The organism is Pseudomonas acericola (SeqCode) (genome assembly GCF_053456465.1).
This window is the reverse complement of the sequence record NZ_JBRFJB010000004.1, coordinates 341,846-454,085: the sequence shown is the minus strand read 5'-3', so window position 1 is coordinate 454,085 and position 112,240 is coordinate 341,846. Positions and strand designations below refer to the sequence as shown.

106 protein-coding genes, 1 other RNA gene and 1 pseudogene (2 of these 108 cut by a window edge) are annotated in these 112,240 nt (G+C 61.4%); 40 read left to right on the top strand and 68 right to left on the bottom strand.

The genetic code is table 11. The annotated features are described in order from the left end of the window. On the top strand, window positions 1–341 hold the 3' portion of the coding sequence (locus tag ACU688_RS18345) for a DUF3482 domain-containing protein (RefSeq protein WP_448185851.1). 1,027 nt of this gene lie to the left of the window's left edge; the window shows 341 of its 1,368 coding nt (coding positions 1,028–1,368); its start codon lies beyond the left edge, outside the window; its stop codon occupies window positions 339–341. A 5-nt stretch (window positions 342–346) separates the two neighbouring features. Here the strand turns inward: ACU688_RS18345 and ACU688_RS18340 are convergent, their stop codons facing one another. The 8 genes from ACU688_RS18340 to ACU688_RS18305 form a co-directional block, all read right to left on the bottom strand. Further along, window positions 347–880, bottom strand: a complete 534-nt coding sequence (locus tag ACU688_RS18340; RefSeq protein WP_448185850.1) for a hypothetical protein — start codon at window positions 878–880, stop codon at window positions 347–349. 92 nt (window positions 881–972) lie between these two features. Beyond that, a complete protein-coding gene (locus ACU688_RS18335) occupies window positions 973–1,527 on the bottom strand; it encodes a phosphonate degradation HD-domain oxygenase (protein ID WP_448185849.1) in 555 nt (184 codons plus the stop codon). Then, window positions 1,527–2,660 carry a TIGR03364 family FAD-dependent oxidoreductase gene (locus ACU688_RS18330; protein WP_448185848.1) on the bottom strand — a complete coding sequence of 378 codons (1,134 nt, stop codon included), beginning with the start codon at window positions 2,658–2,660 and terminating at the stop codon, window positions 1,527–1,529. Before ACU688_RS18330 ends, ACU688_RS18335 begins: the two co-directional genes overlap by 1 nt. A gap of 127 nt (window positions 2,661–2,787) precedes the next feature. After that, complete coding sequence (locus tag ACU688_RS18325) at window positions 2,788–3,810, bottom strand: putative 2-aminoethylphosphonate ABC transporter substrate-binding protein (RefSeq protein ID WP_448185847.1); 1,023 nt, start codon at window positions 3,808–3,810, stop codon at window positions 2,788–2,790. A gap of 19 nt (window positions 3,811–3,829) precedes the next feature. Beyond that, window positions 3,830–5,542: a putative 2-aminoethylphosphonate ABC transporter permease subunit gene (locus tag ACU688_RS18320; RefSeq protein ID WP_448185846.1), complete on the bottom strand. Its 1,713-nt coding sequence runs from the start codon at window positions 5,540–5,542 to the stop codon at window positions 3,830–3,832. 1 nt (window position 5,543) lies between these two features. After that, window positions 5,544–6,608 carry a putative 2-aminoethylphosphonate ABC transporter ATP-binding protein gene (locus tag ACU688_RS18315; protein WP_017734749.1) on the bottom strand — a complete coding sequence of 355 codons (1,065 nt, stop codon included), beginning with the start codon at window positions 6,606–6,608 and terminating at the stop codon, window positions 5,544–5,546. 228 nt (window positions 6,609–6,836) lie between these two features. After that, on the bottom strand, window positions 6,837–7,700 hold the full coding sequence (locus ACU688_RS18310) for a LysR family transcriptional regulator (protein ID WP_448185845.1): 864 nt from the start codon (window positions 7,698–7,700) through the stop codon (window positions 6,837–6,839). A gap of 16 nt (window positions 7,701–7,716) precedes the next feature. Further along, window positions 7,717–9,969, bottom strand: a complete 2,253-nt coding sequence (locus tag ACU688_RS18305; RefSeq protein ID WP_448185844.1) for a heavy metal translocating P-type ATPase — start codon at window positions 9,967–9,969, stop codon at window positions 7,717–7,719. 85 nt (window positions 9,970–10,054) lie between these two features. Here ACU688_RS18305 and cadR point away from each other — a divergent pair, with 85 nt between their 5' ends. After that, a complete protein-coding gene (cadR, locus tag ACU688_RS18300; protein ID WP_448185843.1) occupies window positions 10,055–10,495 on the top strand; it encodes a Cd(II)/Pb(II)-responsive transcriptional regulator in 441 nt (146 codons plus the stop codon). A gap of 80 nt (window positions 10,496–10,575) precedes the next feature. Here cadR and ACU688_RS18295 read toward each other — a convergent pair whose 3' ends face one another. From ACU688_RS18295 to ACU688_RS18285, 3 genes are all read right to left on the bottom strand, one after another. Beyond that, window positions 10,576–11,409, bottom strand: coding sequence for a thymidylate synthase (locus ACU688_RS18295; RefSeq protein WP_071485350.1), 834 nt, complete (start codon window positions 11,407–11,409; stop codon window positions 10,576–10,578). 54 nt (window positions 11,410–11,463) lie between these two features. Beyond that, window positions 11,464–12,276: a prolipoprotein diacylglyceryl transferase gene (gene lgt / locus ACU688_RS18290; protein ID WP_124526802.1), complete on the bottom strand. Its 813-nt coding sequence runs from the start codon at window positions 12,274–12,276 to the stop codon at window positions 11,464–11,466. Window positions 12,277–12,340: 64 nt separating this feature from the next. Next, window positions 12,341–13,123 carry a sulfite exporter TauE/SafE family protein gene (locus ACU688_RS18285; RefSeq protein WP_448185842.1) on the bottom strand — a complete coding sequence of 261 codons (783 nt, stop codon included), beginning with the start codon at window positions 13,121–13,123 and terminating at the stop codon, window positions 12,341–12,343. A 120-nt stretch (window positions 13,124–13,243) separates the two neighbouring features. Here ACU688_RS18285 and ACU688_RS18280 point away from each other — a divergent pair, with 120 nt between their 5' ends. Continuing rightward, window positions 13,244–13,990 carry an NRDE family protein gene (locus ACU688_RS18280; protein ID WP_448185841.1) on the top strand — a complete coding sequence of 249 codons (747 nt, stop codon included), beginning with the start codon at window positions 13,244–13,246 and terminating at the stop codon, window positions 13,988–13,990. A 112-nt stretch (window positions 13,991–14,102) separates the two neighbouring features. Here ACU688_RS18280 and ptsP read toward each other — a convergent pair whose 3' ends face one another. Then, window positions 14,103–16,382, bottom strand: coding sequence for a phosphoenolpyruvate--protein phosphotransferase (gene ptsP, locus ACU688_RS18275; RefSeq protein ID WP_017736688.1), 2,280 nt, complete (start codon window positions 16,380–16,382; stop codon window positions 14,103–14,105). 22 nt (window positions 16,383–16,404) lie between these two features. Then, a complete protein-coding gene (locus ACU688_RS18270; RefSeq protein WP_003176750.1) occupies window positions 16,405–16,884 on the bottom strand; it encodes an RNA pyrophosphohydrolase in 480 nt (159 codons plus the stop codon). 143 nt (window positions 16,885–17,027) lie between these two features. Between ACU688_RS18270 and ACU688_RS18265 the strand changes: the two genes are divergently transcribed. Continuing rightward, entirely contained in the window at window positions 17,028–17,684 is a 657-nt protein-coding gene (locus ACU688_RS18265) for a histidinol-phosphatase (protein WP_448185840.1), read from the top strand. 112 nt (window positions 17,685–17,796) lie between these two features. Here the strand turns inward: ACU688_RS18265 and ACU688_RS18260 are convergent, their stop codons facing one another. Continuing rightward, complete coding sequence (locus ACU688_RS18260; protein WP_448185839.1) at window positions 17,797–18,210, bottom strand: DUF2269 family protein; 414 nt, start codon at window positions 18,208–18,210, stop codon at window positions 17,797–17,799. A 41-nt stretch (window positions 18,211–18,251) separates the two neighbouring features. After that, complete coding sequence (gene ilvA / locus ACU688_RS18255; protein WP_124526808.1) at window positions 18,252–19,766, bottom strand: threonine ammonia-lyase, biosynthetic; 1,515 nt, start codon at window positions 19,764–19,766, stop codon at window positions 18,252–18,254. 137 nt (window positions 19,767–19,903) lie between these two features. Between ilvA and rpiA the strand changes: the two genes are divergently transcribed. Continuing rightward, window positions 19,904–20,575, top strand: coding sequence for a ribose-5-phosphate isomerase RpiA (gene rpiA / locus ACU688_RS18250; protein ID WP_017736692.1), 672 nt, complete (start codon window positions 19,904–19,906; stop codon window positions 20,573–20,575). Between the two features lie 381 nt (window positions 20,576–20,956). Continuing rightward, window positions 20,957–22,903 carry an autotransporter domain-containing protein gene (locus tag ACU688_RS18245; RefSeq protein ID WP_448185838.1) on the top strand — a complete coding sequence of 649 codons (1,947 nt, stop codon included), beginning with the start codon at window positions 20,957–20,959 and terminating at the stop codon, window positions 22,901–22,903. Here ACU688_RS18245 and ACU688_RS18240 read toward each other — a convergent pair whose 3' ends face one another. The 4 genes from ACU688_RS18240 to ACU688_RS18225 all read right to left on the bottom strand — a co-directional run bounded on the left by ACU688_RS18240 (window position 22,904) and on the right by ACU688_RS18225 (window position 27,183). Next, entirely contained in the window at window positions 22,904–23,812 is a 909-nt protein-coding gene (locus ACU688_RS18240) for an SdiA-regulated domain-containing protein (RefSeq protein WP_448185837.1), read from the bottom strand. Between the two features lie 118 nt (window positions 23,813–23,930). After that, on the bottom strand, window positions 23,931–24,857 hold the full coding sequence (locus ACU688_RS18235) for an SdiA-regulated domain-containing protein (protein ID WP_448185836.1): 927 nt from the start codon (window positions 24,855–24,857) through the stop codon (window positions 23,931–23,933). Window positions 24,858–25,100: 243 nt separating this feature from the next. Beyond that, on the bottom strand, window positions 25,101–25,766 hold the full coding sequence (locus ACU688_RS18230; RefSeq protein WP_448185835.1) for a fumarylacetoacetate hydrolase family protein: 666 nt from the start codon (window positions 25,764–25,766) through the stop codon (window positions 25,101–25,103). Window positions 25,767–25,788: 22 nt separating this feature from the next. Then, a complete protein-coding gene (locus ACU688_RS18225) occupies window positions 25,789–27,183 on the bottom strand; it encodes an FAD-binding oxidoreductase (protein WP_448185834.1) in 1,395 nt (464 codons plus the stop codon). 205 nt (window positions 27,184–27,388) lie between these two features. Here ACU688_RS18225 and serA point away from each other — a divergent pair, with 205 nt between their 5' ends. After that, the gene (gene serA, locus ACU688_RS18220; RefSeq protein ID WP_017736698.1) at window positions 27,389–28,618 is read left to right on the top strand and encodes a phosphoglycerate dehydrogenase; all 1,230 of its coding nucleotides are present in this window, start codon (window positions 27,389–27,391) and stop codon (window positions 28,616–28,618) included. 64 nt (window positions 28,619–28,682) lie between these two features. Here serA and ACU688_RS18215 read toward each other — a convergent pair whose 3' ends face one another. Further along, window positions 28,683–29,123, bottom strand: a complete 441-nt coding sequence (locus ACU688_RS18215; protein WP_448185833.1) for a DUF4399 domain-containing protein — start codon at window positions 29,121–29,123, stop codon at window positions 28,683–28,685. A 134-nt stretch (window positions 29,124–29,257) separates the two neighbouring features. Here ACU688_RS18215 and ACU688_RS18210 point away from each other — a divergent pair, with 134 nt between their 5' ends. After that, window positions 29,258–29,749, top strand: coding sequence for a transporter substrate-binding domain-containing protein (locus tag ACU688_RS18210; RefSeq protein WP_448185832.1), 492 nt, complete (start codon window positions 29,258–29,260; stop codon window positions 29,747–29,749). A 101-nt stretch (window positions 29,750–29,850) separates the two neighbouring features. Here ACU688_RS18210 and ACU688_RS18205 read toward each other — a convergent pair whose 3' ends face one another. Together ACU688_RS18205 and ACU688_RS18200 are read right to left on the bottom strand one after the other, a co-directional pair. Then, window positions 29,851–30,345, bottom strand: coding sequence for a 2-thiouracil desulfurase family protein (locus ACU688_RS18205; RefSeq protein ID WP_448185831.1), 495 nt, complete (start codon window positions 30,343–30,345; stop codon window positions 29,851–29,853). A 2-nt stretch (window positions 30,346–30,347) separates the two neighbouring features. Next, window positions 30,348–30,980 (bottom strand): 2OG-Fe(II) oxygenase, encoded by a 633-nt coding sequence (locus ACU688_RS18200; RefSeq protein ID WP_448186032.1) that lies wholly within the window; start codon window positions 30,978–30,980, stop codon window positions 30,348–30,350. A gap of 132 nt (window positions 30,981–31,112) precedes the next feature. Between ACU688_RS18200 and ACU688_RS18195 the strand changes: the two genes are divergently transcribed. Further along, window positions 31,113–31,865, top strand: a complete 753-nt coding sequence (locus ACU688_RS18195; RefSeq protein ID WP_448185830.1) for a DUF2059 domain-containing protein — start codon at window positions 31,113–31,115, stop codon at window positions 31,863–31,865. 107 nt (window positions 31,866–31,972) lie between these two features. Here the strand turns inward: ACU688_RS18195 and bipL are convergent, their stop codons facing one another. After that, window positions 31,973–32,896: a phospholipase BipL gene (bipL, locus tag ACU688_RS18190; RefSeq protein WP_448185829.1), complete on the bottom strand. Its 924-nt coding sequence runs from the start codon at window positions 32,894–32,896 to the stop codon at window positions 31,973–31,975. Between the two features lie 98 nt (window positions 32,897–32,994). On the opposite strand from bipL, the gene ACU688_RS18185 reads away from it, so the two are divergent. Both ACU688_RS18185 and ACU688_RS18180 read left to right on the top strand, forming a co-directional pair. Beyond that, a complete protein-coding gene (locus tag ACU688_RS18185; protein WP_448185828.1) occupies window positions 32,995–33,570 on the top strand; it encodes a DUF6436 domain-containing protein in 576 nt (191 codons plus the stop codon). Between the two features lie 30 nt (window positions 33,571–33,600). Then, window positions 33,601–35,955 (top strand): penicillin acylase family protein, encoded by a 2,355-nt coding sequence (locus ACU688_RS18180; protein WP_448185827.1) that lies wholly within the window; start codon window positions 33,601–33,603, stop codon window positions 35,953–35,955. 110 nt (window positions 35,956–36,065) lie between these two features. On the opposite strand, the gene ACU688_RS18175 is transcribed toward ACU688_RS18180, so the two are convergent. Further along, on the bottom strand, window positions 36,066–37,031 hold the full coding sequence (locus tag ACU688_RS18175) for a GlxA family transcriptional regulator (RefSeq protein WP_448185826.1): 966 nt from the start codon (window positions 37,029–37,031) through the stop codon (window positions 36,066–36,068). A 228-nt stretch (window positions 37,032–37,259) separates the two neighbouring features. Between ACU688_RS18175 and ACU688_RS18170 the strand changes: the two genes are divergently transcribed. Next, a complete protein-coding gene (locus ACU688_RS18170) occupies window positions 37,260–37,898 on the top strand; it encodes an HD domain-containing protein (protein ID WP_448185825.1) in 639 nt (212 codons plus the stop codon). Between the two features lie 88 nt (window positions 37,899–37,986). Here the strand turns inward: ACU688_RS18170 and ACU688_RS18165 are convergent, their stop codons facing one another. The 8 genes from ACU688_RS18165 to ACU688_RS18130 all read right to left on the bottom strand — a co-directional run bounded on the left by ACU688_RS18165 (window position 37,987) and on the right by ACU688_RS18130 (window position 47,117). Beyond that, window positions 37,987–38,871 (bottom strand): ABC transporter permease subunit, encoded by an 885-nt coding sequence (locus ACU688_RS18165; protein ID WP_017739035.1) that lies wholly within the window; start codon window positions 38,869–38,871, stop codon window positions 37,987–37,989. After that, window positions 38,868–39,788 (bottom strand): ABC transporter permease subunit, encoded by a 921-nt coding sequence (locus ACU688_RS18160; protein WP_105697207.1) that lies wholly within the window; start codon window positions 39,786–39,788, stop codon window positions 38,868–38,870. The genes ACU688_RS18165 and ACU688_RS18160 overlap by 4 nt, the downstream gene beginning before the upstream one ends. Further along, window positions 39,785–40,927, bottom strand: a complete 1,143-nt coding sequence (locus tag ACU688_RS18155) for an ABC transporter ATP-binding protein (protein WP_057006455.1) — start codon at window positions 40,925–40,927, stop codon at window positions 39,785–39,787. The genes ACU688_RS18160 and ACU688_RS18155 overlap by 4 nt, the downstream gene beginning before the upstream one ends. A 64-nt stretch (window positions 40,928–40,991) precedes the next feature. Continuing rightward, window positions 40,992–42,086: a polyamine ABC transporter substrate-binding protein gene (locus tag ACU688_RS18150; RefSeq protein ID WP_448185824.1), complete on the bottom strand. Its 1,095-nt coding sequence runs from the start codon at window positions 42,084–42,086 to the stop codon at window positions 40,992–40,994. Between the two features lie 152 nt (window positions 42,087–42,238). Further along, window positions 42,239–43,333, bottom strand: a complete 1,095-nt coding sequence (locus ACU688_RS18145) for a polyamine ABC transporter substrate-binding protein (protein ID WP_448186031.1) — start codon at window positions 43,331–43,333, stop codon at window positions 42,239–42,241. Window positions 43,334–43,516: 183 nt separating this feature from the next. Further along, the gene (locus ACU688_RS18140) at window positions 43,517–44,881 is read right to left on the bottom strand and encodes an aspartate aminotransferase family protein (protein WP_448185823.1); all 1,365 of its coding nucleotides are present in this window, start codon (window positions 44,879–44,881) and stop codon (window positions 43,517–43,519) included. 58 nt (window positions 44,882–44,939) lie between these two features. Then, window positions 44,940–46,298, bottom strand: a complete 1,359-nt coding sequence (locus ACU688_RS18135; protein WP_017739040.1) for a glutamine synthetase family protein — start codon at window positions 46,296–46,298, stop codon at window positions 44,940–44,942. Between the two features lie 39 nt (window positions 46,299–46,337). Next, a complete protein-coding gene (locus ACU688_RS18130; RefSeq protein WP_448185822.1) occupies window positions 46,338–47,117 on the bottom strand; it encodes a gamma-glutamyl-gamma-aminobutyrate hydrolase family protein in 780 nt (259 codons plus the stop codon). A 278-nt stretch (window positions 47,118–47,395) separates the two neighbouring features. Between ACU688_RS18130 and ACU688_RS18125 the strand changes: the two genes are divergently transcribed. Together ACU688_RS18125 and ACU688_RS18120 are read left to right on the top strand one after the other, a co-directional pair. Then, the gene (locus ACU688_RS18125; RefSeq protein ID WP_026137087.1) at window positions 47,396–48,772 is read left to right on the top strand and encodes a glutamine synthetase family protein; all 1,377 of its coding nucleotides are present in this window, start codon (window positions 47,396–47,398) and stop codon (window positions 48,770–48,772) included. A gap of 221 nt (window positions 48,773–48,993) precedes the next feature. Beyond that, window positions 48,994–49,623, top strand: a complete 630-nt coding sequence (locus tag ACU688_RS18120; protein ID WP_448185821.1) for a TetR/AcrR family transcriptional regulator — start codon at window positions 48,994–48,996, stop codon at window positions 49,621–49,623. 110 nt (window positions 49,624–49,733) lie between these two features. On the opposite strand, the gene ACU688_RS18115 is transcribed toward ACU688_RS18120, so the two are convergent. The 8 genes from ACU688_RS18115 to ACU688_RS18080 form a co-directional block, all read right to left on the bottom strand. Beyond that, window positions 49,734–49,949, bottom strand: coding sequence for a TOBE domain-containing protein (locus ACU688_RS18115; RefSeq protein ID WP_003213899.1), 216 nt, complete (start codon window positions 49,947–49,949; stop codon window positions 49,734–49,736). Between the two features lie 105 nt (window positions 49,950–50,054). Beyond that, window positions 50,055–50,861: an aliphatic sulfonates ABC transporter ATP-binding protein gene (ssuB, locus tag ACU688_RS18110; protein ID WP_124526827.1), complete on the bottom strand. Its 807-nt coding sequence runs from the start codon at window positions 50,859–50,861 to the stop codon at window positions 50,055–50,057. After that, complete coding sequence (gene ssuC, locus ACU688_RS18105; protein ID WP_017739045.1) at window positions 50,858–51,646, bottom strand: aliphatic sulfonate ABC transporter permease SsuC; 789 nt, start codon at window positions 51,644–51,646, stop codon at window positions 50,858–50,860. The genes ssuB and ssuC overlap by 4 nt, the downstream gene beginning before the upstream one ends. Before the next feature lie 8 nt (window positions 51,647–51,654). Then, complete coding sequence (gene ssuD / locus ACU688_RS18100; protein WP_017739046.1) at window positions 51,655–52,803, bottom strand: FMNH2-dependent alkanesulfonate monooxygenase; 1,149 nt, start codon at window positions 52,801–52,803, stop codon at window positions 51,655–51,657. A 25-nt stretch (window positions 52,804–52,828) separates the two neighbouring features. Further along, window positions 52,829–53,797: a sulfonate ABC transporter substrate-binding protein gene (locus ACU688_RS18095; RefSeq protein WP_124526828.1), complete on the bottom strand. Its 969-nt coding sequence runs from the start codon at window positions 53,795–53,797 to the stop codon at window positions 52,829–52,831. Between the two features lie 95 nt (window positions 53,798–53,892). Further along, complete coding sequence (gene ssuE / locus ACU688_RS18090; protein WP_124526829.1) at window positions 53,893–54,486, bottom strand: NADPH-dependent FMN reductase; 594 nt, start codon at window positions 54,484–54,486, stop codon at window positions 53,893–53,895. Window positions 54,487–54,815: 329 nt separating this feature from the next. Further along, window positions 54,816–55,454 (bottom strand): peroxiredoxin, encoded by a 639-nt coding sequence (locus ACU688_RS18085; protein WP_448185820.1) that lies wholly within the window; start codon window positions 55,452–55,454, stop codon window positions 54,816–54,818. Between the two features lie 277 nt (window positions 55,455–55,731). Then, window positions 55,732–57,066, bottom strand: coding sequence for an OprD family porin (locus ACU688_RS18080; protein WP_448185819.1), 1,335 nt, complete (start codon window positions 57,064–57,066; stop codon window positions 55,732–55,734). Window positions 57,067–57,543: 477 nt separating this feature from the next. Between ACU688_RS18080 and ACU688_RS18075 the strand changes: the two are divergent. Then, window positions 57,544–57,642: pseudogene (locus tag ACU688_RS18075) on the top strand (hypothetical protein); the annotation flags it as partial. Window positions 57,643–57,829: 187 nt separating this feature from the next. Here the strand turns inward: ACU688_RS18075 and argA are convergent. Next, window positions 57,830–59,128, bottom strand: a complete 1,299-nt coding sequence (argA, locus tag ACU688_RS18070) for an amino-acid N-acetyltransferase (RefSeq protein ID WP_026137088.1) — start codon at window positions 59,126–59,128, stop codon at window positions 57,830–57,832. A gap of 136 nt (window positions 59,129–59,264) precedes the next feature. Continuing rightward, complete coding sequence (argE, locus tag ACU688_RS18065) at window positions 59,265–60,413, bottom strand: acetylornithine deacetylase (RefSeq protein WP_448185818.1); 1,149 nt, start codon at window positions 60,411–60,413, stop codon at window positions 59,265–59,267. Window positions 60,414–60,571: 158 nt separating this feature from the next. Here argE and ACU688_RS18060 point away from each other — a divergent pair, with 158 nt between their 5' ends. Then, window positions 60,572–61,939 carry a CYTH domain-containing protein gene (locus tag ACU688_RS18060; protein ID WP_448185817.1) on the top strand — a complete coding sequence of 456 codons (1,368 nt, stop codon included), beginning with the start codon at window positions 60,572–60,574 and terminating at the stop codon, window positions 61,937–61,939. Between the two features lie 116 nt (window positions 61,940–62,055). Here ACU688_RS18060 and ACU688_RS18055 read toward each other — a convergent pair whose 3' ends face one another. Further along, the gene (locus tag ACU688_RS18055; RefSeq protein WP_448185816.1) at window positions 62,056–62,526 is read right to left on the bottom strand and encodes an Lrp/AsnC family transcriptional regulator; all 471 of its coding nucleotides are present in this window, start codon (window positions 62,524–62,526) and stop codon (window positions 62,056–62,058) included. A gap of 127 nt (window positions 62,527–62,653) precedes the next feature. On the opposite strand from ACU688_RS18055, the gene ACU688_RS18050 reads away from it, so the two are divergent. The 6 genes from ACU688_RS18050 to ACU688_RS18025 all read left to right on the top strand — a co-directional run bounded on the left by ACU688_RS18050 (window position 62,654) and on the right by ACU688_RS18025 (window position 67,892). Then, a complete protein-coding gene (locus ACU688_RS18050; protein WP_448185815.1) occupies window positions 62,654–62,992 on the top strand; it encodes an ACT-like domain-containing protein in 339 nt (112 codons plus the stop codon). Between the two features lie 83 nt (window positions 62,993–63,075). Continuing rightward, on the top strand, window positions 63,076–64,755 hold the full coding sequence (locus ACU688_RS18045) for a GspE/PulE family protein (protein ID WP_448185814.1): 1,680 nt from the start codon (window positions 63,076–63,078) through the stop codon (window positions 64,753–64,755). A gap of 66 nt (window positions 64,756–64,821) precedes the next feature. Further along, entirely contained in the window at window positions 64,822–65,742 is a 921-nt protein-coding gene (locus ACU688_RS18040) for an SPFH domain-containing protein (RefSeq protein WP_017739057.1), read from the top strand. A 10-nt stretch (window positions 65,743–65,752) separates the two neighbouring features. After that, window positions 65,753–66,199 (top strand): NfeD family protein, encoded by a 447-nt coding sequence (locus tag ACU688_RS18035; RefSeq protein ID WP_448185813.1) that lies wholly within the window; start codon window positions 65,753–65,755, stop codon window positions 66,197–66,199. Window positions 66,200–66,268: 69 nt separating this feature from the next. Next, a complete protein-coding gene (locus ACU688_RS18030) occupies window positions 66,269–66,583 on the top strand; it encodes a DUF2388 domain-containing protein (protein ID WP_003176799.1) in 315 nt (104 codons plus the stop codon). Between the two features lie 166 nt (window positions 66,584–66,749). Continuing rightward, window positions 66,750–67,892 carry a DegT/DnrJ/EryC1/StrS family aminotransferase gene (locus ACU688_RS18025; RefSeq protein ID WP_448185812.1) on the top strand — a complete coding sequence of 381 codons (1,143 nt, stop codon included), beginning with the start codon at window positions 66,750–66,752 and terminating at the stop codon, window positions 67,890–67,892. A 93-nt stretch (window positions 67,893–67,985) separates the two neighbouring features. Here ACU688_RS18025 and gcvH read toward each other — a convergent pair whose 3' ends face one another. The 9 genes from gcvH to ACU688_RS17980 all read right to left on the bottom strand — a co-directional run bounded on the left by gcvH (window position 67,986) and on the right by ACU688_RS17980 (window position 77,412). Beyond that, a complete protein-coding gene (gene gcvH / locus ACU688_RS18020) occupies window positions 67,986–68,369 on the bottom strand; it encodes a glycine cleavage system protein GcvH (protein WP_448185811.1) in 384 nt (127 codons plus the stop codon). Window positions 68,370–68,422: 53 nt separating this feature from the next. Beyond that, window positions 68,423–69,505 (bottom strand): glycine cleavage system aminomethyltransferase GcvT, encoded by a 1,083-nt coding sequence (gcvT, locus tag ACU688_RS18015; protein WP_448185810.1) that lies wholly within the window; start codon window positions 69,503–69,505, stop codon window positions 68,423–68,425. A 156-nt stretch (window positions 69,506–69,661) separates the two neighbouring features. Beyond that, on the bottom strand, window positions 69,662–71,278 hold the full coding sequence (locus ACU688_RS18010; protein WP_448185809.1) for an ABC transporter permease: 1,617 nt from the start codon (window positions 71,276–71,278) through the stop codon (window positions 69,662–69,664). A 180-nt stretch (window positions 71,279–71,458) separates the two neighbouring features. Then, entirely contained in the window at window positions 71,459–72,463 is a 1,005-nt protein-coding gene (locus ACU688_RS18005; RefSeq protein ID WP_448185808.1) for an extracellular solute-binding protein, read from the bottom strand. Window positions 72,464–72,622: 159 nt separating this feature from the next. Continuing rightward, window positions 72,623–73,840: a 2-octaprenyl-3-methyl-6-methoxy-1,4-benzoquinol hydroxylase gene (locus tag ACU688_RS18000; protein ID WP_448186030.1), complete on the bottom strand. Its 1,218-nt coding sequence runs from the start codon at window positions 73,838–73,840 to the stop codon at window positions 72,623–72,625. A gap of 9 nt (window positions 73,841–73,849) precedes the next feature. Further along, entirely contained in the window at window positions 73,850–74,335 is a 486-nt protein-coding gene (locus ACU688_RS17995; protein ID WP_305431771.1) for a DUF4442 domain-containing protein, read from the bottom strand. Then, the gene (gene ubiH, locus ACU688_RS17990; RefSeq protein WP_124526845.1) at window positions 74,328–75,515 is read right to left on the bottom strand and encodes a 2-octaprenyl-6-methoxyphenyl hydroxylase; all 1,188 of its coding nucleotides are present in this window, start codon (window positions 75,513–75,515) and stop codon (window positions 74,328–74,330) included. Before ubiH ends, ACU688_RS17995 begins: the two co-directional genes overlap by 8 nt. Next, window positions 75,512–76,834: a Xaa-Pro aminopeptidase gene (pepP, locus tag ACU688_RS17985; protein ID WP_448185807.1), complete on the bottom strand. Its 1,323-nt coding sequence runs from the start codon at window positions 76,832–76,834 to the stop codon at window positions 75,512–75,514. Before pepP ends, ubiH begins: the two co-directional genes overlap by 4 nt. Before the next feature lie 20 nt (window positions 76,835–76,854). Continuing rightward, window positions 76,855–77,412: a YecA/YgfB family protein gene (locus tag ACU688_RS17980; protein WP_017739071.1), complete on the bottom strand. Its 558-nt coding sequence runs from the start codon at window positions 77,410–77,412 to the stop codon at window positions 76,855–76,857. Window positions 77,413–77,550: 138 nt separating this feature from the next. Here ACU688_RS17980 and ACU688_RS17975 point away from each other — a divergent pair, with 138 nt between their 5' ends. The 4 genes from ACU688_RS17975 to ACU688_RS17960 all read left to right on the top strand — a co-directional run bounded on the left by ACU688_RS17975 (window position 77,551) and on the right by ACU688_RS17960 (window position 78,955). After that, window positions 77,551–77,760: a TIGR02449 family protein gene (locus ACU688_RS17975; protein WP_003177365.1), complete on the top strand. Its 210-nt coding sequence runs from the start codon at window positions 77,551–77,553 to the stop codon at window positions 77,758–77,760. After that, a complete protein-coding gene (locus tag ACU688_RS17970; protein WP_003176812.1) occupies window positions 77,757–78,074 on the top strand; it encodes a cell division protein ZapA in 318 nt (105 codons plus the stop codon). The genes ACU688_RS17975 and ACU688_RS17970 overlap by 4 nt, the downstream gene beginning before the upstream one ends. Before the next feature lie 30 nt (window positions 78,075–78,104). After that, a non-coding RNA gene (gene ssrS / locus ACU688_RS17965) (6S RNA) lies at window positions 78,105–78,283 on the top strand. A 57-nt stretch (window positions 78,284–78,340) separates the two neighbouring features. Continuing rightward, entirely contained in the window at window positions 78,341–78,955 is a 615-nt protein-coding gene (locus tag ACU688_RS17960; RefSeq protein ID WP_448185806.1) for a 5-formyltetrahydrofolate cyclo-ligase, read from the top strand. Window positions 78,956–78,977: 22 nt separating this feature from the next. On the opposite strand, the gene ACU688_RS17955 is transcribed toward ACU688_RS17960, so the two are convergent. Beyond that, window positions 78,978–79,127: a hypothetical protein gene (locus tag ACU688_RS17955; protein ID WP_085986534.1), complete on the bottom strand. Its 150-nt coding sequence runs from the start codon at window positions 79,125–79,127 to the stop codon at window positions 78,978–78,980. A 194-nt stretch (window positions 79,128–79,321) separates the two neighbouring features. On the opposite strand from ACU688_RS17955, the gene ACU688_RS17950 reads away from it, so the two are divergent. The 4 genes from ACU688_RS17950 to ACU688_RS17935 all read left to right on the top strand — a co-directional run bounded on the left by ACU688_RS17950 (window position 79,322) and on the right by ACU688_RS17935 (window position 84,710). Next, window positions 79,322–79,771, top strand: coding sequence for an EVE domain-containing protein (locus ACU688_RS17950; protein ID WP_124526849.1), 450 nt, complete (start codon window positions 79,322–79,324; stop codon window positions 79,769–79,771). A 141-nt stretch (window positions 79,772–79,912) separates the two neighbouring features. Continuing rightward, the gene (locus ACU688_RS17945) at window positions 79,913–80,878 is read left to right on the top strand and encodes an HlyD family secretion protein (protein WP_017739075.1); all 966 of its coding nucleotides are present in this window, start codon (window positions 79,913–79,915) and stop codon (window positions 80,876–80,878) included. Beyond that, window positions 80,875–83,592, top strand: a complete 2,718-nt coding sequence (rbbA, locus tag ACU688_RS17940; protein WP_448185805.1) for a ribosome-associated ATPase/putative transporter RbbA — start codon at window positions 80,875–80,877, stop codon at window positions 83,590–83,592. Before ACU688_RS17945 ends, rbbA begins: the two co-directional genes overlap by 4 nt. Beyond that, the gene (locus tag ACU688_RS17935) at window positions 83,592–84,710 is read left to right on the top strand and encodes an ABC transporter permease (RefSeq protein ID WP_448185804.1); all 1,119 of its coding nucleotides are present in this window, start codon (window positions 83,592–83,594) and stop codon (window positions 84,708–84,710) included. The genes rbbA and ACU688_RS17935 overlap by 1 nt, the downstream gene beginning before the upstream one ends. A gap of 113 nt (window positions 84,711–84,823) precedes the next feature. On the opposite strand, the gene ACU688_RS17930 is transcribed toward ACU688_RS17935, so the two are convergent. After that, window positions 84,824–85,231, bottom strand: a complete 408-nt coding sequence (locus ACU688_RS17930) for a flagellar basal body-associated protein FliL (RefSeq protein ID WP_099585937.1) — start codon at window positions 85,229–85,231, stop codon at window positions 84,824–84,826. A 150-nt stretch (window positions 85,232–85,381) separates the two neighbouring features. On the opposite strand from ACU688_RS17930, the gene ACU688_RS17925 reads away from it, so the two are divergent. Continuing rightward, entirely contained in the window at window positions 85,382–86,359 is a 978-nt protein-coding gene (locus tag ACU688_RS17925; RefSeq protein WP_207040398.1) for an NADPH:quinone oxidoreductase family protein, read from the top strand. Between the two features lie 231 nt (window positions 86,360–86,590). Further along, entirely contained in the window at window positions 86,591–87,928 is a 1,338-nt protein-coding gene (gene glpT, locus ACU688_RS17920; protein ID WP_005792400.1) for a glycerol-3-phosphate transporter, read from the top strand. Here the strand turns inward: glpT and ACU688_RS17915 are convergent. Both ACU688_RS17915 and ACU688_RS17910 read right to left on the bottom strand, forming a co-directional pair. Next, the gene (locus ACU688_RS17915) at window positions 87,925–88,578 is read right to left on the bottom strand and encodes a gamma-glutamylcyclotransferase (RefSeq protein WP_124526853.1); all 654 of its coding nucleotides are present in this window, start codon (window positions 88,576–88,578) and stop codon (window positions 87,925–87,927) included. The two genes, glpT and ACU688_RS17915, sit on opposite strands and share 4 nt — an antisense overlap. Before the next feature lie 26 nt (window positions 88,579–88,604). Next, window positions 88,605–90,992 (bottom strand): TonB-dependent receptor plug domain-containing protein, encoded by a 2,388-nt coding sequence (locus tag ACU688_RS17910; RefSeq protein ID WP_448185803.1) that lies wholly within the window; start codon window positions 90,990–90,992, stop codon window positions 88,605–88,607. 285 nt (window positions 90,993–91,277) lie between these two features. On the opposite strand from ACU688_RS17910, the gene ACU688_RS17905 reads away from it, so the two are divergent. Beyond that, window positions 91,278–91,754 (top strand): sn-glycerol-3-phosphate transporter, encoded by a 477-nt coding sequence (locus tag ACU688_RS17905; RefSeq protein ID WP_448185802.1) that lies wholly within the window; start codon window positions 91,278–91,280, stop codon window positions 91,752–91,754. A gap of 123 nt (window positions 91,755–91,877) precedes the next feature. Here the strand turns inward: ACU688_RS17905 and ACU688_RS17900 are convergent, their stop codons facing one another. The 5 genes from ACU688_RS17900 to ACU688_RS17880 all read right to left on the bottom strand — a co-directional run bounded on the left by ACU688_RS17900 (window position 91,878) and on the right by ACU688_RS17880 (window position 97,074). Further along, on the bottom strand, window positions 91,878–92,846 hold the full coding sequence (locus ACU688_RS17900; protein ID WP_448185801.1) for a CDP-6-deoxy-delta-3,4-glucoseen reductase: 969 nt from the start codon (window positions 92,844–92,846) through the stop codon (window positions 91,878–91,880). Then, entirely contained in the window at window positions 92,846–94,312 is a 1,467-nt protein-coding gene (gene ubiD, locus ACU688_RS17895; RefSeq protein WP_017736945.1) for a 4-hydroxy-3-polyprenylbenzoate decarboxylase, read from the bottom strand. The genes ACU688_RS17900 and ubiD overlap by 1 nt, the downstream gene beginning before the upstream one ends. Before the next feature lie 134 nt (window positions 94,313–94,446). Then, window positions 94,447–95,706, bottom strand: coding sequence for a transcription termination factor Rho (gene rho / locus ACU688_RS17890; protein ID WP_016973082.1), 1,260 nt, complete (start codon window positions 95,704–95,706; stop codon window positions 94,447–94,449). 234 nt (window positions 95,707–95,940) lie between these two features. Continuing rightward, a complete protein-coding gene (trxA, locus tag ACU688_RS17885; RefSeq protein ID WP_448185800.1) occupies window positions 95,941–96,270 on the bottom strand; it encodes a thioredoxin TrxA in 330 nt (109 codons plus the stop codon). A 108-nt stretch (window positions 96,271–96,378) separates the two neighbouring features. Beyond that, on the bottom strand, window positions 96,379–97,074 hold the full coding sequence (locus ACU688_RS17880; RefSeq protein ID WP_448185799.1) for a FadR/GntR family transcriptional regulator: 696 nt from the start codon (window positions 97,072–97,074) through the stop codon (window positions 96,379–96,381). A gap of 262 nt (window positions 97,075–97,336) precedes the next feature. Here ACU688_RS17880 and ACU688_RS17875 point away from each other — a divergent pair, with 262 nt between their 5' ends. From ACU688_RS17875 to ACU688_RS17860, 4 genes are read left to right on the top strand one after another with little or no spacing between them, the layout of a single operon-like run. Continuing rightward, complete coding sequence (locus ACU688_RS17875; RefSeq protein ID WP_448185798.1) at window positions 97,337–98,122, top strand: transporter substrate-binding domain-containing protein; 786 nt, start codon at window positions 97,337–97,339, stop codon at window positions 98,120–98,122. 15 nt (window positions 98,123–98,137) lie between these two features. Continuing rightward, a complete protein-coding gene (locus ACU688_RS17870) occupies window positions 98,138–98,806 on the top strand; it encodes an amino acid ABC transporter permease (protein ID WP_448185797.1) in 669 nt (222 codons plus the stop codon). After that, on the top strand, window positions 98,803–99,453 hold the full coding sequence (locus tag ACU688_RS17865) for an amino acid ABC transporter permease (RefSeq protein WP_448185796.1): 651 nt from the start codon (window positions 98,803–98,805) through the stop codon (window positions 99,451–99,453). The genes ACU688_RS17870 and ACU688_RS17865 overlap by 4 nt, the downstream gene beginning before the upstream one ends. Then, window positions 99,440–100,177 carry an amino acid ABC transporter ATP-binding protein gene (locus ACU688_RS17860; RefSeq protein WP_124526861.1) on the top strand — a complete coding sequence of 246 codons (738 nt, stop codon included), beginning with the start codon at window positions 99,440–99,442 and terminating at the stop codon, window positions 100,175–100,177. Before ACU688_RS17865 ends, ACU688_RS17860 begins: the two co-directional genes overlap by 14 nt. Here ACU688_RS17860 and ACU688_RS17855 read toward each other — a convergent pair. From ACU688_RS17855 to ACU688_RS17840, 4 genes are all read right to left on the bottom strand, one after another. Further along, on the bottom strand, window positions 100,158–100,688 hold the full coding sequence (locus tag ACU688_RS17855) for a DUF1120 domain-containing protein (RefSeq protein WP_448185795.1): 531 nt from the start codon (window positions 100,686–100,688) through the stop codon (window positions 100,158–100,160). The two genes, ACU688_RS17860 and ACU688_RS17855, sit on opposite strands and share 20 nt — an antisense overlap. Next, complete coding sequence (locus ACU688_RS17850; RefSeq protein ID WP_448186029.1) at window positions 100,678–103,116, bottom strand: fimbria/pilus outer membrane usher protein; 2,439 nt, start codon at window positions 103,114–103,116, stop codon at window positions 100,678–100,680. Before ACU688_RS17850 ends, ACU688_RS17855 begins: the two co-directional genes overlap by 11 nt. A gap of 64 nt (window positions 103,117–103,180) precedes the next feature. Continuing rightward, entirely contained in the window at window positions 103,181–103,870 is a 690-nt protein-coding gene (locus ACU688_RS17845) for a fimbria/pilus chaperone family protein (RefSeq protein WP_448186028.1), read from the bottom strand. Window positions 103,871–104,001: 131 nt separating this feature from the next. Next, a complete protein-coding gene (locus ACU688_RS17840) occupies window positions 104,002–104,658 on the bottom strand; it encodes a DUF1120 domain-containing protein (protein WP_448185794.1) in 657 nt (218 codons plus the stop codon). A 448-nt stretch (window positions 104,659–105,106) separates the two neighbouring features. Between ACU688_RS17840 and ppx the strand changes: the two genes are divergently transcribed. Further along, window positions 105,107–106,609 (top strand): exopolyphosphatase, encoded by a 1,503-nt coding sequence (gene ppx, locus ACU688_RS17835; protein ID WP_177414061.1) that lies wholly within the window; start codon window positions 105,107–105,109, stop codon window positions 106,607–106,609. Window positions 106,610–106,747: 138 nt separating this feature from the next. Here ppx and ppk1 read toward each other — a convergent pair whose 3' ends face one another. Next, a complete protein-coding gene (gene ppk1, locus ACU688_RS17830; protein ID WP_448185793.1) occupies window positions 106,748–108,970 on the bottom strand; it encodes a polyphosphate kinase 1 in 2,223 nt (740 codons plus the stop codon). Between the two features lie 18 nt (window positions 108,971–108,988). Further along, window positions 108,989–110,002 (bottom strand): porphobilinogen synthase, encoded by a 1,014-nt coding sequence (hemB, locus tag ACU688_RS17825; protein WP_017736958.1) that lies wholly within the window; start codon window positions 110,000–110,002, stop codon window positions 108,989–108,991. Window positions 110,003–110,211: 209 nt separating this feature from the next. Here hemB and ACU688_RS17820 point away from each other — a divergent pair, with 209 nt between their 5' ends. After that, a complete protein-coding gene (locus ACU688_RS17820) occupies window positions 110,212–110,847 on the top strand; it encodes a DedA family protein (RefSeq protein ID WP_124526867.1) in 636 nt (211 codons plus the stop codon). On the opposite strand, the gene ACU688_RS17815 is transcribed toward ACU688_RS17820, so the two are convergent. Further along, complete coding sequence (locus tag ACU688_RS17815; protein ID WP_448185792.1) at window positions 110,828–112,063, bottom strand: sterol desaturase family protein; 1,236 nt, start codon at window positions 112,061–112,063, stop codon at window positions 110,828–110,830. The two genes, ACU688_RS17820 and ACU688_RS17815, sit on opposite strands and share 20 nt — an antisense overlap. A gap of 116 nt (window positions 112,064–112,179) precedes the next feature. Here ACU688_RS17815 and elbB point away from each other — a divergent pair, with 116 nt between their 5' ends. After that, window positions 112,180–112,240 carry the beginning of an isoprenoid biosynthesis glyoxalase ElbB gene (gene elbB / locus ACU688_RS17810; protein ID WP_448185791.1) on the top strand. 605 nt of this gene lie beyond the right edge of the window, so the window shows 61 of its 666 coding nt (coding positions 1–61); its start codon is at window positions 112,180–112,182; its stop codon lies off the right edge, out of view.

Here is a 112,240-nt window from a genome sequence, read left to right as displayed (position 1 = left end):
CCGGTGGTGCGCTGCAAACCGCGCGCAGCTACGGCGGCCGCCTGCTCGGCAAGATCAAAGGCCAGCGCGAACTGAGCGTGGACGACAGCGTGCTACGCCTGCTCGCCCTGCGCCAGCGCCAGTTGCTCAAGGCCCTGAACCAGCGCGGGCACGCGGCGATGCACAGCATCAAGGTTGATACGCCCCAGGACAAAAGCTGGCGCGAAGGCAAGTTGCCGGACGCGTTGCACAAAGCCCGCGCCCATCCGCAATGGTCATCCCTCAACCCCCACGCCAAGCTCAGCCAGGCCGAGCGACAGGAACAGGTCGAAGCCTTGGCATCCCGGCTCGACGAGGCGTGAGGTAATCACAGGTCATACCACTTCAAGGCCAGGAAGGCCGTGCATAACGCGCGGATCAACGCTTTATCAGCCTTGTCGGCCACGCCATTGCGGTCCACATCACTGTTGGTAAACGACTCCAGCACCCCGTCGCTGTCACCGTCGTAGGCTGCCGCCTTGTAAACCAACGACGATTCGCGCCCCGTTGCCCCCTGTTCATGAAAGTCCAGCTTGACCGCATTCGGTAGCCCCGTTCGTCCCAGGTGATCGACGTACATGACCAGTGAACGCCCCGAATGGCACGCCGGGTTAAACCAGTTCAACGCGAGGAAGCCATTGGCAAACGCCGCCAGCGTGCGCTTATCCAAGTCCGGCGCATCAGGCTGATGCTCCCCCGCCCACTGCACATCGACCTTGCGATCCGCAGTCATGTCCAGGCTGACAATCTCGTGTATCAATACGTCAGGGCACCCGGCTTGCTGCTGATAGAAGTGCAAAATCACCGTGTCCGGCTGGCCGTTGCCGCTCACGTCCTGGGCGGTAGCTCTCAAGTAGCGCATCAGCGTTGCTCCTTTGATTGAAGAAGCAAGCACCTTAGTGACACCGCAAACAGGGCTCCAGACGGCATGTCTGCGTTTGCCGTAAGGCCAATCTACACAACCAGTAGCCGTGCAGCCTTGGCCTTGAGTACCTTCAGATCCAACACCGGCACGCCCGTTTCCTTGGCCAATTCATCCCAATGACGCAGGCGCAAACTCACCGCGCAAAGTGGGTCTTGCTCGAACGCCAGAGCCTCTTCGGCACTCATCACGCCACCTTGATAAGCCAGGGTGCGGCGGCTGGCTTCACTTAGGCGCGCGTAGTAATCCGGCTGGCTGAACGTCAGGTAACGCTTGGCCTGTACGTGATACTCCACCAGCCTGGCCATGCGTTCGCTGAACCCCGCGCGGCGCAGGTAATCCGCGCCCAGCCGCTCATGGCTGACCACGCCATAACCGCCCATGTTCTCGCCGCCCTGGCCGCAGAGATGGCCGATGTCGTGGAAAAACGCCGCCAGCACCACTTCATCATCGAAGCCTTCGGCCATCGCCCACTGCGCAGCCTGGGACATGTGCTCGATCTGCGAGACCGGCTCGCCGATGTAATCGGCCGTGCCATGGCGTTCGTACAAGCCGAACACTTCGGCAACTGCCTGTTCCGGGCTCATTACGCTGCCCCCCACAACTCGCCGATGTTGCGCTCGGCCAGCGCCGGCCCAACGCTCATGCCCACACCGGTGTGCATCAATGCCGCGCTCACCCCGGATGCCGCCCGCAGGAACGAAAACGGCCCCGGCCCACGTGAACCGTATACGCCCTGCCAGCGCTCGACGACTTGGATCTTGCACCCCAGGGTCTGCTCAGCGAGTTCGATCATCCAGTCATCGACCTGTTCGGCATTGAACGGCGAGGCGTCGCTGCCGTAGTCGTGGGAGTCGCCGATGATCAGTTCGCCATGGGGCGTGGGGCTGATCAGCAAATGGATACCGTGTTCATGCAGGTGCGGCGCTTCACGCAGGATGTGCGCCTGCACGGCGGCGGCCTCGGGCAGGTCGGCAAAGGCGCCGTAATGCACGCAACTCAAGCCGGTGAGCAACGCGTGTTGCAGGTTCAGGTTCAGCGCTGGCCGCGCGCGCAGCATTTGCAGGCGGCAGATACTCGGGTTGAGCGTGGCCAGCGCGTCGGCCAGCAGGGTTTGGTAGTCATGCCCGGAGCAGACGATGATCTGCTCGCCACGAAAGCTGCCCGCCGTGGTGTGGACCAGGCCGGGTTCGACGTCGCGCACCAGGGTGGAAAAGTGGAACTCCACCTTTAGTTCGTTGCGCAGGTAGTGGATCAACGCCGGGATCGCTTCCCGCGAATACAGCTGCTGATCGTCCCGGCCATGCAGCGCGGCGCGGTGATGGCGGAACTGGCCGCCGTACAGGTCATTCAATGCGGCGCCTTGCAGCAGTTCGACGTGGTAGCCGTGCTCCCTGGCGCGACCGGCGCAGAAGGCTTCCAGCAAATGCTCTTCGGCCTCGGTGCGGGCGAACAGGTACGAGCCGTTGCGCTTGAGTTGCAGGCCGGCGACCTGGGCCCAGTGGCCCCAGATCTCGCGGCTGTGCCGGGCCAGGTCGAGCATCGGGCCGGGGGGTTGGCCGGTGACCAGGGCCTGGCCGAAGTTGCGCACCGAGGCGCCCAGTGGTGTGGCGCTGCGTTCGAAGACCTTGACCTTGAGGCCGCGTTTGGCGGCGGCATAGGCGTGGGACAGGCCGAGGATGCCGGCGCCGACAATTAACAGGTCGGTGGGGTGTGTCATGGAGTGCTATTCCTGTACTTGAGACCGCTATCGCAGGCAAGCCAGCTCCCACATTTTGACCGTGTGAACCCGATCCAGTGTGGGAGCTGGCTTGCCTGCGAAGAGGCCAGTAGCCCTAACGAAAACCTTACTGACCGGCAACCTTCTCCGACTTCCCGTCATAGCGCTTGCGCCACTCGGTCAGGATGCTGTCGCGGTTCTTCGACGCCCAGGCAAAGTCGTTCTTGATCAACCGCTGCTCATAGTCCGCTGGCAATTCGGTCTGCGGCTTGGCAATCCCCGGTTGGGCGAGGACGGCGAAGTTGTCCTTGTACAAATCCATGGCAACGGCGCTGGCAGAGAAGTCAGCGAGCTTTTTCGCCGCGTCCGCATGGGCCGTACCCTTCATGATCGCCGTGGCTTCAATGTCCCAACCCAGGCCTTCTTTCGGCAGGATGATGTCCAGCGGCGCACCCTGGCGTTTCAGCTGCACGGCCGGGTATTCAAAGGAAATCCCAATCGGGAATTCACCCGACGCCGCCAGCTTGCACGGCTTGGAGCCGGAGTGAACGTATTGGCCGATGTTCTGGTGCAGGTCATCCATGTACTGCCAGCCTTGCTTCTCGCCGTAGGTCTGCAACCACGCGCTCACGTCCAGGAAGCCGGTGCCGGACGAGGCAGGGTTGGGCATGACGATCTTGCCCTTGTACTCAGGCTTGGTCAGGTCCTGCCAGCTCACCGGTTTGCTCAGGCCCTGCTTCTCGGCTTCGACGGTGTTGAAGCAGATGGTCGCGGCCCAGACGTCCATGCCCACCCAGGCCGGTGGGTTGGCGGGGTCGCGGTAGTTTTTGCCGATCTTGTCCAGGTCCTTGGGTGCGTAGTTGTCCAACATGCCTTGCTGGTCGAGGATCGCCAGGCTGGAGGCGGCCAGGCCCCAGACCGCGTCGGCTTGCGGGCGGTCTTTTTCGGCCAGCAGCTTGGCGGTGATGATGCCGGTGGAGTCACGCACCCACTTGATCTCGATGTCCGGGTTGGCCTTTTCGAACGCTTGCTTGTAGGTCTTCAACTGCTCGGCTTCGAGGGCCGTGTACACGGTGAGGTCGGTCTTGGCGAAGGCATTCAGGCTGAATGCGGACAGTACGGCAGCGACCAGCGCCAGGGGCTTGAACATGGAACACCTCCTATCGGGATTATTGGCCGGGCGCGGTCTGGCGCCAGGCTTGGGAGCGACGCAGTGCGCCACGGGAAGCCCACGCCAGCAGCAGCGAGACGCCGGCCGAGGTGAACAGGATCAGGGTCGACATGGCCGCCGCACCGCCTACGTTGCCGGCGTCGTCCATGTTCAACACGGCGACGGCGGCGAGGATGGTGTCGGGGCTGTAGAGGAAGATCGCGGCGGAGACGGTGGTCATCGCCGACACAAACAGGTAGCGCACGATGTCCAGCAACGCCGGCAGGCAGATCGGCACCGTGACTTTCAGGTAATGGCGATACAACGGTGCCTTAAGGGACAGCGCGGCGGCTTCGAACTCGGCATCCAGTTGGCGCAACGCGGTGGTGGCGGTCATCTGTGCGGTGGTCAGATAGTGCGCAATGGTGCACACCACCAGCAGGGTCATGGTCCCGTAGAACACATGCAGCGGGTTGCCGTTGAGGTTGAAAAAGAACACGTAGCCCAGGCCCAGCACCAACCCCGGCACGGCCATCGGCACAAAGCTGAGCATGCGCAGCGCGAGGTTGAGGCCCTTCTGACCCTTGGTCTTTTCCATCAGGTAGGCGCCGGTGAAGATCAGCACGCTGCCGATCAACGCGGTGCACAAAGCCATGGTCAGGCTGTTGCGGTAGGCCAGCCAACCGCCGCCCGCCGTGTCTTCGAACTGGTAGTGGTTCAGCGACAGCGACAGGTTGTACGGCCAGAATTTCACCAGCGAGGAGTACACCGCCATGCCGAACACCAGCAGCAATATCGCGCAGATCAGCAGGACGATGGCCAGGTAGCAGCCGTCCCTTAAGCGCGATGGCACTGGCTGGAACACTTGGGCGCGGCCGCTCATGGCGTCGCCGTGACGGCGGCGCAGCCACGCATCCACACCAAAGCTGAACAGTGCCGGCAGCAGCAACACCATGCCGATCAACGCGCCGCGACCGAACTGTTGCTGGCCGACCACTGCCTTGTAGGCTTCCAGTGCCAGCACTTGATAATCGCCACCCACCACCACGGGCACGCCGAAGTCGGTGATGGTCAGGGTGAACACCAGGCAGAACGCGGCGAACACGGCCTGGCGCGTGGCCGGCCAGGTGATGCTGCGAAACGCCCGGGCCGGGCTGGCGCCCATGCTGGAAGCGGCGTCGAACAGGCGCGCATCCGCCAGGGACAGCGCCGACAGCAGGATCATCAGGGCGTGTGGGAAGGTGTAGATCACTTCACCGAGAACGATGCCCCAGAAGCCGTAGATATTTTCCGAGAGCAAGCCGCGCAGCATGCCCTGGTTGCCGAACAGATAGACCAGCGCAATCCCCGGCAGCATCGACGGCGCCATCAACGGCAACAGCGACAGACCACGCCAGATTGCCTTGCCGGGAATCAGCGTGCGTTGCAGCGCGTAGGCAAACAGGTAGGCCAACGGTACGACGATGGCCGCGACGCTGAGGGAAACTTTCAGGCTATTGCCGAGCAGCCAGTGGAAGTTGGCGCTGCTGATCAGTTCTTGAGCAGCGACGAGACCGCCGCCCTGCCCGGCTTCGCTGCTGAAACCGCGCCAGAAGATCGCCAGCAACGGCAGCAAGACGGCGACGCCCAGCAAGCACAGCCAAAGCAGTTTGCCGCCGACCACAAACAGGCGGTCGCCGAGTTCGGCACGGGAAGCCTGGCGCGCGGCCGGCAAGGTCATGACAGCGCCCATCTCAGGCAAACACCTGCAAGCTGCGCGGCGGCAAGGCCACCCAGATGTCCTGGGCGCCCAGGCGTGGCATGGCTTCCGGGGCCAGTTCGGCCAGCAGCGCATGGCCCGGCAGTTGCTCCAACTCAAAGCTCATGCGGCAGCGGTTGCCGAGAAACGTGATCTCGCGGACCTTGGCCGGGAACAGGTTTTCTTCATGCACCGGCGGGTTGACGCTGATGGCTTCCGGGCGGCAGAACAGGCGCCCGGATTTGGCCACGCCGGCATCATCGGCCAGGCGCATATTCATCCCGCCGACCTGGGCATGGCTGGCGCTGTTACGGCTGAAAGGCAGCCAATTGCCCTGGCCGACAAACTCCGCCACAAACGGCGTGGCCGGGCGGTCGTAGATTTCCTGGGGCGTGGCGTATTGCTCGACCTTGCCGTTGTTCATCACGGCGATGCGGTCGGCCATCAACATGGCCTCGTCCTGGTTGTGGGTCACCATCAACGTGGTGATGCCCAGGCGCCGTTGCAGTTGGCGCAGCTCGGTGCACAGGTGCTCCCGCACGCGGGCGTCAAGGGCCGACATCGGCTCATCCAGCAGCAACAATGAAGGCGCCGGCGCCAAGGCGCGGGCCAGGGCAACACGCTGTTGCTGGCCGCCGGAGAGTTGACCGGGGTATTTCTTTTCGCTGCCCAGCAGGCCTACCAGTTCCAGCATCTGCCCGACGCGCTGGCGCACTTCGTCGCGGCCACTGCCGGTGAGGCCGTAGCCGATGTTCGCTTCGACGGTGAGGTTGGGGAACAGCGCGTAGGACTGGAACAAGATGCCGTAGTCCCGCGCCTGGGGCGGCAGCAGGGAAACGTCGCGGTTGCCCAGGTAAAGTTCACCGCTGTCCTGGCGCTCCAGGCCGGCGATGCAGCGCAGCAAGGTGGTCTTGCCACAGCCGGACGGGCCCAGCAGGCACACCAGCTCACCGGCGGCGACATCCAGGGACACGTTGTCCAGCGCAGTAAAGGCGCCGAAGCGTTTCTGGACATTGCGCACCTTCATCGGTGCGCCGGGTTGGGTCAGGGCAGTGTTCATGCAAGGCACCTCATCAAACGAATGAGGGTCATGCTAGGAGGGCAATGCGTCGCTGGTGTGGCAGGAAGGCAAAAGGTGGTGATAGTGGTATTGGTGGATTTGGGGATATGGGTTGTCTGGGCGCGCCTCATCGCGGGCAAGCCCGCTCCCACATTTTTGATTTGTGAACGCTTTCAAATGTGGGAGCTGGCTTGCCTGCGATAGCGGCCTGCAGGCCACCCACTCATGTCAGAGCGGCGACATTTCCTGCGCCAACCCCAGAAACGCCGCCGGCAACCGCGCGCCCTTTCTTTCCTTGAGGCAGTACAAATACTCCGGGATCTGCGGCGCATTCTCGATGGTCAGCACGCGCAACTGCGGGTCATGGGGCACTTCCTGGCGCGCAATGATGCTGATGCCTATATTGCGCAACACCGCCTCGCGGATCGACTCGCGGCTGCCGATTTCCAGCAGCGGCCCGTAGCTCACGTTGGCGCCTTGCAACATCTCTTCCGTCAGCCGCCGCGTGGTCGAACCGGCTTCGCGCATCAACAAGGTGTGCCCGGCCAGTGCGCTGAGGGGCACATGGTCGAGCTTGGCCAGGGGATGGTCGCGATGCACTGCCAGCACCAGCGGGTCGGTGCCGAGCACGCGGCGGATCAGGCGTGGGTCTTCGAGCAGTTGCGAGGACGCGGCGACGTCGACACGGTAGTCGTCCAGCGCTTCGAGCACCTGCTGGGAGTTGCCGATTTCCACCGACACTTCCACTTGCGGCAGGCGCTCGCGAAAGGCTTTGACCAAGTCGAGGATGTAGTACGGCGCCGTCGCGGCAATCCGCAAGGCGCCCTGGACCTGGCCGTTGTTACGCAGGAAAAACTCGATGTCCGCTTCCTGCTGCAACAGCGCCTTGACCATCGGCAGCAGCCGCGCGCCTTCGTCACTGACGGTGAGGCGGCGCCCGCCACGGTAGAACAGCTCAACGCCGTACTGGCTTTCCAGGTTGCGGATCTGCGTGGTGACGGTGGGCTGGCTGAGGCCGAGTTTTTTCGCCGCCTGGGTAATGCTGCCCAGTCGCGCGACCATGAAAAACGCCTTTAACTCAGCACTCAGCACACCACCCTCTCATCAATCATTTGCGCAGCAGGCGCAGGCCATTGAACACCACCAGCAGGCTCACGCCCATGTCGGCGAACACCGCCATCCACATGGTGGCCATGCCCAGGAAGGTGACGGCGAGGAAGATCGCCTTGATCACCAGCGCCAAGGCGATGTTCTGCTTGAGGATACTCGACGTTTGCCTGGAGAGCCGAATGAATGCCGGGATCTTGCGCAAATCATCGTCCATCAGCGCCACGTCGGCGGTCTCGATGGCGGTGTCGGTGCCCGCTGCGGCCATGGCAAAACCGATCTCGGCACGGGCCAGGGCCGGGGCGTCGTTGATGCCGTCGCCGACCATGCCGACGCGATGGCCTTGGCCGTAGAGGGCTTCGATGGCTTGCAGTTTATCGGTGGGCAGCAGGTCGCCACGGGCCTGGTCGATGCCGACCTGGGCACCAATCGCCTGGGCCGTGTGGGTGTTATCGCCGGTGAGCATCAGGGTCTTGATACCCAGTTCGTGTAATTGCTGGATGGCTTCGCGGCTGCTGTCCTTGACCGTGTCGGCCACGGCGAACAGCGCCAACGGGCCGGACTTGTCGAGCAACAGCACCACGGACTTGCCTTGTTTTTCCAGGGCGAAGAGTTTCTCTTCCAGCGCCGGCGAGCACAGGCCGAGGTCCTCCACCAGGCGATGGTTGCCCAGGTGGTAGGTTTCGCCGTTGATATCACCGCGCACACCGCGACCGGCCAGGGCCTCAAAGTTATCCACAACGTGGCTCGGCAGGTTTTTATCCACAGCCGCGTTGGCGATGGCCAGGGACACCGGGTGGTCGGAGCGCCCGGCCAAACTGGCGGCCAGGGCTGGCGCGCTGTCTTCGACGTTGGGGAACAACGCCAGGTAATCGGTTTGCACCGGCTTGCCGTGGGTGATGGTGCCGGTCTTGTCGAGGGCCAGGTAGTCGAGCTTGTAACCGCCCTCCAGGTACACGCCGCCCTTGATCAGGATGCCTTTGCGCGCCGCCGCTGCGAGGCCGCTGACGATGGTCACCGGGGTGGAGATCACCAGCGCGCACGGGCAGGCGACCACCAGCAGCACGAGGGCGCGGTAGATCCAGTCGAACCACGCGCCGGCCATGAACAGTGGCGGAATCAGCGCCACACCGAGGGCAAACAGGAACACTGCCGGGGTATAGATCTTCGAAAAACTGTCGACAAAGCGCTGGGTCGGCGCGCGGGCGCCTTGGGCCTGTTCCACGGCGTGGATGATGCGCGCCAGGGTGGAATTGTTGGCCGCTGCGGTGACTTTGTACTCCAGCGAACCCGCCTGGTTGATGGTGCCGGCGAAGACTTTATCGCCCACGGTCTTTTCAATCGGCAGGCTTTCACCGGTGATCGGCGCCTGGTCGATGGTGGACTGGCCAGCGGTGACTTCACCGTCCAGGCCAATGCGCTCGCCGGGCTTTACCCGCACGATGGCGCCAAGTTCAATGCTTTTGACCTCTTGTTCAGCCCACGAACCGTCCGCCTGCTGCACCGTGGCCTGTTCCGGGGTCATCTGCATCAAACCGCTGATGGCGTTGCGCGCACGGTCCAGGGACTTGGCTTCGATCAACTCGGCAACAGTGAACAGGAACATCACCATGGCGGCTTCCGGCCACTGACCAATCAGCACCGCGCCGGTGACGGCGATGCTCATCAGCGCATTGATGTTCAGGTTGAGGTTTTTCAGGGCAATCCAGCCCTTTTTATAGGTGGTGAGACCGCCGCTGAGGATCGACACCAGCGCCACCAGCGCAATCACCCACGTCGGCGCGGCGTTTGTGAAGTGCAGCACTTCGGCACCCAACGCGCCCACGCCGGACAACGCCAGCGGCCACCAGTGTTTCTTCGCCGGCGGCGCGGCAGCCGGGGTACCCTCTTCGATAGGATCGGCCTGCATGCCGATGGCTTTGATCGCGTCGATGATCGGCGCGGTGCTCGGCAGGTCGTGGGTAACGCCAAGGATGCGGTTGATCAGGTTGAATTCCAGCTGCTGCACACCGGCGAGCTTACCCAGTTTGTTCTGGATCAGCGTCTGCTCGGTGGGGCAATCCATGGCTTCGATGCGGAACGTGCTCAGGCGCGAGCCGGCGGTGGGCGCTTCGTTGAGCGTCACCTTGGCCGGGGCCGGGCTGCCGGAACAGCAGGAACCACCGTGGTTATGCACAGGCGTGAGTTTTTTCTCGCCGTGATCGTGATCGTGATCGTGGTCGTGTTTGTGCGGGGTGTGGATGGAATCGCTCATTCTGTCGCGTCCGTAGAGGTGCCTGTTGCCAAGTAAAGACCCTGTAGCCACTATAGGGTCAAGCACCCATTTGGAGATTGCTGCGATGAAGATCGGCGAACTGGCGAAACTGACCGACTGCCCGGTGGAAACCATCCGTTATTACGAGAAGGAAGGCCTGCTGCCGCCTCCGGCACGCACCGACGCCAATTACCGCGTGTACACCCAGGCGCACACCGAGCGGCTGGTCTTTATCCGCAACTGCCGTAGTTTGGACATGACCCTGGAAGAAATCCGCAGCTTGCTGGGGCTGCGCGACAGCCCGCAGGACCAGTGCGAAAGCGTGAATGCGTTGATCGACGAGCATATCCACCATGTGAAAGCGCGGATCGATGGGTTGCTGGCGTTGCAGGAACAGTTGCTGGACTTGCGTCAGCGTTGCGGCGGCGGGGAGCAGTGCGGGATTTTGCAGCGGCTGGAGGTCAGCGGCAGTGTGCAGGCCAGTGAAGCGGAGCCTTCCCATGTGGGCAGAAGCCACGGCCACTAACCTGGGGTGAAAACCTAATCAAACTGTGGGAGCTGGTTTGCCAGCTCCCACAGTTTACGGCTTAGGACCGAGGCAACCTTTTAGATGGCGACGTCAGCCTTGATGCTTGGATCGGCGTCGTAACCCACAATCTCGAAATCTTCGAACTTGTAGTCATAGATCGACGCCGGCTTACGCTTGATCACCAACTCCGGCAGTTTCTTCGGCGTACGCGCCAGCTGGGTTTGGATCTGTTCCATATGGTTGCTGTACGCGTGGGTGTCGCCGGTGGTGACGATGATCTCGTGGGGGATCAGGTCGCACTGCTGGGCCAGCATATGGGTGAGCAGCGCCAGGGCAGCGGTGTTGTACGGCAGGCCGAGGAACACGTCGGAACTGCGGATGTACAACTGCATCGACAGGTGACCGTCATGCACGAAGGCCTGGTACAGCAGATGGCACGGCGGCAGCGCTTGTTTGCCGTTGCGCGCGTTTTCCTGGGGGCTCTTGGTTTCGTCGGGCAGGTACTCGACGTTCCAACCGTGGAACAGGATGCGGCGGCTGTTGGGGTTGGTCTTCAACGTCTCGACCATGTAGTCGATCTGGTTGATCTTGCCGCCGTCCTTGGTGGGCCAGGCGGTCCACTGCTCGCCGTACACCGGGCCGAGGTCACCGTCTTCGGTGGCCCATTCGTCCCAGATCTTCACGCCGTTTTCGTTCAGCCACTTGATGTTGGTGTTGCCGCTCAACATCCAGATCAGTTCGTTGGCGATGCTTTTGAAGTGAAGCTTCTTGGTGGTCAACAGCGGGAAGCCGTCGGCCAAGTTATGCCGATACTGACGGGCGAACACGGCCTTGGTGCCGGTGCCGGTGCGGTCGCCCTTGGTCAGGCCATTGGTCACGACGTCGTTCAGTAGTTCGAGATATTGCTTCATTTGAGTTCCCGTATCGTTGAAGCCGAGGCTGCTCGACAGCATCGGCATTCGAATTTAAAGCGTCGCGTTTTTCAGCGGCTGTGGACGGTTGTATGCCCACCACAGCAGGCCGAGGCCGGCGAGGATCATCGGAATGCTGAGAATCTGCCCCATGGTCACCCAGCCCCACGCCAGGTAACCCAACTGTGCATCCGGCACGCGGACGAATTCGACGATGAAACGGAAGATCCCGTAGAACAACGCGAACATGCCCGACACGGCCATGGTTGGGCGTGGCTTGCGCGAGAAAATGTAGAGGATAAGGAACAGCGCCACACCTTCCAACGCAAACTGATAGAGCTGCGACGGATGGCGCGGCAGTTGCGCCGGGTCGCTGAACGGTGGGAATACCATCGCCCATGGCACGTCGGTCGGCTTGCCCCACAACTCGGCGTTGATGAAGTTACCGATGCGCCCGGCGCCCAGGCCGATCGGCACCAGCGGCGCGACGAAGTCCATCAGTTGGAAGAACGACTTGCCGTTGCGACGGCCGAACCACCAGGCGGCGATCATCACGCCGATAAACCCACCGTGGAACGCCATGCCGCCCTTCCACACTTCGAAGATCAGCGTTGGATTGGCGATGTACGCCGACAGATCGTAGAACAACACATAACCGAGTCGCCCGCCGACGATCACCCCCATCGACAGCCAGAAGACCATGTCGGAGAGTTTCTCCTTGGTCCAGGTCGGGTCGAAACGGTTCAGGCGCCGAGAGGCCAGCAGCCAGGCGCCGCCGATGCCGATCAGGTACATCAACCCGTACCAGTGGATTTTCAGCGGACCGATGGCCAGGGCCACCGGGTCGATCTGCGGGTAAGGCAGCATTGCGACTCCTCGTTAATCATTCGTTATAGCGCCCGGACCATGCCGGGCTGCGATTAAGCCTGCGTTACAGCAAAAAATTCAAACCGACGCAAAACAGCAAAGCGGCGAACAACCGCTTGAGCAAACGCGGCGACAACTTGTGCGCCAGGCGCGCGCCGAAGCGGGCAAACACCATGCTGGTCAGGGCAATGCCCAGCAGCGCCGGCAAATACACGAACCCTAGACTATGAGCGGGCAGCAGCGGGTCATGCCAGCCCAGAATCATGAAACTTAATGCACTTGCCAGGGCGATCGGCAGGCCGCACGCCGATGAAGTGGCCACCGCCTGCTGCATCGGCACGCTGCGCCAGGTCAAAAACGGCACGGTCAGCGAACCGCCGCCAATCCCGAAAATCGCCGAAGCCCAGCCGATCACCGTGCCGGCCAGGGTCAAGCCGACCTTGCCGGGCACCGTGCGGCTGGCCTTGGGCTTGACCTCCAGGGCCAGTTGCAGGGCGATCACCAGGGCAAACACACCGATAACCTTCTGCAAGTGCGGGCCGGAGATCGCCTCGGCGGTCAGCGCGCCGAAACCGGCGCCGATCAGGATGCCCACGGTCATCCACACAAAGATCGGCCAACGCACCGCACCACGCCGGTGGTGCTCACGCACGGCATTGATCGAGGTGAAGATGATGGTCGCCAGGGACGTGCCCACGGCCAGGTGGGTCAGCACCTGCGGGTCGAAGCCCTGCATGGTGAAGCTGAACACCAGCACCGGCACAATGATGATGCCGCCGCCCACGCCAAACAGCCCGGCGAGTACGCCTGCACAGGCGCCCAGCGCCAAATACAGCAAAAATTCCATGGGAGCCCCCCAAACAAGTCCGGCATGTTAACGGATGGAAGGCATGCGACCCAACTGGTGACGATGGAACGCCGCTGCTTGAGTGCGTAGAGTGGCAAAAAACACAAAAGGGATCGCCTGATGTGCCTGATTGTTTTCGCCTGGCGGCCGGGGCATGCCCAGCCGCTGATCGTCGCGGCCAACCGTGATGAGTTCTACGCCCGCCCCAGCTTGCCACTGGCCCAGTGGCCGGATGCGCCCGAGGTCTACGCCGGCCGTGATCAGGAAGCCGGCGGTACCTGGCTGGGGGTGAATGCCGATGCGCGCTTTGCCGCCCTGACCAACATCCGCGACCCGCACCAGCCGCCAGCCCGCAAGTCCCGAGGGGAGTTGGTGGCGCGCTTTCTCAATGGAACTCTGCCGATTGACGACTATTTAGCCGACGTTAACGGCCGTTCGATTGAATATGCCGGGTTTAACCTGTTGGTGGGCACGCGGGATGAGTTGTGGCACTACAACGCCAATCACACCGAGCCGACGCGATTGCAGGCTGGGGTGTATGGATTGTCCAACGCCGGGCTGGATACGCCGTGGCCCAAGCTGCTCAAGGCCAAGGCGGCGTTGAGTGCGCTGCTGGATGACCCACGGCCGGAGGCGTTGCTGGAGATGTTGAGTGACCCGCTGACGGCACCGTTTGCAGACTTGCCGGATACCGGCGTGGGGTTGGCGACGGAGAGTCTGTTATCCAGTGTGTTTATTGCCAGCCCCAGCTATGGGACGCGGGCGAGTACGGCGTTGATTGTGAATGCGGATGGGTCGCGCAGGATGGTGGAGCGTAGTTTTGGGCCGCATGGTGGGCGGCTGGGTGAGGTTGAACTGAGGATTTAGCGGTGTTTGGGCTGGCGCTATCGCAGGCAAGCCAGCTCCCACACTTGAATGGGTTCACAAATCAAAATGTGGGAGCTGGCTTGTCGGGTCGCCGCATCGCTGCGATGGCGGTCTAGAGGGTTTTGGCCGAAGCAGGGTTGATCATCCGCGTCAGCCCCAGGTTCTTCAACGCCAACTGCAACGAGCTGTGGATAACTTGCGGGTTGTCGATGGTCATCAACTCCGCCAACAAATCCTTGGCCATCCCCAGATCCACTTGGCGCAGCATCCACTTCACCTTTGGCAAGTTGGTGGCGTTCATCGACAGGCTGTCAAAGCCCATCGCCATCAACAGCACCGCCGCCGCCGGGTCGCCGGCCATTTCACCGCAGATGCTCACCGGCTTGCCTTCGGCATGGGCGTCGCGCACCACATGTTGCAGCGCTTGCAGCACCGCCGGGTGCAGGTAGTCGTAGAGGTCGGCGACCCGTGGGTTGTTGCGGTCTACGGCCAGCAGGTATTGGGTCAGGTCGTTGGAGCCCACCGACAGGAAGTCCACCTGGCGTGCCAGCTCTTTGGCCTGGTACACCGCCGCGGGGATTTCGATCATCACGCCAATCGGCGGCATCGGTACGTCGGCGCCTTCGTCGCGCACTTCGCCCCAGGCGCGGTGAATGAGGTGCAGCGCCTCTTCCAGCTCATGGGTGCCGGAGATCATCGGCAGCAGGATGCGCAGGTTGTTCAGGCCTTCGCTGGCCTTGAGCATGGCACGGGTTTGTACGAGGAAAATTTCAGGGTGGTCGAGCGTTACGCGGATGCCGCGCCAGCCGAGGAAGGGGTTGTCTTCCTTGATCGGGAAATATGACAGTGACTTGTCGCCGCCGATATCCAGGCTGCGCATGGTCACCGGCAACGGGTGGAAGGCCTGCAATTGCTCGCGATAAATCGCCAGCTGCTCCTTCTCGCTCGGGAAACGCTGGTTGATCATGAACGGCACTTCGGTGCGGTACAGGCCCACCCCTTCGGCGCCACGCTGTTGCGCGCGGGCTACATCGGCCAGCAGGCCGGTGTTGACCAGCAGCGGCACGCGATGGCCGTCGGTGGTCACGCACGGCAGTTCGCGCAATGAATCCAGGCCCAGTGCCAGTTGTTTCTCTTCTTCCACCACTTCGGCGTATTGCTTGCGCAGCACGTCGCTGGGGTTGGTAAAGACTTCGCCGCGATGGCCATCGACGATCATATCGATGCCATCGACCTTGGCGTACGGCAGGTCCACCAGGCCCATCACCGTCGGTATGCCCATGGCCCGGGCCAGGATCGCCACGTGGGAGTTGCCCGAACCCAATACCGAGACCAGGCCCACCAGCTTGCCTTCCGGCACCTCACCGAGCTGGGTGGCCGTGAGTTCTTCACTGACCAGGATGGTGTTGTCGGGGAAGACCATGTTGGTGGTGCGGTCTTCCTGCAAGTAGGCCAACAGGCGGCGACCCAGGTCGCGCACATCCGAGGCGCGCTCGCGCAGGTAGTCGTCGTCCATCATTTCGAAGCGGTTGACGTGATCGGTAACCACTTGGCGCAAGGCGCCCTGGGCCCACTGGCCGGTCTTGATCACGGTCTTGACTTCGTTACCCAGGGACGCGTCGTCGAGCATCATCTGGTACACGTCGAACAGCGCGCGCTCTTCGGGGCGCAGCTGGGTGGCCAGCTTGTTCGACAGGTTGCGCATGTCGGCACGCACGCCTTCGAGGGCGGTCTTGAACAGTTTGATTTCGGCGTCGATGTCTTTGACGGTCTTGTCCGGCACCACATCCAGGTCCGCCGGCGGCAACATGACCACCGCCGTACCGACCGCAGCGCCTGGCGAACCGGGTACGCCGACGAACTTGGCTTCCTGGATGCCCTTGCCCTCGCGCCCCAGGCCACGGATCGAACCGGTGGCCTCGGCGTGGGCGATAACGCCTGCGAGCTGCGCGCTCATGGTTACGAGGAAGGCTTCTTCACCTTCGTCGAACTGGCGGCGTTCTTTCTGCTGGATGACCAACACGCCGACGACGCGGCGGTGGTGAATGATCGGCGCACCGAGGAACGAGGCGTAACGCTCTTCACCGGTTTCGGCAAAGTAGCGGTAACGCGGGTGATCGGCCGCGTTTTCGAGGTTCAGGGGTTCTTCACGCGTCCCCACCAAGCCCACCAGACCTTCATTGGGCGCCATGCTGACCTTGCCGATGGAGCGCTTGTTCAAGCCCTCGGTGGCCATCAGCACAAAACGGTTGGTCTCGGGGTCCAGCAGGTAAACCGAGCAGACCTGGCTGCCCATGGCTTCCTTGACGCGCAACACAATAATCCCCAACGCCGCCTTGAGATCCTTGGCGGAGTTAACTTCCTGGACGATCTTGCGCAGCGTATTGAGCATGGCTCGGGGTCGAACTCCGTCGTCAGTCGCGCGCTAAAAGGCGCGGGGCAAGCTCTTTGAGAGCGCGACGATAAACCTCGCGCTTGAATGTCACCACCTGGCCCAACGGGTACCAATAGCTGACCCAGCGCCAGCCATCGAACTCCGGTTTACCGGTCAAATCCATCCGCACCCGCTGCTCGTTGGAGATCAGGCGCAGGAGAAACCATTTCTGCTTCTGGCCGATACACAGCGGTTGGCTGTGGGTACGCACCAGGCGTTGCGGTAAACGATAACGCAACCAGCCACGGGTACAGGCCAGAATCTGTACATCTTCGCGCTCAAGGCCGACTTCTTCGTTCAACTCACGGTACAAGGCGTCTTCAGGGGTTTCATCGGGGTTGATTCCGCCTTGAGGAAACTGCCAGGCATCTTGGTTGATTCGGCGAGCCCATAGCACCTGTCCGGCATCATTCGTAAGAATAATCCCGACATTAGGACGGAAACCATCGGGGTCGATCACGGCAACAACCTCGCAAACGCATGTCGCCGCATTGTTCCACAAAGGTTGTTGCAGCGGCAACGAGGCTTCTTACCTTATGTGCACTCTTGTGAAAAGACCGTATTCTGGACGCCTTTTTACAGACTTTTCAGCGAGTAACTGCAATGCGCCTGGCTTTATTCGACTTGGACAACACCCTTCTCGGCGGTGACAGCGATCACGCGTGGGGCGATTACCTCTGTGAACGTGGGATTCTCGACCCAATCGCCTACAAGGCCCGCAACGACGAGTTCTACCAGGACTACCTGGCCGGCAAGCTGGACAACGCCGCTTACCTGAACTTCAGCCTGGAAATCCTCGGCCGTACCGACATGGCCCAACTCGACGAATGGCACCGCGATTTCATGCGCGACTGCATCGAACCGCTGATGCTGCCCCGCGCCGTGGAACTGCTGGCCAAGCACCGCGCCGCCGGCGACACGCTGGTGATCATCACCGCCACCAACCGTTTCGTCACCGCGCCGATTGCCGCACGCCTGGGCGTAGAAACCCTGATCGCCACCGAGTGCGAGATGGAAAACGGCCGCTACACCGGGCGCAGCACGGATGTGCCGTGCTTCCGTGAGGGCAAGGTGACGCGTTTGAATCGTTGGTTGGCAGAGACTGGGTTTAGCCTGGAAGACAGCTATTTCTATAGCGATTCGATGAATGACTTGCCGCTGCTGGAGCAGGTGACGCATGCGGTGGCGGTGGATCCGGACCCGAATTTGCGGGCTGAGGCGCAGAAGCGGGGGTGGCCGGTGATTACGCTGCGTAGCTGAAGGCCCCATCGCAGGCAAGCCAGCTCCCACATTTTGACCTCATTCTCCTGTTGGAGCTCGGTCAAGTGTGGGAGCTGGCTTGCCTGCGATGCAGACGACTCGGTCTTGAGCCCTAAACCGGCTTGGCCCCCATCAACCCCGCAATCGCCACAAACCCCACCAGGCTGACCACCGCCAGCACCAGGGTGAAATTAAGGCTACCGCCCTCGCCTTTACGCAGGCGATTAAGCCGCGCCACCAGCCAGAACCACGCCAACGCCGCCACGGTGTAGAGGATGCTGGAACCCAGAATCCACGTCTGCCCCAGCGGCCAGCCAATCAAATGCACCAGCCACCAGCCGGTAAACGGCATGCTGACTACGCAAACCCCCATCAACAACCACACAAACACCCACGGGCGCTGCACGGTGACCGCCGGGCCGGTGCTGCGTTTGCGCCAGGCCAGCAGCGCCAGGCCCAGGCCGCTGAGCAGCAGCAACACCGTCGCCGCGATGTGGATAACTTTCAGGGTGATCAGGGTTTCCATCTCTCGTATTCCTTAAAGGCCGCCCCAATCAGCGTAGTCGCTCAACCGAGGAACAGTTTGTAGGCCGGGTTATCGCTTTCATCCCAGTACGGGTAGCCGATGGCTTCCAGGGCTGCCGGTACCAGGTGACGCTCGTTCGCCGGCACTTGTAGGCCAGCAACCACACGGCCGTCAGCTGCGCCGTGGTTGCGATAGTGGAACATCGAGATGTTCCAGCGCCCGCCTAATTTGTTAAGAAAGTTGAACAAGGCCCCCGGGCGTTCCGGGAATTCGAAGCGAAACACCACTTCATTGCTGACGTGCGCCGCATGGCCACCGACCATATGGCGGATGTGCAACTTGGCCAGCTCGTTTTCGGTCAGGTCCAGCACCGGAAAACCCTGCCCGGTCAGGCTGGCGATGAGTGCGCTGCGTGGGTCGGTGTCGGGATGGGTCTGCACGCCGACAAAGATGTGCGCCTCGCTGCCGGAGTGGAAGCGGTAGTTGAATTCGGTGATCTGGCGCTTGCCCACGGCCTCGCAGAACGCCTTGAAGCTGCCGGGTTTCTCGGGAATGGTCACGGCGATGATCGCTTCGCGACCTTCACCCAGCTCGGCGCGCTCGGCCACATGGCGCAGGCGGTCGAAGTTGACGTTGGCGCCGGAGTCGATGGCCACCAGGGTCTGCCCGGTCACGCCACGGGTTTCCACGTATTTCTTGATGCCCGCCACGCCCAGCGCGCCCGCAGGCTCGGTGATGGAACGGGTGTCGTCGTAGATGTCCTTGATCGCCGCACAGATTTCATCGGTGCTCACGGTGATCACTTCGTCGACATAGTCTTTGCAGATATCAAACGTGTGCTGGCCGATCTGCGCCACCGCCACGCCGTCGGCAAAGATCCCCACCGTTGGCAGCACCACGCGCTCACCCGCGGCCATGGCGGCTTGCAGGCAGTTGGAGTCGTCCGGCTCGACGCCGATGATCTTGATCTCCGGGCGCAGGTATTTCACGTACGCCGCGATCCCGGCGATCAGCCCGCCGCCGCCCACCGGGACAAAAATCGCGTCCAAAGGCCCCGGATGCTGGCGCAGGATTTCCATTGCCACGGTGCCCTGCCCGGCAATGGTGTGCGGATCATCGTAGGGGTGAATGTAGACGTAGCCTTTTTCGTCGACCAGTTTCAGCGAGTAGGCCAGGGCTTCCGGGAAGGAATCACCGTGCAGCACCACTTTGCCGCCACGGGAGCGCACGCCTTCGACCTTGATCTCCGGGGTGGTCTTGGGCATCACGATGGTGGCTTTCACCCCCAGCACCTTGGCCGCCAGGGCCAGGCCCTGGGCATGGTTGCCCGCCGAGGCCGTGACCACGCCACGCGCGCGCTCTTCAGCCGTCAATTGCGTCAGCTTGTTATAGGCGCCGCGAATCTTGAACGAGAATACCGGCTGCAAGTCTTCACGCTTGAGCCAGACCGTATTGCCCAGCCGCTCGGAGAGCTGACGGGCGGTCTGCAAGGGAGTTTCTACGGCAACGTCGTAAACGCGCGAGGTGAGGATCTTTTTGACGTACTGTTCAAGCATCGGCGGGCATCTACTTTCACGGTTTGGCAGGGCCAAGGAGTCTAACCCGGCTTTTGGCCGGGCGACCACACGAATCCCGAGGTTTTGTTGGGTTATACTCGCGCCCCTCTTTACTCCCCGCCCGTTCCGGAGCCCGCATGACCCAGGATCAACTCAAACAGGCAGTGGCCCAGGCCGCCGTCGATTTAATCCTTCCCAAACTCGACGATAAAAGCATCGTCGGTGTCGGCACCGGCTCCACCGCCAACTGCTTCATCGACGCATTGGCCCAGCACAAAGGCGCGTTCGACGGCGCCGTGGCCAGCTCCGAAGCCACCGCCGCACGCCTCAAGGGCCATGGCATTCCGGTGTATGAGCTCAACACCGTGAGCGACCTGGAGTTCTACGTCGACGGCGCCGATGAAAGCGACGCGCACCTGAACCTGATCAAAGGCGGCGGCGCAGCCCTGACCCGCGAGAAGATCGTCGCGGCCGTGGCCAAGACCTTTATCTGCATCGCCGACGCCAGCAAGCTGGTGCCGGTCCTCGGCGCCTTCCCGCTGCCGGTGGAAGTGATCCCGATGGCCCGCAGCCACGTGGCCCGCGAACTGGTGAAACTGGGCGGCGACCCGGTGTACCGCGAAGGCGTGTTGACCGATAACGGCAACATCATCCTCGACGTGTTCAACATGCAGATCACCAACCCGGTGGAGCTGGAAACCCAGATCAATGCCATCGTCGGCGTGGTCACCAACGGTTTGTTCGCTGCGCGTCCGGCTGACGTGTTGCTGCTGGGCACTGCTGAAGGCGTGAAAACCCTCAAGGCCTAAGGCTCACTGCCTCGCTGGGAGTGTGGGAGCTGGCTTGTGTGGGAGCTGGCTTGCCTGCGATGCAAACAACTCGGTGTATCAGTAGAACCGAGGTGATGCTATCGCAGGCAAGCCAGCTCCCACAAAGTCCAGCTCCCACATTTGTTTCCATTGTCCAAAAGCTCTGTGTAACAAAAACGCTACTTTTCGCAGCACCCCTCGCCAAAATCGTGCGCCAAGTCACGACACTCAACACCGCCACTGGTATCAAATCCGTTACAAATTACAGCCAGGCGACTCGCCCGTTTAACAATGCGCCACATCACAATCGCCCAGGGAATGAGGCGCACATTGTGCAAAGGGTCTCGGCTTGAAAATCCCCATCACCTCAAGGAAGACCTTGTGATAAAGCCCCTAGCCCTTGCTATCAGCGCGGCCTGCGCCCTGTTGCCGACCCACCTCCTGGCCTACGACTACGGCGAACACGCCAACACCACCCTGGAAAAACTCATCAACGACTACCCCGGACGTTATCGCGGCACGGCCAACTTCGCCGGGGCCGCCGATTGGATGCAGAGCCAGATGGGCACGGCCTACAGCATCAGTCGCCAAGACTTCACCTGGAACAGCGGCAGTCGCGCTTCGCAAAACGTGGTGGCCTACGCCGCCGGCACCAAACCGCAGTACGTGGTGATTGGCGCACACTTCGACACCTTCTTCGGCCGCCCGACCCTGCAAGGCCTGGACGACAACGGCTCCGGCGCCAGCGTGCTGACGGAAGTGGCGAAGAACCTCGGCGGCCTGCAACTGGAAAACGGGTTGCAGATCGTCGGATTTGGCGCCGAAGAGGAAGGCTTGCGCGGGTCCCGGGCCTTTGTTGCCTCGCTGAGCGCCAGCCAGCGCGCGAACATGCTGGCGATGATCAACCTCGACAGCCTGATCACCGGCGACATGATGTACGCCCATGCTGGCCAGAACAGCACCGCCAACCCGGCCTTGGCGTCGTTGCGTGAGCACACCTTCCAGATCGCCAAGGAATTGAACATTCCGCTGTTCACCAACCCAGGACTGGACCCGCAATACCCTAAAGGCACCGGCTGTTGCAGCGATGGCGAGCCCTTCGAGCCGCTGAACATCCCGATTCTTTATATAGAAGCCACCAACTGGGAACTGGGCGACCTCGACGGCTACACCCAGACCGACAACCCGAAAATCCCCGGTGGCTCGACCTGGCACGACCCCGCCGAAGACAACAAGGCCGTGCTCACCGACGCCTTCGGCCAGGCGCGCATCGACCAGCGCCTGCGCGACTATTCGCGCCTGCTCAGCCGCCTCGTGCTGGAATTGACCAACGCCGACCTGATGGCCTCCACCGCCTCCGGCGGCGCCGTCGCACGCAATATGCAGGACAACCTGCAACGCCAGCACCAGGCCATGGTGCGCCTGCATGACCGGCGCTGGCTGACCTTGCAGTCGGCCAGCCGCGAAGTCGGCAGCTTTGATGGCGAGATCGGCGTGGACGGCGAATACAACCCGGACAGCGGCTTCGACAACGCCCCCAACCCCGAAGCGCGACGCGTGGGGCTGCATGCGCTGGGCGACTATCAACTGACCTCCAGCCTGAACATCGGCGCCAGCCTCAGCTACCTCAACGGCCGCGACAAGCTTGAGCATCGCGGCAAACTCGACAGCGACACCTGGCAAGCGGCGGCCTACGCCCTGCTCAACGATGGCGGCCCGAGCTGGCTGGCCGGCGACCTGAGCATCGGCCACAGCCGCTTCGAGTCCAAGCGCAACCTGCTGATCCAGGCGAATGGCGGGCCGATCCTGCTCAACCAGCAATTGACCGGCAGCACCGACGCCCTGACCCTGGGCGCGCGCGTGCTCGGCGGCTACGACTTTGACTTCGGCGCGATCAAGAGCGGGCCTTTTGCGGGCCTGGACTACAGCCACTCGCGTATCGATAAATTCCGCGAAAAGCAGGACCTGCGCACAGCCCTGACGTACGAGGAACAGTCTTTCGACTCCCTGGAAGCCAGCCTCGGCTGGCGTGTGCGCGGCGCTGTCGCCCTGCCCTACGGCCTGAGCCTGATACCTTACGGCGACATCGCCTGGGTCAAGGAACTGGGCGACGGCCGCCTGGACGACCTGCAACTGACCGCCCGCGCCGACGGCCAGGCGCGCACCGCAAAGCTGGGTTCAGCGGATAAGAGTTTTGGTCGCGCGCAAGTCGGTAGCCAATTGGCGATCACCCCGCAGTTGGGGGTGTTTGCCGAGGTCAACGGCCGCTTGGGCCACAGCGAGGGCAGCCAGACCGGCTACTCGCTGGGGGTGCAATGGATGTTCTGATCAGGGCTTCTTGAACACGTAGAACAGGTTCGGCTCACTGGTCAGGTACAGCGTACCGTCATCGTCCATGGCGATCCCTTCGGCCTGAGGCACGCGTTTTTTCAGGCCATGGCGCCCGTTGAGCAGCGACAAACTGCTCAACGGGCGACCGTCGATATCCAGTTCCAGCACCAGGAACGACTCATCCGACAGCGCCAGCAGATGGCCGCTGCGCTCATCGTATTGCAGGCTCGACAGGTCACGCACAAACAACCCGGCATCACGCTTGGGGTTGTTGACCACGTGCACCGAGTAGGTTTTTGCCGGTTTGAAATGGGGAAACCCGTGGATCTCGTAGATCAGCATCGGGTCGCGCTCCTTGGCCACGAACAGGCGCTTGCCCACCGAGTCGTAGGCCAGGCCTTCAAAGCCCTTGTTGCCGCCCACGTGCAGGCCCAGGGTCATTTGCTCGGCGTCTGCAGCGTCGAGGTACTCCGTGTCGTCGTTCACATGCACCTTTATCAGCCGCTGCTGGCGCTCATCGCTGATCACATAGATGCCTTCGCTGATGAACTCGACCGCCTCGGCATCGCCAAAGCCCACCAGGGCAATGCGCCGCAGGATCTTGCCGTCCAGCGACAGCTCGATCAGCTCGGGGTTTTTATTGGTGACGGTAAACAGGCTTTTGCGCACCGGGTCGAAGGTCAGGGCCGACACGTCGCTGTCGAGGCCTTCGATGACCTGGGCTTCAAGGACTACGCGGTAATCGGCCAGGCCAATGGAGGCCTCGCCGACAGGCTGGCGCCACGCCTGAAGGTTGAACCAGGCGCGTTCGAACAGGCGAAAGTGTTGTGCAACCACCCCGACGCTAATCAGGGCGATCAGCGCAAGCATGAAAAGAATGGGTTTGGGGCGGACAAGTCGGCGCATCGGGCGTGCTCAAAGTCAAAAGTGGCGCATGAATATCACGCCCGTCTGAATTTAAACTTAAACACGCCCCGCTGTCTGGCGAACGCCGTTCTTAGAGAACTATCTGACGTAACCGGTGCTACTTCTGTTTTTCGAAGCGATAAAACAGGTTCGGCTCACTGACCATGTACAAGTTGCCGTCTTCGTCCATGGTCACGCCTTCCGCCCTTGGAATGGTGTCCTTGAGGCCGTTGAAACCGCCCAGCAAGGTCATGAAGCTGACTTGCTCGCCCTTTTCATCCAGTTCCAGCAGCAGATGGGAATCGGCCGACAGCACCAGCAGGTGCCCGGTGCGCGGGTCCACCGCCAGGGCCGACAGGTTGCGCATGTCCAGTTCGGTGCTGGTCAACTTTTGCTTGTCGCCCACCAGGGTCTGGCTGCCGTCGCTTTTCCAGGTGAACAGCGCCGGTGGACGTTCTTCGCCCAGCACGATCTGTTGGTTGCGCTTGTCCCAGGTGACGCCTTCAAAGGCTTTGTTCTGGTTCTTCGACGGGCCCAGGTCATAGCTCGGGAAGCCGGCCTTGTTCAGTTGGGTGGTGCTGGCATCGAGCTTGACGATGGTCAGGCTGTGTTCGCGCTCATCGACCACGGCGATCAGGCCGTTTTCCAGGACGGTCACGCCCTCCGGGTTGCTCCAGCCGTTCAACGGCATTTTGCGCAGCACGTCGCCTTGCAGGCTCAACTCGACCAGAAACGGGTTTTTGCCCATGACGGAAAACAGGGTTTTGCTTTGCGGATTGTAGGAGACGTCCGAAGCCTCATCCTTTTCCATCCCCGGCAACAGCTTGCCATCGATCACCGCGTGATAGTCCGGCAGCCACACACTCTGTTGGCGTTCGGCGGGGGTTTCAAAGCGTTCCAGCACCCACAGCACACCACGATCGTCCCAGTGCATGGCCCAGGCTACGCCGTAGGCAATCACGCCGGCCAATAGCAGCCAGGAATACCAGCGCAGGGCGAAACGCGAACGCGGCTTGGAGGTACTGCTGGGCAGGGTCACGGCCATGGGGCGCTTATTCCGGAAAGTCAGCGTTAGGTGATAGCACAGGATCGGGAAGCCCGCGCGCAAGAGGCTGAGGATTATCCGGATGGGGTGTGAAAAAAATGCAAAGAAAAGGAGATTACAAAGACATGGAGAACTAATGTGGGAGCGGGCTTGCCCGCGATAGCGGTGGATCAGATAACACATCTGTAACTGATAGACCGCCATCGCGGGCAAGCCCGCTCCCACATTTTTAACCGCGTTTCGTCAGCAAACCTGGCTTTCGAAGCGATTCACACCCGACAACTCCAGCACCAGCTCATCGCCCACATTCAACGGGCCCACGCCGGCCGGGGTGCCGGTGAGGATCACGTCGCCCGCTTGCAGCGAGAAGCAGCCGGCCATGTACTGGATCATCGGCACGATCGGGTTGAGCATGATCGCGCTGTTGCCGTCCTGGCGCACTTCGCCGTTGATGGTCAGACGAATGCCGATGTCGGTCACGTCCGGGAAGGTGCTGCCGACCACGAACGGTGCGATCACTGCCGCGCCGTCAAAGGACTTGGCGATTTCCCACGGCAGGCCCTTGGCTTTCAGCTCGGCTTGCTTGTCGCGCAGGGTCAGGTCCAGCGCCGGGGCGAAGCCGGAGATGGCGTCCAGCACTTCTTCACGGCTTGGTTTGGTCGACAACGGCTTGCCGATCAGTACCGCGATTTCCGCTTCGTAATGCACCGAACCGCGTTCGGTAGGGATGGCAAAACCACCTTCCAACGCCACCACGCAACTGCCTGGCTTGATGAACAGCAAAGGCTCGGTAGGCACCGGGTTGTCCAGTTCCTTGGCATGTTCGGCGTAGTTACGCCCGATGCACACCACTTTGCCCACCGGAAAGTGGATGTTGGTGCCGTCGACATACTTGTGCTGGTAGCTCATGGAACGACTCCTTCAGGGGCAATTAAACAGCGAAGATCTTGCCAGGGTTCATGATCCCGTTCGGGTCGAACACGGCTTTGACGGCTTTCATGTACTCGATTTCAACCGGCGAACGGCTGTAGGTCAGGTAATCGCGCTTGGTCATGCCCACGCCGTGTTCGGCGGAGATCGAACCGTTGTACTTCTCGACGGTTTCAAACACCCACTTGTTCACGGTGGCGCACTTGGCGAAGAACTCGTCCTTGCTCAGGGTTTCTGGCTTGAGGATGTTCAGGTGCAGGTTGCCGTCGCCGATGTGGCCGAACCAGACGATTTCGAAGTCCGGGTAGTGTTCGCCGACGATCGCGTCGATTTCCTTCAAGAACGCCGGCACTTTCGACACAGTGACCGAGATATCGTTTTTGTACGGGGTCCAGTGGGAAATGGTCTCGGAGATGTACTCGCGCAGTTTCCACAGGTTGTGCAGTTGGGTTTCGCTCTGGCTCATCACGCCGTCCAGCACCCAGCCCTGCTCCACGCAGTGTTCGAAGGTTTCCAGCGCGTGGTTGGCGACTTCTTCAGTGGTGGCTTCGAATTCCAGCAGGGCGTAGAACGGGCACTCGGTTTCGAACGGCGCCGGCACGTCGCCACGGCCGAGGACTTTGGCCAGGGCCTTGTCGGAGAAGAACTCAAAGGCAGTCAGGTCGAGTTTGTTCTGGAACGCATGCAGCACCGGCATGATCGAGTCGAAGTCGGTTGTGCCGAGGACCATCGCGGTGAGGTTTTTCGGCGCACGGTCCAGGCGCATAGTGGCTTCCACCACAAAACCCAGGGTGCCTTCGGCGCCGATAAACAGCTGGCGCATGTCGTAGCCGGTGGCGTTCTTGATCAGGTCGCGGTTCAGCTCCAGCACGTCGCCCTTGCCGGTGACGACCTTCATGCCGGCCACCCAGTTGCGGGTCATGCCGTAGCGAATCACCTTGATCCCGCCGGCATTGGTGCCGATATTGCCGCCAATCTGGCTGGAACCGGACGACGCGAAGTCCACCGGGTAGTACAGGCCGTTTTCTTCGGCGACGTTCTGCAATTGCTTGGTGACCACGCCCGGCTGGCACACGGCGGTGCGGTCGGTGAGGTTCACGTCGAGGATCTGGTTCATATAGTCGAACGACACGACCACTTCGCCATTAGCGGCCACGGCGGCGGCGGACAGGCCGGTACGGCCACCAGATGGCACCAGTGCCACCTTGTGTTCATTGGCCCAACGCACAATGGCCTGGACCTGCTCGATGGTCTTGGGGAAGACAATGGCGGTCGGCGCGGGTGCGAAGTGCTTGGTCCAATCCTTGCCGTAAGCCTCCAGGGAGTCTGCATCGGTCAGCACTTTGCCAGGCTCAACCAGGGTCTTCAGCTCATCAATCAGGGCAGGATGGGTCATCGACAGAACTCTCGAACAATTCATGGTCATCCTGAGAACGCTTCACGTCGCAGGAATAGGTGTTTAGCGGGGCGCGTATGCTAGCATACCGCCCCCGCAGGACAGAGCCCAAGGGCGTTTCTGCGGTGACGGCTTTCCTGCCGTCCGGGTCAGCTTGTGCTGCTCGATTCCCTGCCATTTTTCTCCGGGATACAGGTTTACGCAGATGAGCAAGACTTCTCTCGATAAGAGCAAGATCAAGTTCCTTCTTCTGGAAGGCGTCCACCCATCGGCTGTCGACGTTCTGAAAGCCGCCGGGTACACCAGCATTGAGTACATCACCAGTTCTCTGCCGGAAGCCCAACTCAAGGAAAAGATCGCCGACGCGCACTTCATCGGCATTCGCTCCCGCACTCAGCTGACCGAAGAAATCTTCGATCACGCCAAGAAACTCGTGGCAGTCGGCTGTTTCTGCATCGGCACCAACCAGGTCGACCTCAACGCAGCGCGCGAGCGCGGCATCGCGGTGTTCAACGCACCGTACTCCAACACCCGTTCCGTTGCGGAGCTGGTGCTGGCCGAGGCGATCCTGCTGTTGCGCGGCATTCCTGAGAAGAACGCTTCCTGCCACCGTGGCGGCTGGATCAAAAGCGCAGCCAACTCCTTCGAAATCCGCGGCAAGAAGCTGGGTATCGTCGGTTACGGTTCGATCGGCACGCAGTTGTCGGTCCTGGCTGAAGGCCTCGGCATGCAGGTGTTCTTCTACGACACCCTGACCAAGCTGCCATTGGGCAACGCCACCCAAGTGGCCAGCCTGACCGAGCTGCTCGGCATGTCCGACATCGTCACCCTGCACGTCCCGGAAACCGCTGAGACCCAGTGGATGATCGGCGAGAAGGAAATCCGCGCCATCAAGAAAGGCGGCATCCTGATCAACGCTGCACGCGGCACCGTGGTCGAGCTGGACGCCCTGGCCGACGCGATCAAGGACAAGCACCTGATCGGCGCGGCAATCGACGTGTTCCCGGTGGAGCCACGCTCCAACGACGACATCTTCGAAAGCCCGCTGCGTGGCCTGGACAACGTGATCCTGACCCCGCACATCGGCGGTTCCACTGCCGAAGCCCAAGCCAACATCGGCCTGGAAGTGTCGGAAAAACTGGTCAAGTACAGCGACAACGGTACCTCGGTATCGTCGGTGAACTTCCCGGAAGTGGCCCTGCCGGCTCACCCTGGCAAGCACCGTCTGCTGCACATCCACCAGAACATCCCTGGCGTGATGATGGAGATCAACAAGGTCTTCGCGGAAAACGGCATCAACATCTCCGGTCAGTTCCTACAGACCAACGAGAAGGTCGGCTACGTGGTCATCGACGTCGACGCCGAGTACTCGGACCTGGCGCAAGAGAAGCTGCAGCACATCAAAGGCACGATTCGTAGCCGCGTGTTGTTCTAAGGTTTCAACCGCACCAACAAAAAGGGAGCCCCTCGGGGCTCCCTTTTTTGCATCTGAACAAATCTTACTTAACGTTAACCGTGATCACTTTCGAGGCTACAGTAGGCTCGAACTGGCGGTGCACGTTATCGCCTGCCACCAGTTGCAGGGTGTGCTTGCCTGGGGTGAGGGTCAGTTCGGTTTCGGTTTGGGCCTTGCCGAAGTGGATCGAGGTGGCATCGGCCGGAATCGGCTCATCGGCCTTGAGCGACTGCACGTCGCGATCTACCAGCAGGTGATGGTGACCCGCGCCATGCACTTGCTTGTCGATGGGCTCCAGGTCCAGACCCTTGACGCCGAATTTGACGGTGAAGGTCTTGTCGACGGTCGCGCCGTCTTTAGGCGAGACGATAAACACTTCGGCACCTGCAGGCGCTGGGGTACGCGGCAGGTCTGCGGCGCTGGCCAACATCGAGGCACCCAGCAGCAGGCTGGCAATCGTTGCACGGGACAAAAGGGCTTTCATTCGCTTCTCCAGTTTTTCGGTGAAATCTGTAGGGTTATGACAACTTCGCGACAAATTGCTGTCCAAGGCACTCAACACCATAGCAAAGCGATGCTGAACGGCGCCTCGCACATAAAAATTCTCTAGGAGTGACCATGCGCTTTTCGCCTGGCCTGTTACTTGTGCTTCCCCTGATGAGCCCCTTGGCTCACGCCGAACTGGTCGATGACGTATTTGACCGTGGCGAACTGCGTATCGCCCTTGAAGCCAACACCCCGCCGTTCAACTTCAAGGAAGGCGACAAACTCACCGGCTTTGAAGTGGAACTGGGTGAGCAACTGGCCAAGGAAATGGACGTACGCCCCTCGTTTATCACCACCGATGACGCCGACTTGCTGCCAGGGGTGGAAACCGGCAAGTACGACGTGGCCATCAACCATATCGCTATGACTGCCCTGTTGCAGGATCGGTTCGATTTCAGTGAGGCGTACAACGAGAAGCCGGCGCTGGCGATCCCATTCCAGAAGGGCAACCCGGCGTTCAAGGCAAGTTTGGACAAGGCGTTGCAGCGGGTGAAGGAGGATGGGCGGTTGAAGGCGTTGGCGCAGAAGTGGCTTGAAGGCGAGCCCGCAACCAAAGCCGAGTGATATTTAAAGGTGGGAGCTGGCTTGCCTGCGATAGCGGTCGGTCAGCACCTGATGTGGGACTGATGCACCGCTATCGCAGGCAAGCCAGCTCCCACATTGAACTACACATTTTCTGAAAGATGGGCCAAGGCCGCTGCCGCCTCGGGCAGTTCCAGTTCACTGAACACTTGCACCCCATGGCGCTTGAGCAACGCCGCCGTCACGCCTTCGCCGCTCACCTTCACGCCAGAGAAGGTGCCATCGTACGTCAGCAAATTCCCACAAGACGGGCTATTCGCCTTGAGCACAGCAATGCGGATGTTATGCCGCTGCACCAACGCCAACGCCTGCCGTGCACCGTCGAGAAAGGCCGCGCTGAAATCCTCGCCCTCGGCCGTCAGTACCTGCGCACGCCCCTCCCACACCTCCACACCCTGCCCGCCTGGGATTTCGGCGGGCGGACGCGGCGTCGGCAAGCCGCCCGACACTTCCGGGCAGATCGCAACCACCCGCCCTTCGGCTTGCCACGCCGCCAATTGATCGAACGGCCCGCTGGCGCCACCGTCGTAGCGCACCTTGTGCCCGAGCAAACAGCGGCTGATCAGTATCTTTTCCATGCTTAAAACGGCTCGTTGCCACGCCGACGGAACCAGCCGGTGAGGGACAGGCGTTCGCGGGTGGCGGGCATGACTTCGTGGGGCACCTCACCGGACAAGAACACCACCAGGCAACCGCCGGCGGGCACCACGTCGTATTCGACGGCGCCCTTGAGGTACATGCGCAACTGGCCGCCATGCTCGGGCAGCCAGGCGTCGTTCAGGTAGATCACCGCCGAGACCATGCGCCGGTCATCGTCGCGAAAACGGTCCAGATGCTTGAGGTAAAACGCCCCCGGCGGGTACATCGCGAAGTGGCTTTCGAAGTCTTCCAGGCCGAGGAACAGGCTGCGGTTCATCGCCAGGCGCAGGCTGTCCATCACGGCCATATAGGTGCCGCAGACGGCCGCGTCGCCTTCTTCCAGCCACTGGATATGGTCACCGCGAATGCCCTCGCGAATCTCCTGGGCTGGCCCGCGTCCTACCGCCGCCGGGGCCAGTTCACCTTCGGCCGCACGTTTACGGCACTCAGCCGCCAGTTCCAGGGTCAGAGCCTGGGGCAGGAAGCCGTCTTGCCGCGACCAGCCCTTTTCGGCGAGGTCGTCGACAATACGTTGCAACAGCGGGTGATCGAAGGGTATTTGCATGGCGCGCATAGTATCCATACGCCTGTGAATCCGACAGAGCCGCCGAGCGTCTGAATACACTTTAGTCAGGTGACCGATAGGACTTCTCGACAAATCCTACGCCCGACACGGACAATAGTGGCCGACTGACAGGAGTCCCTAATGCGTCGTTTGTTTTTATCCTTGCTGATGTTCTGCGTTTTGCCCGTTTGGGCAGACGGCCATGACCAGTTGTACAAGGTCGCCGGCTGGGCCGAACAACGTGCGCATTTCAACGACGCCCTCAGCGCCGCCCAGCAACGCTACCGCAATAGCCTGCCGCCGGCGGTGTACCAGGCGCTGGTGGACAACAGCAATAAACGCTTCGCCGCCCAGGCCATGGACCAGCGTGCCGAAGCGCAATTGCGCAAGAACCTCGCGGACCCGGCGCCGGCCCTGGCCTTTTTCCAATCGCCGCTAGGCCGCAAGATCGTCGCCGCCGAGTTGCTGGCCACGCGCCGCGACCAGCTGGCGAAGAACGCCCAGGGCCTGCCGAAAATAGAAGCCGACGCCACGCGTAGCCTGATCATTGGTCATTTGGCGCAAGCGTTGCCGGCGCGTGAAGCCGGTGCGGAAGTCAGCCTGGCGATTGCCGGCGTGGCGGCCGACAGCCTGAGCCAGATGATTCCCGGCCTGCTCGGCGGTGGTCAGGCGCAAGGCATGTTGAATGGCCAGCGCGAGCGGCTGATGCAGCAGATTGGCAATGACCTGAACAATACGTTGCTGTACGTCTATCGGGATTTGTCCGACCCGGAGCTGGAAGAATTCGCCACGTTTGCGGAGTCGGCGGAGGGGAAGGCGTATTACCAGGCTGCACTGGCGGCGATTCGAGCGGGTTTGGCTGTGGGCCAAAGCACTTCAAGCCTGACACAGTAAAAACCTGTGGGAGCTGGCTTGCCTGCGATAGCGGTGTATCAGTAAACAAATCAGTAACTGATACACCGCTATCGCAGGCAAGCCAGCTCCCACATTTTTTGACCGAGTTACTTCAGGTGGTCGGTGAGGTACTTGAAGTATTCCTCGCGTATCTCCGAAATTTCATTCGCCAAGTGATGCCTGCCCCGCGTCAGCATCAACACTTCAGGCTGATCAAACTTGCCCCGCAGCACCTGCAAGTTGTGCTGCCAGTCCACCGTCATATCTTCCTCTCCTTGCACAATCACCGGCCGCCGTGGGCTGCTTGGTGCGGCTTCGATGCGTTTGATCCAGCGCGCCAAGGCGCCGACCCAGGCGGTGGGCAATTGGCGGGGCTGCAACGGGTCGGCTTCGAGGAACGGCCGGAATGCCGGGTCGTGGGTGTTGTCGCTGAACCGCCGCGCAATGCCTTTGACGAACGGCCGCAGCAGGTAATAGCTGAGTTGCGACCAACCCCACGCCCGTGGCCGTACCAACGGTGAAAGTAGAAACGTCTTGCCCTGGGCCGGGCTATCGACGCCATGGTTGAGCAGATGATCCACCACCACGGCGCCGCCCGTGCTCTGCCCGAACAAGTGCCAGGGTTGCGGCAGTTGCAGGGCGTTCGCCTCGGCAAACAGCGCCTGCACCACCTGTTGGTACACCGCAAAATCGTCGATGCTGGCGCGCGCGCCGCTGGACAGGCCGTGCCCCGGCAGATCGCAGGCGATCACCACAAAGCCCTGGTCCAGCGCCCACTTCACCACATGGCGATACAGCCCCATGTGGTCGTAAAAGCCGTGGTACATGAACATTGTCGCCACCGGCGCAGCCGGCCACCACACTTGCGCAACCACCTGAAACCCCGCCACCTCGAAACGCCCCAGGCGGCTCACGGCCTGATCAAGCCCGTAGAAACGCTGGTAGACCCGCGCCTCGGCGGACAGCGCTTGCGCCGCCATCAGGGGCCGCAAGCTTTCGCGCAGATGATCGGGGTCAAAGGTGACGGGCATAAAGGCTTCCAGACTACGGCGCGGATGAATATCGAGCTGCGATATTCATCTGTCAGGACAAGCATGGCAAGCTACGCGACCTTCGAGGATACATCTGAATGCGACCGCCCTACCGTTCCGCCCTGTTCGCCAGCCTGCTCCTGGTTATCTGCGCCGGCGTGCTGTGGGCGGCGTATGACTGGTTCCAGGGCCGCTACCTGCGCGCCTTCAGTGAACACACGGCGGTGTTTTCCGGTGACCCGCTGAAACTGCCGGCCGACCTCGCCGGCCCCGGCCCGATCCGCCTGGTGCACTTCTGGGACCCGGCCTGCCCGTGCAACGTCGGCAACCAGCAACACCTCGGCGAGTTGATTGAGCACTACGCGCCCCAGGGCGTCGAGTTCTACGCCTTGCAAAAGCCCGGCAGCCACGGCCAACTGCCCGATAACCTGCGCCAGATGAAAATCCTCACTGCCCTGCCCGGCGCCGACCAGGTACCCGCCAGTCCCGCCGTGGGGATCTGGGATCGCACGGGCAAACTCGCGTATTTCGGGCCTTACAGCGAAGGGCTGACGTGCAACGCCAGCAACAGTTTTATCGAGCCGATCCTGCAGGCGCTGGAAGACGGCCGCGAGGTGAATGCCACGCACACCCTGGCGGTGGGCTGCTATTGTTCGTGGCCTAAAGAGCAGTAGTCCGTTACCCATTCTGGCTAAGGAAAGTTCATGAAGCGCGTCTTGCAGGTTCTCGCGGTTCTGCTGGTGTTGGTCGCCGTTGGCGCCGGCGTGTACCTCTACAGCAAGCAACCGACCCGCCAGGGCACGGTGACGCTGGCCAACCTGCAAGGTTCGGTCACGGTGCGGTATGACGACCGTGGCGTGCCGCATATCCGCGCCGAAAACGAGACCGACCTGTACCGCGCCCTGGGCTTTGTGCATGCCCAGGACCGCCTGTTCCAGATGGAGATCATGCGGCGCCTGGCCCGTGGCGAGCTGGCCGAAGTGCTCGGGCCCAAGGTGCTGGAGACCGACAAGCTGTTCCGCAGCCTGCGCATCCGCGACCGCGCCGCCACTTACGTCGCGCAGCTGGACCATGAGTCCGCGCACTGGAAGGCCCTGCAAGCCTATCTGGATGGGATCAACCAATATCAGGACAGCCACGCCAGCCCGGTGGAGTTCGACGTGCTGGGCATCCCCAAGCGGCCGTTTACCGCCGAAGACACCATCAGCGTCGCCGGGTACATGGCCTACAGCTTTGCCGCAGCCTTTCGTACCGAACCCTTGCTGACTTACGTACGCGACCAACTGGGCAGCGACTACCTGAAAGTCTTCGACCTCGACTGGCAACCCAAGGGCGCGCTCAACCTCGCCGCCAGCGATTGGCAGACCCTCGGCGCCCTCGCGTCCCTCAGCGAACAGGCGCTGGCCGACAACGGCCTGCCGCAGTTCGAAGGCAGCAACGCCTGGGCCATCAGCGGCAACCGCACCAAAAGTGGCAAGCCACTGCTGGCGGGCGACCCGCATATCCGTTTCTCGGTGCCGTCGGTGTGGTACGAGGCGCAGCTGTCGGCGCCGGGCTTTGAGTTGTATGGCTATCACAACGCGCTGGTGCCGATGGCGTTCCTGGGGCACAACCTGGACTTCGGCTGGAGCCTGACCATGTTCCAGAACGACGACCTCGACCTGATCGCCGAAAAGGTCAACCCGGACAACCCCAACCAGGTCTGGTATCACGACGCCTGGGTCGACATGACCAGCACCGAGCAGCAGATCAAGGTCAAGGGCCAGGCCCCGGTCAGCCTCACCCTGCGCCAATCGCCCCACGGCCCGATCATCAATGACGTGCTCGGCGAAAACGCCGGCAAGACGCCGATTGCCATGTGGTGGGCATTTCTCGATACGCAGAATCCGATCCTCGAAGGTTTCTATCAGCTCAACCGCGCCGACACCCTGGCCAAGGCCCGCGCGGCGGCGGCCAAGGTTTCGGCGCCGGGTTTGAACATTGTGTGGGCCAACGCCAAGGGTGATATCGGCTGGTGGGCGGCGGCGCAGTTGCCGATCCGGCCGGTCGGGGTCAACGCCGGGTTTATCCTCGACGGCAGCACGGCCCAGGCCGACAAGCTGGGTTTCTACCCGTTCAGTGCCAACCCGCAGGAAGAGAACCCGGCGCGCGGTTATGTGGTGTCGGCGAATGCCCAGCCGGTGTCGCCCACCGGCATGGAGATCCCCGGTTATTACAACCTGGCCGACCGTGGCCAGCAGTTGAACGCGCAGTTGAGCGACAACAGCGTGAAGTGGGATGTAACTAACAGCCAGGCCCTGCAACTGGGCACCACCACGGCCTTCGGCCCACGCCTGCTGGCGCCGCTGTTGCCGGTGCTGCGCGAGGTGGTCAAGGACCCGGCGCAACTGCAGCTGGTTGAACAACTGGCCGCCTGGAAAGGTGATTACCCGCTGGATTCCACCAGTGCCACGCTGTTCAACCAGTTCCTGTTCAACCTCGCCGACGCGGCATTCCACCCCAAGCTCGGCGACGGCATGTTCAAGACCCTGCTCAGCACCCGCGTGATCGACGCCGCGCTGCCGCGCCTGGCGGCAGCGCCGGACTCACCGTGGTGGAACGGCCAACGCGCCGAAACCGTCAAGCGCGCCTGGGACAACAGCCTCGCCCACCTCAAGAGCACCTTTGGCGACGACCCAAACCAGTGGCAATGGGGCAAGGCCCACACCCTGACCCACGGCCATCCATTGGGTATGCAAAAGCCATTGGACCTCGTGTTCAACGTCGGCCCGTTCCCGGCACCGGGCAGCCACGAGGTGCCGAACAACCAATCGGCGAACATCGGCCCGGCGCCATGGCCGGTGACATACGGCCCGTCGACCCGCCGCCTGATCGACTTTGCCGACGTGGCCCACGCCCTGACCATCAACCCGGTGGGGCAAAGCGGCGTGCCGTTTGATCGGCATTATGGGGATCAGGCGGAGACCTATATCGAGGGTGGCTACGAACAGGCGCACTTCACCGATGAAGAAATCACGGCCAATACCCGTGGCACCTTGAAGTTGCTGCCAGCCCGCTAATCATCTGCAAACCCGATCAGTGTGGGAGCTGGCTTGCCTGCGATGGCGGTGTATCTGTCACACCGCTATCGCAGGCAAGCCAGCTCCCACATTTTTGACCGCGTGGAGCTTTAGACCGGTGCGGCAAAATTGAGTCGAAACTGCTGCGGCGTCACCCCAAGCCGGCGGTTGAACACACTGCGCATGTGCTGGGCATCACGAAAGCCGCACTGATAGGCCACGGTCTTGAGCGGTGCGTGGCTGCTTTCGAGCATCACCCGCGCCGCATCCACCCGCGCCCGTTCGACAAATTCCGCCGGGGTGATGCGCGCCTCACGGGCAAACACCCGGGAGAAATTGCGCGCGCTCATATTGGCCGCCTTGGCCAGGTCGGCGATGGTCAGATCTCCGGTCAGGTTCGCCAACACATACAACTGCACCAACGCCACCGCCGAAGTGGTTTCGGCGTGGGGCGTCAGAAAAGGGCTGAACTGCGACTGCCCGCCCGAGCGCTGGGTAAACACCACCAGGCGCTTGGCCGCGCTCAGCGCGACTTCCGGGCCATGGTCCTGGGCCAGCAGATACAGGGACAAATCGATCCCCGCCGTGACCCCCGCCGAGGTGTAGAGGTTGCCGTCCTGTACGTAGAGCCGGTCGGCCTCGACCTGGGCCGTGGGGCACAGGCGCGCCAGGTCGGCGGCATCGTTCCAGTGGGTGGTGACGGTTTTGCCATCCAGCAAGCCGGCGCGGGCGAGCATGAAGGCGCCGTTGCAGATGGAACCGAAGCGCCGGGCCTTTTCGGTGGCACCGCGCAGCCACGCATCGAACGCCGGGCCGAAATCCTCAAAGGGCAACTGCGGGCCACCGGCGACCAGCAGCAGGTCGTAGGCTTGCAAGGCCTCGCTGTAATGCCGGTGGGCCTGCAATGACAGGCCATTGGAGGCGGCCATGTTGCCGTGAGCGAGGCCGATGACTTCCAACTGGTAATGGTCCTGGCTGGGCAGGAAGCGGTTGGCTTCGCAGAACACATCCATGGGCCCGGTGACATCCAGCGACTGGACGCCGGGGAAGATCAGGATGGCGACGGTTTTGTGCATGAGTAAACCTTTGTCTGGGCCCTGTGGGAGCTGGCTTGCCTGCGATGCAGGCACCTCGGTCTGTCAGGTATACCGAGGTGATGCTATCGCAGGCAAGCCAGCTCCCACAGTTGACCGAGTACACCCTTGGCGCGATGTACAACCACATTGGCCGGGATCACGCCCTCGCGGCGATGGTCCCGCCACGGATCCGCGACCAGACTGGAATCCTTCCACAGGAGAACCACCATGACCACCATCGCCGGCATCCAGATCCCCGACAGCGCCCTCGCCAAGGCCACCACCGAATACATCCGCGACGTCGAATCCGACCTGCTCTACCACCACTCCCGCCGGGTATTCCTGTTCGGCGCGTTGAGCGGTGAGCGCAAGCAACTGACCTACAACCCGGAGCTGCTCTACGTGGGCGCGATGTTCCACGACCTCGGCCTGGTGGCCGGGCATCGCAGTGACAACGAGCGTTTTGAAGTGGACGGCGCCAATGCAGCGGCGGCCTTCCTCAAGCCTTATGGCCTGAGCGATGACGATATCGAACAGGTGTGGCTGTCCATCGCCCTGCACACCACGCCGGGCGTGCCGCAACATCTGCGCCCGACCGTGGCCTTGGTCACTGCCGGCGTGGAAATGGACGTGCTGGGCATGGACTACGCGGCCTTTTCCAGCGTGCAGCGCGAAGCGGTGGTGCATGCGCATCCACGGGGTGAAGGGTTCAAGGAATGCATCATCTGCGCGTTTGCCGACGGCTTACGCCATCGCCCGCAGACTACGTTTGGGAATGTGAAGACGGATGTGCTGGTGGATCAGGAGCCGGGGTTCAGGCCGATGAATTTTGTCGAGGTCATCCGCAAATCCCCGTGGGCTGCCTGAAACACACCCTTATCAACACCACAAAACCCCTGTGGGAGCTGGCTTGCCAGCTCCCACATTTTGATCCGGTTTCTTCAGGTAGACCTGATTAGACCGGCGCAGGCGCCCGGCGCTTGTCCGGCTGTTGCCAGCCATCCGCCGCCGCTTCTTCAATCGCTTGCTGGATCGCTTTCTTGCGTTTCTCCTCAGCACGACGGCTGAAGAACCACACCAGGAAGGTCACCAACGACACCGCCAACAGAATCAAGCTGGCCACGGCGTTGATCTCGGGTTTAACCCCCAGGCGCACCGCCGAGAATACTTCCATCGGCAAGGTGGTCGAACCCGGCCCCGACACGAAGCTGGCGAGTACCAGGTCATCGAGGGACAGCGCAAACGACATCATGCCGCCCGCCGCCAGCGACGGCGCGATCATCGGGATGGTGATCAGGAAGAACACCTTCCACGGCCGCGCACCCAGGTCCATTGCCGCTTCTTCAATCGACAGGTCCAGCTCGCGCAAGCGCGCCGACACCACCACCGCCACATACGCCGCGCAGAACGTGGTGTGGGCGATCCAGATGGTGACGATGCCACGCTCTTGCGGCCAACCGATCATCTGCGCCATCGCCACGAACAGCAGCAACAGCGACAGACCGGTGATCACTTCCGGCATCACCAACGGCGCCGTCACCAGGCCGCCAAACAGCGTGCGGCCCTTGAATTGGCTGATACGGGTCAGCACAAACGCCGCCAAGGTACCCAGCGCTACTGCCGCCACCGCCGTGTAGCAGGCGATTTCCAGGGAGCGCATCACCGAGCCCATCAACTGGGTGTTGTCCAGCAGGCCCACGTACCACTTGATCGACCAACCGCCCCACACCGTCACCAGCTTGGATTCGTTGAACGAGTAGATCACCAGGATCAGCATCGGCAGGTAGATGAACAACAACCCCGCCACCAGCATGAAGCTTGAGAAACTGACGCGCTTCATATCTTGCCCTCCATCTCTTTGGCTTGGCTGCGGTTGAACAGGATGATCGGCACGATCAGGATCGCCAGCATCACCACCGCCAGGGCAGAGGCCACCGGCCAGTCACGGTTGTTGAAGAATTCTTGCCACAACACTTTACCGATCATCAGGGTTTCCGGGCCGCCCAGCAGTTCGGGGATCACGAACTCGCCCACCACCGGGATAAACACGAGCATGCAGCCGGCGATGATGCCGTTCTTGGACAGCGGCACGGTGATCTTCCAGAAGCTGTTGAAGGTGCTCGAACCCAGGTCGGAAGCGGCTTCCAGCAGGCTCTGGTCGTGCTTCACCAGGTTGGCGTACAGCGGCAGGATCATGAACGGCAGGTACGAATAGACCACGCCGATATACACCGCGATGTTGGTGTTGAGGATCTGCAGCGGTTCGTTTATCAGCCCCATGGACATCAGGAAACCATTGAGCAGACCGTTGTTGCTGAGGATGCCCATCCACGCATACACGCGGATCAGGATCGCGGTCCAGGTCGGCATCATGATCAGCAGCACCAGCACGGTCTGCATCTCTTTGCGCGCGGTGGCAATGGCGTAGGCCATCGGGTAGCCGATCAGCAGGCACAACAGCGTGCTGAAGAACGCCATTTTCAGCGAGCCCAGGTAGGCCGCGATGTACAGCTCGTCGCCCGCCAACAAGCTGTAGTTGGCCAGGTTCAGCACCACTTGCAGCTTCTGCTCAACGTAGGTGTAGATCTCGGTGTACGGCGGGATCGCTACGTCGGCTTCGGCGAAGCTGATTTTCAGGACGATGAAAAACGGCAAGGCGAAGAACAGGAACAGCCACAGGAACGGAATCCCGATGACCACCTGCTTGCCGCTGGGGACGATGCGCTGCAAGCGCCGCTTGAGTTTTTTTGTGTTCATGAGCGCAGTACCACGCCGCTGTCGTCTTCCCACCACACGTACACCTGGTCACCCCAGGTTGGGCGCTGGCCACGGCGTTCGGCGTTGGCGACAAAGGACTGCACCAGCTTGCCGCTCGGCAGCTCCACGTAGAACACCGAGTGGCCGCCCAGGTAAGCGATGTCGTGCACCTTGCCGCTGGACCAGTTGTGCTCGCAGGTCGGCATCTCGGACGTGACCAGCAGCTTTTCCGGGCGGATGGCGTAGGTCACCGACTTGTCTTCCACCGCCGTGGCGATGCCGTAGCCCACGTAGATGTCGCGGTCCAGGTCCGGGCACTTGAGCACCGCGTGACCTTCGGCGTCGTCCACCACCTGGGTTTCGAAGATGTTGACGTTGCCGATGAACTCGCACACCAGGCGGCTGGTGGGCGTCTCGTAGATGTCGATCGGGCTGCCGATCTGGGCGATCCAGCCCAGGTGCATGATCGCGATGCGCTCGGCCATGGTCATGGCCTCTTCCTGGTCGTGGGTCACCATCACGCAGGTCACGCCGACGCGCTCGATGATTTCCACCAGCTCCAGTTGCATCTGCGAGCGCAGCTTCTTGTCGAGGGCGCCCATCGGCTCATCGAGCAGCAGCAGTTTCGGGCGCTTGGCCAGGGAACGGGCCAGGGCCACACGCTGACGCTGGCCGCCAGACAACTGGTGCGGCTTGCGCTTGGCGTACTGGCTCATCTGTACCAGCTTGAGCATCTCGGCCACACGGGCGTCGACCTCGGCCTTGGGGATCTTGTCCTGTTGCAGGCCGAAGGCGATGTTCTGCGCCACGGTCATGTGCGGGAACAAGGCGTAGGACTGGAACATCATGTTGATCGGCCGCTCGTAGGGCGGCATATCGGTGATGTCCACGCCGTCGAGGTAGATGCGGCCCTCGGTCGGGCGCTCAAAACCTGCGAGCATGCGCAGCAAGGTGGACTTGCCCGAACCCGAACCGCCGAGCAAGGCGAAGATCTCGCCTTTCTTGATTTCCAGGGACACATCGTCCACGGCAATCGTCTCGTCGAACTTCTTCGTGACCCGGTCGATTTTGACCAGCACCTTCTTAGGTGTCTGGTCGCCCTCGAGGGCTTTCTTATAGGCGCCGGAGGCAACTGCCATTTACGAAACTCCCAACAAAAATGTCTGTTCGCCCGAAGCAGGCGAACCTTGGATAGTCTGGGCTTTACTTGCCCGTCTTGACCTTGGTCCAGCTACGGGTCATTAAACGCTGCACTTTCGGGGGTAGCTCGAAGTTGACAAACGTCCGGTCGAGAACCGCCTGCGGTGGGTAAACCGCTTCGTCGGTGCGTATCGATTGCTCCATCAGTTTGTCCGCCCCTGGATTAGGGTTGGCATAACCGACGTAATCACTGACCTGAGCGATCACCTCAGGCTGCAGCAAATAGTTGATGAAGGCGTGGGCTTCCTTGACGTTGGTGGCATCCTTGGGGATCGCCAGCACGTCAAACCACAGGTTGCCGCCTTCTTTCGGAATCGCGTAGGCGATGTGCACGCCCTTGCCCGCCTCGGCCGCGCGGGCCTTGGCCTGGAACACATCGCCGGAGAACCCGGCGGCCACGCAGATATTGCCGTTGGCCAGGTCGGAGATGTATTTCGAAGAATGGAAATAGGTCACGTAGGGCCGCACTTTCAGCAGCTTTTCTTCGGCCTTCTTGTAGTCGTCCGGGTTGGTGCTGTTCGGGTCCAGGCCCATGTAGTTGAGCACCGCCGGCAGCATTTCATCCGCCGAATCCATGAACGACACACCGCAGGTGGCCAGCTTCTTCATGTTTTCCGGCTCGAACAGCACGGCCCAGGAGTCGATCTTGTCGACGCCCAGCACTTCCTTCACTTTATCGACGTTGTAACCAATGCCGTTGGTGCCCCACAGGTACGGCACGGCGTACTGGTTGCCCGGGTCGTTCTTTTCCAGGCGCTTGAGCAGCGCCGGGTCGAGGTTGGAATAGTTAGTCAGTAAAGACTTGTCGATCTTCTGGAACGCGCCCGCCTTGATCTGCTTGCCGAGGAAGTGGTTGGACGGCACCACCACGTCATAGCCGGTGCGCCCGGCCAGCAACTTGCCTTCCAGAGTTTCGTTGGAATCAAACACGTCATACACGGGCTTGATGCCGCTGGCCTTTTCGAAGTTGGCCAGGGTGTCGGTGCCGATGTAGTCCGACCAGTTATAAATATGCACCGTCGGCGCGGCCTGCACGCTCAGCGTCAGCGTGATACCTGCACCCACCAGCATGGCTTGGCGAAATAAAGAAATTGGCAAGTGGAGGTCCTCTTAAATAGTTGGGCCTTGAAGTTGTTGCCCGGCAACAAAACCGGCGCGCAACTTACCCTCGATAAACCGATCCGGCAAAACTTTCTGTCATTTAATGTGTGGGAGTGGCGGTTTGCCACTCCCACAGGGATCAAAACGGGTTATTTACCCGACTTGATCTTGGTCCAGCTGCGCGTCATCAAGCGTTGGGTTGCCGCTGGCAAATCAGCAATGGCATACAACTTGGCTTGCACGTCCGCAGGCGGGTAGATGCCGGGGTCGCTGGTGATTTCTTTATCCACCAGGGCAGTGGCTTTTTCGTTGCCGTTCGGGAAACGTACCGAGTCGGTGATCTTAGCCATCACTTCCGGCTTGAGCAGGTAGTTCATGAACGCGTAGGCGCCGGTGACGTTTTCGGCATCCTTAGGGATGGCGACCATGTCGAAGAAGCTGCCAGCACCTTCTTTCGGAATGTCGTAGGCAACCTTGACCTTGCCACCGGCTTCGGCAGCACGGGACTTGGCTTGCTGGATGTCACCCGAGTAGCCCACGGCCACGCAGATGTTGCCGTTGGCCAGGTCGGAAATGTACTTGGAGGAGTGGAAGTAGCCGATCGATGGGCGGATCTTGAGGAACAGCTCCTCGGCTTTCTTCAGGTCATCCGGCTTCTGGCTGTCGGTCGGCAGACCGAGGTAATGCAGGGCGATTGGCAACATTTCGGTTGGCGAATCGAGGAAGCTCACACCGCAGCTTTTCAGCTTGGCGATGTTCTCAGGCTTGAGCAGCACGTCCCACGAGTCGATCTTGTCCACGCCCAGCGCGGCCTTGACCTTCTCCGGGTTGTAGCCGATGCCGATCGAACCCCACATGTACGGGAAGGCGTGCTTGTTGTCCGGGTCGCTGACCGACACGGCTTTAAGCAGGGATTTGTTCAGGTTGTCGTAGTTGGACAGCTTGGACTTGTCCAGCTCCTGGTAGACACCGGCCTTGATCTGCTTGGCGAGGAAGTTGTTCGACGGCACGACGATGTCGTAGCCGGACTTGCCTGCCAGCAACTTGGCTTCCAGGGTTTCGTTACTGTCGAAAACGTCGTACACCACTTTGATGCCCGACTCTTTTTCAAAGTTGGCAATGGTGTCCGGCGCAATGTAGTCGGACCAGTTATAGACGTGCAGCACTTTGTCGTCGGCCTGGGCCGCGCCCGCCATTGCGCCCATCAGGGACAAGGCGAGGAGGGTCTTGCCAGCGTTCTTCAAACCTAATGCCTTCATTTGGTGATGCTCCAATTTTTCTTTTTTGGGCCACATTCTTACTAAGTTCTGCGGCCCGTCTAAAGGGCAACAAAACAGGGCGACAGTCTGGCAAGTTCAGGGACCGGCTTTCAACCAAAGCCCCTACATTTATAACCGCCCGGAAGCAGCGCCTCCTGAGCCTAGCACTTAGCCCTGCAATGCCGCCAAAGTCAGGTCCAGGCACTGGCGAGCCTTGGTGACCAGCTCGTCGATTTCCGCCTTGCTGATCACCAGCGGTGGCGAAATGATCATGGTGTCGCCCACGGCGCGCATGATCAGGCCATTTTCGAAGCAGAACGTGCGGCAGATCATGCCAGCGCCGCGGCCTTCGTAGCGTTTGCGCGTGGCCTTGTCCTGCACCAGCTCGATTGCGCCCAACATGCCCACACCGCGCACTTCACCCACCAACGGGTGATCCGCCAGCTCCCTCAGACGTTTCTGCAAATACGGTGCCGTTTCGTCGTGCACGCGATTAACGATTTTTTCATCGCGCATGATGCGGATGTTTTCCAGGGCCACCGCTGCTGCCACCGGGTGGCCGGAGTAAGTGAAGCCGTGGTTGAAATCACCACCTTCGTTGAGCACCGCCACCACTTCATCGCGCACGATCAGGCCGCCCATGGGGATGTAGCCCGAGGTCAGGCCCTTGGCGATGGTCATCATGTCGGGCTTGAGGTCGTAGAAATCGCTACCGAACCACTCGCCGGTACGGCCGAAACCGCAGATCACTTCGTCCGCCACAAACAGGATGTCGTACTTGGCGAGGATTTCCTTGATGCGCGGCCAGTAGGTGGCGGGCGGCACGATCACGCCACCGGCGCCCTGGATCGGCTCGGCAATAAAGGCACCGACGTTGTCCACGCCCAGTTCCAGAATCTTCTCTTCCAGCTGGTTGGCGGCCCACACGCCGAATTCTTCCGGGCTCATGTCGCCGCCTTCGCCAAACCAGTACGGCTGGGCGATGTGGCTGATGCCTGGGATCGGCAAGTCGCCTTGTTCATGCATATAGGTCATGCCGCCCAGGCTGGCGCCGGCCACGGTGCTGCCGTGGTAGCCATTCTTGCGGCTGATGATGGTTTTTTTGTTCGGCTGGCCTTTGATCGCCCAGTAGTGGCGGACCATGCGCAACATGGTGTCGTTGCCTTCGGAGCCGGAACCGGTGAAGAACACGTGGTTCATGCCGGCAGGCGCGATGTCGGAAATGGCCTTGGCCAGTTCCAGCACCGGCGGGTGAGCGGTCTGGAAGAACAGGTTGTAGTACGGCAGTTCTTTCATTTGCTTGGCGGCGGCGTCAGCCAGTTCATCGCGACCGTAACCGATCGCCACGCACCACAGGCCGGCCATGCCGTCGAGGATCTTGTTGCCTTCGCTGTCCCACAGGTAAACGCCGTGGGCTTTGGTGATGATGCGCGGGCCTTTCTCTTTCAATTGCTTGAAGTCGCTGAACGGCGCCAGGTGGTGCTCACTGCTCAAGGCTTGCCATTCACGGGTTTGCGGGTTGTTGCTGGACATACCAATCTCCTAGACTTTTCAGTGAAGGGCGCGCCGTTTAAAGGGCGCGCCCGGCGCATCAGACGGCGAAGAGCAGGAATTCCCGCTCCCACGAACTGATCACGCGCTTGAAGTTTTCATGCTCGGCCCGCTTGACCGCGACGTAGCCTGTGATGAATTTCTGACCCAGGTATTTCTCGATGGTCTTGCTGTTTTCCATACGCTCCAGGGCGTCTTCAATGGTCAACGGCAGGCGCAGGTTGCGTCGCTCGTAACCACGACCGACGACCGGCGCGCTCGGGTTATGGCCTTCGACCATGCCGATGTAGCCGCACAGCAGGCTGGCGGCAATCGCCAGGTACGGATTGGCGTCGGCGCCCGGCAGGCGGTTTTCCACACGGCGGTTCTGCGGGCCGGCATCCGGTACGCGCAGGCCGACGGTGCGGTTCTCTTCGCCCCATTCCACGTTGACCGGCGCCGAGGTGTCGGGCAGGAAGCGGCGGAACGAGTTCACGTTGGGGGCGAACAGCGGCAGCAATTCCGGGATGAATTTCTGCAAGCCACCAATGTGGTTGAGGAACAGTTGGCTCATGGTCCCGTCTTCATTGGAGAAGACGTTCTTGCCGGTGGCGATGTCGATGATGCTCTGGTGCAGGTGCATCGCGCTGCCGGGCTCGCCGGTCATCGGCTTGGCCATGAAGGTGGCGGCCACGTTGTGCTTGAGCGCGGCCTCACGCATGGTGCGCTTGAACACCAGGATCTGGTCGGCCAGGGACAATGCATCGCCGTGACGGAAGTTGATTTCCATCTGCGCGGTGCCGTCCTCGTGGATCAGGGTGTCGAGGTCCAGCTCCTGCAATTCGCACCAGTCGTAGACGTCTTCGAACAACGGGTCGAACTCGTTCGCCGCTTCTATAGAGAAGGACTGGCGACCGGTCTCCGGGCGACCGGAACGACCGATTGGCGGTTGCAGCGGGAAGTCCGGGTCTTCGCAGCGCTTGGTCAGGTAGAACTCCATCTCCGGCGCCACGATGGGCTGCCAGCCTCTGTCGGCGTAGAGCTGCAGGACTTTCTTGAGCACGTTGCGCGGCGACAGCTCGATGGGGTTGCCTTGCTTGTCGTAGGTGTCGTGGATCACCTGGGCGGTCGGCTCGATGGCCCACGGCACCAGGTACACCGCGTTCTGGTCGGGGCGGCAGATCATGTCGATGTCGGCCGGGTCGAGCAATTCGTAATAGATGTCGTCTTCGACATAGTCGCCGGTCACGGTCTGCAACAGAACGCTCTCGGGCAGGCGCATGCCTTTTTCGGCGATGAACTTGTTGGTCGGCGAGATCTTGCCCCGGGTGATGCCCGTAAGGTCGCCAATCATGCATTCGACTTCTGTGATCTTGTGGTCTTTCAACCAATCGGTGAGCTGGTCGAGGTTGTTACTCATAAATGCCTCTGGGCTGGGTTTCCTGACATCCATTAAAGGTCAGGCGTTGGTTGACGCAGCATCCGCGTCGCGTTGCATCGCCCGCTTTCGACAGGCGGTGCCAAATGCCTGGAAGATCGCGAGATAGTGCGGGTTAGAGCTTACCTGCCATTCGGGGTGCCATTGCACTCCTAAAGCAAAAGCCTTGCCCGCTGTAACAGAAAAAGCTTCGATCAAGCCGTCCGGCGCGGTGGCTTCGACCTGCAAACCGGGCGCCAGACGCTCAACGCCCTGGCTGTGGATCGAGTTGACCTGAATCGTTTCGGGCAAGCCCAGGCTGGCCAATACACCGTTCGGCGCGATCGCCACCGCGTGCGCCGGGCCGTATTGGACTGCCAGCGGCTGGGTGTCGTCTTCGCGGTGGTCCATCATGCCCGGCACTTCGTGAACCTTCTGGTGCAGGCTGCCGCCAAAGGCCACGTTCATCTCCTGGAAACCCCGGCAGATGCCCAGCACCGGCACGCCCGCCGCAATCGCGGCACGCAGCAGCGGCAGCGTGGTCTGGTCCCGTGCAGAATCATGAGCAGTCCCGGGCGCGCTGGCCGGACCGTCGTAGTGAAAGGGTTCGATATTGGAGGGGGAGCCGGTAAATAGAATGCCGTCCAGGCCGTCAAGAATATTGGCCGGTTCGAGCAAATCCCCGAGGGACGGAATGATCAATGGCAAGCCCTGGGCAGCGGTGGCCACTGCACGGACGTATTTGTCGCCACTGATGTGATAAGCATGCAGACCGACCTGTTTGGAGCAGGCGGTGACGCCGATTAACGGCAGGCGAGACATGAAGCACCCCGGTATTATTGCTGTTATGGGTTTGAATCGAGCTTAGCCTTGTTCATTTTTTTACACAACACCCCCGTAAAAAATACAACACGGCCCGCTCAAGCCCGCGAGTCCTACTCGCTTCAAACCGATAAAACCGCCCCAAAACGCCGCAAAAAAGCCTTCAAGGCGCTTTTTTAGGGCAAAAAAGGCCTCGCTTGACTTCGGCATGCCGTTCGGGTTGACTGAAACCAGAAAAGATCAATGATTGATATTTTTAACAACAAAGGTGTTGCATCATGTCGGTACCCCCGCGTGCCGTTCAGCTTAACGAAGCGAACGCGTTCCTTAAGGATCATCCTGAGGTTCTGTACGTAGACCTTCTAATTGCGGATATGAATGGTGTGGTGCGCGGCAAGCGCATCGAACGCACCAGCCTCCACAAGGTTTACGAGAAGGGCATTAACCTGCCTGCCTCTTTATTTGCCCTGGATATCAACGGCTCGACGGTGGAAAGCACCGGCCTGGGTCTGGACATCGGTGATGCTGACCGAATCTGTTATCCGATCCCTGACACCCTGTGCAATGAACCCTGGCAAAAGCGCCCAACCGCGCAACTGCTGATGACCATGCACGAACTTGAAGGTGAACCTTTCTTCGCCGATCCGCGCGAAGTGCTCCGCCAAGTTGTAAGCAAATTTGACGACCTCGGTCTGACCATCTGCGCCGCCTTCGAGCTTGAGTTCTACCTGATCGACCAGGAGAACGTGAACGGCCGCCCACAACCGCCCCGCTCGCCGATCTCCGGCAAACGCCCGCACTCGACACAGGTCTACCTGATCGACGACCTCGACGAATACGTCGATTGCCTCCAGGACATCCTGGAAGGTGCCAAAGAGCAAGGCATCCCGGCCGACGCCATCGTCAAGGAAAGTGCCCCGGCGCAGTTCGAAGTGAACCTGCACCACGTCGCCGACCCGATCAAGGCCTGCGACTACGCGGTACTGCTCAAGCGCCTGATCAAGAACATCGCCTACGACCATGAGATGGACACCACCTTCATGGCCAAGCCTTACCCAGGCCAGGCAGGCAACGGTTTGCACGTACACATCTCCATTCTGGACAAGGACGGCAAGAACATCTTTGCCAGCGAGGATCCCGAGCAGAACGCCGCATTGCGCCACGCAATCGGCGGTGTGCTGGAGACCCTACCCGCCCAAATGGCGTTCCTGTGCCCCAACGTCAACTCCTACCGTCGTTTCGGCGCACAGTTCTACGTGCCGAACTCGCCGTGCTGGGGCCTGGACAACCGCACCGTGGCGATTCGCGTACCGACCGGCTCGTCCGACGCCGTACGTATCGAACACCGTGTCGCCGGCGCCGACGCCAACCCTTACCTGCTGATGGCTTCGGTCCTGGCAGGCGTGCACCACGGCCTGACCAACCAGATCGAGCCCGGCGCACCGGTGGAAGGCAACAGCTACGAGCAGAACGAACAAAGCCTGCCAAACAACCTGCGCGATGCCCTGCGCGAGTTGGATGACAGCGAGGTGATGGCCAAGTACATCGATCCTAAATACATCGATATCTTCGTCGCCTGTAAGGAAAGTGAGCTGGAAGAGTTCGAACACTCCATCTCCGACCTTGAGTACAACTGGTACCTGCATACCGTCTAAACGGCGGCTGCATTAAAAGAACGCCGCAGGCTTTTGGTCTGGGGCGTTTTTTTATGGTTTTTTCCAGGTAGACCGAGGTGACTTCATCGCAGGCAAGCCAGCTCCCACATTTTGATCTGTGAACACATTCAAGTGTGGGAGCTGGCTTGCCTGCGATGGCGGCCTTGAAGACAACACATCTCCCTGCTCATACAATGCCCCCTGCCTTGTAGGAGACATCCATGACCACCCGCCCCGCCACTCCTCGCAAACCCCGCGCCCGCAGCCAGGCGCGGATCGACGCGATCCTCGACGCCGCCCGCACCTTGCTGGCCGCCGAAGGCGTGGCCAGTTTGTCTATCTACAGCGTGGCCGAGCGCGCGCAGATTCCGCCGTCGTCGGTGTATCACTTTTTCGCCAGCGTACCGGCGCTGCTGGAAGCGTTGACGGCGGATGTCCACGCCGCCTTCCGCGCGGCGATTCAGGCGCCCATCGACCATGCTTCACTCAAGCACTGGCGGGACCTGTCCTACATCGTTGAACAGCGCATGCTGACCATCTACGACCACGACGCCGCCGCACGCCAGTTGATCCTGGCGCAGCATGGGCTGACGGAAGTGACCCAGGCGGATCGTCAGCATGATCTGGAACTGGGTGACTTGATGCTGGCCGTGTTCAACCGTCACTTTGACGTGCCGACACTGCCCAAGGATGTGGATGTGTTTGCCTTGGCGCTGGAGTTGAGCGATCGCGTGTATGCGCGCTCGGTGCATCAGCATGGGCTGATCACGCCGCGCATGGCGGAGGAAGGGATGCGGGTGTTTGATGCTTATGTGGGGCTGTATTTGCCAGCTTATCTGCCTAAGCGTTGAGCCTGGACTGGCCTCATCGCAGGCAAGCCAGCTCCCACATTTTGATTTGTGAATACAGTCAAATGTGGGAGCGGGGTTGCCCGCGATGACGGCCTCAGGAACGCCGCCAATCACAACTTGGCAATCGACACCTCAGTCGATTTCACAAACGCAATCACCTCACTGCCAATCACCAATTCCAGCTCTTTGACCGAGCGCGTGGTGATCACCGAAGTGACGATCCCCGACGCCGTCTGCACATCGATTTCCGACAGCACGTCGCCTTCGACGATTTCCTTGATGGTGCCTTTGAACTGGTTACGTACGTTGATCGCTTTAATAGTCATACGGTCTCTCCTCAAGTCGAGATAGCTGCAAGTTCTTAGCTGCAAGCTGCAAGTAAAAGCGCAGTGCCTTCCCTTGCAGCTTCAAGCTTGAAGCTTGCCGCTGATTTATTGCGCCCAACGCAATTGCGTAGGCAGCGGTGAAACAGGTTCGGGTTCCGGTGGCGTGCCGGGCAGCGACAGCACACGGTTGAGCACTTCGGCTTCCAGCGCCGCCAGGCGGTACGAGCCACGGGCGCGGGGCCGTGGCAGGTCAACCAGCAGGTCGAGGCCGATTTCGCCGTCTTCGATCAGGATCACCCGGTCGGCAATGGCCACGGCTTCGCTGACGTCGTGGGTCACCAGCAACACGGTAAAACCGTGCTTGAGCCAGAGGTTTTCGATCAGTTGCTGCATCTCGATACGGGTCAGCGCATCCAGTGCGCCCAGCGGTTCATCGAGCAACAGCAGGCGCGGCTGGTGAATCAAGGCGCGGGCCAGGGCCACACGCTGCTTCTGGCCACCGGACAAGGCCGCCGGCCATTCATCGGCACGCTCGGCCAGGCCCACCGCTTCCAGGGCTTCCAAGGCCTTCGGCCGCCAGTTGCCCTTGAGGCCCAGGCCGACGTTGTCGATGATCTTTTTCCACGGCAGCAGGCGCGCTTCCTGGAACATCAACCGCGTGTCTTCAAGCGCTTCGCTCAACGGCGCGGAGCCGGCCAGCAGCTCGCCGCCGCTGGCTTTGTCCAAACCGGCCAACAGGCGCAGCAAGGTACTTTTGCCGCAACCGCTGCGGCCGACCACGGCCACGAACTGGCCCGCCGGAATATGCAGATCAATCTCTTTGAGCACTTCCCGCGCACCAAAGGCCTTGCGCAGTTTGCGCACCGCCAACGGGATGCCCTTGAGCAGGCGCGGAGGTTGTTGAGCGGTCATGCCGCACCTCCTTTATTCACTTGATACGCCGGATGCCAACGCAGCCACACACGTTCCAGGCCGCGCGCGGCGAGGTCGGCGAGCTTGCCGAGGATGGCGTACATGACAATCGCCAGCACCACCACGTCGGTCTGCAGGAATTCCCGGGCGTTCATCGCCAGGTAACCGATACCGGAACTGGCCGAAATGGTTTCCGCCACGATCAGCGTCAGCCACATAAAGCCCAGGGCAAAGCGCACACCCACGAGGATCGACGGCAGCGCCCCCGGCAGGATCACCTGGCGGAACAGGCTGAAGCCGGACAAGCCGTAGCTGCGCGACATCTCCACCAACGCCGGGTCGACGTTGCGGATGCCGTGATAGGTGTTCAGGTAAATCGGGAACAGCGTGCCCAGGGCGACCAGGAAAATCTTCGCCGTCTCGTCAATGCCAAACCACAGGATCACCAGCGGAATCAGCGCCAGGTGCGGCACGTTGCGGATCATCTGCACCGAGCTGTCCAGCAGGCGCTCGCCCCACTTCGACAGGCCGGTGATAAAACCCAGGGCCAGGCCGATGCTGCCGCCGATGACAAAACCCAGGCCCGCGCGCCAGCCACTGATGGCCAGGTGCGTCCAGATCTCACCGCTGGCCACCAGGTGCACCCCCGCTGCGATCACCGCACTCGGCGCCGGCAGAATGCGCGTGGACAACCAACCGGCCGACACCGACAACTGCCATATCGCCAACAACAGAATCGGCAGCACCCAAGGCGCCACGCGATGGCTCAATTTTTCATAGTTCATGGGCTGCCTCAGCTCGCCGACGCAGCTTTGGGAAGGATGTCGTTGGCGACCATTTCGCCAAACGGGCTCACATACCCGGCGCCCTTGGGCAGCTCGGGACGTTCGATATCCAAGTGGGGGAACAGCAATTCGGCGACTCGATACGACTCTTCGAGGTGCGGATAACCGGAGAAGATAAAGGTGTCGATGCCCAGCGCCGCGTATTCATTCACCCGCGCCGCCACCGTTGGGCCATCGCCCACCAGCGCGGTGCCGGCGCCGCCACGCACCAGGCCGACGCCGGCCCACAGGTTGGGGCTGACTTCGAGGTTGTCGCGGCTGCCGCCGTGCAAGGCGGCCATGCGTTGCTGGCCCACGGAGTCGAAGCGCGACAGCGAGGCCTGGGCGCGGGCGATGGTGTCGTCGTCCACATGGGAGATCAGTTTGTCGGCGGCTTGCCACGCCTCTTCGTTAGTTTCGCGCACGATCACATGCAGGCGGATACCGAAGCGCAGGGTGCGCCCGAGGTTCTCGGCCTTGGCCCGTACTTGCGCAATTTTCTCTGCAACGGCGGCTGGCGGCTCGCCCCAGGTCAGCACCATTTCCACTTGTTCGGCGGCGAGGTCCTGGGCCGCTTCGGAGGAACCACCGAAGTACAGCGGCGGACGCGGTTGCTGGATCGGCGGGTAGAGCAACTTGGCGCCTTTGACGCTGATGTGCTCGCCGTCGTAATCCACGGTTTCGCCTTCCAGCACGCGGCGCCAGATGCGGGTGAATTCCACTGAGGCCTGGTAACGCTCTTCGTGGCTGAGGAACAAGCCGTCGCCCGCCAGTTCTTCCGGGTCACCGCCGGTGACCAGATTGAACAACGCACGCCCGCCAGACAGACGGTCAAGGGTCGCGGCCTGACGCGCAGCCACCGTCGGCGAAATGATCCCGGGGCGCAGGGCGACCAGGAATTTCAAGCGCTGGGTCACCGGGATCAGCGACGCAGCCACCAGCCACGAATCCTCACAGGAGCGCCCGGTGGGGATCAGCACCCCGCCGAAACCCAGGCGATCCGCGGCCTGGGCCACTTGTTGCAAATAACCGTGATCAACGGCGCGAGCGCCTTCGGCGGTGCCAAGGTAATGGCCGTCGCCGTGGGTAGGCAGGAACCAGAAAATATTGAGGCTCATGGAGTTGTCTCCTGAAGTAGTCGGATTACGGCGCTTTGGCAACGGCGGCGGGTGGTGTCCAGATCACGTCCTTGATGCTCAAGGGTTTGGGGATCAATTTGAGTTGGTAGAAGGTGTCGGCGATTTTCTGCTGGGCGGCGACCACGGCCGGGGTCAGGAACAGTGCACCGTAGCCTTGGCGTTTCACCGAGGTCAGGGTGATGTCAGCCGGCAGGCCGAGCAGCGGTGCGACTTGATCGGTGACTTCCTGCGGGTTGGCCTTGGACCATTCGCCCACGGCGCGCACTTCCTCGATCAGGGCCTTGACCACTTCCGGATGTTTTTCCGCGTAGGGCTTGGTGGCCAGGTAGAACTGATGGTTGTCGGCGATGCCGGTGCCATCACGCAGGGTGCGCGCTTGCAGTTGTTTCTCGGCGGCGGCCTGGTACGGGTCCCAGATCACCCAGGCGTCCACGCTGCCACGTTCGAACGCGGCGCGGGCATCGGCGGGCGGCAGGAAGACGGTCTGCACGTCGGTGTATTTGAGGCCGGCATCTTCCAGCGCACGTACCAGCAGGTAATGCACGTTGGAGCCTTTGTTGAGCACGATTTTCTTGCCCTTGAGCTCGGCCACCGATTTGATCGGCGAGTCTTTCGGCACCAGGATCGCTTCGCTGGTCGGCGCCGGCGGCTCGTAGGCGACGTAGAGCAGGTCCGCGCCAGCAGCCTGGGCAAATACGGGTGGGGTTTCGCCGGTGACGCCAAAGTCGATGGAGCCGACGTTGAGGCCTTCGAGCAATTGCGGGCCGCCTGGGAACTCGGTCCACTGCACGTTCACGCCCTGGGCAGCGAGGCGCTTCTCCAGCGTGCCCTTGGCCTTGAGCAGCACCAGCGTGCCGTATTTCTGATATCCGATCCGCAGGGTCTCGGCGGCTTGGGCTTGAACAATGGCGCCGAAGGACACAGCCGCAGCAAACAGTGCGACCAGACCACGACGCAAGATGACAGTGCGCATGGCGCTCTCTCCAATCAATGCGTTTAGGGGGTTGGCTGCACCTGCTTGGCCGTTGGCGGCTGAGTAAGGTGAGTACTTCTAGGTTTCGATGTGGCTTAAATGCTCCAGCGAGCACTCAACAAACGTTCATTCAACACATGGGGGTCCAGCGGTTTCGGGCGGCGCGCCATGGCGCCGTAGAGCGTTTCCAGGGCCTCGTGCAAACGGTGTTCGAGCACCGGCACCAACTGCGCCTGGGCGCTGCCTTCGGCGTAGGCGATCTGGCTGTCTTCGGCAAAGATGCCGTGGAGCAACTCCTGGGCCTTGAGCGCCGACAGCACCGGCTTCAAGGCGTAATCCACCGCGAGCATGTGGGCGATGCTGCCGCCGGTGGCCATTGGCAACACGATCTTGTGGGCCAGGGCGCGCTCGGGCAGCAGGTCCAGCACGGTCTTCAATGCACCGGAGAACGACGCCTTGTACACCGGCGTGGCAATCACCAAGCCGTCGGCGTTGGCGACTTGCTGCAACAGGTCGATGACCTTGGGGCTGTCGAAGCGGGCGTGCAGCAAGTCTTCAGCCGGGAAGTCCCGTATCTGGTAACTCACCACTTCCACGCCTTTGTCTTGTAGCCACTGACGGGTTTTTTCCAGCAAGACCCCGGAGCGGGAACGCTGGCTGGGACTGCCTCCAAGTGTTACGACCAACATGCAGGAATTCCTTGAGCTAGTGCCGGCGGTTCGCTGTGTGGCGATGGCGCCAAGATGGAACAGACCATATCAGCAGATTTATATATCTTTAAATCTTATTTTTTCATGTGTTTATTCTTTAAATGCATATAGGCTTTATGAAACGCCGGGCGAAAAAAAAGGCCGTGAAAACGGCCTGAAAACCCCTGCATTGTGAGACGGGTGCTGCTTGATGGATAGGGTGTCTGTGATGGCGCTATCGCAGGCAAGCCAGCTCCCACAGGTGACCGCATTCCAATGTGGGAGCGGGCTTGTCGAATCGTCGCACCGCCGCGATGGCGGCCTGAGCCTTAACGATTAGGCTGAGGGGTCAGGCGCAGGTACGGCTTCACCGCACGATAGCCCTTCGGAAAGCGCTTCTTGATCTCGTCCTCATCCTTGAGCGACGGCACGATCACCACTTCATCACCGTCCTGCCAGTTGGCCGGCGTGGCGACTTTGTAGTTGTCGGTCAGCTGCAACGAGTCGATGACCCGCAAAATCTCGTGGAAGTTACGCCCGGTGCTCGCCGGGTAGGTAATGGTCAGGCGAATCTTCTTGTTCGGATCGATCACGAACAGCGAGCGCACGGTGAGGGTGTCACTGGCGTTCGGGTGGATCAGGTCGTAGAGGTCCGACACTTTGCGATCGGCATCGGCCAGGATCGGGAAGTTGACGATGGTGTCCTGGGTTTCGTTGATGTCTTCGATCCACTTGTGGTGCGAATCCACCGGGTCGACGGACAGGGCGATGGCCTTGACGCCACGCTTGGCGAACTCGTCCTTGAGCTTGGCGGTGAAGCCCAGCTCGGTGGTGCACACCGGGGTGAAGTCCGCCGGATGGGAAAACAGCACGCCCCAGCTATCGCCCAGCCATTCGTGGAAACGAATCTTGCCGGCGCTGGAATCCTGTTCAAAGTCGGGGGCGATGTCGCCCAGTCTTAGGCTCATGGTGTGGCTCCTGGTGAGTGCTTATGGAGCCTACTGTGCATGGGTTGCAGATTATTTAAAAAGAATAAATATCGATTTATCTAGACGATAAAGGAATATTAAAAATCTGTTCATTGGACGCCGCAACGGGCGAGGAGCACCATCCGCTTCAAGGTTCGAGAAGGCCTTGAGACGCTGTACAAAGAGGGGTTCAGGAAGGGCTTGCGGGGGTTTAGCCCGACTTGAAAATGCAAGACACCTTGCCCGGCATCGCGCCGGGCAAGGCTTAACAACAGTCTTACAGGATCGGCAGGGTGTAGCTGACGATCAGACGGTTTTCGTCTTGGTTACGCTGGGAAGCCACTTCGGAACGCAGCGAAGCGTTTTTCCAGGCAACGCCCAGACCTTTGAAAGTGCCTTCCGGTACTACGTAGCCCAGGTTGAAGTCACGTTCCCACTCGCCTTTGTCACCGGTCGCAGTGGCAACGTTGTCGCCCTTGAGGTACATGACGGAAGTGGTCAGGCCTGGCAGGCCGACAGCAGCGAAGTCATAGGCGTACTGGGCCAACCAGGTGCGCTCGCCGGCGCGTTGGAACTTGCCGATCTGCACGTCGGTGATCAGGTACGAAGAAGCACCGTCACCCTGGTTGAGGAACGGGAAGTCGCTCGTGCCGTTTACACGCTGGTAGCCGGCGCTGATCGCGTGGCCTTGCAGGGCGTAAGTGAACTTGGCGCTCCAGGTGCGGTTATCGACTTCACCGTTGTTCTGGTAGCCAGAAGCGCGGTAGCCGGCAACACGACCTTCCTGGCTGGCGTTCTTGCCATCGGAGTCACTGTTGAAATAACGCAGGTCGGTCTTGAACACGCCCACTGGCAATGCCCAGTTGTGGGACAGGCCCAGGAAGTGCTGCTTGTAGAAGTCGGACAGGTTGCCGTAGTAGTACTGGGCAGTCAGGTCCTTGGTGATCTTGTAGTCACCACCGGCGTAGTAGAACTCGTTGCTGCGGGCGTTGGCGGTGGCGGTGCGGGTAGCGCCGTTGGAGCCAGCGATGGTCAGCGAGTCGTTGTTCGACGAGTTACGGCCTTTGGCGTGTTCCAACTTACCGCCAACCAGGGTCAGGTTGTCGATGTCGTTGGAGGTGATCTGGCCACCTTCAAAGGTTTGTGGCAGCAGACGACCGTCGTTGGAGGTCACAACCGGCAGTTTTGGCTGCAGGGTGCCCAGCTTCAATTCAGTCTTGGAGATCTTGACCTTGCCGGTCAGGCCAATGCTGCCGAAATCGTTCACCGCACGACCGTCGCTGTCGCTTGGGAACACAATGCCGCCCTTGTTGGCGCTATTGTTGTTGTAGGCAGTGCCTTTACCGGAGTCCAGACGCACGCCGTACAGGCCAATGGCGTCAACACCAAAACCAACGGTGCCTTGGGTGTAGCCGGAAGCGAAGTTGAAGATGAAGCCTTGGCCCCATTCTTCTTGCTTGTTTGGCTTGGCGGTGCCGTCACGGTTGTCTTGGTTGATGTAGAAGTTGCGCGCAGTCACGCTCGCCTTGCTGTCTTCGATGAAACCGGCAGCGCCTGCTTGCTGGGCGATTGCGCCCAAAGCTACAGCCAAAGCCAAGGTGGACTTATTCATGTACCGCTCCTCTCATTTCTAATTTTTGTATTTCTTTGGTCTCGGGTCTGACGCCCTCGATCCACAGATGCGCGATTAGCACCGGATAGTGACTGACAAGTCAATCGTAACCTTGTGTGTCTACTACCTTCGTCTAACAGCAGTTAGATTTGGTCCCTGCAGGGTAATGAGTTTTTCATACACCCAAAAAGAATTGTTTCATTCTTTTTCATACGATTTGGGAATAAGCCTTTTCATGGCACGGATGGGCCAGGGTAGACGCCCCGCTCCATAAGCTAATTCCTAAAGGGTATTTGTTAGCGCTTTTTTAGATCGCCTAGTGTGGCCGTAGGGTTTCATACGTCACCCACGATCAAAAAGGCGACGCCATCATGGCCAAACGCGCATCCTCCCGTCAATTTGTTACAGTTTTTGTATCGCTTATATTTTTTTTGCTGTCCAAGCCGCCGATTCAATAGTGGACCGCGAGTTGTAACGACTAAGCGCAATCTACCCATCGTCGCGTTCATCGTATCGGCGCAGATCAATACTTCTGAAGCATGGGTGGTGCGTAACGGCAGCCACATTGACGCACCCCGGATTCCGAGGCGCAGCAAACCGTCGCTTGTTTTAAAGGCTGCACGGCGAAGGCGATTTGGGATGTGGCGAAGTTCAAATGTGGGAGCTGGCTTGCCTGCGATGCTGACAACTCGGTCTTTCAGGAAAACCGAGGTGATGCCATCGCAGGCAAGCCAGCTCCCACAGAAGCCAGGCCTGGGCTGAATCAGAGGGCCTTTTCGAAGATCTTCGAATTGCGCTGGTAGTTGTACAACGACGCCCGCGCCGACGGCAGGCGGTCCACGCTGCTTGGCACAAAACCCCGCTCACGGAACCAGTGCGCGGTGCGCGTCGTCAGCACGAACAAGGTCTTCAAGCCCTGCGCCCGGGCACGGGTCTCGATGCGCTCCAGCAATACATCGCCGCGTGCGCCGTGACGGTATTCCGGATTCACCGCCAGGCACGCCAACTCGCCCGCGTCCGAATCCGCGATCTGATACAGCGCCGCACAGGCGATGATCATGCCTTCACGCTCGACCACGCTGAACTGCTCGATCTCCCGCTCCAGCACTTCCCGCGAACGGCGCACCAGAATGCCCTGCTCTTCCAGCGGGCTGATCAAATCCAGCAAGCCGCCCACGTCTTCAATCGCCGCTTCACGCACCTGCTCGAATTGCTCCTGGGCCACCAGCGTACCGCCGCCGTCGCGGGTGAACAGTTCGGTGAGCAGCGCGCCATCTTCGGCATAGCTGACGATATGGCTGCGCCCTACCCCGCCGCGGCACGCTTCGGCGGCGGCATCGAGCAGTTCGGCCTGGTAGTTGTTGCCCAGGCGTTGCAGGTGCGCCGGCACTTGTTGCGGGCGCAACTCGCGCACCAGGCGACCGTTTTCATCGATCAAGCCCTTGTCTGCGCCAAACAGCAGCAGCTTGTCGGCACCCAGGTCGATGGCGGCGCGGGTGGCGACGTCTTCGCAGGCCAGGTTGAAGATTTCACCGGTCGGCGAATAACCCAGCGGCGACAGCAGCACGATGGAGCGCTCGTCCAACAGGCGGCCGATACCCTTGCGGTCAACCCGGCGCACTTCGCCGGTGTGGTGGTAGTCCACGCCTTCCAGCACGCCGATCGGCCGCGCGGTCACCAGGTTGCCGCTGGCCACGCGCAGGCGCGAGCCCTGCATGGGCGACGAGGCCATGTCCATCGACAAGCGCGCCTCGATGGCGATCCGCAGGTGGCCGACCGCGTCGATCACACACTCCAGCGTCGCCGCATCGGTGATGCGCAGGCCTTCGTGGTAAGCCGGGGTCAGGCCACGGGCTTCAAGACGGGTTTCGATTTGCGGGCGCGAACCGTGCACCAGCACCAGCCGCACGCCCAGGCTGTGGAGCAGCACCAAGTCGTGGACGATATTGCCGAAGTTGGGATGTTCCACGCCGTCGCCGGGCAACATGACCACAAAGGTGCAGTCGCGGTGGGCGTTGATGTAAGGAGAAGCGTGACGAAGCCAATTAACGTAGTCGGGCATAACACCTGGGCCTGTAATAAAAAGCAGCCGAAAAAGGATCAATCATGAAAGCGCACAGCGGGCTGATGGTTATCGTCGGAACAGGCTTGGCGACACGCTCACTCTCCTCAATATGTACGAACAGGCAGGGGTTAATTTATGCGGGTTTCAGGCAGTAATGTTCGATCAGTTCCCGCAATAGACGCACTGTAGGCGTCAAGCGTGACATTTCGAGGTATTCGCCCGGCTGGTGGGCGCAGGCGATATCGCCAGGGCCGAGCACCAGGGTTTCACAACCAAGGCGCTGAAGATAAGGCGCTTCGGTGCCGAACGCTACTGCTTCGGCACGATGACCGGTCAAACGTTCCGCAACCCGCACCAGTTCAGCGTCTTCAGGCTGTTCGAACGGCGGCACTTCGGGAAACAGCGGCGCGTAGTCGATCTGCACCTGATGGCGCTCGGCCAGGGGTTCGAGCTTCTGGCGGATGGCGGCGCGCAACACCTCGGGGTCCATGCCCGGCAGCGGGCGCAGGTCGAATTCCAGGGAACATTGGCCACAGATGCGGTTGGGGTTGTCGCCACCATGGATGCAGCCGAAGTTCATCGTTGGCTGCGGCACGCTGAATTGCGGGTTGCGGTACTGGCCTTGCCACACCTGGCGCAAGCCGCGCAGTTCGCTGATGGCATCGTGCATGGCCTCCAGGGCGCTGTGGCCCAGGCTCGGGTCCGACGAATGGCCGCTGCGGCCGAGGATGTCGATGCGCTCCATCATCACGCCTTTATGCAGGCGGATCGGCTTGAGGCCGGTGGGCTCGCCGATCACCGCCGCGCGGCCCAGCGGGCGACCGGCTTCAGCCAGCGCGCGGGCGCCGGACATGGAGCTTTCTTCATCGCAGGTGGCGAGGATCAACAACGGTTGCTTGAACGGCTGGTCCAGCAGCGGCAGCACGGCTTCAATCGCCAGCGCAAAAAAGCCCTTCATGTCGCAGCTGCCCAGCCCTACCCAGCGGCCGTCAACTTCCGTCAGCTTGAGGGGATCTGTCTTCCACAGCGCTGCGTCATAAGGAACGGTATCGCTATGCCCCGCCAGCACCAGGCCGCCGGGGCCGCTGCCAAAGCTGGCGAGCAGGTTGAACTTGCCCGGGCTGACGTGTTGGATGTCGATGGCGAAACCCAAATCCCCCAGCCAACTGGCGAGCAAATCGATCACCGGGCGGTTGGTCTGGTCGAGAGACGCCTGGGTGCAACTGACCGACGGCGCAGCAATCAACGCGGCGAACTGCTCTTTCATAGACGGTAATGGCATGCGCGGCCTCTCAACTTCCCGGATGAAGCCCACTATAGAGCCATCTGCACGACACAATAAACCGTTGCGGCGCGTTGCCTGGCTCAGTCCTGTACACTGCACGACCTTGGCAGCCACACATTTCCCCGGCTGCGCTCCCGATCCTGGATTTTCCGGCCATGCAGAAAGAAACCGAAATCAAGCTCCGCGTCAGCCGCGAAACCCTCGCCGCGCTGCGTGAGCACCCGCTACTGAAAAAACGCAACAAAAGTGGCTGGGAACGCCGTGAGTTGATGAACCAGTATTTCGACACCCCCGAGCGCGACCTGGCCCAGGCCAAAGTCGCCCTGCGCCTGCGCAAGGACGGTGACGAGATCATCCAGACCCTCAAGACCCGTGGCCAAAGCGTCGCCGGCTTGTCGGAACGCAACGAGTACAACTGGGACCTGCCCAAAGCCAAGCTCGACGTGAAGAAACTCGACGGCGAATGCTGGCCCGAGCAACTGGCCGAGCTGGACAAAAAGACCCTCAAACCGATCTTCACCACCGACTTCGTGCGTGAACGCGCCGAAATCGCCTGGGGTCGTGGCAAGGCCAAGGTCGTGATCGAAGCCGCCCTGGACCTGGGCCACGTGGTGGTCGGCAAGCAGAAAGAAGAAATCTGCGAGCTGGAACTGGAACTGCGCGAAGGTGAACCGGCCGCCCTGCTGGAACTGGCCGCCGAACTGGCCGCGACCCTGGCGTTGATGCCGTGCGACATCAGCAAGGCCGAGCGCGGCTACCGCCTGTATGACGCCAGCAGCTACTCCCTGAGCCTGCCAGCGCCGCAGATCCACGCCGAAATGCCGCTGGACGACGCCTTCGCCGCAATCATGTGGCACCTGCTCGGCAGCAGCCAGCGCCTGGCCGAGCAATACCGTTTCAATGGCCACTGGCGCCTGCTGCAAGACTGGGTCGACAACCTCGGCGAACTGCGCGCCCTGATCGGCAGCCTCGGCCAGGCCGCACCGCGCCAATCCACCAGCGAACTGCGCAGCGCACTGGATGCCCTGCTGGAAGACTGGCGCCCGCTGGTACAAGCCGGTGATGACGACGAAGACATCCGCAAAGCCGCACCCGAGCAATTCGTTGAAGAATTGGACGACGTGCGCTGGGGTTTGTTCTCACTGAACACCTCGCGCTGGCTGCTGGCCCGCACCTGGACCGCCGAACGCAACGTGCGCGGCAACCGCCAGGGCGCAGCGCAAATCACCAACTGGCTGCCGCGCCTGCTGGCCGACGATGCCGTCGCCCTGCAACTGCCGCGCTACCAGCAACAGCCGGAAGACCTGGCCGAGCAACTGCCGCGTATCGAACGCATCCAGGCGTGGCTGCACCATGCCCGCCATGTGGTGGATATCCCGGAAATGGACCGTTTGTACGGCGAGCTGAACAAGCTGGCGCAACTGGCCAACCAGCCGATTACCGATGAGTCGCTGGATGCACGCATGCACCAGGCGATTGCGGTTTATCAGAACCGGGCGTGGAAGACTTTGTTGCGTCTGTAAGGACGCTATCGCGGCGGTGCGACGATTCGACAAGCCCGCTCCCACATTTGACTGCATTCCAGAGTTGGAACGCGGTCAAGGTGGGAGCGGGCTTGCCCGCGATGAGGCCAGCCCAGTCAGCGCAACACTGGCAAGCTGGTAGTGGACTTGATCTCCGACAACGCCACAATCGAATTGACCTCCTGAATCCCCGGCACCATCGACAACTTCTCAAAGAAAAACCGCTCGTACGCCTCAATATCCGCCGTCACGATACGCAACAGAAAATCCACCGCCCCCATCAGCACATAACACTCCAAGACTTCTGGAAACCCGCGAATCGCGTCGGTGAATTCGGTGAAGTTGGAGCGCCCGTGGGCGTTGAGTTTGACCTCGGCGAATATCTGCGTGTTGAGGCCGATCTTTTTGCGATCCAGCAGCGTCACCTGCGCGCGAATCACGCCCTCTTCCTTGAGCCGCTGGATACGCCGCCAGCACGGCGACTGGGACAGCCCGATCTGTTCGGCAATCTGCGCACTGGAGAGCGAGGCATCCTCTTGCAGCAAGGCCAGGATGCGGCGGTCATAGGCGTCCAGCTCACTGTGCATATAAATACCTTTTATGGCGCTTATCTTGAATTGAGTGATTCGATATTTCGAAATAAAGGCCCATCTTAGATAAGAAATCTCTATTGGCGAATGTAAAAATTTCTCCCGTCGAATCTGGAGAATTCCCATGCACGCCGTCGAAACCACCCACTCTGTTACCCGCGTCGATGCGTGGGCCGTCAACAGCGCCCATTGCCAGGCGCATTACCAGATCGTCGCCGAAGCGGAACCGGACGTGCTGTGCCGGGTGCTCAACTATTTCGCCCTGCAATTCCTCACGCCGCAGCAGGTGACGGTGAACCGCGAACATGACCTGCTGATGATCGGCATCACCCTCGACGGCCTGAGCTGGCACCGTGCCCAAGTGATCGGTGAAAAGATTCGAAACCTGATCAGCGTGTGTTCGCTGGAGCTGTGGCCAGCTGATTCCGTGCGGGCTGCGGCGATGGCGGCAGCGGCTCAGTAAAAGTCTGCAATACACCCTGAGAGGAGGATTTTTCGGGGCTGACTAGCCTGGGATTACGTCCAACACCTCCCAGGAACACCTTGATGCCTGCTGATCAACGCTTGGAATTGCGGCTGCTGTTGCCACCTTTGATAGACACGGGGCTGGTGACTGCCGATGTGGCAAAGCGCCTGTCTGCGCTTGCAACCGGCAACACCCTGCATCCTCTGGAAAGCATCGCCGCCCAGGGGCCATCGCTAGAGCGCCTGACCGAGTGGCTGGCCGGACATGCCGGGCAACCCTATTGGCGCATCGACCCGCTGAAGATCGACGTGGCGACCGTCGTACCCTTGATGTCCCACGCCTTCGCCCAGCGCCACGCCATTCTCGCCGTGGCTGTGGATGCGCACACCGTCACCATCGCCAGTGCACAGCCGTTCGTCACCAGTTGGGAAGCGGGGTTGGCCCAGGTCCTCAAGCGCTCGATCAAACGCGTGGTGGCCAATCCCCAGGACATCCAGCGCTGCATCAGCGAGTTTTATCGGCTGGCGAAGTCCGTCAGTGGTGCCGATCAAAAGATGACGGCACCAGGTCCTTTCGAGCTGCTCAACCTCAGCGCCAGCGACCAGGAGCCCGACGCCAACGACGCTCATATCGTCAATATCTTCGACTGGCTGTTGCAATACGCCTTTGCCCAGCGTGCCAGCGATATCCATATAGAACCGGGCCGTGAACAGGGTCGCGTGCGCTTTCGCATCGATGGGCTGCTGCACGACGTCTACCAATTTCCGCACCAGGTGACGATGGCGGTCGTCAGCCGCCTGAAAAGCCTGGGCCGGATGAACGTGGCGGAGAAACGCAAACCCCAGGACGGTCGGGTCAAGACCAAGAGCCCAGCGGGCACCGAGGTTGAATTGCGCCTCTCAACCCTGCCCACTGCGTTTGGCGAAAAACTGGTGATGCGGGTTTTCGACCCACAGGTGCTGCTCAAGAACTTCGACCAGTTGGGCTTATCCGCCGAGGACCAACGGCGCTGGCACGCCATGACCCGCCAAGCCCACGGCATCATCCTGGTCACCGGCCCTACCGGTTCCGGCAAGACCAGCACGCTCTACACCACGCTCAAGCAACTGGCGACCCGCGAGGTCAACCTATGCACCGTGGAAGATCCTATCGAGATGGTCGAACCGGCGTTCAACCAGATGCAGGTGCAGCACAATATCGACCTGACCTTCGCCAGCGGCATCCGCGCGCTGCTGCGCCAGGACCCGGACATCATCATGATCGGCGAGATCCGCGACCAGGAAACCGCAGAAATGGCGATCCAGGCAGCACTGACCGGGCACTTGGTGCTGGCCACCCTGCACACCAACGACGCACCCAGCGCGGTCGCCCGTCTACAAGAGCTGGGGATTGCTCATTATTTGATCAGGGCTACCCTTATAGGCGTGATGGCGCAACGCTTGGTGCGGCTGTTGTGCCCCCACTGCAAACGGATGCGCGAAGGTGCCCATGAGGCCGTTGGCTGCGGGGAATGTCGACACAGTGGTTACCGGGGACGGGCAGGTGTCTACGAAATCATGGTGCTGGACGAACACCTCAAGGCGTTGATCACCCCCGGCGCCGACGTGCAGGCTCTGCGCCAGAGCGCGATGGCCCAAGGCATGTGCAGCCTGCGCATGGCCGCCACGGAAAAGGCCTACGCCGGGCTGACTACCATGACCGAAGTCCTGCGAATCACGCCTGGGGATTCAGTAACAAATCCGTTGATTGTTGACGCGTGAAACCGTTTTTATCAGTGACAACACCGTTACACTCCGCTCACTGACAACATCGGATAGGGAATCGTTATGCAGATCGGAACCGTACTGCTTATTTTCGTAGGCTTGGCCGTGGCGCTGCTCATCATGGGCTTCAAAGTAGTGCCCCAAGGCTATCAATGGACGGTCGAGCGTTTCGGCCGCTACACCAACACCCTCAAGCCCGGCCTGAACATCATCATTCCGGTCATGGACCGCATCGGTCGCAAGATCAACGTGATGGAAAGCGTGCTGGATATCCCGCCACAGGAAGTCATCACCGCCGACAACGCCACCGTGCAGATCGACGCCGTGTGCTTCTTCCAGGTGGTCAATACCGCCCAGGCCGCCTACGAGGTCAACAACCTCGAACACGCCATACGCAACCTGCTGCAAACCAACATCCGTACCGTCCTCGGCTCCATGGAACTGGACGCGATGCTCAGCCAGCGTGACGGCATCAACGAGAAACTGCTGCGCACCGTCGACGAAGCGACCGCGCCGTGGGGCATCAAGATCACCCGGATCGAGATCAAGGACATCAGCCCGCCAGCGGACCTGATGGCCGCCATGTCCGGCCAGATGAAAGCCGAGCGGATCAAGCGTGCACAGATTCTCGAAGCCGAAGGCCTGCGGGCGTCGGCAATCCTGACTGCCGAAGGCAAGAAGCAGGCGCAGATCCTCGAGGCCGAAGGTAGCCGCCAGGCGGCGTTCCTCGAATCCGAAGCCCGTGAGCGTCAGGCCGAAGCCGAAGCGCGTGCGACACAAGTGGTGTCGGAAGCAATCGCCTCGGGCAACGTGCAGGCGGTCAACTATTTCGTCGCGCAGAAATACATCGACGCCCTCGGCAAACTGGCCTCGGCCAACAACAGCAAGGTGATCCTGATGCCGCTGGAAGCCAGCCAGGTGATCGGCGCGGTCGGTGGCATCGGCGAGATCGTCAAGGCGACCTTTGACAGCAAGAAAGGCTGAGGCGACCACCATGTGGGATTTCCTGCAGCTCCTGTCGTTTTGGGATTGGCTGGCACTGGGCACGGTGCTGCTGATTCTTGAGGTCTTCGGTGCCGGCGGTTACCTGTTGTGGATGGGCATCGCAGCGGCTGCCGTGGGTGTGATCAAGTTTCTGGTGCCATCCCTGGGGCTGGAATGGCAGCTGCTGCTGTTTGCGGTGCTGTCGCTGCTGACTGCGCTGGCGTGGTGGAAGCGCTTGCGCAGCAGCGCCAAGCCCAGCGACCAGCCAGGGCTGAATGAACGGGGTTCGGAGCTGGTTGGGCGCATCTTCGTGGTGCATCAGCCGATTATCGATGGCCGGGGCAAGGTCAAAGTTGGCGATGGTGTCTGGATGGTGACCGGTCCTGATAGCCCTGTAGGCGCTCAAGTCAGGGTGGTTGGCCAGGACGGGGTGATTTTAAAGGTTGAAACTGTTTAGTCAGTGATGGAACTCGGGAGGGCTGACTACAATCATAAAGTACAGATAACCCACCCGGAGTCACCCATCATGCGTCTCAAATATGCTGTCGCAACCCTCGCTGTGCTTTCCCTCCCTGTCGGTTCAGCCATGGCCGACAGTTTCTGGCGCAATGTCATCTCGTCGGGCGCCACCACCGGCTCGACGTACCTGACCTTCAAGGACCACAAGCTGGTGGTCGCTGCGCAAGATGACGCGGGCAGCTTTGTTGCCAGCGACGGCGGCATCCGTGGCCCGTACCTGGAAGCCGCGATGCAGAAAGTCCGCGCCGACAACCCTGGCCTGCAGGCCACGGACATGGAGTTGGCCAACGCCATTCTCGCGAAAAATGCCGTCACCGAGTGATTCCAGCACTCTGAAAAATGCCGCTTTCCCAAGCGGTATTTTTTTGTCTGCACGATGACGATTCATTCACGGGTGACAGGCTATATTCAGTCGACCCGTGCAACCATGCCGGTACAGACCCATCTTTTTTACTCATCGCCAATCTGAAACGGATGCCTTCGTCGTCATGAGCCAACAGCCCTTCCTGCCGTTCTCCAAACCCACGATCGACGAAGCCACTATCTCGGCAGTCGGCGATGTACTGCGCTCGGGCTGGATCACCAGCGGGCCGAAAGTGCAGGCATTCGAGGCCCAGCTGTCGGAATATTTTGGCGGCCGGCCGGTACGCACGTTCAACTCGGGCACTTGCACCATGGAGATTGCCCTGCGCATCGCCGGGGTCGGCCCGGGCGATGAAGTCATCACCACGCCGATCTCCTGGGTCGCCACGGCCAATGTGATTCTGGAAGTGGGCGCCACACCAGTGTTCGCCGACATCGACCCGGTCACCCGCAATATCGACCTGGCTCAGGTCGAAGCCGCGATCACGCCGCGCACCAAGGCGATCATCCCGGTTTACCTGGCTGGCCTGCCGCTGGACATGCCGATGCTTTACGCACTGGCCAACAAGTACAACCTGCGCATCGTCGAAGACGCCGCCCAGGCCCTGGGTTCCAGCTGGGATGGCGAACGCATCGGCGCCACCGGGGACTTCGTGTCGTTCAGCTTCCAAGCGAACAAGAACATCACCTCCTCCGAGGGCGGCTGCCTGGTGTTGAACAACGCCGAAGAAGCGCGCCTGGCCGAGAAGTACCGCCTGCAAGGCGTGACCCGTACCGGCTTCGACGGCCTGGATGTGGATGTGTTGGGCGGCAAGTTCAACATGACCGATATCGCGGCGGCCATCGGCCTGGGGCAGTTTGCCCATATCGAGAAGATCACCGCCCATCGTCAGAACCTGGCGCGGCATTATTTCAAATGCTTCGGCAGCGACTTTGAAGAGACATACGGCGCGCAACTGCCACCGGCGGATTTCGAAAACAGCAACTGGCACCTGTTCCAACTGGTGCTGCCGGAGCGTCAGGACGGCCTGCCGGCGCGGGCCACGTTCATGGAGCAGATGCAGGCCCACGGCGTCGGCATTGGCTATCACTACCCACCGATCCACCTGCTCAGCCTTTATCGGGCACAGGGGTTCAAGGAAGGCATGTTCCCGGTGGCGGAAAAGGTTGGGCGCTTGATCGTGTCGTTGCCGATGTTCACGGCGATGACGGAGACGGATGTAGAGCGTTCGGTGGCGGCAGTGAAAGCCGTATTGAAAGCGGGCTGAAAAATTTGGCTCACCCCAATCAAATGTGGGAGCTGTCTTTTGTGGCGAGGGAGCTTGCTCCCTCGCCACAGCAAGCCACACAGTGCGTACTGCTTACTCGCCGATAGCGGCTTTGTAGCCAGCAGCATCCAGCAGTTTTTCCAGGTCGGCCGCGTTGCTTGGCTTGAGCTTGAAGATCCAGGCGCCATACGGGTCGGAGTTCAACAGTTCAGGCTCACCGCTCAGGGCCTCGTTTACCGCAATCACTTCGCCAGCAATTGGCGAGTAGATATCCGAAGCGGCCTTCACCGACTCCACCACACCCGCCTGATCAGCTGCGGCAAACACGTTGCCCACTTCGGTCAGCTCGACAAACACCACATCACCCAACGCCTCCTGGGCATGGTCGGAGATACCAACGGTCACGGTGCCGTCAGCTTCCAGTCGGGCCCATTCGTGACTTTCGGCAAAACGCAGGTCGGCAGGGATATCGCTCATAGTCTGTGTCCTCAAGAAGTAATGTCAGCGGCCTTTGGCCTGCCGGAAATAGGTTAGATCAAGGTTTTGCCATGGCGCACGAAGGTCGGCTTGACCACTCGAACCGGATACCACTTGCCGCGGATTTCCACTTCGGCCCGATCGGCCGTCGCCGTCGGTACACGCGCCAAGGCAATGGATTTGCTCAACGTAGGAGAGAAACTACCACTGGTGATCTCTCCTTCGCCAACATTGGCGATACGAACCACCTGGTGAGCACGTAAAACCCCGCGTTCTTCCAGCACCAGCCCGACCAATTTGAACTGCACACCGGCCGCCAATTCGGCTTCCAGCGCGGCGCGGCCGATGAAATTGCGTCCGGCAGGCTCCCAGGCAATGCTCCAGGCCATGTTGGCGGCGAGCGGGGAAACGTCCTGGTGGATGTCCTGGCCGTACAGGTTCATGCCGGCTTCAAGGCGCAGGGTATCGCGGGCACCGAGGCCGATGGGGGAAATGCCGGCGCCCACCAGGTCGTTGAAAAACCCCGGGGCCTGATCGGCAGGCAACACAATCTCCAGGCCGTCTTCGCCGGTATAACCGGTGCGGGCGATAAACCAATCGCCATCGGCCAGGCCTTCGAAAGGCTTGAGCTGGTGAATCAGGGCGCTGCGGGACTGGGTGACCAGCTCGGCGATCTTCTGCCGGGCGTGGGGCCCCTGGATGGCGAGCATGGCCAACTCGGAGCGCTCATTGAGCTGTACGTGGAAGCCGCCCAGTTGCGCCTGCATCCAGGCCATGTCCTGGTCGCGGGTGGCGGCGTTGACCACCAGCCGGTAACCGGCGTCGATACGGTAGACGATCATGTCGTCCACCACGCCGCCCTTGTCGTTGAGCATGGCGCTGTACAACGCACGGCCGCAGCCATGCAGACGCTCGACATCATTGGCCAGCAGGTGCTGGAGCCATTCCTTGGCCTGGGGGCCGGTGACATCGATTACGGTCATATGAGATACATCGAACACCCCGCAGTCGCGTCGCACCTGATGGTGTTCTTCAACTTGCGAGCCGTAGTGCAGAGGCATATCCCAACCGCCAAAATCGACCATTTTCGCGCCGAGGGCGAGATGCAGGTCATACAGAGGCGTACGCTGTCCCATGGGTTTCTCCTTCCGGGCTTGGCGAAGGTGCGCAGCGTTGCCATGCGCGCTGAATGCCCCGATTTACAAGGCCTGTAGCGACATACAGCAACCCAACCAGAAAGGCGGAGCGCACCGAATGCCGCGCATTGTAGCCGCAAGCCGAGGGACTGGCACCTAAGCGATTTGTCGGGCAGAGCGCCGAATCAGCCCGATCACCGGCAGCAGGCCAACCAACACCAGTGTCAGCGCCGGCAATGACGCCCGCGCCCACTCGCCTTCACTGGTCATTTCAAAGATCCGAACCGCCAGGGTGTCCCAGCCAAACGGGCGCATCAGCAAGGTCGCGGGCATTTCCTTGAGCACGTCGACAAACACCAGCAACGCCGCGCTCAGCGTCCCCGGCAGCAGCAACGGCAGATACACTTTGCAAAACAGTCGCGGCCCGCTCACCCCAAGGCTGCGTGCAGCTTCCGGCAACGACGGGCGGATTCGCGCCAGGCTGTTTTCCAGCGGCCCATAGGCCACCGCCAAAAAACGCACAAGATACGCCAGCACCAGCGCCGACAGGCTGCCCAGCAGCAACGGCTTGCCCGCACCGCCCAACCAGCCGGACAGCGGTACCACCAGTTCGCGGTCCAGGTAGCTGAACGCCAACATGATCGACACCGCCAGCACCGAACCCGGCAAGGCGTAGCCGACGTTGGCCAGGCTGATGCCGGAGCGGATCGCCCGGGTCGGCGCCAGGCGGTTGGCGAACGCCAGCACCAGCGCCACGCTGACCGTGATCAACGCCGCGATACCGCCCAGGTAAAGGGTATGCACGATCAGGCCCGAATAGCGCTCATCCAGGTCGAAACGGCCTCGCTGCCAGAACCAGGCGACCAGTTGCAGCATCGGGATGACAAACGCGCAGGCAAACACCAACCCACACCAACTGCTCGCCGCTGCCGCCTTGAACCCGCGCAGGTGGTACAGCGCCTTGCCCCGTGGGCGCTCGTTGCTCGGCCGGCTGGCGCCCCTGGCACGGCGCTCGCCGTACAGCACCAGCATCACCACCAGCAGCAACAGGCTGGCCAACTGCGCCGCACTCGACAGGCTGAAAAAGCCGTACCAGGTTTTATAAATGGCGGTGGTGAAGGTGTCGAAGTTGAACACCGAGACCGCGCCGAAATCCGCCAGGGTTTCCATCAACGCCAACGCCACACCCGCCCCAATCGCCGGCCGCGCCATGGGCAGAGCGACGCGCCAGAAGGCTTGCCACGGCGATTGCCCCAGCACCCGCGCGGCCTCCATCAGCCCTTTGCCCTGGGCGAGGAACGCGGTGCGCGCCAGCAGGTAGACGTAGGGATAGAACACCAGCACCAGGACGATGACCACGCCGCTGGTGGACCGCACACGCGGCAGGCGCAGGCCGCTGCCGAACCATTCGCGCAAGAGGGTTTGCACCGGACCGGCGAAGTCCAGCAGGCCGACAAACACAAAGGCCAGCACATAGGCCGGAATCGCGAAGGGCAACATCAGCGCCCAATCCAGCCAGCGCCGCCCGGGGAACTCGCACAGGCTGGTGAGCCAGGCCAGGCTGACGCCGAGCACGGTCACGCCGACACCGACGCCGAGCACCAGGGTCAGGGTGTTGCCCAGCAGGCGCGGCATCTGGGTTTCCCAGAGGTGGGACCAGATTTGCGCATCGATGCTTTGCCAGGACAGCAACAGCACGCTCAGCGGCAGCAGCACCAGGGCGGCGACGGTGAAGACCGGCAGGTACCAGCGGCGTTGGGCGGGGTGGGCCAAGGAAAATCGCTCAGGAAATGAATTTTTTTGAAATCACCGCGAAACAATGTGGGAGCTGGCTTGCCTGCGATGCAGGCACCTCGGTGTATCAGTGATACCGAGGTGATGCTATCGCAGGCAAGCCAGCTCCCACACAAACCAGCTCCCACATTTAGAGCTGCGGTGTCCTACAGAGTGTACTTAGTTCCAGCCAGCACGATCCATCAGGCGAATCGCCTCAGCCTGGCGTTTGCCCGCCACTTCCACCGGCAAGGTGTCCGCAACGAACTTGCCCCAGGTCGCCACTTCGGCCGACGGCGGTACCGCCGGGTTGGCCGGGAATTCCTGGTTCACGTCGGCAAAAATCTTCTGCGCCTCAGGCGTGGTCATCCACTCCACCAAGGCCTTGGCCGCTTCCGGGTGCGGTGCGTGTTTGGTCAGGCCGATGCCCGACAGGTTCACATGCACGCCACGGTCGCCCTGGTTCGGCCAGAACAACTTCACCGCCAGCTTCGGGTTCTGTTTGTGCAGGCGCCCGTAGTAGTAAGTGTTGACGATACCCACGTCGCATTGCCCGGCGTTGATCGCTTCGAGCACCGCGATGTCATCGGAGAACACGTCGGTGGACAGGTTGTTGACCCAACCCTTGACGATTTCTTCGGTCTTGGCCGCGCCATGGGTTTCGATCAGGGTGGCGGTCAGCGACTGGTTGTAGACCTTTTTCGCCGTGCGCAGGCACAGGCGGCCTTCCCACTGTTTGTCGGCCAGGGCTTCGTAGGTGGTCAGGTCACCCGGTTTCACCCGGTCGGTGGAATAGGCGATAGTGCGCGCACGCAGGCTCAAGCCGGTCCAGGCATGAGTGGATGAGCGGTATTGCAGAGGAATGTTCTTGTCGATCACAGGCGACGTGAACGGTTGCAGGATGCCCATCTGCTCGGCCTGCCAGAGGTTGCCGGCATCGACGGTGAGCAGCAGGTCGGCGGTGGCGTTTTCGCCCTCGGCCTTGATGCGCTGCATCAGCGGGGCTTCCTTGTCGGTGATGAACTTCACCTGTACGCCGGTCTTTTGGGTGTAGGCGTCGAACACCGGCTTGATCAGTTCGTCGATGCGCGAGGAGTAGACCACCACTTCGTCGGCTGCCTGCACGGTCGTGCTGCCGATCAGGGTGAGTGCCAGGGCAGTCAGGAGGCGCTTGGGTGCCAACATGGGGGCAGTCTCTCATTTGCAAAAAGAGGGCAAATGATAAGGACTCACATTTGCTGGCGCTTGGTGGAGGCGTTACCAGATGTTGCATGGGTGGGATTTGTAGTGGGGCTGATGGCCTCTTCGCGGGCAAGCCAGCTCCCACAGGGGACCGCGTCAGGCTTAGGGTTTGGCGAGGTCTGGGAGGTCGCCACTTAAACCCAACGCCTGACGCACAAACACCGCTTTCGCTTCGGGCATCTGGTCGACCATCTTGAGGCCGGCATTGCGCAACCAGCGCAGCGGCAGTTGGTCGGCCTGGAACAAGCGCTCAAAACCCTCCATCGCGGCCATCAACGCCAGGTTGTGCGGCATGCGCCGACGCTCATAACGGCTCAGCACTTTCACATCCGCGAGGCGCTCACCGCGTTCGGTGGCCGACAGCAGCACTTCGGCCAGCGTCGCCGCGTCGAGGAAGCCCAGGTTCACGCCCTGCCCCGCCAACGGGTGGATCACGTGGGCCGCGTCGCCAATCAACGCCAGGCCTTCGGCCACGTAGCGTTTGGCGTGGCGCTGGCGCAAGGGCACGCAGACACGCGGGTCGGCGCTGATCACCGTGCCCAGGCGGCCTTCGAAGGCGCGCTCCAGTTCGCGGCAGAAGCTGTCATCGTCCAGCGCCATCAGGCGTTCGGATTCAGCCGGCGTGGTGGACCAGACGATCGAACACCAGTCCTCCTGCCCATCGCGTACCAAAGGCAAGAACGCCAATGGGCCGGTGTCGGTAAAGCGCTGCCAGGCCGTGCGCTGGTGCGGTTGGCTGCTGCGTACGCTGGTGACGATGGCGTTGTGCAGGTAATCCCATTCGCGGGTCGCGGTGCCGGTGAGGCGGCGCACGGCGGAGTTGGCGCCATCGGCGGCGACCACCAGCGGCGCGCGCAAGGTGCGGCCGTCGGCCAGGGTCAGCAGCCAGTCATCGCCGGAGCGGCGCATCTGTTCCAGGCGCGCATTGGCCAAAAGGCCCAGGTCGCAGTCGTGCAAACGGTCGAGCAAGGCATCCTGGACCACGCGGTTTTCGACGATATGCCCGAGCACTTCGGCATGCACGCTGGCCGCCGAAAAGTGGATCTGCCCGGTGCCGCTGCCGTCCCACACTTGCATCTCGCCGTAAGGGCTGGCGCGCCGCTCGACAATGCCGTCCCACACGCCAAGGCGTTCGAGGATGCGCTGGCTGGCCGCCGACAACGCGCTCACGCGGGGTTCAAAGGCCGCGTCATGGTCGAAGGGTTTGACACTCAGCGGGCTGCCGTCCAGCAGCAGCACCTGCAGGCCACTGCCCTGCAACGCCAGCGCCAGGGCGCTTCCGACCATTCCGGCCCCGACAATCAGCACATCTGCGCGCATGTCCATGGTTTAAGCCTGTCTCGCTGGCGGCTTGCGCCGCACGTAAAGGGTTTTATCGACGCGCGCCACCAGGGTGCCGGCGCCGTCATGAATCTGCACCTTGAGGTGAGGCAAGTACTTCTCGCCCCCTTCGGTCTGCCGGCGGATCTCGTCCAGCAAGGCGTCGTCGATGGAAAACTCGGCAAACACCGGGCCTTTGCCCGGCGAGATGAAATCGATGCTCGCGGCCTTGTCCCAGACGATGTAGTCGCGGCCCAGGTTCTCCATGAGCATCAACATGTAGAACGGATCGACCATCGAATACAGGCTGCCGCCGAACTGCGTGCCGACGTAGTTGCGGTTGTACCAGCCCAGGCCCATGCGCACTTTGACGTGACGAAAATCGGCGCTCATCTGCTGCACGCTGACGCCCGCACCCAGGTAGGGCGGGTACAGGGTCATGATCCAACGCAACAGGCGCGCCTTGCCCAGGCGCTCGATCAACCACTTACGCATCGGGACGCGTGCCCAGGCCCATGGCCTGACGGGCGAACCAGCGCTTGGCCGGCGGCAGCAGGTCGAGGCCGAGCAGGCCCATGTTGCGGCCCAGGGCGACCAACGGTTGCGCACTGCCAAACAGGCGCGTGACCTGGTCGGAGAAGCCCACGGTCAATTTCTGATCCAGGCGCTGGCGCTCGCGATAACCCTGCAAGGTCGCCAGGTCACCCGGCACTTGCGGCCCGGCCAGCAAGGCTTCGGCCAGGGCAACGGCATCGCGCAGGGACAGGTTGAAGCCCTGCCCGGCAATCGGGTGCAGGCTGTGGGCGGCATTGCCGAGGATCGCCAGGTGGGAACGCACTTGCTCTTCGGCTTCCACCAGGGTCAACGGGTACAGGTGCCGCGCGCCAACTTGCTTGAGGGTGCCCAGGCGGTAGCCAAACACGCCCTGCAATTCGCTGAGGAAGCTGCGCTCATCGAGATTGGCCAAGCGCTGGGCGTCCATGCCGATGCGCGTCCACACCAACGCGCAACGGTTGTCCGGCAGCGGCAACAGGGCCATCGGGCCGTCATCGGTGAAGCGCTCGAAGGCTTCGCCGTTGTGGGCTTCGCTGGGGGTAATGTTGGCGATCAGCGCGCTCTGGTTGTAGGGGCGGGTTTTCACGCCGATGCCCAGTTGCTCGCGCAGGCCGGAGCGGCCGCCATCGGCGAGCACGGCGAGGTCGCATTCCAGCACGGTTTCATCGTTGAGGGTCAGGCGATAGCCGTCGGGCAGCGGTTCCATGCGCGTGACTTCGGCCGGGCAGCGCCAGCTGACCACGTCTTTATCCAGGCCTTGCCACAGGCATTGGCCGAGCCAGGCGTTTTCGACCACGTAGCCGAGGGCCGGCACGCCCTCTTCCATGGCGGACAGGCGCGCCGTGGAGAAACGGCCACGGTCCGACACATGGATCTGCTTGATCGGCTCGGCGCGGCGGGAAATCTCCTGCCACAGGCCCAGGCGTTGATAGATCTGCTTGGCGCCGTAGGACAGCGCCGACGACCGCGCATCGTAGCTCGGCTGGTAGCTGTCGCCCGGGGCGAACGGCTCGATCATCAAGATCTTCCAGCCACGGGCCTTGGCCCCGGCCTGCAACGCCAGCGCCAGGCTGGCGCCCACCAGGCCGCCGCCGATAATCGCCAGGTTGACCCGGCTCATCGGGCAGCCGCCATCAGCGCTTCGATGTCGGCGACGGTCTTGGGCACGCCGCCGGTCAGGATTTCACAGCCTTGCTTGGTCACTACCACGTCGTCCTCGATGCGTACGCCAATGCCACGCCATTTCTTTGCCACGTTTGGGTTGTCCGGGGCGATGTAGATCCCCGGCTCCACGGTCAAGGCCATGCCGACTTCCAGCACCCGCCATTCACCGCCCACTTTGTACTCGCCCACATCATGCACATCCATGCCCAGCCAGTGGCCGGCGCGGTGCATATAGAAGGCTTTATAGGCTTCGCTGGCGATCAGTTCGCCGACGTCACCTTGCAACAACCCAAGCTTGACCAGCCCGGCGGTGATGACGCGCACCGTCGCCTCGTGGGCCTGGTTCCAATGTTTGTTGGGGGCGATCTCGGCAAAGGCGGCTTCCTGGGAGGCCAGCACAATCTCGTAGATCGCCTTTTGCTCCGGCGAAAACCTGCCGTTGACCGGCCAGGTGCGGGTGATGTCGCTGGCGTAGCAGTCGATCTCGCAACCGGCGTCGATCAGCACCAGGTCGCCGTCCTTGAGCAGCGCGTCATTCTGCTGGTAATGCAGGATGCAGCTGTTGCGCCCGGCGGCGACGATGGAGCCATAGGCCGGCATCTTCGCACCGCCCTTACGGAATTCGTAGTCCAGCTCGGCTTCCAGGCTGTACTCGTGCAAACCGGCGCGGCTGGCCTGCATCGCCCGTACATGGGCGGCGCAGGAGATGCGTGCGGCCTCGCGCATCACCTTCACTTCTGCCGCCGATTTATACAGGCGCATGTCGTGGAGCAGATGATCCAGGGCAACAAATTCGTTCGGCGGCTGGGCGCCAAGGTGCGCTTTAGAGCGGATCACGTTGATCCACTCCATCAGGTGCCGGTCGAATTCGGCATTGCTGCCCATGGCCGAATACACCCGATCGCGGCCTTCGATCAGGCCGGGCAGGATGTCGTCGATATCGGTGATGGGGAATGCGTCGGCGGCGCCAAAGTCACGGATCGCGCCTTCGGTGCCGGCACGCAGGCCGTCCCATAGTTCGCGTTCGGCGTTGCGTTCGCGGCAGAACAGCACGTACTCGCCATGCAGGCGACCGGGCATCAGCACGATCACCGCTTCCGGCTCGGGGAAACCGCTCAGGTACTGGAAGTCGCTGTCCTGGCGATAGACGTGCTCGACATCACGGTTGCGAATGGCCACGGCGGCGGCCGGCAGGATCGCGATGCTGTTGGGTTCCATCTGCGCCATGAGCGCCTTGCGGCGCCGGGTGTATTCCGCTCTGGGGATATGAATCATGGGCAGATGGGCGTCCTTTCTTAGTGCAGCGACGGCTTGGGTGCAGCGGGTTCAGCGGACTTCTTGGTCTCGGTGAACAGCAGCAGCGGTGCGACGCGCAGGTATTCCATGACTTCCATGTAGTCGCCTTCGCCGTCTTCGGACTCTTCCAGGGCGTCTTGCACCTGGGAGATCGCTGCCAAATCCTGCAACACTTCCTTGGCGTCGGTGCTCAGCTCCAGGCCGCCGGCGTTGACGCCGAAACCGTGGAGGAAGCCCTGGCACCATTGGCCCAGTGCGGCGGCGCGCTCGGTCAGTGGCGCGTCGTCGGTCGGCAGCAGCAGGACCACGGTGACGTCGTCACCGGTCAGCTCGCCCTTGACCATTTCCTGCAGGCCGATCAGCGCATTACGCACGTTCTCGGTCGGCTCGGTTTCCAACAGCTCAGCCACATCGGCCAGCCAGTTGTCGGCATCAAAGCCTACGCCGGTGCAACTGCGGCCCAGCAACACGCCGTGCAATTCGGCAGGCGAGCAAGGGTGGCCGCTGGTGCTCAGCAGTTTGGAGAAAGCATCGTACGGGGAGTTCTGAATGGGCATGGTGAGCTAGGCGCCAGACGGCGCAATGTCTAGAATGGAGCGCTGTATCCTAGCACCGGCAGACGTACCAAGACTATCAAGGGCGTCAGATCGTTTATCCTGCAGTTGCCATTCATCAGACAAATCCAGTGGAACCCAATGGAAGACACCGACCTGCAAGCGCTGATGGCCAGACTCGAATTGCTAATTGATCGGGTCGAGCAACTTAAGAGTCAAAATGGACTCCTACTAGCTCAGGAAAAAACCTGGCGCGAGGAACGCGCTCACCTCATTGAAAAAAACGAAATCGCCCGGCGTAAGGTCGAATCGATGATTTCGCGCCTGAAGGCCCTGGAGCAAGACTCATGAGTTCAAGCAATAGCGTCACCGTGCAGATCCTGGATAAAGAGTATTCGATCATCTGCCCCCAGGAAGAGCGCAACAACCTGGTGAGCGCCGCCCGTTACTTGGATGGCAAGATGCGTGAAATCCGCAGCAGCGGCAAAGTCATCGGCGCCGACCGTATCGCCGTGATGGCCGCGCTGAACATCACCCACGATCTGCTGCACAAGCAGGAACGCCCTGACGTACAGGCCAGCGGTTCGACGCGCGAGCAGGTGCGCGACCTGCTGGAACGTGTGGATCTGGTGCTTTCCAGCGATTCAGACGCACCCAAGGGCTGATTGCCGCCGACGTTTAAGGTATACTCGCCCCACTCCCTGGCGTGTTTGCCAGTCGGCGATGTCCCTGAGCCGATTCGCACTACCCTGGAAGTTGCACGTTGGGCTGGTGTGCATGTCCGCTAGACGGAAAGCCTTAAAGCCTACTGCTTCTTCCACCTTGAACTTTCGGGTTCAAGGGCTAAGTCGACAGCGGCTCTGTCGGGGAGCCTGAATTCCCAAACTCAATGCCAGTCTTCGGACTGGCATTGTTTTATGAGCCGAAAACCATGACCGAACCTGCGCCGCTTTCCCGTCCGCAACTTCGACGCATGTTGCGCAAAGCCCGCCGCGAACTCACGCCGAGCGAGCAGCGCAAGGCCGCCCTCGGCCTGTATCGGCAACTGGCACAGCAGCCGCTGTTTCGCCGGGCCAAACATATTTCCTTATACCTGCCGACGGACGGTGAAATCGATCCGCGCCTGCTGCTGCGTGCTGCCCAGCGCCGGGGCAAGGCCACTTACCTGCCGGTGCTCAGCGCGTGGCCACGGACCAAGATGGTGTTCCAGCGCGTGCGGCCCGGGGAAAAGTTGCAGCCCAATCGCTTCCGCATCCTCGAGCCACGGGTGAACATCGGCCAGCAGCGCAAGGTCTGGGCGCTGGACCTGGTGTTATTGCCGTTGGTCGGTTTCGATGACGTGGGTGGACGCCTGGGCATGGGCGGCGGTTTCTACGACCGCAGCCTCGCTTACCTGGCGCGCCGCAAGAGCTGGCGCAAGCCGACGCTGCTGGGCCTGGCCCATGAATGTCAGAAGGTCGAACGATTGGCGCAGGCGAGCTGGGATGTGCCATTGGCTGGCACCGTCACGGATAAGCAGTGGTATATCGCGCAGACGCCGCAATAAACAGCGGCGTCTGGAAGAAGGGTCAGCGCTTGAACGGTTGCGGTTGTTGCTGAGTCAGTTCAATGGGTGCATCGGTCTTGTTCGACCAGAGGCTTTGGGCATACCCGGTGGTCACGACGCCCAGACCAAACAAAATAACCAAAATCCATAGTAAATCCGGCTTACGTTGCATCGATTGCCCCCCTTCAGGCACCTCGTACACGATGACAACAACGTTCCAAAGTAGTCCGTTGCAGCGGCGTCAAGCTTAAAAGCGGGCATTCTGCGGTAACGTGAACCAACACGCAAACCTTGGCGCCAACCGACTGTCGGTTTGTCATTTAATTGCCTGACAACTTGCCCAATCCCATTTTCAGGAGCGCAAAAATGGCCTATTGGCTGATGAAATCCGAGCCCGACGAACTCTCCATCAAGGGCCTGGAAAAGCTCGGCGAAGCCCGCTGGGACGGGGTGCGCAACTATCAGGCGCGCAATTTTCTGCGCGCCATGGCCGAGGGTGACGAGTTTTTCTTCTACCACTCCAGCTGCCCGGAGCCGGGGATTGCCGGCATCGGCAAAATCATCAAGGCGGCCTACCCAGATCCCACGGCGCTGGAGCCAGAAAGCCACTATTTCGACGCCAAGGCCACCCCGGAGAAAAACCCGTGGAGCGCGATCGATGTGGCGCACGTCAAAACCTTTCCCAAGGTGCTGGGCCTGGGCTACCTGAAACAACAAACCGCCCTCGCCGAGTTGCCGCTGGTGCAAAAAGGCAGCCGGTTGTCCGTGATGCCGGTGACCGCCGAGCAATGGGCGGCGGTGCTGGCCCTGGGTTAACGGGGCAGAACCCGGCGGTCACGCGCCTGGCGCATGCATCTGTGCGCCAAGCGCGTTAGGCTTGCGCTTCATTTGACCGGCATCAACCGCCTCTGGGTGCCATCCGGTCAAACTAGGACGCTAATGCCGCAGGAAGCCGCCATGTCGCAGAACAACCACACCTCCCGTATTTTCGCCATCGCCTTGATCGCCCTGCTGCTCGGCGCGGGAGGCTTCGGTTACTGGCGCTCAACCCAGGACCGCCTGCCCGAAGGCCTGAGCATGGGCAACGGGCGCCTGGAATCCACCGAAGTGCAGATCGCCGCGAAGATCCCCGGGCGCCTGGCCGAAGTGCGTGTGGATGAAGGCGACAAGGTGCTCAAGGGCCAACTGCTGGCGCGCATGGACACCCGCACCCTCGAAGCCCAGCGCGCCCAGGCCGAAGCCGAAGTGCTGCGCGCCAAGGAAAACTTCGCCGCCGCCGAGGCCAATGTGCAACTGCGCCAAAGCGAGCAACTGCTGGCCAACCAGGAGCTCAAGCGCACCCAGGAGCTGTACAAGCGCGGCTTCGCCAGCAGCCAATTGATCGACCAGCAGCAAGCCCGGCAAAACACCGGCAACGCGGCGGTGATCGCTGCGCAAGCCCAGGTCAATTCGGTGAAGGCCGCCATCGGCGCCGCCCAGGCCCAGGTCGCCCAGCTCAACAGCGAGATCGACGACAGCAGCCTGCGCGCGCCCATCGACGGGATCATCCAACTGCGCCTGGCCGAGCCCGGTGAAGTGCTCGGCGCAGGCGGACGCGTGCTGCTGTTGATCGACCCGAATGATCAGTACATGAACCTCTACCTGCCCGCCTCCGTCACCGGTCGCCTGACCGTCGGCAGCGAAGCGCGCATCCTGCTCGACGCCCTGCCCCAGCAACCGCTGCCGGCAAAAATCAGCTTTGTCGCCGCCAAGTCGCAGTTCACCCCCAAAGAAGTGGAAACCCGCGACGAACGCCAAAAACTGGTGTTCCGCGTCAAACTGCGCCTGACCCACCCCGACGCCGTGCCCCAAGCCAAACCCGGCATGCCCGGCGCCGGTTACGTGCGCACGGCCGATATCGACTGGCCGGCCAACCTGCAATGACCGGCCTGGCGCTGCACGCCAGCGGGATCAACCACCGCTACGGCAAGCAACAGGCCCTGCTCGACATCGCCTTCAGCCTGCCCGCCGGCACGCGCTGCGGCTTGATCGGCCCGGATGGCGCGGGCAAGTCGAGCCTGCTGGGGTTGATCGCCGGGGTCAAAAAACTCCAGGCTGGCCAACTGGAGGTGCTCGGTGGCTCGATTCAGGACCGCCGCCACCGCAACAGCCTGTACCCGCGTATCGCCTTTATGCCCCAAGGCCTGGGCGGCAACTTGTATCCCGAGTTGTCCATCAGCGAAAACATCCGTTTCTTCGCCACGCTGTTCGGCCTGTCCAAAGCCGATTGCGACCAGCGCATGCACAACCTGCTGTTGGCCACCGACCTCGCACGCTTTGCCGAACGCCCGGCGGGCAAGTTGTCCGGCGGGATGAAGCAGAAGCTCGGCCTGTGCTGCGCGCTGATCCATGACCCCGACCTGTTGATCCTCGACGAACCGACCACCGGCGTCGATCCACTGTCGCGCCGCCGCTTTTGGGAACTGGTCGAAACCGTACGCAGCGAACGCCCGCAACTGACGCTGCTGGTCGCCACGGCCTACATGGAAGAAGCCGAACAATTCGAACACTGCCTGATGCTCGATCGCGGCAAGCTGATCGCCGACGGCCTCAGCCGCGAGCTGGCCGCCGTCACACCCAGTGGCAAATTGGACGAGGCCTTCACCCACTTCCAGGGCGACAGCGCCCACAACAACCAGCCGCTGGTGATCCCGCCGCGCGAGAGCGACAACGCCGACATCGCCATCGAAGCCCACAACCTGACCCTGCGTTTTGGCGACTTCACGGCGGTGAACCAGGTCAGCTTTGCCATTGGTCGTGGCGAGATTTTTGGCTTCCTCGGCTCCAACGGTTGCGGCAAGACCACCACCATGAAAGTCCTCACCGGCCTGATGCCGGCCACCGAAGGCAGCGCCAAGCTGCTGGGCAACCCGGTGAACGCCAAGGACCTGGCCACCCGCAAGCGCGTGGGGTTCATGTCGCAAAGCTTTTCGCTCTATGGCGAACTCAGCGTGCGCCAGAACCTGGTGCTGCATGCGCAACTGTTCGACCTGCCCAAGGCCGACAGCGGCCCGCGTATCGATGAGCTGATCCAGCGTTTCGACCTCGGTGACGTGGCCGAGCAACCTTCCGGCGAACTGCCCCTTGGCTTGCGCCAGCGCTTGTCGTTGGCCGTTGCCGTGCTACATCGCCCGGAAGTGCTGATCCTCGATGAACCGACCTCGGGCGTTGACCCGGCGGCGCGGGATGATTTCTGGCGCTTGCTGATCGAACTGTCCCGCGAACAGGGCGTGACCATCTTCCTGTCCACACACTTTATGAACGAAGCCCAGCGCTGCGACCGCATCTCGCTGATGCACGCCGGCAAGGTGCTGGCCTGCGACACGCCCGACGCGCTGCAACGGCAATTCCACGGCGACACCCTGGAAGCCGCCTTCGTCACCTGCCTGGAACAGGCCCAGGGCGAGCCCGAACCCAGCGCGCCCACCGCCACCGTCAGCGAAACCGCCGCGCCGCCCGTGAGCAAGCGCGGCTTCAGCCTGACGCGCCTATTGGCGGTGGCCAGCCGCGAAGGCAAGGAACTGCTGCGCGACAAGGTACGCATGGCCTTCGCCCTGCTGGGGGCGATGTTCATGATGGTGATCTTTGGCTACGGCATCTCCCTGGATGTGGAAAACCTCGCCTTTGCCGTCTACAACCAGGACCAGACGCCACAAAGCCGCGCCTATCTGGAAGCGTTCCGCAGCTCGCGTTACTTCGCCGAGCAGCCTGCGATCCAGGACTCGAACGAACTGCACCGGCGCCTGCAACGCTCGGAAATCAAACTGGCCCTGGAGATTCCACCGGGCTTTGGCCGCGACCTCTACGCCGGGCGCCAACCCACCGTGGCGGCGTGGCTCGACGGTGGCATGCCGTTTCGCGCGGAAACCAGCCGCAACTATGTCGAGGCCGTACACCAGGCCAACCTCCAGCAACTGGGCGAACTGAGCAGCCAGCCGCAACACAACCAAGCGGCGGCCAAGCTGGAAACGCGCTTTCGCTATAACCAGGACGTGGTCAGCGTGAACGCCATCGGCCCCGGCGTGATGGCACTGATCCTCGCGTTTATCCCGGCGATGCTCACCGCCCTCGGCATCGTGCGGGAAAAAGAGCTGGGCTCGATCACCAACTTCTACGCCACGCCGCTGACGCGCCTGGAGTTCCTGCTGGGCAAACAGGCGCCGTACCTGGCCGTCAGCCTGGTCAACCTGGCGCTGCTGGTGGCGATGAACCGCTGGCTGTTCGGCGTGCCCTTCAAAGGCAGCGGCCTGACCCTGGCGTTCGGCGGCCTGCTGTATGTGCTGGCCACCACCGGCATGGGCCTGCTGATTTCCGCGTTCACCCGCACCCAGATCGCGGCGATCCTCGGCACCATGATTATCACCAGCCTGCCCACCATCCAGTTCTCCGGGCTGATCGTGCCGCGCTCGTCCCTGGAAGGGGCGGCGGCCTTGATGGGCATGCTGTTTCCGGCCGGGCACTTCCTCGATATCGCCGTGGGCACGTTTACCAAAGCCCTGGACCTGCGCCAGTTGTGGCCGCAATGCCTGGCGCTGTTCGGGTTTTTCGTCGGCTTTACCGGGCTGAGCCTGATCATGCTCAAGAAGCAGGAGGCCTGATGCACAAGTTCGCGCACATCCTGCGACTGGGTCTCAAGGAACTCACCAGCCTGCGCCACGACAGCGTGTTGCTGCTGTTTCTGTTCTACGCATTCACCGTGGCCATCTATATGCCCGCCGCCGGTTCGGTGATTGGCGTGCATAACGCCAGCGTGGCGTTTGTCGATGAAGACCACAGCGCGCTCTCGCGGCAAATGGCCGAGGCCCTGCAACCTCCGGAATTCCAGGCGCCCGTGCCGTTGCCCTACGACCAATTGGACAAGGTCATGGACAGCGGCGAGTACACCTTTGTGATCAACGTGCCGGCGAACTTCCAGGCCGACTTGTTGGCCGGTCGCCAACCGGGCGTGCAGGTGAATGTGGACGCCACGGCGATGAGCCAGGCGTTTATGGGCGCCGGTTACATCGGGCGGATTTTCCAGCGCGAACTGGCAGCGTACGGCGGCCAGACCGATGCTGCCAGCCAGGCGCCGGCGCTGCTGACGACGCGGGCGCTGTTCAATACCAACCTCGAAGGCGGCTGGTTTTTGGCGGTGATCCAGATCGTCAACAACATCACCATCCTTGCCATCGTGCTCACCGGCACCGCGCTGCTGCGCGAACGGGAACACGGCACCCTCGACCACTTGCTGGTGCTGCCACTGACGGCGCTGGAGATCATGCTGGCGAAAATCTGGAGCAACATGCTGGTGGTGGTGCTGTGTACCTGGGTGTCGCTGGAGGTGGTGGTCAAGGGCTTGCTCGGCGTGCCGCTGGCCGGGTCACTGAGTTTGTTCCTGTTTGTGACGGCGCTGTATCTGTTTGCCAGTACGGCGCTGGGGATCTTTCTGGCCACGCTGGCCCGTTCGACGCCGCAGTTTGGCTTGCTGGCGATTCCGGTGATTATCCCGATGCTGTTGTTGTCTGGCGGCAGTACGCCGTTGGACAGCATGCCCGAGTGGTTGCAGTGGGTGATGCAGGGGTCGCCTTCCACACACTTTGTGAGCTTGAGTGCGGCGATTCTGTTTCGGGATGCGGGGGTTGGGGTGGTGTGGCCGGACTTGCTGGCGTTGGCGGGGATTGGGTTGGTGTTTTTTGTGGTGGCGTTAGGGCGGTTCAGGAAGAGCTTGGCGTCTTGAGGTGACTGGTAGATTGCTATCGCAGGCAAGCCAGCTCCCACAGTTGACTGCATTCCAACGTTGGAACTCGGTCAACTGTGGGAGCGGGCTTGCCCGCGATGGCCGCGCTGCGATTACTGAATGATCAGGTTATTGAACAACAGGTCTTCCACCACCGGCTTGCCGGTCTCGTCATTCATCACTTGCTGAGTCTGCTTGAGGGCTTCCTGGCGCAGCTTCTCCTTGCCTTCGACTGTGCTCATGGTCTCGTTGGTCTGCTGGGTAAACAGCGCCACCAACTGGTTGCGGATCAACGCGTCGTTGGCTTTGACCGCTGCGGCGGCTTCAGTGCCGGTCACGCGCAGGGCGATGTCGGCCTTGAACACCTTGAGCTTGGCCGTGCCGTCCAGGCCATAGTTGCCCACGAACGGCGGGCTGAGGCTGATGTAGCTGACTTTCGGCGCCTCGCCTTCTTTGGCCTCTTCGGCCTGGGCTGCCATCGGCAGGGTCAGGGCCAGCATCAACAGGATCCACGCTTTCACAGTTCATTCCTCACATTCGGTTGCGCGCTAGCATAACGCTAGCAACGCTAAGCACAAGCTTATGGCGACTTATCAGGTACGAGCATGCTCGTTGACCCACAGACCTGCCCTTCTACACTTATCGGCCACGACGCCCAAAGGAATAGTCCGATGAAAGCTGTGCTGTGCAAAGCCTTCGGCCCTGCCGAAACCCTGGTGCTGGAAGAGGTCGCCAGCCCAGCGATCAAGAAGAACGAGATCCTGCTGGACGTGCATGCCGCCGGGGTCAACTTCCCCGACACCTTGATCATCGAGGGCAAGTACCAGTTCAAGCCGCCCTTCCCGTTCTCGCCGGGTGGCGAGGCGGCGGGCGTGGTCAGTGAAGTCGGCGAGAAGGTCAGCCACCTCAAGGTCGGCGACCGGGTCATGGCCCTGACCGGCTGGGGCAGCTTTGCCGAGCAGGTCGCGGTACCGGGCTACAACGTGCTGCCGATCCCGCCGAGCATGGACTTCAACACCGCCGCTGCTTTCAGCATGACCTACGGCACCTCGATGCACGCGCTGAAACAACGGGCCCACCTGCAACCCGGCGAAACCCTGCTGGTGCTCGGCGCCTCCGGTGGCGTGGGCCTGGCCGCCGTGGAAATCGGCAAGGCCATGGGCGCCCGCGTGATCGCCGCCGCCAGCAGCGCCGACAAACTCGCGGTGGCCAAGGCGGCCGGTGCCGACGAGTTGATCAACTACAGCGAAACCAGCCTGAAAGACGAGATCAAGCGTCTCACCGACGGCAACGGCGCCGATGTGATCTACGACCCGGTGGGTGGCGACCTGTTCGACCAGGCCATCCGCAGCATCGCCTGGAACGGCCGCTTGCTGGTGGTGGGCTTTGCCAGCGGGCGCATCCCCGAGCTGCCGGTGAACCTGGCGTTGCTCAAGGGCGCGGCGGTGGTCGGCGTGTTCTGGGGCTCGTTTGCCCAGCGCCAGCCGCAGGACAATGCGGCGAATTTCCAGCAGTTGTTTACCTGGTATGGCGAGGGCAAGTTGAAGCCGTTGGTGTCGCAGGTGTATGCGCTGGAGCAGGCGGCTCAGGCGATCAATGACCTGGGGCAGCGTCGGGCTGTCGGGAAAGTCGTCGTCCAAACCCGCTAACCCGCTTGAAATGCAGTCAACTGTGGGAGCAGGCAAGCCAGCTCCCACATTTGATCTCCTACATTCTCAAGAGCATCAAACGACCCACACTTATCCATTCGCGACATGTTCGTAAGAGAACATGCACTTGCGCTCATTTCCTGTGTTTGCAGATAAGAGGCGATGCTATTTTCGGTAACGAAACTGTAACATTCGCATCCGCAGTCAAAACAAGAAATTTGGAGCTCTTGAATGTTTGCTTTCTTTCGTCCTGCCGCACACCAGGCGCCCCTGCCTGAAGAAAAAATAGACAGCACCTACCGACGCCTGCGCTGGCAGATCTTCGCCGGTATTTTCTTCGGTTACGCGGGCTATTACCTGCTGCGCAAAAACTTCTCCCTGGCCATGCCCTACTTGATCGACGAGGGTTACACCCGTGGCGAACTGGGCCTGGCGATGTCGGCCATCGCGATTGCCTACGGCCTGTCCAAGTTCCTCATGGGCCTGGTGTCCGACCGCTCCAACCCACGCTACTTCCTGCCCTTCGGCCTGCTGGTTTCGGCGGGGGTGATGTTCATTTTCGGTTTCGCACCTTGGGCGACGTCCAGCGTGACCATGATGTTCATTTTGCTGTTCATCAACGGCTGGGCTCAAGGCATGGGCTGGCCGCCAAGTGGGCGGACGATGGTGCACTGGTGGTCGCAGAAAGAACGCGGCGGCGTAGTGTCGGTATGGAACGTGGCGCATAACGTCGGCGGCGGCCTGATCGGCCCGCTGTTCCTGCTCGGCATGGCGTGGTTCAACGACTGGCACGCGGCGTTCTACGTGCCGGCCACCGTGGCGTTGGCCGTGGCGGCGTTTGCCTTCATCACCATGCGCGACACCCCGCAATCGGTCGGCCTGCCGCCGATCGAGAAGTACAAGAACGACTACCCGGAAGGCTACGACGCCAGCCACGAAGACGAATTCAGCGCCAAGGAAATCTTCGTCAAGTACGTGCTGCGCAACAAAATGCTCTGGTACATCGCCTTCGCCAACGTGTTCGTCTACCTGCTGCGCTACGGCGTGCTGGACTGGGCGCCGACGTACCTCAAGGAAGCCAAGCACTTCACCGTCGACAAGTCGTCGTGGGCGTACTTCTTCTATGAGTGGGCGGGTATTCCGGGCACGCTGCTGTGCGGCTGGATGTCGGACAAGATCTTCCGCGGCAACCGTGGCCTGACCGGCATCGTGTTCATGGCCTTGGTGACGGTCGCGACCCTGGTGTACTGGCTCAACCCGCCGGGCAACCCGATGGTCGATATGATCGCGCTGTTCTCCATCGGCTTCCTGATCTACGGCCCGGTGATGTTGATCGGCCTGCAGGCACTGGAACTGGCACCGAAGAAAGCCGCCGGTACGGCTGCGGGCTTCACCGGCCTGTTCGGTTACCTGGGCGGTTCGGTGGCGGCGAGTGCGGCCATGGGCTATACCGTGGACCACTTCGGCTGGGACGGTGGCTTTGTGCTGCTGATCGGCGCATGTGTGCTGGCGATTGCGTTCCTGATCCCCACGCTGTGGCATACCAACAGCGTCAGTTCAGCGCGTTAACCGCCTGAACAATCCTTCGCACACCGCTTGAGCCGCGCCTCCAGGTTTTTATCTGGCATGGCGTGGCTACGCAGGGCGTTGACGGTCTGCTCGACATAATCGCGCGTAGTACCGTAACGCCCGCAAGCGCTTTGCAACACGTGGTTCAGCACAATGTCCGGCAAGTTGCCGGCGTAGCTGGGCAAGTGCCGCTCCAACACAAACCCCAACGCCTGCACCTGACTGCCATCTTCCAGACGGCAGCTGAGCCAGTGTGGCCGGTACGAGGGATAGGGCATTTCGCGGCACCACAGTGCGTACAGCGAGGCTTCCAGCTGATCTTCCGGCAAGCGGTAGGCAAACCCGCTGCACGAACCGCCGCGATCCAGGCCGAAGACCAACCCCGGCACTTCCGGCGTGCCCCGATGCTCGTGGGACCACAAATACAGGCCCCGGTGATAACCGTGGACCCGTGCCCGCACCCGTTGCGTCGAGGAACATTCCGGGCGCCAGATCAGCGAACCGTAAGCAAACAGCCAGACCGGCCCACCCTTGTGCCGGCCCATGGTGGCCTGCATCGAGCTCATCAACTGTTCGTGAGTGAGTTGCGGCCCCAGATCGAGCCGCGGAGGGTAAGCCAATTGCATAAGATCGGATTCAATAACGGTCATGGCAGATCGCTTAGGTCTCCTGTTTGTTACCAGTTGTAAGCAACTTTACCGTAATAAAACGCGCCGCTGTAACCGTACGGCGAAAAAGTGCTATAGGCGAGGTTGCCGCCGCTGCTGGCGAACGCGTTGACCTTTTCCGGGTACTTGTCGGTGACGTTGTCGCCGCCCAGGGTGAAGGTCCAGTTCTGCAGCTTGTAGTCTGCCGACAAGTCCAGCACCCACGCCGCCTTGAAAGTCTGGTCGTTGACCTTGTCCGCCTGATAGCTGGTGAATTCACCATAGCGCACCAAATTGCTGTGCAGCGCCCAATTGCCGAAGGTGAAGTCGTTGCCCAGGCTCAGCTTGTGTTCCGGCGTGGTGTCGCCGAGCAAACCGCTTTTCTCGCGACGGTCTACGCGCACCAGGTTGGCGCCGAGGCTGTCGAGGATCGCCGGGTTGGCCTTCACGTCCGTGACTTTGGTGTGGTTGTAGTTGTAGCCCACGGTGCTGTTCCAGCGGATGCCGTTATCGAACTGGTAGCGATAATTGGCCACCAGGTCGACGCCGTCGGTGCTGGTGTCGGTGGCGTTGGTGAAGTAGCGGGCGGTGGTGTAGTTGATGTTGCCGACGCCGTTGGCTTGCAGGTAGGCCTGGGTCGCCGGGCTCAGGTTGAGGTTGGACGACAGGCTAATGCGGTCGCGAATATCGATGCGGTACACATCCACCGTCAGCGTCAGGTCATCGGCGGGCTCCAGCACCAGGCCCAGGCTGTAGTTGCGCGACTTCTCGGCCTTCAGGTCTTCTGCGCCAAGCAGGCGCGCGACCTGACTGGAGGCCGGGAATGTGCCGGCTTCGCGGATTTCGCTGCCGATCAATTGCGACGAGGTAAACGCAAAGTTCTGCTGGGCCAGGGACGGCGCGCGGAAGCCGTTGGAGATACTGCCGCGCAAGGCCACTTGCGGGGTGAAGTCGTAGCGTGCCGACAGCGAACCGCTGACGTTGGAGCCAAAGTCACTATAGTCCTCATGCCTCACGGCGGCCGAGGCACTGAGTTTTTCGGTGAAGTTGGTTTCCAGGTCCAGATACTGCGCCCAGTTGTGGCGTGAGCTCGTGCCGGCGTCAGCCTCACGGAAACCGCCGAGGCCCGAACTGCCAGTCTGGTAGTAGGACGCGGCGTCGCCCGCTTCGATTTCATAACCCTGGCGCAGGTATTCGCCGCCAAACGCCACGGACACCGGATACGGCAGGAAGCCCACGTCGAACTCACGGGACAGGTCGAGGCTGACCTGCTTCTGGTCGTTGCTCAGGGTGCCGTTGTCGAACTTGCGCGGCGTGGCCAGGCCCAGGGAGGTGTTGATGGTTTCGGTGCTGAGTTCGTATTGGTTCTTGCCGTAGTTGGCCGACAGGTCGTAATGCCAGTCATAGGCCAGCAACCCGCGCAGGCCCACCACCAGCGAGGTGTCTTCGAGGTTGCCCTTGATCAGCGGCAGGTAGCCATTGGGGTTGAGCGCCGCGATATTGTTGGACGCATTGCTCGCGCGGTAGAACGCCGCCGTCTCGCCGCGCCGCTTGCTGTAGCCGCCGAAGCTGTAGAACTCGGCTGCATCGTTGAAGGCATATTCGGAATTGAACTGGAATTTGCCTTCGTTGGTTGCCGGTTCGCCTTGGCGGAACACCTGCTGGCCATAGGTGGTGGAGCCGATGCTCGCCGCGCGGTAATCCTTGCCGGCGCGGTTGGTGTAATCGTTGTCGGCGCCTTCGCCGGAGAGGCTGATAAAGCCGTTGTCGCCCAGCGCCAGCCCGGTGTTGCCGCTGATGTTGCGCTGGATGCCGTCGCCCTTCTTGTACTGGCCGAATTTGCTGGAGATCGAGCCGCCATGGTCGGCGTGCTTGAGGATCACGTTGATCACCCCTGCAATCGCGTCCGAGCCGTAGCGCGCCGAGGCGCCGTCGCGCAGCACTTCGATATGGTCGACGGCCGACAGCGGGATCGCGTTCAGGTCTGCGGGTGCCGAACCTCGGCCCACCGCGCCGCCGAGGTTGACGAAGGCGCTGGTGTGACGGCGCTTGCCGTTGACCAACACCAGCACCTGGTCCGGTGACAGCCCGCGCAACTGCGCCGGGCGCACCAGTTCGGCGCCGTCCACCAGGCTCGGGCGTGGGAAGTTGATCGACGGGATCAGGCGCGCCAATACCGCACCCAACTCATCGGAGCCGGTGCTGCGCAGGGTGTCGCCGGAAATCACATCCACCGGCGACAGCGAAGCGCTGGCCGTGCGCTCTTGGGCGCGGGTGCCGGTGACAATCACGGTGTCGAGTTTAGGTGCGTCGGTGGCGGACGTTTCGGCCGCGAAGACGGGATTGAAGCCTACGGCGGTCAGCAAATTGGCCGACAAAATCGCCGCGTACAGCGCGTGTTGCTTGTAACTCCCCATACCGCTCCCCTTGGAATCAAGACTCAGAGCGTCATGCTCTGAATGCGTACGATCGATCCGGCTGGCGGGCGGTGGCGGTCAGTTGTTGGTGTTTGGTAGAACGTCGGTAGTCCGTTGCCTTATATCTTAATAAGACTTTTCCTACATTTAAAATACCGAAAAGACCTAAGCATAGGCGGCCATGCTTTCAGCGCACGTTCAGGCCAAGCAGGACGTTAACCGTCAAACTGTAGGGATTAAGCGACCCCACTAGCCGCGCATGCAAACGACTACCGAGGTCAAACCATGAAACAGCTTTTTCCCGGCTTGCTATTGCTGGCAAACGCCACCGCCGCCCTGGCCAGCGAGGCCGCCCCGCAAAACGACAAGGGCTTCTGGTACGCCCAGACCAGCGTCTACACCCGCCACTTCGCCCCCGACCCCAAACACAACAACAACCAGGACCTGATCGGCCTGGAGCGCAATGACGCATCCGGTTGGGTGTTTGGCGGGGCGACGTTTCGCAACTCGTTCAGCCAACGTTCGTACTACGCCTATGCGGGCAAGCGCTACGACATGACTGACTATCCGGTGTACTTGAAGCTGACAGGCGGGGCGATCCAGGGCTATCGCGGCGAGTACCGCGACAAGATTCCGTTGAATCGTTTTGGCGTGGCGCCGGTGATCATTCCGTCGGTGGGCACCCATTACGGGCCGGTGGCGGCGGAGTTGGTGTTGCTGGGGTTCAATGCGGCGATGGTGACGACTGGCGTGCGTTTCTGAAAACACTGCAAATCACTGTGGGAGCTGGCTTGCCTGCGATAGCGGTGGGTCAGGAAAACATGGGCTGGCTGGCACACCGCTATCGCAGGCAAGCCAGCTCCCACAGGGTTTCAGCGTAAGGCTTCAGGGGCGCGGGGCGTAGGCAAACACGTCGGCACGCATCTGGTGCGCATCCATCCCCGCCTCGACCAACGCATCCAAGGTGCCGTAGATCATCGCCGGTGAACCGCTGGCGTAGACGTGCACGGCCTTGAGGTCGCTGATGTCTTCGCATACCGCTTCATGCAGCAAGCCGCAGCGCCCTTCCCAGCCGCATAGGTCGCTGACGACCTTGTGCAGGAACAGGTTGGGCAGTTGCTGCCACTGGTCCCAGTGTTCGATCTCGTAGAAATCTTCCGGGCGACGCACGCCCCAGTACAGATGCACCGGGTGCTTGAAGCCAGAGGCGCGGCAGTGTTCGATCAGGCTGTGCATCTGCGCCATGCCGGTGCCGGCGGCGATCAATACCAGCGGCCCGTCCGGCAACTCGGCCAGGTGGGTGTCGCCAAAAGGCAGCTCGATGCGTGCCATCTGGTCACGCTGCAGTTGCGCCAGCAGGCTGCGGGCACTGTCTTCGCGGGCCAGCACATGCAGTTCCAGCTCACGCCCGCCGTGGGGCGCCGACGCCAGGGAGAACGCCGACTTCTCGCCATTCTCCCGTTCGATCATCAGGTATTGCCCGGCGTGGTAACGCACCGCCTTGCCGGCCGGCGCACGCAGGCGCACGCGCCACACGTCGCCACCGACGTCCACGCACTCCCTCAATTGGCACGACAACTTGCGCAACGGCAACTCTCCCGGCGCCAGCACGCCATCCCACAGCACGATGCAATCTTCCAGCGGCTCGGCAATGCAAGTGTAGAACTCACCGTGGTCGCGCACCTCACCGGCTTGCTGCACCCGGCCTTCCACCAGCAGCGCGGCGCATATGTGGCACACGCCGTTGCGACAGGCCTGGGGGCATTCGTAGCCCAGGCGCCGCGCGCCTTCGAGGATTCGCTCGCCTGGGACCAGCTCCAGGATGGCGCCGGAAGGTTGCAGGGTTACACGCATCAATCTATTCCCAATTCTTTCCACATGGCATCGACACGGGCCGTGACGGCTTCATCCTTGACGATCACCCGGCCCCACTCGCGAGTGGTTTCACCCGGCCACTTGTGGGTGGCGTCCAGGCCCATCTTCGAGCCCAGGCCCGACACCGGCGAGGCGAAGTCGAGGTAGTCGATCGGCGTGTTGTCGATCATCACCGTGTCGCGCTTGGGGTCCATGCGCGTGGTGATGGCCCAGATCACGTCGTTCCAGTCGCGGGCGTTGATGTCGTCGTCGGTGACGATAACGAACTTGGTGTACATGAACTGTCGCAAAAACGACCACACACCCAGCATTACCCGCTTGGCATGGCCCGGGTACGACTTCTTCATGGTCACGATGGCCATGCGGTACGAGCAGCCTTCGGGCGGCAGGTAGAAGTCGGTGATTTCCGGGAATTGCTTTTGCAGGATCGGCACGAACACTTCGTTGAGCGCCACGCCCAGGATCGCCGGCTCATCCGGCGGACGGCCGGTGTAGGTGCTGTGGTAGATCGGCTTGATCCGATGGGTGATGCGCTCGACGGTGAACACCGGGAAGCTGTCGACTTCGTTGTAGTAGCCGGTGTGGTCGCCGTAAGGGCCTTCATCGGCCATTTCGCCCGGGTGAATCACACCTTCAAGGATGATTTCGGCGGTGGCCGGTACTTGCAGGTCGTTGCCACGGCACTTCACCAGTTCGGTGCGGTTACCGCGCAGCAGGCCGGCGAAGGCGTATTCGGACAGGCTGTCGGGCACCGGGGTCACGGCGCCGAGGATGGTGGCCGGGTCGGCGCCCAAGGCCACGGAGACCGGGAACGGCTGGCCCGGGTGCTTCTCGCACCACTCACGGAAGTCCAGCGCGCCGCCACGGTGGCTCAGCCAGCGCATGATCACCTTGTTGCGGCCGATCACTTGCTGGCGGTAGATACCGAGGTTCTGGCGGTCCTTGTTCGGGCCTTTGGTGACGGTCAGGCCCCAGGTGATCAGCGGGCCGACGTCGCCGGGCCAGCAGGTCTGCACCGGGAGCATGGCCAGGTCGACGTCATCGCCTTCGATGACCACTTCCTGGCATACCGCGTCCTTGACCACCTTGGGCGCCATGGCAATGATCTTGCGGAAAATCGGCAGCTTCGACCATGCATCCTTCAGACCCTTGGGCGGCTCGGGCTCCTTGAGGAAGGCCAGCAGCTTGCCGATCTCGCGCAGTTCGCTGACCGATTCGGCGCCCATGCCAAAGGCTACGCGCTCGGGCGTGCCGAACAGGTTGCCGAGCACCGGAATGTCATAGCCGGTCGGGTTTTCGAACAGCAGCGCCGGGCCCTTGTTGCGCAGGGTGCGGTCGCAAATCTCAGTCATTTCCAGTACCGGGGACACCGGCATCTGGATACGTTTCAACTCTCCGCGCTGCTCAAGTTGCTGCACGAAATCCCGAAGATCCTTGAATTTCATTAACCATGCCACCCGTAAAATAGGCGTACATCCTACCTGCTCCGAGGGGCATTTGGCTGCCGGGCGCTGAAAAAGCGGGCGCAAAAAAAATGGCGCCCCTGAGGGCGCCATTCTTTCGGACCTGAAACGCGGTATTACTTACGCTTCATCGACAAGAAGAACTCGTCGTTGGTCTTGGTGGTTTTCAGCTTGTCGACCAGGAACTCGATGGCGGCAACTTCGTCCATCGGGTGCAGCAGCTTGCGCAGGATCCACATGCGCTGCAGTTCGTCGTCGGCGGTCAGCAACTCTTCGCGGCGGGTGCCGGAACGGTTGATGTTGATCGCCGGGAACACGCGTTTTTCCGCGATGCGACGGTCCAAGGGCAGTTCCATGTTGCCGGTACCCTTGAACTCTTCGTAGATCACTTCGTCCATCTTCGAACCGGTTTCAACCAGTGCGGTGGCGATAATGGTCAGCGAGCCGCCTTCTTCGATGTTCCGAGCGGCGCCGAAGAAACGTTTCGGTTTCTCCAGGGCGTGGGCATCGACACCACCGGTCAATACCTTGCCGGAGCTCGGGATCACGGTGTTGTAGGCACGGGCCAGACGGGTGATGGAGTCGAGCAGGATCACCACGTCTTTCTTGTGTTCGACCAGGCGCTTGGCCTTCTCGATCACCATTTCGGCAACCTGCACGTGGCGGGTTGGCGGCTCATCGAACGTCGAGGCAACCACTTCGCCGCGCACGGTGCGCTGCATTTCGGTCACTTCTTCCGGACGCTCATCGATCAACAGCACGATCAGGTGAACTTCTGGGTTGTTACGCGCGATGTTCGCTGCAATGTTCTGCAGCATGATGGTCTTACCGGCTTTCGGCGGTGCGACGATCAGGCCACGCTGGCCCTTGCCGATCGGGGCACACAGGTCGATCACACGACCGGTCAAGTCTTCGGTGGAACCGTTGCCGGCTTCCATCTTCATGCGCACGGTCGGGAACAGCGGCGTCAGGTTCTCGAAGAGAATCTTGTTCTTCGCGTTCTCGGGACGATCGAAGTTGATCGTGTCGACCTTGAGCAGGGCGAAATAACGCTCGCCTTCCTTCGGAGGGCGGATCTTGCCAACGATGGTGTCACCGGTGCGCAAGTTGAAGCGACGGATCTGGCTCGGCGAGACGTAGATATCGTCTGGGCCGGCGAGATAGGAGGCGTCAGCAGAGCGGAGGAAGCCGAAGCCGTCCTGGAGAATCTCCAGCACGCCATCACCGGAGATTTCCTCGCCGCTTTTCGCGTGCTTTTTCAGCAGGGAGAAAATCACGTCCTGCTTGCGCGAACGGGCCATATTTTCTATGCCCATTTCTTCGGCCAGCTGGAGCAGGTCGGTAATCGGCTTTTGCTTGAGTTCAGTCAGATTCATATAGGAATGACGTAATCATTTATGGAGGGGGGAAATTAAGCTTTTGGCTTAATGAGGCCGCGCCGCAGAGAAGGCGACAGGATCGCGTACTAATCGAAAAGGAGTGCGTCGGCGACGGCATGCAGGGGGCAGTGGAGAAACCAGTGCGGGGCCGAATGTACCACCTGAGTTTCGGAGCGTCTAGCCCTGTTTCACGAAAAAGCCCCGCAATTTGCGGGGCTTTTTTGACGACGTTTAGATGTTCGCGTCGAGGAAAGCTTGCAGCTGGGACTTCGACAGAGCGCCGACTTTAGTGGCTGCGACTTCACCGTCCTTGAACAGCATCAGCGTCGGGATACCACGCACGCCGTGCTTGGCCGGGGTTTCCTGGTTGTCGTCGATGTTCAGTTTGGCAATGGTCAGTTTGCCTTGGTAAGTGCCTGCAATGTCGTCCAGAACAGGAGCGATCATTTTGCAAGGGCCGCACCATTCAGCCCAGTAGTCAACCAGCACCGGGCCTTGGGCCTTAAGTACTTCTGCCTCAAAGGACGCGTCGGTGACGTGCTTGATAAGATCGCTGCTCATGGATGTCTCCGGTTTGTAAGCAAAAAAAACGTGGCCCATCATAGCCGCCCTTCCACCGTTCAGGAAGCCGCCTCTGATTGAGTCTTGCTATGAGCGGTATAGCCCAACTCAAGGCGTTACGGGCGTGACGAAGGCAATCCCGGTGCGCAACGCGGCATTGCGCACGTGCTCCTGCATGGTTTTTTGCGCTGCGGCACTGGCACGCCGGGCCAGGGCGCGCAGGATCTTGCGGTGCTCCTGCCAGGTTTCCATGGCCCGTTCCGGCCGGATGAACGGTAGCTTCTGGCTCTCCAGGAACACCTCGGCGCTGGCGCTGAGGATGCTCACCATCGCCTGGTTGCCGCTGGCCAGCAGGATGCGTTGGTGGAAGTCGAAGTCCAGCCGTGCCGCCGCGTCAAAATCACCGGCCTTGAGCACCTTGCGCATCGCCTCGACATTGTCCTCAAGGCTGTCCAGCTCAGCCGTGCTCAGCGTCACCGCCGCCAGCCCCGCCGCAAAACCTTCAAGGGCGTAGCGCAACTGGAAGATATCCAACGGCGTGGCCTGCGCCGCAAAGGGCCAGGCAAACCCCGGCGCCTCTTCGGCCGCCTGCACAAACACGCCTTTGCCCGGCTGCACGCTGACCACGCCCAAGGCACTCAACGACGACAGCGCCTCGCGCAACGACGCCCGGCTCACGCCCAACTGCACCGCCAAATCGCGCTGGGACGGCAACGCATCGCCCGGCCCGAAGCCTTGCTCCTTGATCAGTTTGCGGATGGCCTGCAGGGCCGCTTCCGGTACGGCTTGGGCGATGGAATTCATAAAAAACTCAAGGTTCCAGTCAACTGAGTGGCTAGTTGTAAAGCTATTCGCAGCGGGCGGCAAGCCACGCCCCAAAGGGGCTCGCAGGGTTTTGGCGGCGCTCGAAAAGGGTGCGAAAAGCTTGGCCACTGTTCAGACCAGTAAGACCACCGAAACGCAACAAAACCCTGGGTTCCAGCCAATCCCACACGTCATGGCATGGGCTGTGCAATCACCGCATGAGTCAAATCCAGAAAATTCCTTCGCCCTTCGGAGAGTTGCCATGACCAAGCGCTACAGCGCCCTGCTCACTGCCCTGTTTGCCAGCCTGATGCTGGGCCAGGCACCCGCCCAGGCCAACGGTCTGGACGATATCGTCGCCCGTGGCACCCTCAAGGTCGCCGTACCTCAGGACTTCCCGCCTTTCGGCTCGGTCGGCCCGGACATGAAGCCACGCGGCCTGGACATCGACACCGCCAAGCTGTTGGCCGAGCAGCTCAAGGTCAAGCTGGAACTGACGCCGGTAAACAGCACCAACCGCATTCCCTTCCTGACCACCGGCAAGGTTGACCTGGTGATCTCCAGCCTGGGCAAAAACGCCGAACGGGAAAAGGTCATCGACTTCTCCAAGGCCTACGCGCCGTTCTACCTGGCGGTATTTGGCCCGCCTGACGCGGCCATCACCGGCCTCGACGACCTCAAGGGCAAGACCATCAGCGTGACCCGTGGCGCCATCGAAGACATCGAGCTGACCGCCGTCGCACCCAAGGAAGCCACGATCAAGCGCTTCGAAGACAACAACTCCACCATCGCCGCCTACCTTGCCGGCCAGGTCGACCTGATCGCCAGCGGCAACGTGGTGATGGTGGCGATCAGCGAACGTAGCCCGAAACGCGTGCCGGCGCTGAAAGTGAAACTCAAGGACTCGCCGGTGTACGTGGGCGTGAACAAGAACGAGCCGGCGCTGCTGGAGAAGGTCAACCAGATCCTCGTCGCGGCCAAGGCCGACGGCAGCCTGGAAAAGAACGCGCTGCAATGGCTGAAAGAACCCCTGCCTGCCGATCTCTGAACGCGGAGCTGATTCATGGCGTATCAATTTGACTTTGTGCCGGTGCTGGCCAATACCGATCTGCTGTTGCGCGGCGCGCTGTTCACCCTTGAGCTGACAGCCATCGGCGCCATCCTCGGCGTCGCATTGGGCACCGTCGGCGCTATGGTGCGGGCGTGGAAGATCCAGCCGTTCGCCTGGTTCTTCGGGGTGTATGTCGAGTTGATCCGCAACACGCCGTTCCTGGTCCAGCTGTTTTTCATCTTCTTCGGCCTGCCGTCCCTGGGGTTGAAGATTACCGAGTGGCAAGCCGCCGTGCTGGCGATGGTGATCAACCTCGGCGCCTACTCCACCGAGATCATCCGCGCCGGCATCCAGGCCATCCCGCGCGGGCAACTGGAAGCCGCGGCGGCGCTGGCGATGACGCGCTTCGAAGCGTTCCGCCATGTGGTGCTGCTGCCGGCGCTGGGCAAGGTGTGGCCGGCCCTGAGCAGCCAGATCATCATCGTCATGCTCGGCTCGGCGGTGTGCTCGCAGATCGCCACCGAAGAGCTGAGCTTCGCCGCCAACTTTATCCAGTCGCGCAACTTCCGCGCCTTTGAAACCTATGCCCTGACTACCCTGGTGTACCTGTGCATGGCGTTGATGATTCGCCAGTTGCTCAACTGGATCGGCCGCCGCTTCGTGATGAGGAATAGCCGATGAGTGATTTTTCGTTCTGGGACATCGTGCGCAACCTGCTCACCGGCCTGCAATGGACGCTGTTGCTGTCGCTGGTGGCGTTTATCGGCGGCGGCGTCATCGGCTTGCTGGTGATGACGATGCGCATCAGCCGCAAGGCCTTCGCGCGCAACCTCGCGCGCACCTATATCGAACTGTTCCAGGGCACGCCGTTGTTGATGCAGCTGTTCCTGGTGTTTTTCGGCATCGCCCTGCTCGGTGTGGATATTTCGCCGTGGCTCGCCGCCGCGATTGCCCTGACCCTGTTCACCAGCGCCTACCTCGCCGAAATCTGGCGCGGCTGCGTCGACTCCATCGCCCACGGGCAATGGGAAGCCTCGGCCAGCCTGGCGCTGAATCCGCTGGAACAACTGCGCTACGTGATCCTGCCCCAGGCCCTGCGCATTGCCGTGGCGCCCACCGTGGGTTTCTCGGTGCAGGTGGTCAAAGGCACCGCCGTGACCTCGATCATCGGCTTCACCGAACTGACCAAGACCGGCGGCATGCTCGCCAACGCCACCTTCGAGCCCTTTATGGTCTACGGCCTGGTGGCCCTTGGTTACTTTTTGCTCTGCTACCCCTTGTCCCTCAGTGCGCGCTACCTGGAAAGGAGACTGCATGCCTCTGCTTAGAATTTCCGCCCTGCATAAGTATTACGGCGATCACCATGTACTCAAGGGCATCGACCTGACCGTTGAAGAAGGCCAGGTGGTGGCGATCATCGGCCGCAGCGGCTCGGGCAAATCCACCTTGCTGCGCACCCTTAATGGCCTGGAATCCATCAACGACGGCGTGATCGAAGTCGACGGTGAATACCTGGATGCCGCCCGCGCCGACCTGCGCAGCCTGCGGCAGAAAGTCGGCATGGTGTTCCAGCAATTCAACCTGTTCCCCCACCTGACGGTGGGCGAAAACGTCATGCTGGCGCCGCAGGTAGTGCAAAAAGTGCCCAAGGCCAAGGCGGCACAACTGGCCAAACAGATGCTGGAGCGGGTCGGGCTGGGGGAGAAGTTCGACGCGTTCCCTGATCGCCTGTCAGGCGGCCAGCAGCAACGTGTCGCCATTGCCCGCGCCTTGGCCATGTCACCCAAGGTGCTCCTGTGCGACGAAATCACCTCGGCCCTCGACCCGGAACTGGTCAATGAAGTGCTCAGTGTGGTGCGCCAATTGGCCAAGGATGGCATGACCCTGATCATGGTGACCCACGAAATGCGCTTCGCCCGGGAAGTCGGCGACAAGCTGGTGTTCATGCACCAGGGCAAGGTGCATGAAGTGGGTGACCCCAAGGTGTTGTTCGCCAACCCGCAAACCGCCGAGCTGGCCAACTTCATCGGCTCTACGGAGCAGCCGGGCTGACCAGTTCGAAACTGCCCTGTCCCTCCAGCACCATTTGATTGCGCACCTGCAAGGCCTCGGCGGGCAGGTCGATATCGATATCGACCTGGGCCGTCAAGCGCCGGCCTGTGACTGGCACACCTGCCGCTCGCGCCACCAGGGCCTGGCCCGGGAGCAGGCGCCCACCGGCGGCGTCACCTGCCGCGACCCACTCAACGGCGCGGCCATCCACCCGCGCATGCTTGAGGCTCAAACGTAAACGCCCCTGCTGACCAAATCGAAAATCCTGCCCCTCGGCAGCACCCACGAACCGCAACGCCATCGCTGAAGGCTCTGCGCACACGACGTTCAAGTGCAGCGTGCGCGTATCGAGCGCCACGGTGGGGCTTTGCAGCAATGCCAGCGGGCGGATAACGCCATAATCGATGCGCGACTGACTCACCGACAACCGGCAGTTTTCCGCCAACACAACCTGCGGCAGCAACAGCGCGCAGCACAGCACAACACCCATGCCTTTCAACTTAGCGGCCATGGCACACCGCCGATGCAGTCTCGTAGAACTTGTCATGGTCAGGCTTGGCCTCGGTGGCAAGGTTAAGCAGGCAGCTGGAGGAGTCCGGCATTGAAACCCGCAGGTTTTGCGCGTCGCTGGCGTCGTTCAGAAAGATCATGCCTTCACCCACCACGCTGGTCAGGAAGCGATTGTCCGCGCCGAACACCGCAGCGCCCTGGGGCAGCGGCCGGCCTTGCCCATCGGTGGCGGTGAGCAACACGCGGCGCACTTTCACCACGTCGAAGGCCACGGTATTCACCGACCCGCGACCCGCACTGAGCACCCGGGTGCCGTTCTTCAAATCCACGTGGCGCGGCAACGACTGGGTTTGCACCGCGATGCGGCTGCTGGTGTAGGCCGGCAAACCCGGGATAACCGCCTGGCCGCTGAAGTCGGTCCACACCGGGCCTTGCGGGGTGTCGAGGGTTGCGGCGCCGATATCCCCCACCGAGGCGATGCCGAATGTGTCCTGCACGGTATACGGCGAGAAGGTCACCCCGCCGCCGTGGGCCACCACGCCGCCTTGCAACTGCCCGTTGTAGCGGGTGCCCAGCGGGTCGCGGCTGACCCCCAGGCCGACCCGGGTATAACGTGGCATCAGGTCCAACTGGCCACGCATCGACTGTTCCCGGTCACTGAGGTCGCGCTCGATACCCACTTCGTAATTCACATACTGGTTCACCCGCTCAGTGAGTGCCGTGCCGGCGCGGGACTGGTCGCCACGGCGGCTGACATAGCTGTTCACCCGACGATCCCCGCCCAGGGGCACGCTGACCTGCAGGCGCAGGGACAGGTCATTGTCCAGGGCTTCATCGCGCCGGTTGCCAGTACGTGTGGCGTCACGGCGAGCCCGGGAACCACCCACCTGCGAGTCGGCGATCAACGCAACATCGGCGTGGCGCAACGATTTGTTCCACGAAGCGAACACATGCTCGGCCGCTCGCCCGTCAAATTGCGCGCCGTGGCTGTAGCCCACGGAAAACGCACCCAGCGTGGGGTCGACCCAGCTGATGCCTGCCGTATATTGGTTTTTGAAACGCGACTCCAGCTCGCCGGCCTTGAACGAACGGCCCGCTTCAAGCACCTCGCGGTACCCTCGGGATTGGGTGGTTGCGCTGAGACTGAGATCGACGCTGGCCGACACCGGGCTGCTCACGGAAACACTGCTGCGCCCCCCGGACACGGCGTTGCGGCTGTCTCGGGATTGGTTATGGCGCGCGCCCACGGACACCCGCTGGAAAAACACGCTGCTCAGGCTGCCACCGGCCGACCAGTAGTCATCGGTGCTCAACAAGCCAAAGCCCGCAGACGAATCACGCCCCAAACCCCAGGTGCCACTGCCCATGGCAACAACCGGCGATGGTGCTTCCCCAACGCTATCCTCACGCACCTTGCCAAGGGAGAAGTAATAACCCGGCGCCGCCGGCACTGCCCCCGCGAACGAAGCCGCCGGCACCACAAAGCTGCGCTTGGCACCGCGTACATCGATCACGCTGACTTCCAGGTCGCTGGTGCCATTGAGCAACGGCAACCCCGTCAACCGGAAAGGACCTTCGGGCACCAGCGTGCTGTGGATCAACACGCCGGATTGGCGTACTTCGATCCGCGACTGGCTCTGGGCCAGGCCTTCCACCACCGCATTGTTGCTGCCCTCGGGCACCCGCGATTGACCATCGGGAGAAAACTGCACCCCAGACAGCTGGATACCACCAAACAGCGGGTTGTTACTGGAGAGCTGGCCCACCTGGAAAGTCGATTGCAACGCGGCTATATCCCGCTGCGCATAGGCATACAGATGCTCGGTACTGCTCGCTCCGTTGTTAGACAGAAAGTACTGCCGGCTGCGCACGATCCAGTCGCCGAGGTTGAAACCAGCCTCGGTATAGGCCGAGACGAACCGGCTGGATTCATTACCTGAACGACTGTCGACTCCCAGCACGTCATAGTTGAACAATGCCGCCGCCCCGCCCCGGGCAAACTGCCCGCTCTCCCATTGCGGCGTGAGCAGCGACTGCGTCGGCACCACCAGCGTCACCTCATCGCTGCCGGGCCGCAGCCGCACCATTGTCGTCGGGAAGGCGCCGAGAAAATCATGGCAGGCCTGGTCGGCCGTGGCGCCCTCGCGAACGATTGCGCCGGGTTTGACCAACCCGGCTTTCTCCAGCAGCGCCGGGGTAAAGCACAATTGGCCTTGTGCATCGAAACGCGCGTCCACCAACCCGAGCGGGTTGCCATTGACCCGCAGCCCGACCACATGCACGCCTTCGCGAAAACGCGCGGCATGGCGGAAGTAGTCGGAAACCTTCGGGTCAATACCGTGGGTGGTAAGTGCCGCGAGGTCGAAGCCTTCGCCCAGTTCCAGCGCAGAAACCAGGCCAGGCAAGCTCCACAATGTCGCAAATCCCATCAGCAGCGTGGAACGTTGGGGCCAGGCCACAGGCCTGCTGTTCAAAAGAGTTGTCATGGGCCATTCAGCCCCCATCCGCATGGATCGGCGCGCGGTAGTTGTCGGCCGAGAATCCATAGGTCGTCGCCGGCTGGATCTCGACCTCGCTCACAGCGCCCAACCCCCCTTCCACGGTCACTGCCAGCTTTTCCCCCGGCAATATGTAAGTGCGTGGCAACGCCGCTACGGCCCTTTGCGGAAGCAATTGCAGTTCCGACGCCAGGCGCACCACATACGCACTGTCGTTGTGCACCGAAAGCCGCTCCCCTGAGCGCCGCCATGTCAGCAATTCCCAGGGCGTGTGATGCACAGGCAGGCCTTGTGGGTGCAGGATCAGCGGTAAGTTCTGACGCAGGGTGATACCAATGGTCGCACCGCCAGCGGTGCGTGCCTGGGGGATACCTTCAAAGGACACGCGCTTCAACCGCTGAGTCTTCAATGGCTCCTTTAACGTGCTGATGAAGCGCACGAGTTGGGTTTCACCCGCTTCCACACGCGTAATGGGCGGCGTCACGATCAATAGCGGCTCCACATCCTCGGGCACGTTCTGCACGACTGAATGAAGCAGCGCCGGCGCCGCATCGGTATTCTTGATATTTATTGTGGATTCGCCCTGTTCCTCGTAAAGCACGACCACCGTGGTTTCCGGCAACATGCCATCCGCCACTGCACTTCCAAAAAACCCAAGATACAAACTCGCACACAAAAGCCGCACATTATTTATTACTGAAAGTCTACGCACCCAGCATTCTCCACGACCCTTAAATTGACCATCAACAACTAGGCGCCCACATAAAAACAGCCGACAAGAAACAAATAGTTTCTGATCGGCTGTACTTCAGTCGCTTAGATGTAACTCAGTTCAAGTGTCGCCCGCCCATCAAGGGTCACGTCACGACTCAGGTCCAGGTCCTGGGCTTTGTTGATTACCGCCCTGACCGCGATAGTCCCGGTCAACTGAGCGACCGAGGCCGGCCCGGCGGTCGTACCACTGCGCCACGAATGCTGACTAGGGGACTGAGCAACCTTGCCATCACTGGTCTGCCAGGCACCGGTGCCTACCCGCACAATGGGATACAGCGTTGCGCCAGACGACTTGAGATCCCTGAGGGTGACCGAGAAGCCACCGGTCTTGCGGCCGGAGACAATGCCCAAGCCGTAGTTGTGCGCCTCGGTGTAGCCTGAACCCAACGCACTGAGAATGCCCGGCACCTTGCTGGCTGCCTGCAGGTCAACGAATTTCAGGCCGAACTTGGCAGGGGTGCTACCGCAACTGACGGTCAAGGGCGTGGTTCTCTCGGTCAGCGGATTGAAGGCTGTCGGGAGCAACTGACCCGACGGGATATCGCCGTAATTGATGATGCCGCCACCGGTCATGCTGAGGTTGCAGGCTGCGGGCTTGATCGTGCCCCGGACAATCAGCTCGGCACTGGTAGTGGCATGGGCATTAAGGGCTGCAGCCAGGCAAGCGATACCAAGGGTCAATCCAACAATCTTTTTCATATTCGACCTGTCACTAATAGTTGTCAGGCGTATTTATTTTGCTTCGAACATGCAAAAACATAAATAAATAACGCCACGGCAAAATTGCCGAGTGACAGTCTGTAGTCTTGGCCCCCACTTAAAAAATCGGACAACACTTCAATAAGTGTGGGAGTCGTAAAATTAAATAGCCCCATTAACCCAACAACAAGGTAGTCCAGAACAAAACAACAAATAACCTTCCTCCAATTAGTCCGTAGGACAATTCAGGAATAATTTCATGAAATTACATAGTTAAATGTTCCTACAACACCAACGACTTGATTCCGAAGCAACTTAAAAACCCCACTTACAATTCACATAAGAACACCCCACAGACAGCCTCGGAAAAATTCGAGAAGCACAACGCGTTGGCGCCAGCGGTCGATCGTGGCACGATGGCTGAGTTATCGACCGAGACCCCCAAACCATGCCGCAATCCCAAGCCAAGAATCTGTCCCTGATCGCCGCCATCGACCTGGGCTCCAACAGCTTTCACATGGTCGTGGCCAAGGCCCAGAACGGTGAGATCCGCATCCTTGAGCGGCTCGGCGAGAAAGTGCAGCTGGCAGCCGGGATCGACGACGAGCGCCAGCTCAATGAAGAATCCATGCAGCGCGGCCTCGATTGCCTCAAGCGGTTTGCCCAACTGATCAACGGCATGCCCCTGGGCGCCGTACGCATCGTCGGCACCAACGCCTTGCGCGAAGCGCGCAACCGTGGCGAATTCATCCGCCGCGCCGAGGAGATCCTCGGGCACCCGGTAGAAGTCATCTCCGGCCGTGAAGAAGCGCGCCTGATCTACCTCGGCGTGTCCCACACCCTGGCCGACACCCCCGGCAAGCGCCTGGTCGCCGACATCGGCGGCGGCAGTACCGAGTTCATCATCGGGCAACGATTCGAGCCATTGCTGCGCGAAAGCCTGCAAATGGGCTGCGTCAGCTACACCCAGCGCTACTTCAAGGACGGCAAGATCACCCCGGCACGCTACGCCCAGGCCTATACGGCGGCGCGGCTGGAGATCATGAGCATCGAGCACGCCCTGCACCGCCTGACGTGGGATGAAGCCATCGGCTCGTCCGGCACCATCCGCGCCATCGGCCTGGCCCTCAAGGCTGGCGGCCATGGCACCGGCGAAGTGAACGCCGAAGGCCTGGCATGGCTCAAGCGCAAGCTGTTCAAGCTGGGTGATGCGGAGAAGATCGACTTCGACGGCATCAAGCCCGACCGTCGCACCATTTTCCCGGCGGGCCTGGCGATTCTCGAAGCGATCTTCGACGCCCTCGAACTGCAACGCATGGACCACTGTGACGGCGCCCTGCGCGAAGGCGTGCTCTACGACCTGCTGGGCCGCCATCACCACGAAGACGTGCGCGAGCGCACCCTCAGCTCGCTGATGGAGCGTTACCACGTCGACCTGGAACAAGCGGCCCGCGTGGAGCGCAAGGCCCTGCACGCCTTCGACCAGGTGGCCGAGGACTGGGACCTGGAAGACGGCGTCTGGCGCGAACTGCTCGGCTGGGCGGCCAAGGTGCATGAAGTGGGCCTGGATATCGCTCACTACCATTACCACAAGCACGGCGCCTACCTGATCGAGCACTCCGACCTCGCCGGCTTCTCCCGCGAAGACCAACAAATGCTCGCTCTGCTGGTGCGCGGCCATCGCCGCAATATCCCCAAGGACAAGTTTGCCGAGTTCGGCGATGAAGGCAGCAAGTTGATCCGCCTATGCGTGCTGCTGCGCTTTGCGATCCTGTTCCACCACATCCGTGGCACCCAGGAAATGCCTCAGGTCACCCTGCGCGCCAACGGCGATAGCCTGGACGTGGTGTTCCCCAAAGGCTGGCTGGATGAGAACCAACTGACCCAGGCGGATTTTGCCCAGGAAGCGGATTGGCTGACGCGGGTTGGGTTCACCCTGAACGTGCGCTGACCTGTTCTAAAGCACACAGACGAACAAATGTGGGAGCGGGCTTGCCCGCGATGACGGAGTATCAGTCAATGCATCTTTGACTGACCTACCGCTATCGCGGGCAAGCCCGCTCCCACATGGGGTCCGCGCAAGCCTGAATTAATTCACAGTGAGAATCGGGCTACCCAACCGTTCCAACAACGTCGCCTGCGCACTGCGCGGGTTCTGGTTGCCGGTTGGCGTGTTGCGCACGTAGCGGCCGTCCGATTGCAGGCTCCAGCTGTGGGTGTTGTCGGTGAGGTAGCTTTCCAGCTCCTTCTTGACGCGCATGATCAGCTTCTTGCCTTCCACCGGGAAGCACGTCTCCACACGCTTATCGAGGTTGCGCTCCATCCAGTCGGCGCTGGAGAGGAACATCTGCTCTTCGCCGCCATTGAGGAAGTAGAACACCCGCGTGTGCTCCAGGAAGCGGCCGATGATCGAGCGCACATGGATATTGTGCGACACGCCAACAATGCCCGGGCGCAGGCAGCACATGCCACGCACCACCAGATCGATACGCACGCCGGACTGGCTGGCCTTGTACAGCGCGCGGATGATCTTCGGATCGGTCAGCGAGTTGAACTTGGCAATGATGTGCGCCGGTTTGCCGTCGAGGGCGAACTGGGTCTCGCGGGCAATCATGTCGAGCATGCCCTTCTTGAGGGTGAACGGCGCGTGCAGCAGCTTCTTCATGCGCAGGGTCTTGCCCATGCCGATCAACTGGCTGAACAACTTGCCGACGTCTTCGCACAAGGCGTCGTCGGAGGTCAGCAGGCTGTAGTCGGTGTAGAGCTTGGCGTTGCCGGCGTGGTAGTTGCCGGTGCCCAAGTGGGCGTAGCGCACGATCTCACCGGCTTCGCGGCGCAGGATCAGCATCATCTTGGCGTGGGTCTTGAAGCCGACCACGCCGTAGATCACCACCGCGCCCGCCGCTTGCAGGCGGCTGGCCAGTTGCAGGTTGGATTCTTCGTCGAAGCGCGCACGCAGTTCGATTACGGCGGTGACTTCCTTGCCGTTACGCGCGGCATCCACCAACGCATCGACGATTTCCGAGTTGGCGCCGGAGCGGTACAGGGTCTGGCGTACGGCCAATACGTGCGGGTCCTTGGCGGCCTGGCGCAGCAGGTCGACCACCGGGGTGAAGGACTCGAATGGGTGCAGCAGCAGGATGTCCTGCTTGCTCACCACGCTGAAGATGTTCTCGCTGTTTTGCAGCAGTTTCGGGATCTGCGGGGTGAACGGCGTGTATTGCAGCTCCGGGTGGCTATCCAGGCCGGTGATGCTGAACAGGCGCGTCAGGTTCACCGGGCCGTTGACTTGATACAGCTCGGACTCCGCCAGGTTGAACTGCTTGAGCAAGTAGTCCGACAGGTGTTTCGGGCAGGTATCCGCCACTTCCAGGCGCACCGCATCACCGTAGCGCCGCGAGAACAGCTCGCCGCGCAGGGCGCGGGCCAAGTCTTCGACGTCTTCGGAGTCCAGCGCCAGGTCGGCGTTGCGGGTCAGGCGGAACTGGTAGCAGCCTTTTACCTTCATGCCCTGGAACAGGTCATCGGCGTGGGCGTGGATCATCGACGAGAGGAATACATAGTTATCGCCAGCGCCCCCCACCTCTTCCGGTACCTTGATGATCCGTGGCAGCAAGCGCGGCGCCGGGATGATCGCCAGGCCGGAATCGCGGCCAAAGGCGTCGATGCCTTCCAGCTCGACGATAAAGTTGAGGCTCTTGTTCACCAGCAACGGGAACGGGTGCGTCGGGTCGAGGCCGATCGGCGTGATGATCGGCGAAATCTCGTCGCGGAAGTAACGACGCACCCAGGTCTTGATCTTGGTGGTCCAGTGACGGCGACGGATGAAGCGGACCTGATGTTTTTCCAGTTCCGGCAGCAGGATGTCGTTGAGGATCGCGTACTGGCGGTCCACATGGCCGTGTACCAGCTCGCTGATGCGCGCCAGGGCTTGATGGGGTTGCAGGCCGTCGGCACCGGCTTGTTCACGGGCGAAGGTGATCTGCTTCTTGAGGCCGGCGACGCGGATCTCGAAAAACTCGTCCAGGTTGCTGGAGAAGATCAGCAGGAACTTCAGCCGTTCCAGCAACGGGTAGGACTCATCCAGCGCCTGTTCCAGCACGCGGATATTGAATTGCAGTTGCGACAGCTCGCGATGGATGTACAGGCTGCTGTCATCCAGGTTGGTCACCGCGACCACCGGCGCCGGCGCTGGCACTTCGGCCACCACGGCAGGCGGTGCCGGCTCCAGCTCTGGCGGGGTCTCGGTGACGGCTTCAACCACCGGGTGAGCGTCTTTTACGGCAACTTCTGTGAGTCCTTCGGTATTCATCGAGTGTTCCTGTGAGGGCTATTGTTGCTCTCTAAGCAATTGGGCAGCGCGGGCGGCGAAGTAAGTCAGAATGCCATCAGCGCCGGCACGTTTAAAGGCAGTCAGGGATTCAAGGATCACCCCTTCACTCAACCAACCATTCTGGATCGCGGCCATGTGCATGGCGTATTCACCGCTGACCTGATAGACAAAGGTCGGCACTTTGAATTCCTCTTTGACCCGGTAAAGGATGTCCAGGTACGGCATCCCGGGCTTGACCATCACCATGTCGGCGCCCTCGGCGAGGTCGGCCGCCACTTCGTGCAGGGCTTCCTGGCTGTTGGCCGGGTCCATCTGGTACGAAGCCTTGTTGGCCTTGCCCAGGTTCAGCGCCGAGCCCACCGCATCGCGGAACGGGCCGTAATAGGCGCTGGCGTACTTGGCCGAGTAGGCCATGATCCGCACATTGACGTGGCCGGCCAGTTCCAGGGCTTCGCGGATTGCCTGGATGCGGCCGTCCATCATGTCCGACGGTGCAACCACCTGGGCGCCTGCGGCCGCGTGGGACAAGGCTTGCTTGACCAGCGCATCGACGGTGATGTCGTTCTGAACATAGCCGTCTTCGTCCAGAATGCCATCCTGGCCGTGGGTGGTGAACGGATCAAGGGCAACGTCGGTGATGACGCCAAGCTCCGGGAAACGCTCGCGCAGGGCGCGGGTGGCGCGCTGGGCGATGCCCTCCGGGTTCCAGGCTTCGGCGGCGTCGAGGGACTTGAGTTCAGGCGGCGTGACCGGGAACAGCGCCAGCGCCGGAATGCCCAACTCGACCCAGCCTGCCGCTTCGATCAGCAGTTGATCGATGGTCAAGCGCTCTACACCCGGCATCGAGGCCACTGCTTCCCGGCGATTTTCACCGTCGAGCACAAACACCGGCAGGATCAGATCATTCGTCGTCAGCACGTTTTCACGGACCAGGCGGCGAGAAAAATCATCACGGCGATTGCGACGCAGACGGGTAGCGGGGAACAGGCGATTGGCAGGGGTAAAGCTCACGACAGACTCCTGAGCCCGCGTTTACGGGCGAGCGTTGCAGTTATAAGCGGGCATTATGACGAATGAATGACAGTTGTGCTTATCGGTGCGACCTGTAGCCGCATTCGCAGTTTATGTAGGAATTGTTCACTTCGTGACACATCTCGATACTTTCACGAATGTTCACGAAGGCGTAGGCTGCGCGTTCATTTCGCCAGCACCCCCAGACCATGCTTCAACAATTTCTGCATGACTTCGGCTACTTTGCGCTCTTCCTGGGCACCTTCTTTGAAGGCGAGACCATCCTGGTTCTCGCAGGCTTCCTGGCGTTCCGTGGGTACATGGATATCAACCTGGTGGTGGTCGTTGCCTTTTTTGGCAGCTACGCCGGCGACCAGCTTTGGTATTACATGGGCCGCAAACACGGGCGCAAATTGTTGGCCCGCAAGCCCCGCTGGCAATTGATGGGCGACAAGGCCCTGGGGCATATCCGCAAGCACCCGGATCTCTGGGTGTTGAGCTTCCGCTTTGTTTACGGATTGCGCACGGTCATGCCGGTAGCGATTGGCCTGTCCGGCTATCCACCCTTGCGCTACCTGATTCTCAATGGGATTGGCGCAGCGATCTGGGCGGCTGCACTGGGCGCGGCCGCTTACCACTTCGGCGCAGTGCTGGAAGGCATGCTGGGCAGCGTCAAAAAATACGAGCTGTGGGTGCTAGGCGCCTTGCTGGTCCTGGGCTTCGGCCTGTGGCTGCGCCGCCGCATCAAGAACGCGCGCATCGCCCGCGAGGCGTGTGCCGACGCCAAGGCCCGGCTCGCCGCCGAGCCGGCACCGGTCGAAACGACTAAGACGCCAGTCGAGTAAGCCGGCTTCTGCAACAGTAGAGGCCGATCACGCTGAGCAGGCTGTAGCTCAGCAGGCCCAGCCAGCCCAGGTTGCTGGCCGGCCACAGCCCCACCTGCGGCGCCAGCCACACCAGCGGTGCGTTCAGCACCAACCGCGCCAGTTCGGCCTTCAGCGCCCACGGGCGGTTCTCCAGGGCCACGCCCAGGGTAAACAAGCCCAGCGCCATCGCACTCCAACCCAGGATCAGCGCGGCCGTGGGCAAGCCCTCGCCGAAATTCATCAGGTAGCTGCCAAAGCCCACATACGCGGCAAATTGCAGGGCGATGTACACCTGTTGGCGCACATCCAGCGCTACCTCGAATTTACGGAACTGACTCAAGTCGTGCTTGGCCAACGGGTATTTGGCCTTCACATCCGCCGGGCGCCAACCGGTGCGCATGAACCAGATGCGCAGCTTGTCCCACCAACGCTCGGTGCGCCGCGCGTCACTCCATAACTGTGCATAAAACTGCAGGTTGGCCCACAGCGGGTTCCAACTGGCCAGGGGCGTGGTCACGCCGAAAATCACCGGTTCGTTGTCGTCTTCCTCCTGGAAGGTGCCGAACAACCGGTCCCAAATAATGAACACCCCGCCGTAGTTGCGATCCATGTAGAGAGCGTTCTGTGCATGGTGCGCGCGATGGTTGGACGGCGTGACGAAGAACCACTCGTACCAGCCCAGCTTCGGCACATGGCGCGTGTGCACCCAGAATTGATACAGCAGGTTAAGGGACGCCACGCTGATAAACACCACCAACGGCACGCCGACCACGGCCAGCGGCAGGTAGAAGATCCAGCTCAGCAGGAAGCCGGTGCTGGTCTGGCGCAGGGCGGTGCTGAGGTTGTAGTCCTCGCTCTGGTGATGCACCGAGTGCGCGGCCCAGAGGATATTGCGCTCGTGCCCCATGCGGTGCAGCCAGTAGTAGCAGAAGTCGTAGAAGACAAAGGCGAACACCCAGGTCCAAGGGTTCTGGGCCGGCAAGTCAAACAGCGCCAGGTGCTTGAGGGCGAAGGCGTAGGTCAACAGCCCCACGCCCTTGGTCAACAGCCCCGTGGTGGTGGACAGCACACCGGTGCTGAGGCTGTTGATGGCATCCGCTACCCGATAGTTGCGCTCGCCACGCCAACGGTCGGCGAGCAGCTCCACCACGATCAAGGCGATGAAAAACGGTACCGCGTAAGGCACGAAGTCCATGGGCTAGTCCGGTCTATTTTTGTTACATCTAGAGTAGGTGTAGCGGCGCAAGAGCCCATTGGCAACAGGTGACAAATTAGTAGACATTTAACGCCATGAACCCAGGAGAAATGCCCATGAGCAAAAAGATTGCAGTGATCCTTTCCGGCTGTGGCGTGTACGACGGCGCCGAGGTCC

Excerpts from the sequence above, each read along its gene's own strand:
- ACU688_RS18340 (WP_448185850.1), bottom strand. The coding sequence starts at position 880 with ATGCGCTACTTGAGAGCTACCGCCCAGGACGTGAGCGGCAACGGCCAG.
- ACU688_RS18335 (WP_448185849.1), bottom strand. The coding sequence starts at position 1,527 with ATGAGCCCGGAACAGGCAGTTGCCGAAGTGTTCGGCTTGTACGAACGC.
- ACU688_RS18330 (WP_448185848.1), bottom strand. The coding sequence starts at position 2,660 with ATGACACACCCCACCGACCTGTTAATTGTCGGCGCCGGCATCCTCGGC.
- ACU688_RS18325 (WP_448185847.1), bottom strand. The coding sequence starts at position 3,810 with ATGTTCAAGCCCCTGGCGCTGGTCGCTGCCGTACTGTCCGCATTCAGC.
- ACU688_RS18320 (WP_448185846.1), bottom strand. The coding sequence starts at position 5,542 with ATGGGCGCTGTCATGACCTTGCCGGCCGCGCGCCAGGCTTCCCGTGCC.
- ACU688_RS18315 (WP_017734749.1), bottom strand. The coding sequence starts at position 6,608 with ATGAACACTGCCCTGACCCAACCCGGCGCACCGATGAAGGTGCGCAAT.
- ACU688_RS18305 (WP_448185844.1), bottom strand. The coding sequence starts at position 9,969 with ATGAGCGATTCCATCCACACCCCGCACAAACACGACCACGATCACGAT.
- cadR (WP_448185843.1), top strand. The coding sequence starts at position 10,055 with ATGAAGATCGGCGAACTGGCGAAACTGACCGACTGCCCGGTGGAAACC.
- ACU688_RS18295 (WP_071485350.1), bottom strand. The coding sequence starts at position 11,409 with ATGAAGCAATATCTCGAACTACTGAACGACGTCGTGACCAATGGCCTG.
- lgt (WP_124526802.1), bottom strand. The coding sequence starts at position 12,276 with ATGCTGCCTTACCCGCAGATCGACCCGGTGGCCCTGGCCATCGGTCCG.
- ACU688_RS18285 (WP_448185842.1), bottom strand. The coding sequence starts at position 13,123 with ATGGAATTTTTGCTGTATTTGGCGCTGGGCGCCTGTGCAGGCGTACTC.
- ACU688_RS18280 (WP_448185841.1), top strand. The coding sequence starts at position 13,244 with ATGTGCCTGATTGTTTTCGCCTGGCGGCCGGGGCATGCCCAGCCGCTG.
- ptsP (WP_017736688.1), bottom strand. The coding sequence starts at position 16,382 with ATGCTCAATACGCTGCGCAAGATCGTCCAGGAAGTTAACTCCGCCAAG.
- ACU688_RS18265 (WP_448185840.1), top strand. The coding sequence starts at position 17,028 with ATGCGCCTGGCTTTATTCGACTTGGACAACACCCTTCTCGGCGGTGAC.
- ACU688_RS18260 (WP_448185839.1), bottom strand. The coding sequence starts at position 18,210 with ATGGAAACCCTGATCACCCTGAAAGTTATCCACATCGCGGCGACGGTG.
- ilvA (WP_124526808.1), bottom strand. The coding sequence starts at position 19,766 with ATGCTTGAACAGTACGTCAAAAAGATCCTCACCTCGCGCGTTTACGAC.
- rpiA (WP_017736692.1), top strand. The coding sequence starts at position 19,904 with ATGACCCAGGATCAACTCAAACAGGCAGTGGCCCAGGCCGCCGTCGAT.
- ACU688_RS18240 (WP_448185837.1), bottom strand. The coding sequence starts at position 23,812 with ATGCGCCGACTTGTCCGCCCCAAACCCATTCTTTTCATGCTTGCGCTG.
- ACU688_RS18235 (WP_448185836.1), bottom strand. The coding sequence starts at position 24,857 with ATGGCCGTGACCCTGCCCAGCAGTACCTCCAAGCCGCGTTCGCGTTTC.
- ACU688_RS18230 (WP_448185835.1), bottom strand. The coding sequence starts at position 25,766 with ATGAGCTACCAGCACAAGTATGTCGACGGCACCAACATCCACTTTCCG.
- ACU688_RS18225 (WP_448185834.1), bottom strand. The coding sequence starts at position 27,183 with ATGACCCATCCTGCCCTGATTGATGAGCTGAAGACCCTGGTTGAGCCT.
- serA (WP_017736698.1), top strand. The coding sequence starts at position 27,389 with ATGAGCAAGACTTCTCTCGATAAGAGCAAGATCAAGTTCCTTCTTCTG.
- ACU688_RS18215 (WP_448185833.1), bottom strand. The coding sequence starts at position 29,123 with ATGAAAGCCCTTTTGTCCCGTGCAACGATTGCCAGCCTGCTGCTGGGT.
- ACU688_RS18210 (WP_448185832.1), top strand. The coding sequence starts at position 29,258 with ATGCGCTTTTCGCCTGGCCTGTTACTTGTGCTTCCCCTGATGAGCCCC.
- ACU688_RS18205 (WP_448185831.1), bottom strand. The coding sequence starts at position 30,345 with ATGGAAAAGATACTGATCAGCCGCTGTTTGCTCGGGCACAAGGTGCGC.
- ACU688_RS18200 (WP_448186032.1), bottom strand. The coding sequence starts at position 30,980 with ATGCGCGCCATGCAAATACCCTTCGATCACCCGCTGTTGCAACGTATT.
- ACU688_RS18195 (WP_448185830.1), top strand. The coding sequence starts at position 31,113 with ATGCGTCGTTTGTTTTTATCCTTGCTGATGTTCTGCGTTTTGCCCGTT.
- bipL (WP_448185829.1), bottom strand. The coding sequence starts at position 32,896 with ATGCCCGTCACCTTTGACCCCGATCATCTGCGCGAAAGCTTGCGGCCC.
- ACU688_RS18185 (WP_448185828.1), top strand. The coding sequence starts at position 32,995 with ATGCGACCGCCCTACCGTTCCGCCCTGTTCGCCAGCCTGCTCCTGGTT.
- ACU688_RS18180 (WP_448185827.1), top strand. The coding sequence starts at position 33,601 with ATGAAGCGCGTCTTGCAGGTTCTCGCGGTTCTGCTGGTGTTGGTCGCC.
- ACU688_RS18175 (WP_448185826.1), bottom strand. The coding sequence starts at position 37,031 with ATGCACAAAACCGTCGCCATCCTGATCTTCCCCGGCGTCCAGTCGCTG.
- ACU688_RS18170 (WP_448185825.1), top strand. The coding sequence starts at position 37,260 with ATGACCACCATCGCCGGCATCCAGATCCCCGACAGCGCCCTCGCCAAG.
- ACU688_RS18165 (WP_017739035.1), bottom strand. The coding sequence starts at position 38,871 with ATGAAGCGCGTCAGTTTCTCAAGCTTCATGCTGGTGGCGGGGTTGTTG.
- ACU688_RS18160 (WP_105697207.1), bottom strand. The coding sequence starts at position 39,788 with ATGAACACAAAAAAACTCAAGCGGCGCTTGCAGCGCATCGTCCCCAGC.
- ACU688_RS18155 (WP_057006455.1), bottom strand. The coding sequence starts at position 40,927 with ATGGCAGTTGCCTCCGGCGCCTATAAGAAAGCCCTCGAGGGCGACCAG.
- ACU688_RS18140 (WP_448185823.1), bottom strand. The coding sequence starts at position 44,881 with ATGTCCAGCAACAACCCGCAAACCCGTGAATGGCAAGCCTTGAGCAGT.
- ACU688_RS18135 (WP_017739040.1), bottom strand. The coding sequence starts at position 46,298 with ATGAGTAACAACCTCGACCAGCTCACCGATTGGTTGAAAGACCACAAG.
- ACU688_RS18130 (WP_448185822.1), bottom strand. The coding sequence starts at position 47,117 with ATGTCTCGCCTGCCGTTAATCGGCGTCACCGCCTGCTCCAAACAGGTC.
- ACU688_RS18125 (WP_026137087.1), top strand. The coding sequence starts at position 47,396 with ATGTCGGTACCCCCGCGTGCCGTTCAGCTTAACGAAGCGAACGCGTTC.
- ACU688_RS18120 (WP_448185821.1), top strand. The coding sequence starts at position 48,994 with ATGACCACCCGCCCCGCCACTCCTCGCAAACCCCGCGCCCGCAGCCAG.
- ACU688_RS18115 (WP_003213899.1), bottom strand. The coding sequence starts at position 49,949 with ATGACTATTAAAGCGATCAACGTACGTAACCAGTTCAAAGGCACCATC.
- ssuB (WP_124526827.1), bottom strand. The coding sequence starts at position 50,861 with ATGACCGCTCAACAACCTCCGCGCCTGCTCAAGGGCATCCCGTTGGCG.
- ssuC (WP_017739045.1), bottom strand. The coding sequence starts at position 51,646 with ATGAACTATGAAAAATTGAGCCATCGCGTGGCGCCTTGGGTGCTGCCG.
- ssuD (WP_017739046.1), bottom strand. The coding sequence starts at position 52,803 with ATGAGCCTCAATATTTTCTGGTTCCTGCCTACCCACGGCGACGGCCAT.
- ACU688_RS18095 (WP_124526828.1), bottom strand. The coding sequence starts at position 53,797 with ATGCGCACTGTCATCTTGCGTCGTGGTCTGGTCGCACTGTTTGCTGCG.
- ssuE (WP_124526829.1), bottom strand. The coding sequence starts at position 54,486 with ATGTTGGTCGTAACACTTGGAGGCAGTCCCAGCCAGCGTTCCCGCTCC.
- ACU688_RS18085 (WP_448185820.1), bottom strand. The coding sequence starts at position 55,454 with ATGAGCCTAAGACTGGGCGACATCGCCCCCGACTTTGAACAGGATTCC.
- ACU688_RS18080 (WP_448185819.1), bottom strand. The coding sequence starts at position 57,066 with ATGAATAAGTCCACCTTGGCTTTGGCTGTAGCTTTGGGCGCAATCGCC.
- argA (WP_026137088.1), bottom strand. The coding sequence starts at position 59,128 with ATGCCCGACTACGTTAATTGGCTTCGTCACGCTTCTCCTTACATCAAC.
- argE (WP_448185818.1), bottom strand. The coding sequence starts at position 60,413 with ATGCCATTACCGTCTATGAAAGAGCAGTTCGCCGCGTTGATTGCTGCG.
- ACU688_RS18060 (WP_448185817.1), top strand. The coding sequence starts at position 60,572 with ATGCAGAAAGAAACCGAAATCAAGCTCCGCGTCAGCCGCGAAACCCTC.
- ACU688_RS18055 (WP_448185816.1), bottom strand. The coding sequence starts at position 62,526 with ATGCACAGTGAGCTGGACGCCTATGACCGCCGCATCCTGGCCTTGCTG.
- ACU688_RS18050 (WP_448185815.1), top strand. The coding sequence starts at position 62,654 with ATGCACGCCGTCGAAACCACCCACTCTGTTACCCGCGTCGATGCGTGG.
- ACU688_RS18045 (WP_448185814.1), top strand. The coding sequence starts at position 63,076 with ATGCCTGCTGATCAACGCTTGGAATTGCGGCTGCTGTTGCCACCTTTG.
- ACU688_RS18040 (WP_017739057.1), top strand. The coding sequence starts at position 64,822 with ATGCAGATCGGAACCGTACTGCTTATTTTCGTAGGCTTGGCCGTGGCG.
- ACU688_RS18035 (WP_448185813.1), top strand. The coding sequence starts at position 65,753 with ATGTGGGATTTCCTGCAGCTCCTGTCGTTTTGGGATTGGCTGGCACTG.
- ACU688_RS18030 (WP_003176799.1), top strand. The coding sequence starts at position 66,269 with ATGCGTCTCAAATATGCTGTCGCAACCCTCGCTGTGCTTTCCCTCCCT.
- ACU688_RS18025 (WP_448185812.1), top strand. The coding sequence starts at position 66,750 with ATGAGCCAACAGCCCTTCCTGCCGTTCTCCAAACCCACGATCGACGAA.
- gcvH (WP_448185811.1), bottom strand. The coding sequence starts at position 68,369 with ATGAGCGATATCCCTGCCGACCTGCGTTTTGCCGAAAGTCACGAATGG.
- gcvT (WP_448185810.1), bottom strand. The coding sequence starts at position 69,505 with ATGGGACAGCGTACGCCTCTGTATGACCTGCATCTCGCCCTCGGCGCG.
- ACU688_RS18005 (WP_448185808.1), bottom strand. The coding sequence starts at position 72,463 with ATGTTGGCACCCAAGCGCCTCCTGACTGCCCTGGCACTCACCCTGATC.
- ACU688_RS18000 (WP_448186030.1), bottom strand. The coding sequence starts at position 73,840 with ATGCGCGCAGATGTGCTGATTGTCGGGGCCGGAATGGTCGGAAGCGCC.
- ACU688_RS17995 (WP_305431771.1), bottom strand. The coding sequence starts at position 74,335 with ATGCGTAAGTGGTTGATCGAGCGCCTGGGCAAGGCGCGCCTGTTGCGT.
- ubiH (WP_124526845.1), bottom strand. The coding sequence starts at position 75,515 with ATGAGCCGGGTCAACCTGGCGATTATCGGCGGCGGCCTGGTGGGCGCC.
- pepP (WP_448185807.1), bottom strand. The coding sequence starts at position 76,834 with ATGATTCATATCCCCAGAGCGGAATACACCCGGCGCCGCAAGGCGCTC.
- ACU688_RS17980 (WP_017739071.1), bottom strand. The coding sequence starts at position 77,412 with ATGCCCATTCAGAACTCCCCGTACGATGCTTTCTCCAAACTGCTGAGC.
- ACU688_RS17975 (WP_003177365.1), top strand. The coding sequence starts at position 77,551 with ATGGAAGACACCGACCTGCAAGCGCTGATGGCCAGACTCGAATTGCTA.
- ACU688_RS17970 (WP_003176812.1), top strand. The coding sequence starts at position 77,757 with ATGAGTTCAAGCAATAGCGTCACCGTGCAGATCCTGGATAAAGAGTAT.
- ACU688_RS17960 (WP_448185806.1), top strand. The coding sequence starts at position 78,341 with ATGACCGAACCTGCGCCGCTTTCCCGTCCGCAACTTCGACGCATGTTG.
- ACU688_RS17955 (WP_085986534.1), bottom strand. The coding sequence starts at position 79,127 with ATGCAACGTAAGCCGGATTTACTATGGATTTTGGTTATTTTGTTTGGT.
- ACU688_RS17950 (WP_124526849.1), top strand. The coding sequence starts at position 79,322 with ATGGCCTATTGGCTGATGAAATCCGAGCCCGACGAACTCTCCATCAAG.
- ACU688_RS17945 (WP_017739075.1), top strand. The coding sequence starts at position 79,913 with ATGTCGCAGAACAACCACACCTCCCGTATTTTCGCCATCGCCTTGATC.
- rbbA (WP_448185805.1), top strand. The coding sequence starts at position 80,875 with ATGACCGGCCTGGCGCTGCACGCCAGCGGGATCAACCACCGCTACGGC.
- ACU688_RS17935 (WP_448185804.1), top strand. The coding sequence starts at position 83,592 with ATGCACAAGTTCGCGCACATCCTGCGACTGGGTCTCAAGGAACTCACC.
- ACU688_RS17925 (WP_207040398.1), top strand. The coding sequence starts at position 85,382 with ATGAAAGCTGTGCTGTGCAAAGCCTTCGGCCCTGCCGAAACCCTGGTG.
- glpT (WP_005792400.1), top strand. The coding sequence starts at position 86,591 with ATGTTTGCTTTCTTTCGTCCTGCCGCACACCAGGCGCCCCTGCCTGAA.
- ACU688_RS17915 (WP_124526853.1), bottom strand. The coding sequence starts at position 88,578 with ATGACCGTTATTGAATCCGATCTTATGCAATTGGCTTACCCTCCGCGG.
- ACU688_RS17910 (WP_448185803.1), bottom strand. The coding sequence starts at position 90,992 with ATGGGGAGTTACAAGCAACACGCGCTGTACGCGGCGATTTTGTCGGCC.
- ACU688_RS17905 (WP_448185802.1), top strand. The coding sequence starts at position 91,278 with ATGAAACAGCTTTTTCCCGGCTTGCTATTGCTGGCAAACGCCACCGCC.
- ACU688_RS17900 (WP_448185801.1), bottom strand. The coding sequence starts at position 92,846 with ATGCGTGTAACCCTGCAACCTTCCGGCGCCATCCTGGAGCTGGTCCCA.
- ubiD (WP_017736945.1), bottom strand. The coding sequence starts at position 94,312 with ATGAAATTCAAGGATCTTCGGGATTTCGTGCAGCAACTTGAGCAGCGC.
- rho (WP_016973082.1), bottom strand. The coding sequence starts at position 95,706 with ATGAATCTGACTGAACTCAAGCAAAAGCCGATTACCGACCTGCTCCAG.
- trxA (WP_448185800.1), bottom strand. The coding sequence starts at position 96,270 with ATGAGCAGCGATCTTATCAAGCACGTCACCGACGCGTCCTTTGAGGCA.
- ACU688_RS17880 (WP_448185799.1), bottom strand. The coding sequence starts at position 97,074 with ATGAATTCCATCGCCCAAGCCGTACCGGAAGCGGCCCTGCAGGCCATC.
- ACU688_RS17875 (WP_448185798.1), top strand. The coding sequence starts at position 97,337 with ATGACCAAGCGCTACAGCGCCCTGCTCACTGCCCTGTTTGCCAGCCTG.
- ACU688_RS17870 (WP_448185797.1), top strand. The coding sequence starts at position 98,138 with ATGGCGTATCAATTTGACTTTGTGCCGGTGCTGGCCAATACCGATCTG.
- ACU688_RS17865 (WP_448185796.1), top strand. The coding sequence starts at position 98,803 with ATGAGTGATTTTTCGTTCTGGGACATCGTGCGCAACCTGCTCACCGGC.
- ACU688_RS17860 (WP_124526861.1), top strand. The coding sequence starts at position 99,440 with ATGCCTCTGCTTAGAATTTCCGCCCTGCATAAGTATTACGGCGATCAC.
- ACU688_RS17855 (WP_448185795.1), bottom strand. The coding sequence starts at position 100,688 with ATGGCCGCTAAGTTGAAAGGCATGGGTGTTGTGCTGTGCTGCGCGCTG.
- ACU688_RS17850 (WP_448186029.1), bottom strand. The coding sequence starts at position 103,116 with ATGGGATTTGCGACATTGTGGAGCTTGCCTGGCCTGGTTTCTGCGCTG.
- ACU688_RS17840 (WP_448185794.1), bottom strand. The coding sequence starts at position 104,658 with ATGAAAAAGATTGTTGGATTGACCCTTGGTATCGCTTGCCTGGCTGCA.
- ppx (WP_177414061.1), top strand. The coding sequence starts at position 105,107 with ATGCCGCAATCCCAAGCCAAGAATCTGTCCCTGATCGCCGCCATCGAC.
- ppk1 (WP_448185793.1), bottom strand. The coding sequence starts at position 108,970 with ATGAATACCGAAGGACTCACAGAAGTTGCCGTAAAAGACGCTCACCCG.
- ACU688_RS17820 (WP_124526867.1), top strand. The coding sequence starts at position 110,212 with ATGCTTCAACAATTTCTGCATGACTTCGGCTACTTTGCGCTCTTCCTG.
- ACU688_RS17815 (WP_448185792.1), bottom strand. The coding sequence starts at position 112,063 with ATGGACTTCGTGCCTTACGCGGTACCGTTTTTCATCGCCTTGATCGTG.